We start from the raw sequence: 112,219 nt of genomic DNA, 5'->3' as shown, positions 1-112,219 counted from the left end.
TCCGACGCGCTGGGCTTCGCCGCCCGCGTCGCCGCCGACCCGCGCGTCGCCGGCGTGCTCGGCAACCCGAAGCTGTCCGACGCCGAGGCGGTCGCGCTGCTGGCGCCGCAGGGCGCCGGCGAGTCGGTGACCCGCTTCCTGGCGCTGCTTGCGGACAACCGCCGGTTGCCGCTGCTGCCGGAGATCGCCGGGCTCTACGAACAGCTGCGCAACGAGGCTGAGCACGTGGTCAAGGCCACCGTGACCTCGGCCGCGGCGCTGCCCGACGCCGAGCTCGAGGCCATCCGCGCGGCGCTGCGCAAGCGCTTCGGCAGCGAGGTCGAGCTGCAGACGGCGATCGACGAGTCGCTGATCGGCGGCGCGGTGATCGACGCCGGCGACGTGGTCATCGACGGTTCGCTCAAGGGCAAGCTCGCGCGCCTCGAGTCGGCGCTCGCGCAGTAGACAAGCCCGCCGTAAACAAGCGTGCAGTAAACAAAGAATCCAAGGAAAACTGGCAATGGCAACCACCACGCTCAACCCGTCCGAAATCAGCGAACTGATCAAGACCCGCATCGAGAAGGTCGGCCTGGCCGCCGAGTCGCGCAACGAGGGCACCGTCACCAGCGTCGCCGACGGCATCGTGCGCATCTTCGGCCTCGCGGACGTGATGCAGGGCGAGATGATCGAACTGCCGGTGTCCGAGGACGGCAAGGCGACCTACGCGCTGGCGCTGAACCTGGAGCGCGACTCGGTCGGCGCCGTGGTGCTGGGCGACTACGAGCACCTGCGCGAAGGCGACGTGGCCCGCACCACCGGCCGCATCCTCGAGGTGCCGACCGGTCCGGAGATGCTCGGCCGCGTGGTCAACGCGCTGGGCGAGCCGATCGACGGCAAGGGCCCGATCGAGGCGAAGACCTTCGCGCCGGTGGAGACCATCGCCCCGGGCGTGATCTGGCGCAAGTCGGTGTCGCAGCCGGTGCAGACCGGCTACAAGGCGATCGACTCGATGATCCCGATCGGCCGCGGCCAGCGCGAACTGATCATCGGCGACCGCCAGACCGGCAAGACCGCGGTGGCGATCGACGCGATCATCAACCAGCGCGATTCCGGCATCAAGTGCATCTACGTCGCGATCGGCCAGAAGAACTCGACCATCGCCAACATCGTGCGCAAGCTCGAGGAGCACGGCGCGATGGCCTACACCACCGTGGTCGCCGCGTCGGCCTCCGAGTCGGCCGCGATGCAGTACATCTCGGCCTACGCCGGCTGCACCATGGGCGAGTACTTCCGCGACCGCGGCGAGGACGCGCTGATCATCTACGACGACCTGTCCAAGCAGGCCGTGGCGTACCGCCAGATCTCGCTGCTGCTGCGCCGCCCGCCGGGCCGCGAAGCCTACCCGGGCGACGTGTTCTACCTGCACTCGCGCCTGCTCGAGCGCGCCGCGCGCGTGTCCGAGGACTACGTCGAGCAGTTCACCAAGGGCGAGGTCAAGGGCAAGACCGGTTCGCTGACCGCGCTGCCGATCATCGAGACCCAGGCCGGCGACGTCTCCGCGTTCGTGCCGACCAACGTGATCTCGATCACCGACGGCCAGATCTTCCTCGAGACCGACCTGTTCAACGCCGGCATCCGCCCGGCCGTGAACGCCGGCATCTCGGTGTCGCGCGTGGGTGGCGCGGCCCAGACCAAGATCATGAAGAAGCTGTCGGGCGGCATCCGCATCGCGCTCGCCCAGTACCGCGAGCTGGCCGCGTTCGCGCAGTTCGCCTCGGACCTGGACGACGCCACCCGCAAGCAGCTCGAGCGCGGCCAGCGCGTCACCGAGCTGATGAAGCAGAAGCAGTACGCGCCGATGTCGGTGGCCGAGCAGGCGCTGGCGATCTACGCGGTGGACAAGGGCTACATGGACGACGTCGCCATCAACAAGATCGGCGCGTTCGAGCAGGGCCTGCTGTCGCACTTCGCCAACACCGCCGGCGAGCTGATGCAGAAGATCAACGCCACCGGCGACTGGAACGACGACATCGAGGCCGCGTTCAAGAAGGGCATCGAAGAGTTCAAGACCACCGGCTCCTGGTAAGCACGGCTAAGTAAGGGAACGCTGAAATGGCTGGCGGACGCGAAATCAAGACGAAGATCAAGAGCGTGCAGAACACCCGCAAGGTGACGCGCGCGCTCGAGATGGTCTCGGCCTCCAAGATCCGCAAGGCGCAGGATCGGATGAAGGCCTCGCGCCCGTATGCGCGGGCGATGAAGCAGGTGATCGGCCACCTGGCGCAGGCGAACTCCGAGTACCAGCACCCGTACCTGGTGCAGCGCGCGGAGACCAAGCGGGTCGGCTACATCATCGTCTCGTCCGACCGCGGCCTGGCCGGCGGCCTCAACAACAACCTGTTCCGCAAGCTGCTGGTGGAAATCCGCAAGTGGCACGAGCAGGGCGTCGGCGTGGACGTGGTCACCATCGGCCAGAAGGCCAGCGTGTTCTTCCGCCGGATCAAGGTGGACATGCTCGCCTCGGTCACCCACCTGGGCGACCAGCCGCGGCTGGAGCAGCTCGTGGGCGTGGTCAAGGTGATGCTCGACGGCTACAGCGAGGGCAAGCTGGACCGCGTGTTCCTGAGCTACAACGACTTCGTCAACACCATGACGCAGCGCGCAGCGTTCGACCAGCTGCTGCCGCTGCCGGCCGACGACCAGCCGGTGTCCACGCACGACTGGGACTACCTGTACGAGCCGGACGCCGAATCGGTGCTCGACGACGTGCTGACCCGCTACGTCGAGTCGCTGGTGTACCAGGCGGTGCTGGAGAACGTCGCCTCCGAGCACGCCGCGCGCATGGTCGCGATGAAGGCCGCCAGCGACAACGCCAACAAGCTGATCGACACCCTGAACCTGGTCTACAACAAGGCCCGCCAGGCAGCGATCACCCAGGAAATCTCCGAAATCGTCGGCGGCGCCGCGGCTGTATGAGTCGCGGGTCCATCCGCAAGAGCCCGCACATCCATGTGCGGACTTCCAAATGAAAGACATCGATTCTTTGAGGACCGTGTGATGACCACCACCAACCAGGGCAAGATCGTCCAGATCATCGGCGCCGTCGTCGACGTCGAGTTTCCGCGCGACCAGGTGCCGCAGGTGTATGACGCACTGAAGGTGCGCGACACCGAGATCACCCTCGAGGTGCAGCAGCAGCTCGGCGACGGCGTGGTCCGCTCGATCGCGCTCGGCTCCACCGACGGCCTGCGCCGCAACCTGGTGGCCGAGAACACCGGTCGCGCGATCTCGGTGCCGGTCGGCGAGGGCACCCTCGGCCGGATCATGGACGTGCTCGGCCGCCCGATCGACGAGGCCGGCCCGGTCAAGTCCTCCGACACCTGGGAAATCCACCGCGCCGCGCCGTCCTACGAGGACCAGGCCGCGGCCAACGAGCTGCTCGAGACCGGCATCAAGGTCATCGACCTGATGTGCCCGTTCGCCAAGGGCGGCAAGGTCGGCCTGTTCGGCGGCGCCGGCGTCGGCAAGACCGTGAACATGATGGAGCTGATCAACAACATCGCCAAGGCGCACTCGGGCCTGTCGGTGTTCGCCGGCGTGGGCGAGCGTACCCGCGAGGGCAACGACTTCTACCACGAGATGAAGGACTCCAACGTCCTCGACAAGGTTGCGATGGTCTACGGCCAGATGAACGAGCCGCCGGGCAACCGCCTGCGCGTCGCGCTGACCGGCCTGACCATGGCCGAGTACTTCCGCGACGAGAAGGACGCGAGCGGCAAGGGCAAGGACGTGCTGCTGTTCATCGACAACATCTACCGCTACACCCTGGCCGGCACCGAGGTGTCCGCGCTGCTCGGCCGCATGCCGTCGGCGGTGGGCTACCAGCCGACCCTGGCCGAGGAGATGGGCGTGCTGCAGGAGCGCATCACCTCCACCAAGACCGGTTCGATCACCTCGATCCAGGCCGTGTACGTGCCCGCGGACGACCTGACCGACCCGTCGCCGGCGACCACCTTCGCGCACCTCGACGCCACCGTCGTGCTGTCGCGAAACATCGCCTCGCTGGGCATCTACCCGGCGGTGGACCCGCTGGACTCGACCTCGCGCCAGCTCGACCCGAACGTGATCGGCAACGAGCACTACGAGACCGCGCGCCGCGTGCAGTCCACGCTGCAGAAGTACAAGGAGCTCAAGGACATCATCGCGATCCTGGGCATGGACGAGCTGTCGGAGGACGACAAGCTGGCGGTGTCGCGCGCGCGCAAGATCGAGCGCTTCTTCTCGCAGCCGTTCCACGTCGCCGAGGTGTTCACCGGCTCCCCGGGCAAGTACGTGCCGCTGAAGGAGACCATCCGCGGCTTCAAGATGATCGTCGACGGCGAGCTCGACCACCTGCCGGAGCAGGCCTTCTACATGGTCGGCAGCATCGACGAGGCGATCGAGAAGGCCAAGAAGATCACCGGCTGAGGCTGACGACATGGCAACGACAATCCGCTGCGACATCGTCAGCGCCGAGGCCGAGATCTACACCGGCGAGGCCACCATGGTCGTGGCCACCGGCGAGATGGGCGAGCTCGGCATCGCGCCGCGCCACGCCCCGCTGATCACCCGGCTCAAGCCCGGCAAGGTCGTGGTCACCACGGCCGCCGGCGAGCAGCTCGACTTCGCGATCTCCGGCGGAATCCTCGAGGTGCAGCCGCAGGTGGTGACGGTGCTGGCCGACACCGCGATCCGCGCCGAGGACATCGACGAAGCCTCGGTGCGCGCGGCGAAGGAAGAGGCCGAGCGCATCCTCGCCCACCGCGGCGAGCAGATGGAGGTCGCGGAAGCGCAGCAGCGCCTGGCCGAGGTGACGGCGCAGCTGCAGGCGCTGGAGCGGCTGCGGAAGAACCTGAAGCACTAGAGTCAGGGTGGAGCCCAGGCGCACTGCGTGCGCGTAAGGGTGAAGCGCAAGGATGAAGCGTAAGAGGGCGGCCTCCGGGCCGCCCTTTTCGTTTAGGCTCGGGGCATCACGGGGAGGGCGTGCGATGCGGATCCTGATGGTGTTGGCGTGCGTGCTGGCGGTGGCGACGGTGCAGGCCTCGGAGCGGCCGCGGGCGCGTGAGGCGGGGGTGGTCATCGGGACGATGCCGACCGGCCAGCTCAACGCCATCGTGGACGTGCCGGACGTGCGGGTCGGGCACACGACGGTGGTCGAGGGAGATTCGGTGCGCACCGGGGTCACGGCGATCCTGCCGCATGGTGGCAACCTCTACGCGGAGCGGGTGCCGGCGGCGCTGTTCGTGGCCAACGGCTACGGCAAGCTGCTCGGGGTCACCCAGCTGCGCGAGCTGGGCGAGCTGGAGACGCCGATCCTGCTGACCTGCACGCTGTGCGTGTGGAAGGCGGCCGATGCGCTGGTCGAGTGGCAGCTCTCGCAGCCGGGGATGGAGCGCGTGCGTTCGCTCAACGCGGTGGTCGGGGAGACCAACGACGGTTTCCTCAACGACATCCGCTCGCGGCCGCTGCGGGCGGAGCACGTGCGCGCGGCGCTGGAGTCTGCCTCGAGCACGAACGTGGAGGAGGGCGCGATCGGCGCCGGCACCGGCACGGTCGCGTTCGGCTGGAAGGGCGGCATCGGCACCAGTTCGCGGGTGACGCCGGACGGGCACGTAGTCGGGGTGCTGGTGCAGAGCAACTTCGGCGGCTCGCTGGTGGTGGCCGGGGTGCCGGTAGGGCGCGAACTGCCCGATCCGGCGACGCTGGCCGATTCCGTCGAAGCCCCGGTGCCCGACGGCGACGGCAGCATCATGATCGTGGTCGCCACCGACGCGCCGCTCGGTCCGCGCCAGCTCGAGCGCCTGGCGCTGCGCGCGACCGTCGGCCTGGCCCGGACCGGCAGTTCGATGTCCAACGGCTCCGGCGACTACGTGATCGCCTTCAGCAACGCCGAATCCGTGCGTCGCCACCAGGGCGACAGCGTGCACCAGGCGCCGATGCTCGACAACGACGCCATGGACGCGCTGTTCGTCGGCGTCGCCGAGGCCACCGAGGAGGCGATCCTCGACTCGATGTTCAAGGCCGAAGGCATGCGCGGCAACCGCGGCGCGGTGCCGGCGCTGCCGGTGGACGAGGTCGTCAGGCTGCTGCGCGACCGGCCGTCATCCGACTGACCGCCAGCATCGTCACGTCGTCGAACGGCGCCTCGCCGGCGGCGTGGGCGTGGACGGCATCGCGGATGCGCGGTACCAGCACGCTGGCGCCGGCGCTGCCGGGCAACAGGGTCAGCAGGCGCTGCTCGTCGAACAGGGTGCCGGACGCATCCCGGGCATCGGTGACGCCGTCGGTGAACATGAGCAGCGATTCGCCCGGCGCCAGCGCCTCGCGCGCGAAGCCGAAGGCCATGCCCGGCAGCATCCCCACCGCGGGGCCGGTCGGCGCCAGCCGCGCGCGCACCGCGTCCGTCCCCGAGATCGCCGGGGCTTCGTGCCCCGCGTTGACGTAGCCCAGGCTGCCGTCGGCCGGGTCGAGCACGCCGACGAACATGGTCGCGAACATGTTGGCGCCGTCGTGGGTGCGGGCGATGTAGTCGTTGGTGGAGGCGAGCAGGGCGGGGAGCTGCGCGGCCAGCGCGTCCGCACCGTCCAGCGTGCGCTCGGCGCCGGCGCGCAGCAGGCTGCGGAACAGCGCCATGAACAGCGCCGCGCCCACGCCCTTGTCGCAGACGTCGGCGACCACCAGCGCGATGCGGCCATCCTCGAGCGCGAACGCGTCGTAGAAGTCGCCGCCGACCTGGCGCGCGGGCTCGAAGCAGGCGGCCAGCTCCCAGCCGTCCGCGCGCGGCAATTCGGCCGGCAGGAACCCGGCCTGGATGTCGCGGGCGATGTCGATCTCGCGTTCGAGCGCGCGCGCGTGCATCTGCTCGCGGTCGTGCAGGCGCTTGCGCGCCAGGCTGGCCCCGACGCGGGCGCGCAGGATCTGCGGGTTGAACGGCTTGGGCAGGTGGTCGTCGGCGCCCATGCCGATCGCCTTCGTAATGCTGTCGGCGTCGTCGAGCGCGGAGATCATCACGATCGGCAGGTGGCGGAAGCGGTCGTCGCCGCGCAGGCGTTCCAGCAGCTCGAAACCGTTCATCACCGGCATCATGATGTCGAGCAGCACCAGGTCGTAGTCGCCGGCCTCGAGCATGCCCAGCGCCTCGCGGCCGTCGACCGCCATGTCCACGGTGTGGCCCTGGCGCAGCAGCCGCCGCGACAGCACGTCGCGGTTCATCTCGTTGTCGTCCACCACCAGGATGTGGCCGGTGTCGCCGGCGGCCAGCGCGCTCATGCCAGGCTCCGTTCCGTGCCCGCGGCGAGCAGCCGGCGCAGGTAGGGCAGCTCGGCCTCCATCGCCTGCTCGCCGCGCTCGATCAGGTACGGGATCAGGTGGGTGTCGCCGAGCCGCACCGGCTGCGAGAACGCCGGCATCAGCGGCACGATCTCGGCGTGGTGGACCGCGCTGTAGAAAGCGTAGGTCGAGCGCAGCATGTGGTTGATGGTGGTGGAGATGCATTGGCCGGCCACGCCCAGCATCGAGTTGAGCTGCTCGGCCGGCGGGGTCTCGAAACCCATCGCCAGGATGATGTCGGCGCCCTCGCGGATCGCGATGCTGACCGGCAGCGGGTCGGACATGCCGCCGTCCACCAGCAGCCGGCCGGCGATCTCCTTGGGCCGCAGCAGCATCGGGATGGCAATGCTGGCGCGGACCGCGTCGCCGATGCGACCGGAACGCAGCTCCACCGCCTCGCCGGAGCGCAGGTCGGTCGCGGCCAGGTGCAGCGGGATCTTCGCCTGCTCGAAGCGGACGTCGCCGTAGAGGTCGCGCATCACCCGCGCCACCGCGCGGTCGTCCACCAGCCCGAGGCGTTCGTTGAAGCCGAACCGCCGCGGCAGCAGGCTGCGCAGCACCGAGCGCACGTGCAGGCGGTTGAACAGGCCCTCCCACATGCGGTGGGTGTGCTTCTCCGCCTCCAGCGCGTCCATGCCCATGGCCATGGCCGCGGTGTAGATGCTGCCGCCGCTGCAGCCGACGCAGATGTCGATCGGGATGCCCTCGTGCTGCAGCACCTTCCACATGCCGACCGCCGCCGCGCACTTCATGCCGCCGGAGCCGACCACCACGGCCAGCCGCGGCCGGCCCCGGGGGGCGACCTGCGGCGTGCGCGGCGTCAGCGTGGCCTGCTCAGGCATCCGGCTGCTCCAGCACCCGGTGCAGGTAGTCGAGCTGCGCCTCGGTGGCGCGCATGCCCTGTTCGATCACGTACGGGAACTGGTCGGTGTCGAACAGCCGGATCGGGCGGTCGAACTCGGGCAGCACCGGGATGATCTCGGCGTGGTGCGCGAGGTTGTGGAACGAGTAGTTCGCGCGCAGGAGGTTGTTGGTGTACACACTGTTGACCTGGAAGGCGTAGCGCGTGGCCGACTTGATCCGGCGCGGGTAGGGGCTCTCGAAGCCCATCGCCAGGATCACGTCCGCGCCCTCGCGGATCGCCACGTCCACCGGCAGCGGGTCGGACAGGCAGCCGTCGAGCAGCATGCGTTCGCCGATCTTCCACGGCTTCCACACGTAGGGGATGGCGATGCTGGCGCGCACCGCATCGCGCACGCTGCCCTCGCTCACCACCACCTTCTCGCCGTTGTTGAGGTCGGTGGCGACGATGTGCAGCGGGATCCTTGCGTCGGCGAAGTCCTTGCCGCCGAATGGCGGTTCCAGCGCTTCCAGCAGCGGGGCGTCATGGACCATGCCGAGGCTGCCCTCGAAGCCGAACAGCTTCGGCATGAACGCGCCCAGCAGCGAGCGCCAGTCGCGCTTGAGGGTCACCTTTGGCGTCCACAGCTCGGCGGTCAGGCGCTCGCAGGTGGCCACGTCGTAGCCCAGCGCCATCACCGCGGCGTAGATGCTGCCGCCGCTGCAGCCGACCACCATGTCCACGTCGATGCCCTCGCGGTCGAGCACCTTCCACATGCCCAGCGCCGAGGCGCACTGCACCGCGCCGGAACCGATGACGATGGCGACGCGCTTGCCGCTCATGCCGCGAAGCTCGCCACCGCCTCGTCCACGCCGGCGAAGATCTTCAGGATGGTCGCGAAACCGCTCAGCTCGAGCACCTTGCGCACGTTCGGGTTGATGTCGGCCAGGCGCAGGTCGCCGCCGCGGCGGCGCGCCTCCTTGACCGTGGCCAGCAGCGCGCGCAGGCCGGCGCTGCTGGTGTAGTCAACCCCGCTGAGGTCCACGACCAGGCGGCTGCCGCCGCCCTCGACGTGCCGCTGCAGCGTAGTGAGCAGGGTTTCGGCGGTGAGGCCGTCGACGCTGCCGCTGATCGCGACGATGTCCACGCCGTCCCGAGGCCGGATCTCGATGTCCATGGTGTTGCTACCCCTCTTGGTGTTCTGGTGCTGCCGCCGGCAGCCGCTTGGTGAGCGTGAGGACGTTGCCGCGCGGCGTCGCGGGTTCGTGTTCGACCGTGTCCATCACCTGGCGCACCAGGTGCCAGCCGAGGCCGCCGGGCTCGCGCTCCTCGAGCGCGGCGTCGAGGTCCGGGGCGGGCGCGTGCAAGGGATCGAACGCGGGCGCTTCGTCGCGGATCACCACGCGCACGCCGTGCGCGCCGGCGTCGATCGCCACTGCCACCGGGCCGCCGTCGCCGCCGTAGCCGTGTTCCATGATGTTGGTGAAGGCTTCCTCCACCGCGAGGCGCACGGCGAAGGCCACGTCCTCGCCCACGCCTGCCTCGGCGCAGGCCGCGTCGACGAAGGCGGTCAGCGTGTGCAGGTCGGCCATCGCGGTGGCGCGGAATTCGTTCACGCGGTTTCCCCGCCGGCCAGCGCCTCGATCTTGCCGACCAGGCGCGCGATGTCCACCGGCTTGGTGTCGAAGTCGTCGCAGCCGGCCGCGAGGCACTTGTCGCGGTCGGCGGCCATCGCGTGCGCGGTGAGCGCGATCACCGGGATGGCGGCGGTGGCCGGGTCGGCCTTGATGCGGCGGGTTGCTTCCCAGCCGTCGATCACCGGCAGCCCCATGTCCATCAGGATCAGCGACGGCGCTTCCGACCTGGCCTTGTCCACGGCTTCCTGGCCGTCCATCGCGAACACGAGTTCGTAGCCGCGGCGCAGCAGCCGCCGGGACAGCATGTCGCGGTTCATCTCGTTGTCCTCGACGAGGAGAATCTTCATGGCGCTCACCCCGCCACCGCCGCCGGCGCCTCGATCGCGCGCCGCACTTCCTGCTCGAGCTGGGACTGGCTGTAGCTGCCCTTCTCGAGCACGCTCTGCACGTGGCCGGCAAGGCGCTCCTGTTCGGCGCGCGACAGCTCCTTGGCGGTGAGCACCACCACCGGCAGCGTCTCGCCGCCGGCGCGCAGGGCCTCGAGGAATCCGAAGCCGTCCATCTCCGGCATCATCAGGTCGAGCAGCACCAGCGCCGGGCGCGCCTCGCGAACGCGCTCCAGGCCCTCGCGGCCGTTGCCGGCCTCGCTGACCTCCCAGCCCTGCCGCTCGAGCAGCTTGCGCAACATGCTGCGGGTGGTGGCGTCGTCCTCGACCACCAGCACGCGGCGCTCGCCGGCGTGGCGCAGGTGCTTCTCCAGCGCGCGCGCCAGGCTCTCGCGTTCGACCGGCTTGACCAGGTAGTCGGAGGCCCCGAGCGCGACGCCCATGGCCTGGTCGCCGGCCACCGAGACCATGATCACCGGGATCGCGCCCAGTTCCGGGTCGGCCTTCAGCCGCGACAGCACCGCCCAGCCGTCCACGCTCGGCATCAGCACGTCGAGCAGGATCAGCGCGGGGCGCAGCTCGCGCGCCAGGCGCAGGCCGGTCTCGCCGTCGTTGGCGCTGACCGTGCGCAGTCCTTCGCGCGCCAGCATCCGCGAGATCATCTCGCAGGCGCCTGGTTCGTCGTCGATGATCAGGATCACCGGGTCGGCCTGCGCTTCACTGGGCTGCGCCACCACCGCGGCCGCTTCGGTCGCCGCCGCGGCGTCGCCGGCGGCAGGTCCGGGCGCCGCCTCCGGATCCGCGGGCAGGCGCAGGGTGAAGCAGGTCCCCACGCCGGCGGTGCTGCGCATCGTGATCCCGCCGCCCAGCATCTGCGCGAAGCGACGCGTGATCGCCAGGCCGAGGCCGGTGCCGCCGTACTTGCGCGTGGTCGAGGCGTCGGCCTGAGAGAACGGCTCGAACACCTTCGCCTGCTGTTCCGGGGTCATGCCGATGCCGGTGTCCTCGACCTCGAACACCAGCCAGTCGCGGCCGGCGGAGGCCTCGCGCCGCGCGCGCAGGCGGATCTCGCCTTCCTCGGTGAACTTGCTGGCGTTGCTGAGCAGGTTGAACAGCATCTGCCGGACCTTGGTGATGTCCGAATGCATCGTGCCCAGGCCGGCGGCCTCGACCACCAGCGTGTTCGACTTCTTGTCGGTGAGCGGCTTGACCGTGCTGGCGACGCCGTCCACCAGCGCGTCCACCTCGAACTCCTCGAGGTAGACCTCCATCTTGCCGGCCTCGATCTTGGACAGGTCCAGGACCTCGTTGATCAGGCCGAGCAGGTGCTTGCCGGCGGTGTGGATCTTGGACAGGTCCGGCACCATCGCCTCGTCGCCGCTGTCCTGCGCTTCCTCGACCAGCAGCTCGCTGTAGCCGATGATCGCGTTCAGTGGCGTGCGCAGCTCGTGGCTCATGTTGGCCAGGAACAGGCTCTTGGACTGGTTCGCCTTCTCGGCGTCCTCCTTGGCCTGGGCGAGCTGCAGGCTCGCCTGCGCGAGCTCGGTGTTGCGCGCCTCCAGCAGCTTGCGCCCGTGCACGATGCGCCGGCTCTGCACGTGCGAGTGGTAGCTGAAGACCGAGCCGTAGATGAAGATGCCGAGGATGCTGGCGGCGGTCGGCACCGGCGGTGCCGAGAAGCTGGTGGCGTAACCGGTGAACCAGCCGACCGCGAGCGCGCCGATCGCGACCCCCACCAGGCCCTTCCACGCCAGACGGAAGCCGCCGATGCTGAGGTTGCCCAGGTGCACGCCGGACAGCAGCATCACGCTCGGCCACAGGCTGAAGTGCATGCCCGCGGCCCAGGCCCCCATCAGCACCGAGTCCAGCAGCAGGTTGCGCTGCTCGGCGCGCTTCTGGTCGGCGGTGGCACGCGCCCACAGGTAGGCCAGGTGCGGCCAGACGAAGCCGTAGCCCAGCAGCAGCGCCGCCAGCCCCGGGCTCATGCGCCCGGTGCGGTTGAACAGCGCGAACAGGATCAGCGCGGAAATCGGATAGCAGACGACCCGGACGAGATAGTCCAGGCGGACGATCGGATGCGCGTGCTTGAACGACATGCGCCGCAGTGTCCCGCGGCCCGGGGGGGCGCGACACACCATGAATATGTCGCCGCGTTCAGGCGGTGATGACGGCCTCCAGCGGCACCGACGGATCCCAGCGCTCGCGGCCGCGCAGTTCGGCCAGCTCGATCAGGACTTCAGCGCCCACCACCTGCGCGCCCTGCGCGCGCGCCAGCGCCAGCGCCGCGGCGAGCGTGCCGCCGGTGGCGAGGATGTCGTCCACGAGCAGCACGCGCGATCCCGGCGGCACCGCGTCGGCGTGGACTTCCAGCCGGGCATTGCCGTATTCGAGCTCGTAGTCCTGGCCGTGCGTGGTGCCGGGGAGCTTGCCGGTCTTGCGCAAGGGCACGAAGCCGAGCCCGAGCGCGCGCGCCAGCGCCGCGCCGAGGATGAAGCCGCGCGATTCGATCGCGAACACCGCGTCGAGCACCACGCCACGCCAGGGCGCCGCCATGGACTCGACGGCGCTGTTGAAGCCCTCGGCATCGGCAAGCAACGGGGTGATGTCCTTGAACACGACGCCTTCGCGCGGGAAACCGGGGACGTCGCGGACGAGTTCTCGCCAATCCTGCATGGGACACCTTGTACGTGGCCGCTCCTGATCTTACCCAAACGGCTGCGCCAAAGCCGGGTGGCGGCCTCACGGGGCTTGGACGCGGGCTGTCGCAGGCTGCCCGCGAACCCACGGAGCACCGCCATGACCGACCTTCCGGAGACCACGAGCGACGATTCGCCCGCCGAGCGCGCGCGCTGCCTCGACGAGGCACTGGAAGACAGCTTCCCGGCCAGCGATCCCCCGGCGATGACCTCGCCGACCGCGGCGACCCCGTCCGACGAGGTCATCGCCGACGGCCCCGGCGGTGCCCCACTGCGGGTGTACCGCGTGGTCGAGGCCGGGCAGGCAGCCGAGCCGTTCGCGCCCAGCGACAGCGGCGGACGCTGGTCGCCGCCGGGCAAGCCCTGCGTGTATGCCTCGCTGTCGCCGGCCGCGGCGATGCTGGAGTATCTCGCGCACCTGGAGGGCGACCCGCCTGGGGAGCTGATGCTGGCGGTGGCGACCGTGCCGCCGGGCACCGTGCTCTCGGAGACCAACGAGCCTTCGACCTGGCAGGAACTGCCGTACCGCCACGAGGTCCAGCAGGTCGGCGCGGCGTGGCTGGAGTCGGGGCGGTCGCTCGCGCTGCGGGTGCCGAGCGCGCTGTGCAACGGCGAGAGCAATGTCTTGCTGAATCCGGGCCACGAGGGCTTCGCGGGCCTGCAGCTGCAGGAATTGCGGCCGACGCGGGTGGATCCGCGCCTGCGTTCCTGAACGTCGTGTTCATGTGAATCACGCGGCCTGAATGTTTTCGGCCCGAAGGTTGCCGCTCCGGAAAACCCGAAGCGGGCGACCGGACGATCCCCACGAGAACAAGAGCAGGAGCACACATGAAGCAGCCTTCCCTCATCGCACTCGCACTCGCCATCGCCGCGGCCGTTGCCGCTCCGCTTGCCTTCGCGCAGGACCAGACCGCCACGCAGCAGGCCGAGGCCGAGGCGACCATGACCCAGGAGGCGCAGGTGCCGCCGGTCGCCGAGGACCTGCCGCAGGTGCCCGAGGCGACCGCCCCGGCCACCTTCGCCACCCTCGACGTGGACCAGGACGGTCGCGTCAGCAAGGACGAGGCCGCGGCCGACGCTGCCCTGTCGGCGGCTTTCGACGAGACCGACACCGATGGCGACGGCTTCGTCACCGAGGCCGAGTTCGACGTCCACGCCGCGCCGGACATGCCGGCGCAGGACGTCCCGGACGTCCAGCCCGAGACCCTCTGACCTGTAGGCCCTAGACTGGCCGGATGGCAGGCAACGGCCCCATCCGGCTGGTCGGTTTCGACGGCGACGACACGCTCTGGCGCAGCGAGGACTACTACCGCGACGCGCAGGCGAAATTCGAGGCGATCGTCGCCAACTACGTCGACCTCGACGACGTCCACCACCGCCTGTACGCGGTCGAGAAGCGCAACCTCGCCCTGTTCGGCTACGGCGGCAAGGGCATGACGTTGTCCATGCTCGAGGCCGCGATCGCGATCACCGAGCGGCGCATCTCCGCCGCCGACCTGCACCGCATCCTCGAGCTCGGCAAGGCGCTGCTGCGGCACCCCGTGGAGCTGTTGCCCGGCGTGCGCGAGGCGGTTGCCGAGATCGCGCGCGAGCACGAAGTGGTGCTGGTCACCAAGGGCGACCTGTTCCACCAGGAAGCCAAGGTGCGCGAGTCCGGCCTGGCCGACCTGTTCCCGCGCATCGAGATCGTCAGCGAGAAGGACCCCGCCACCTACGCGCGGGTGCTGGCCGAGTTCGAACTGGAGCCGGGGGCGTTCGCGATGATCGGCAACTCGCTGCGCTCGGACGTGCTGCCGGTGCTCGAGCTCGGCGGCTGGGCGGTGCACATGCCCTACCACGTGACCTGGGTGCACGAGGCCGAGGCGGCCCTCCCCGCGGCGCTGGAAGGGCGCATGCGCAGCGCCTCGACGCCGGCTGAACTGCCGGCCGCCCTGCGCGCATTGCAGGCCACGGCCACGGTAGGCTAAGGGCCCCCAACCACAGCGGGCCCTGGCCATGCGCAAGTCCCTGCTCCTCGCAGCCACGGCGGCACTGCTGCTGTCGGCGGCCGCCCCCGCGTCCGCGGGCGATGTCGACTGCAAGCTCACCTTCAACCTGTCCGGCTGGTCGGTGTTCTACAAGACCGCGTCCGGCACCGGCGTGGTCACCTGCGACAACGGCCAGCGCCTGCCGGTGAAGATCAGCACCAAGGGCGGCGGCCTCAGCTTCGGCAAGTCGAAGATCGAAAACGGCACCGGCGAGTTCTCGGGCGTGGACGACATCCGCGACGTGCTCGGCACCTATGCCACCGCCGAGGCCCACGCCGGCGCGGTCAAGTCGAGCAAGGCGCAGGTCATGACCAAGGGCGAGGTGTCGCTCGCGCTTGCCGGCACCGGCAAGGGCTGGGACCTCGGGTTCGCGTTCGGGAAGTTCGTGCTGGAGGCGCGCTAGCGGCCCAGTTCGGGCTTGTCCTGCAGCATCACCGGCAGCGGCTGGATGCTGCGCTCGACCCCGGCCTCCACGGTGCGCGTGGCCCAGGCCAGGGCGCCGACGTAGACGCCGAGCAACACGGCGCACGCGATCGCCAGCCAGCACAGCTTGCGCAGTCGGACGTCGTCGTCCTGGGAGGTCCGTTCGAAGTGGGTCGGTCGCGTGGCCATGGGTCGGAAGCCTAGGGTGCGCCCCGTCACGGCAACGTGCATGCAGGCGTTGCAGAATCCGCTCCCGCATCGATGGTTCAGAAAGCAGACAGGAGGCAGCCATGAAGCGAACGACCCCGTTGCTCCTCGCCGCCGCGCTGGCGGCCGCGACCGGCGCCGCGAGCGCGCAGGATTTCGTGTTCGGCTGGAATCCGCGCAGCGGCGACGTCTGGGTGGACAGCACCCTCGCCGACGTGAACCGTTACGGCGACCGCCACCGCGATGCGTTCGTGGACGAACTGGTGCGTTACTACCGCGCGCCGCGCGACTACGTCACCGACCTGTTGGTGACGCAGCGCTGGGCGCCTGGCGATGTCTACTACGCGTGCGCGATCGCCTCGATCATCGGGCGTTCCTGCCGCTATGTCGCCGAGGAATGGAACCGCGACCACGGCCAGGGCTGGGGCGCGGTCGCGCAGCGGCTCGGCATCAAGCCGGGCTCGCCGGAATTCCACCGGCTCAAGCGCGGCTTCGTGGCGACCTACGACCGTTGGGCGCGGCCGATCGAACTGGACGACCGCCTGCGCGCCGACTTCCCCGACCGCGGGCGCGGCAACGCCAACGGCAATTCCGGCCAGGGCAACCAGGGCAAGGCCAAGGGCAACCAGGGCAAGGGGAAGGGCAACCAGGGCCACAACCGCGGCAACCAGGGCCAGGGACGCGGCAAGGATTGATTAAACTGGGCGGATGCACGGCACCGCCCACATCGTCGGCTTCGACCCGCGCTGGCGCGAGGACTTCGCGCGCCTGAACCTGGAGTGGCTGCGGCGCTGGTTCGTGGTCGAGCCGGTGGACGAGGAAGTGCTCGGCGACCCCGAGCGGCACATCCTCGCCGACGGCGGCCAGGTGCTGTTCGCGCTCGACCCGGACGGCAGCCGCGCGATCGGCACCGTGGCCCTGCGCCACGACGGCGACGGCGTCTTCGAACTGACCAAGATGGCGGTCGAACCGGAGCAGCGCGGCACCGGCATCGGCCGTGCGCTGCTGCTGGCGGCGATCGATGCCTACCGCGGGCTCGGCGGCCGCGAGCTGTACCTGGAATCGAGCAGCCTGCTGCAGCCGGCGCTGCGGCTTTACGAGAGCGCCGGCTTCGTGCACCGGCCGGCCCCGCGCCCGGGCTCGCACTACGCGCGCGCCGACGTGCACATGGTCTGGGAGCCGGGCGTCGCCAGCGGGCAGGACGCGGCGTGAGCGCGTCCGTGCCGATCGAGGCGGCAGCCGTACGCCTGTCCGTCGCCCCGATGATGGACTGGACCGACACGCACTGCCGCGTGTTCCACCGCATCGTCGCGCCGCACGCGCGCCTGTACACCGAGATGGTGCACGCCAACGCGGTGATCCACGGCGACCGCTCGAAGCTGCTGGCGATGGATCCGGTCGAGCACCCGGTCGCGCTGCAGCTCGGCGGCAGCGAGCCGGACCTGCTGGCGCGCGCCGCGCGCATCGGCGCGGAGCACGGCTTCGACGAGATCAACCTCAACTGCGGCTGTCCGTCCGACCGCGTGCAGGCCGGGCGCTTCGGTGCCTGCCTGATGCGCGAGCCGGCGCTGGTCGCGGACTCGGTGGCCGCGATGATCGCCGCGCTGGCCGACCTGCCCGAACCGGTGCCGGTGACGGTGAAGTGCCGCCTCGGCGTGGACGACGACCACGACTTCGACCGCTTCCTCGCGTTCGTGGATACGGTAGCCGACGCCGGCTGCCGCAGCTTCGTGGTGCACGCGCGCAACGCCTGGCTGCAGGGCCTGTCGCCGAAGGAGAACCGCACGGTGCCGCCGCTGCGCTACGACTGGGCGTACCGGCTGAAGGCGCTGCGGCCGTCGCTGCAGGTGGTGGTGAACGGAGGCATCGCCGACTTCGAGGAAGCGAGCGCGCACCTGGACCACGCCGACGGCGCGATGCTCGGACGCGCGGCCTACCACGACCCCTACCTGCTGCACCGGCTCGATGTCGCCTGGTTCGGTGGAGAGCTGCGCACGCGCGCGGAGCTGCTGCGGGCGCTGCGGCCGTGGGTCGAGCGCTGGCTCGGGCAGGGCATCCCGCTCAAGCGCACCACCCGCCACCTGCTCGGCCTGTTCAACGGCGAGCGTGGCGGCCGCGCATTCCGCCAGGTCTTGAGCGAGGGCGCGCACAAGTCCGGGGCCGACTGGTCGTTGGTGGAGCGTGCGCTCGCCGCCACCGAAGCCGTCGCGGCCGCGGCCTAGGACCAGGCCCGTGCTGACCCGCGACCCGGACGCCTTCCTCGAGTTCACGCGTGGCGTCGCGCCCGACTTCGGGCCGGCCACCGCCAAGGGGGTGTTCCTGGTGGCGCCGGACGGTTTCGTCCTCGCCGCCGAATCCGCCAGCGACAACCGCTACATGGCGGGGGCAGGCGCGTTCGATGCATCGCGCGCGCTGGCCGAGCACCGGGCGTTGCAGGCGGCGCTGTCGCGGGTGCTGCCGACGGTCTGCTTCCCCGGGGACCCGGAGACCCCGGACGCCGTGTTCCCCAACAACGTGTTCGCCACCGCGCCGGGGCGTTACCTGGTCGGGCGCATGCGCCACCCGGTGCGTCGGCGCGAAGCCGCGCGCAGCGACATCCGCGGCTTCTTCCGCGACCTGCTGGGCTATCGCGAGATCGACCTGTCCACCCAGCCGCACCCATGCGAGCTGACCGGGGCGCTGGTGGTCGACCGCGCGCGCGGGCTCGGCTTCTGCGGGCTGTCGGACCGCTGCGACGGGGCGGGCGCGCGGCTGATGCACGAGGCCCTCGGCCTGCGCGCCACCCTGCTGTTCGACCTGGCCCCCGGCGAGTACCACGCCAACGTGGTGCTGGCGGTGCTGGCCGGACGCGCGCTGGTGGTGGCGCCGGGTGGCTTCGCCGACCCGCGGGTGGTGCAGGCGCTGGCATCGCTCTATGCTCCGCATGTGCTGGCGCTGTCGCCGGCGGAGCAGGCGGCGTTCGCCGGCAATGCCATCGCCCTGTCCGGCGATCGTGCCTGGATGAGCGCGCGGGCGGCCGCGGCGCTGTCCGGCGCGAACCGGGAAGCGCTGGCCCGCGCCGGGTTCGCGCTGGAATCGGTCGCGCTGGAGGCGATCGAGGCCGGCGGCGGTTCGTTGCGTTGCTGCGTGGGCGAGCTGTTCTAGCGGAAACCACCTCGCCGGGCCTGAACCCCCGCTGCCGCCACCGGGCAGGGTTAAGGACGGATTCACCGCCTGCTTTCGACAATCCATCCACGCCGCAAATCCTTGATGGAAAACCGAATGTCGCTGTCGACCCGCCCGCTCGCCATTGCGCTCACGATTGCCCTCATGGGGGCGGTCGGCGTGGCCGCCGCGGCGCCGGGGCCGACGGGCATGCAGGATTCCGAAGCGCGGCAGCCGCGCGCACAGTCCCGGCCCGAGCCGCCGCCGCAGGCGCGCCCGCGCAGCGAACGCCCGCAGCCGGCCCCCGCGCCGCGTCAGCGCCAGGAGCGCCCGCGCCACGTGGACCCGCTGTCGGACAGCGTCCGCCGCATCGAGCGCCGCACCCGCGGCCAGGTCATCAGCGCCGAGCGCGTGCCCTACGACGGCCGCTCGGTGAGCCGGGTCAAGGTGGTGGACGAGGACGGCCGCGTGCGCGTCTACATGGACGATCCGCAGGCCGCCGCGGGCACCCCGCGTACACGCCGCGACGACGACTGAATAGGCAGTCTGTACACTCCCGGGTGCCCCACCACCACTGGAGTTCGAGTCCATGCGTATCCTGCTCGTCGAAGACGAAGCTCCCCTGCGCGAGACCCTGGCGGCGCGGCTGAAGCGCGAAGGGTTCGCGGTGGATGCCGCCCAGGACGGCGAGGAAGGCCTGTACATGGGCCGCGAGGTTCCCTTCGACCTCGGCATCATCGACCTCGGCCTGCCGAAGATGTCCGGCATGGAGCTGATCAAGGCGCTGCGCGACGAGGGCAAGCAGTTCCCGGTGCTGATCCTGACCGCGCGCTCGAGCTGGCAGGACAAGGTCGAGGGCCTGAAGCAGGGCGCCGACGACTACCTGGTGAAGCCGTTCCACGTCGAGGAACTGCTGGCGCGGATCAACGCGCTGGTGCGGCGCGCCGCGGGCTGGAGCAAGCCGACCCTCGATTGCGGGCCGGTGGTGCTCGACCTGGCCGCGCAGACGGTCACCGTGCACGGCAGCAACGTCGACCTGACCAGCTACGAGTACAAGGTCCTCGAGTACCTGATGATGCACGCCGGCGAGCTGGTCTCGAAGGCCGACCTCACCGAGCACATCTACCAGCAGGACTTCGACCGCGATTCGAACGTGCTCGAAGTGTTCATCGGCCGCCTGCGCAAGAAGCTGGATCCGGACGGCACGCTCAAGCCGATCGAGACGGTGCGCGGCCGCGGCTACCGTTTCGCGATCCCGCGCAACGGGGAATGACCGCCGCCGTGCGCGGCGGGGGCCGGGAGGGGGAGCGTGGCGCACGGTCGTGAGCCCCTGTTGCGCTGGCGCCCGCGCTCGCTGCAGTCGCGGCAGCTCTGGGCGGCCAGCATCGGCCTGGTCGCGTTCCTCGCGCTCACCGGCTACGCGCTCGACAAGGCCTTCTTCGACGTCGCCAGCCAGGGCCGCGCGGAGCGGCTCAAGTCCTACGCGCTGTACTACGCCGGGCATACCGACTTCGCGCGCGATGGCAGCCTGATCCCCCCCGACGTCCCGCCCGACGGGCGCTTCGACCGTCCGGGCAGCGGCCTGTACGCGGTGATCGAGCTGCCCAACGGGCAATGGTCCTCGCTGTCGGCGCAGGGCCCGGTGCTGCCCGACGGCGAGATGCTCGGCGGCCGCCAGGAGCGCGCCGACGGCCCGCTGCCGATGACCCGCAGCGACGGCCTGCCCGGCGAGGTCTACCGCTACGGCATCGGCCTGGTGGACGCCACCCGCAGCAACGCGCCCGAGTTCCCGTACACGATCTACGTGATGGAGGACGCCGGCACGCTACCGCGCCAGGTGAGCGTGTTCCGGCAGGCGCTGTGGGGCTACCTCGGCATCGCCGCGGCGGTGCTGCTGTTCCTGCAGGCGGTGATCCTGCGCTGGAGCCTCTTGCCGCTGCGGCGCGTGGTCGTCGAGCTCAAGCGCGTGCAACGCGGGCAGCTCGCGCGCATGAGCGAACACCACCCGCGCGAACTGGAACCGCTCACCGAGAGCATCAACGCGCTGGTCGAGAGCGAGCGCGAGAACCTGGAGCGCCAGCGCAACACCCTGGCCGACCTCGCGCACAGCCTGAAGACCCCGCTCGCGGTGCTGCGCACGCGCCTGGACAGCGACCCCAGCGACGCCGGCCTGCGCGAGGAACTGGACATCCAGTTGCGGCGCATGAACGACCTCGTCGGCTACCAGCTCGCGCGCGCCGCTTCCGGCGGCCACAAGCTGTTCGCCGCCCCGGTGCCGATCGAGCCGCACGCCGAGCAGATCGTGCGCGGGCTGGAGAAGATCTACGCCGCCAAGGGCACCGTGTGCGAGTTCGACATCGATCCGGAGGCCTGCTTCCACGGCGAGCCCGGCGACCTGCAGGAACTGCTCGGGAACCTGCTCGAGAACGCGTTCAAGTGGGCGAAGTCGCGGGTGCTGCTGACCGCGCGCCCGGGCGAGAGCGCGCCGGGCCGGCGCCCGGGCCTGTTGCTGGCGGTGGACGACGATGGCCCCGGCATCCCGCCGGAACAGGTGGCGGTGGTGCTGCAGCGCGGCGTGCGCGGCGACGAACGCGTGCACGGGCACGGCATCGGCCTGGCGATCGTGCAGGACATGGTGCGCAGCTACCGCGGCGAGCTCGACGTCAGCCGCTCGCCCGAACTCGGCGGCGCCCGCTTCGAAGTCCGGCTCCCTCCCGGCCTGTGATCCGGTTGTGGGAGCGGCGGAAGCCGCGAAATCCAGTTCGCGCTTACAGCGCCGACGGCCCGTACAGCTTTTCCAGGTGCGCCGCGACCTCCGGCATCGCGCGGCGCAGCAGCTTCGGGTCGCTGAAGTGGTATTCGCTGCATACCGCGAAGAACTCCTCGGGCGCCTCGGCGGCGTAGGGATCGAGCAGGGTGCGGCGGCCGCCGTCCACCTCGCGCACGAAGGCGTCGTACGCCTGCTGGAAGTCGCGCGCCCATTCGCGCTGCCAGGCGCGCGGCAGCGGCGGGGTGCCGTCGAGCACGCCGTCGAGCGCATCGAGCTTGTGCGCCATCTCGTGCACCGCCACGCAGAAGCCGGCGCCGGGCTCGGCGATGTCGGCCTGCACGTCGGCCCAGGACAGGATCAGCGGCCCGGCTTCCCAGGCTTCGCCGATCAGTTCGTCCTCCCACTCGTGCAGCACGCCCGCGGCATCCACGTGGCTGCGGTTGACGCGGAACGCATCCGGGTAGACCAGCAGCTCGCTCCAGCCGTGCAGGCCCTCGGCGCCGAAGCGCAGCAGCGGCAGGCAGCACAGGGCGGCGAGTTGGACGCGGTCGCGTTCGTCGAGTTCCAGGCCGGCCACCGGCGTGATCGCCTTGCGTTGCAGGAACAGCGCCGCAAGCGCGCGCAGCGTCGCGAGGTCGTCTTCTCCGAGCCTTCGCAACCACGGCAGGCCGGCCACGGCATCGCGCCACAGCGGTTCGGCGATGAGGGCGGGCTCGCGGCGCAGGCGCGCGAGCAGGCCGCCAAGCAGACCCCGGCTCAACTCAGCGGAACATCCCCGGCAGGAAGCTGTGCCAGCGCGGGGTGCTCGAGCTGCTGTCGTCGCTGTCGCCGCTGCGTACCGTCACCACCGGCTTGATCCGGTGGCTGCGCTTGGGCGGGTTGGTCGGCACCGGCTTCGGGCTCGCGGCCTCGGGCGGTGCCGCCGCGGGGCGGTCGCAATCGCCACCGTTGCCGTTGGGGCCATGCAGGGCGACCTCGTGGCTGCCCGCGGTGGCGCCGCCGGCAAGGGCGAGGCACAACGGGAGCAGGGCCAGCAGGAGGCGGCGGGACGGGCGCGGTGCTGTGTTCATGGGCGTTCCTCTCCGGGGACGCGGCGGGCACATGGCGACAGCGCACTATAGCCCGGCTGGAGCCCGTGTGCAGGGAATCCTCGCATCGGTCAGACTGCCGGTCATGAACGAGCGCGAACTGCTGCGGCGCCTGGCCGCCGGGCCGGTGTCCGGCGCGGCGCTGGCCCGCGAGGCCGGCCTGAGCCGCGCTGCGGTGTGGAAGCGGATCCAGGGGCTGCGCGCTGCCCAGATCGGCGTGGTCGCCGCGCCGGGCCTGGGCTACGCGCTGGAGCGTCCGCTGGACCTGCTCGATGCAGACGCCATCGTGGCCGCGCTTCCGGGCGCTGCCCGTGACGAACTGGCCGCGCTGGAAGTCGCGTGGACACTGGATTCCACCAATTCCGAGCTGTTGCGGCGGCCGAGCCCGGCGCGCGGCTGCAGCGTGCTGCTGGCCGAGCGCCAGGCCGGGGGCCGGGGGCGTCGTGGCCGCGGCTGGGCGTCGCCGCTGGCCGCCAACCTGTACCTGTCGCTGGACCGGCGCTTCGGCGGCGGGCTCGCGCGCCTGCCCGGCCTGAGCTTGGTAGCGGGGGTGGCGGCCGCCGAGGCGCTGCACGCGCTGGGATTTTCCGGCGTGCGCCTGAAGTGGCCCAACGACCTGGTGGTCGGCGAAGGCGGCGTGCTGCGCAAGCTGGGCGGGTTGCTGGTGGAAGGCGGCGGCGAGGTCGCCGGGCCGGCGCGCGCGGTGGTCGGGCTGGGCCTCAACGTCGCCATGCCGGCCGCGGCCGGCGCGGGCATCGACCAGCCCTGGACCGACCTGGCCGGCCTGTCGGACGGCGCGCCGCCGGCGCGCAACGCGGTGGCGGCGGCACTGCTGGGGCGGCTGCTGCCGGCGCTGGCGGAGTTCGACGCCTGCGGGCTGGCCCCGTTCCTGCCGCGGCACGCGGCCCTGGATGCGCTTGCCGGCCGCGAAGTGCTGGTGCACGGCGAGCACGGCAGCACCGCCGCGGTGGCGCTGGGGCTGGCCGCGGACGGCGCGTTGCGCGTGCGCGTCGGCCAGCGCGAGCAGCTGGTGCACGCCGGCGAGGTCAGCCTGCGGGTGGCGGCATGAGCGGCTGGCTGTTCGACCTCGGCAACAGCCGGCTGAAGTTCGCGCCGCTGCGCGACGGCCGCGCCGGGCCGGTCTCGGCTGTCGTCCACGATGGCCACCGCTTCGCCGACGGCTGGGAAGCGGCGTTGCCGGCGGATTGCACGCAGGCCTTCGTTTCCAGCGTGGGCCCGGCGCCACTGCTGGAGCAGCTGCGCATGCGCCTGTTCGAGCGCGGCGCCGAGGTCGAGCGCGCGCGCACCGAGGCCGCCTGCGACGGCGTGCGCATCGCCTACGACGAACCCGCGCGCCTGGGGGTCGACCGCTTCCTCGCGCTGCTCGCAGCGCACGCCTGGCACGAAGGGCACGCCCTCGTGGTGGGCGTGGGCACGGCGCTGACCATCGACCTGCTGGCGCGCGATGGCCGCCACGTCGGGGGCCGCATCGCGCCGTCGCCCGCGCTGATGCGCGAAGCCCTGAACGCGCGTTCGCCGCAACTGCCCGTGGACGGCGGCGCGTACGCCGAGTTCGCCGGCGACACCGGCGACGCGCTGGCGTCGGGCTGCGAGGGCGCCGCGCTGGCCCTGGTCGAGCGCAGCCTGGCCGAGGCCGAATCCACGCTGGCGGCCAGGCCGACCCTGCTGGTGCACGGCGGCGGTGCGCCCGCGCTGTTGCCGCGGCTGCCGGGTGCCCGCCACCAGCCCGCGCTCGTGCTCGACGGCCTCGCGCGCTGGGCCGCCCGACCCACCGCTAGAATCGACGCATGCTGATCCGCGCGACGATCGTCCTGCTGGCCGTGCTCAACCTTGGTGTCGCCGCCTGGTGGCTGTGGCGGCCGGCACCGGTGCCGCCGGCGGTGGAACAGCCGCCCGGCGTGCCGCGGCTGGTGCTGCTCGAGGAGATCGTGCCTGCCGCCGCACCGCCGGCGGCCGCCACGCCCGCGCGCACCCCGGCCCGGCCCGCGGCTTCCGCGGCCGATGCTGCAGGGGCCGATGCTGCAGGGAACGATGCTGCAGCGGACGATGCCGCGCCGGCCGCGGCGCAGCCGCGGGCGCCCGGACCCGCGCCGGCGACGCCGGACACGACAGACGACGATGGCGCCCCGGCCGCGCCACTCGCCGGCGAACCGCGCTGCGAGGACGCGGAAGGCTCGGGCGGCGCCCGCGGCTGGCGCGTCTACCTGCCACCCGCGCCCGACCTGGCCAGCGCCGAAGCCACCGCCGCGCGCATCGCCGCGGCCGGATTCAGCGACTACCTGGTGCTGCGCGACGGGGCGCACCAGAACGGGATCGCGCTCGGCATGTTCTCCACCGAGGCCGGCGCGCAGCGCCGCAGCGCCGCATTGCGCGCCGCGGGTTTCGAGGCACGCTGCGCTAGAATCCCCGCATCGACGCCGGCATAGCTCAGTTGGTAGAGCAACCGCCTTGTAAGCGGTAGGTCCCCAGTTCGAACCCGGGTGCCGGCACCAAAGCCTGGAGCACCGCATGAGCCGACGTTACCCGCCCGTTTCCCTGATCGGCGTGCCGACCGATGTCGGCGCCGGCCATCGCGGCGCGCTGCTCGGCCCCGACGCGCTGCGCATCGCCGGCATCGTCGAGGCGCTGGCCGCGCGCGGGGTTGAGATCGTGGACCGCGGCAACATCACCGGCCCGAGCAATCCCTGGCAGCCGCCGACCGGCGGTTATCGCCACCTCGCCGAGGTGGTGGCCTGGAACCGGGCGACGATGGAAGCCGTCGGCGCCGAGCTGGCGCAGGGCCGGCTGCCGATCATGGTCGGCGGCGACCATTGCCTGGGCATCGGTTCGATCACCGCGGTCGCGAAGCATTGCCGCGAGGCCGGCAAGAAGCTGCGCGTGCTGTGGCTCGACGCGCACGCCGACTTCAACACCTCCGACGTCACCCCGTCGGGCAACATCCACGGCATGCCGGTCGCCTGCCTGTGCGGGATCGGCCCGAAGGAACTGGTGGAACTGGGCGGCGGCAGCCCCGCGATCGAGCCGCGGGAGGTGCGCCAGGTCGGCATCCGCTCGGTCGACGAGGGCGAGAAGAAGCTGGTCAAGCAGCATGGCCTGGACGTCTACGACATGCGCCACATCGACGAGGTCGGCATGCGCCGCACGATGGAGGAGGCGCTGTCCGGCATGGACGCCGACACCCACCTGCACGTGAGCTTCGACGTGGACTTCCTCGATCCCAGCATCGCGCCCGGCGTCGGCACCACCGTGCCCGGCGGCCCGAACTACCGCGAGGCGCAGCTGGTGATGGAGATGATCGCCGACAGCGGCCGCATGGGCTCGCTCGACATCGTCGAGCTCAACCCGCTGCTGGACAACTGCAACCAGACCGCGAAGGTCTCGGTGGACCTGGTCGAAAGCCTGTTCGGCAAGTCCACCTTGATGCGCGACTGACGCTGCTGAACGGGAACCGGCGCCAGTCCTCCTGGCCGCCGCCCGCTCGACACCGGCTTCACGGCCCTCCGGCTTCCATGGACGCGTGACGGCACGCCGCCGCCCGCCCCCATGACACAGGAGAGAGTCCGATGCGTACCAACAGGAAACTGCTCGCGGTGCTGATGCTGGCGATGATGGGTTCCCTGGCCGCCTGCCACACCGTGGAAGGCGTCGGCAAGGATCTGGAGTCCGCTGGCGACTCGATCCAGGACACCGCCCAGGATTGCACCGACGAGGTCGAGGGCAACTGCTGAGCACACAGGAGCGCTCCAGCAAGGATGCCGCGGGCCGGGGTGACTCCCCGGCCCGTTCTTTTTGCGGGGGTGGCCGTTAAACTTGGGCGATGACCCGTACCCGCGTCCTCACCGGCATCACCACGTCCGGTACCCCGCACTTGGGCAACTACGTCGGCGCCATCCGCCCGGCGGTGGCCGCGAGCCGCGATCCCGGCACCGAGAGCTTCTACTTCCTCGCCGACTACCACGCGCTGATCAAGGTGCAGGATCCGGCGCGGGTGCAGCGCTCGACCCTGGAGATCGCCGCGGCCTGGCTGGCCTGCGGGCTCGACCCGGACAAGGTCTGGTTCTACCGCCAGAGCGACGTGCCCGAGACCACCGAGCTGACCTGGCTGCTGGCCTGCGTCGCCGGCAAGGGCCTGCTCAACCGTGCGCACGCCTACAAGGCGGCCAACGACCGCAACGTGGCCGCGGGCGAGGACCCGGACGCGGGCGTGACCGCCGGCCTGTACATGTACCCGGTGCTGATGGCGGCGGACATCCTGCTGTTCAACGCGCACAAGGTGCCGGTCGGCCGCGACCAGGTGCAGCACATCGAGATGGCGCGCGACTTCGCGCAGCGCTTCAACCACCTCTACGGGCAGCCGGCGGGCAGGGAGTACTTCGTGCTGCCGGAAGCGGCGATCGAGGAGCAGGTCGCGACCCTGCCGGGCCTAGACGGCCGCAAGATGAGCAAGAGCTACGACAACACCATCCCGCTGTTCGCGCCGGCGAAGGAGCTGCGCAAGCTGGTGTTCTCGATCGTCACCGATTCGCGCGAGCCGGGCGAGCCGAAACCGGTGGAGGGCTCGGCGCTGTTCGAGATCTTCCAGGCCTTCGCGAGCGCCGAGGAAACCGCGGGCATGCGCCAGGCCTACGCCGAGGGCATCGCCTGGGGCGACGCCAAGCAGAAGCTGTTCGAGCGCATCGAATCCGAGGTCGCGCCGCTGCGCGAGCGCTACGAGGCGCTGGTCGCGCATCCGCGGCGTATCGAGGAGCAACTGCGCGAGGGCGCGCGCAGGCTGCGCGAGCGCCACGCCACGCCGTTCCTGGCGCAGCTGCGCGACGCGGTCGGCCTCCGCGACCTCGGCACGGTCGGCGCCCCCCGCGATGCCGCGCCGGCGCCGCGCCAGCGCACGACCGTGCTGGCATTCAAGCAGTACCGCGAGGCCGATGGCCGCTTCCACTTCAAGCTGGTCGAGGGCGAGCGCGTGCTGCTGCTGAGCCCGGGCTTCGAGTCGCCGCGCGATGCCGGCCAGCGGCTCGCCGCGCTCAGGCGCGACGGTTTCCAAGCCGCCGGCAGCGATCTGTTCCTCGGCGACGGCGTCGATCCCGCCGACGTCCAGGCCGCACTGGACGCGTTGCGCGCGGCCGAGGATGCCAAGGCATGAACCAGCTCTCCGCCATGCCCGACCTGGCGCTGGTGCTGTTCGCGCCCTGGTTCCTGATCCTGTCGGTGCTGTTCTGGGTCTACCCGCGACAGCCGCGCAACGCGAAGCGGCGGCTGTTCGACATCGCCGCGCTGCTGCTCTCGCTGCTCGCGTTCGTGGCCACCCTGCGCTGGGCCCACGGCTACGCCGACCCGCGCCACGGCGGCATGTGGCCCCAGATCCTCGCCACCTCCGCCGGCTACGGCGTCTACCTGCTGGCCCTGACCATCGCCGTCCTGATCCGCCGCCTGCTCTTCCGCAAGTAAGCCGCGGCCTACGCCCACTCGTTGGGCTTCGCCCCCTTCTCCGGGTGGTGCATCTTCACCACGCAGAACCGCTGCCCGCTCGGCGCCTCCATCACCCACCAGCGCTTCACGAACCCGATCCTCTTCGCGCCCAGCTTCTCCAATCGCTCGGCCTCGGCGTCGATGTCGTCGGCCTCGATGTCCAGGTGCACGCGCGAGGGATGCGACACCTTCTGCACCTCGATGTGCAGGTCGCCGGGCGTGTCGCCGAACTGCTGGTACTCGGCAGTCCCGTCGCCGGCGTCCGGGTTCTCGATGACCATGCCGAGCGCACCGCTCCAGAACCGGGCCGCGGCGTCGAGGTCGTCGACGTTGCAGTCGATGATGAATCCTGCGAGGCGGCTCTTGTGGGGCATGGCGGATCCCTGGTCGCGGCGCCAGCGCCGCTCCTACATGGGGGCGGAGAGGTCGTCGAGCAGTGCCTTGAGGAAGCGCGCGGCCTCGCCGCCGGTCGCGGCGCGGTGGTCGAAGGTCAGCGAGATCGGCATGCGGCGGTGCACCTCGATGCCGCCCATCACCGCGACCACGTCGTGCGACAGCTTGCCGGCGCCGACGATCGCCACGCACGGCGGCACCACCACCGGGGTCGCGTAGCGACCGGCGAACATGCCGAAGTTGGACAGCGAGATGGTGTAGCCGGACAGCTCGCTGGCCGGGATCGTGCGCGACTCGACCTGTGCGCGCAGGCGCTGGATGCCGGCGCGCACGCCCTGGGCGTCGAGCATGTCGGCGTTGCGCAGCGCGGGCACGAACAGGCCGTCCTCGGTGTCCACCGCGATGCCGATGTCCACGTGCGGGTGCAGCGTGCGCGACAGCGCCTGGCCGTCGAACCAGGCATTCAGCGCCGGCACCGCCTTGCAGGCGGCGACGATCGCGCGGATCAGGCGCGCGGTGATGTCCTGCTTGCCGACCCAGGCGTGCAGGTCGGCGTCGTCCACCAGCGTGGTCGGCACGACCTGCGCGTGGGCGTCGGCCATGACCCGCGCCATGTTGCGGCGCACGCCCTTGAGCTGCTCCGGCTGGCCGGTCGCGGCCACGCCCGGCGGCTGCGTGCGCATGGGCTTGCCCGAGGCCGAGACCGGGCCGCGCTGGCCCCCGAATGTGGGAGCCGCCATGGCGGCGAGCTTTTGGTCCGGGGCTCCGCCCGTGCCCGCGGCTTGCCGGGAAGAGCTCGCCGCCGTGGCGGCTCCCACGGGCGCCGACCCATCCGCCGCCGCCTGCTTCACATCCGCCATGGTCACCGTGCCGTCGGGGCCGGTGGCGCAGACGCGGGTGATGTCGACCTTGAGCTTGCGCGCCATCGCGCGCACCGCCGGCATCGCCTTGACGCCGCCGACCGCGACCGCGGCCTCGGCATGCACCTTGTCCGAGCTCTGCATCGCGCCGACCACCGTGCCGGCGTCGTCGCGCGCCTCGCCCTTGGGCGCGGGCGCGCCTTCGTCGGAGATCGCGCCGCCCTCGTCGGAGGCCACGACCTTGTCGTCCGGCGCCGGATCCTCGCTGCCGACACTGTGGCCGCCACCGCCGTGGTGGTGGCCGGTGTCCTGGCCCTCGGCGCGCTGCGGCAGGTTCGGGTCCACCTCGAACTCGGCCAGCATGGTCCCGGTGACGATCACGTCGCCCGGGCCGCCGGCGAGCTTGAGCACCTTGCCGGAGACCGGCGAGGGCACGTCCACGACCGCCTTCGCGGTTTCCATGGACACGAGGTTCTCGTCGAGGCGGATGGTGTCGCCTTCCTTGACGTACCACTCGACGATGGTCGCGTCCGGCAGGCCTTCGCCGAGGTCGGGCAGGAGGAATTTCTTGCTCATCGGGACGGCTTCCTTACGAGTGGGCCAGGGCGCGCTTCGCCGCGGCGACGATCTTCTCCACGCTGGGGAGGAACTTCATCTCCAGGCGGAACAGCGGGATGTGGGTGTCGTAGCCGGTGACGCGCTCGACCGGGGCGACCAGGTCGTACATGCATTCCTCGGCCAGGCGCGCGGCGATCTCGGCTCCGAAGCCGGCGGTCCTGGCGGCCTCGTGCACGATCACGCAACGGCCGGTCTTGGCCACCGACTCGGCGATGGTGTCGAAGTCGAGCGGGGTCAGGGTGGCGACGTCGATGACCTCGGCGCTGACGCCTTCCTTCGCCAGCGCGTCGGCGGCCTCGAGGGTCTCCTTCACCTGCGAGCCCCAGGTCACCAGGGTGATGTCGCTGCCGTCGCGCAGCACGTAGCAGACATCCAGCGGCAGCGCCTCGCCGTCATCGGGTACCAGTTCCTTGTACTGGCGGTAGATGCGCTTGGGCTCCATGAAGATCACCGGGTCCGGGTCGCGGATCGCGGCGAGCAGCATGCCGTAGGCGCGCTGCGGCGAGGACGGCAGCACCACGCGCAGGCCGGGCACGTTGGTGAAGATCGCCTCGTTGGCCTCGCTGTGGTGCTCGGGCGCGCGGATGCCGCCGCCCCAGGGCACGCGCAGCACCATCGGGCAGTGCAGGCGGCCGCGGGTGCGGTAGCGCATGCGCGCGGCGTGGCAGACCAGGAAGTCCACCATCGGGTAGACGAAGCCGTCGAACTGGGCCTCGGCCACCGGCTTCATGCCCTGCGAGGCCATGCCGACGGTGAGGCCGGCGATCGTGGTCTCGTCGAGCGGCGTGTCGAGCACGCGCTCGTCGCCGAAGCGCTGCTGCAGGCCGGCGGTGGCGCGGAACACGCCGCCGTTGACGCCGACGTCCTCGCCCAGCACCACGACGCTGTCGTCGTGCTGCATCTCGTAGGCGAGGGCCTGGGTGATCGCCTCGATCAAGGTGATCGGAGCCGGGGTGATCGGCGCGGGTGCCTTCCGGTCAGCCATTGCGCTTCTCCCAGGCGATGGCGGCCTCGCGCTGCGCGGCCAGCTCGGCCGGGAGTTCCGCGTACAGGTAATCGAACATCGCTTCCACCGGCTGCACCTTGGTCTCGAGGTAGGCGTTGATCTCCTCGTCCACCTTCTTCCCGCACTCCTCGAGCCAGGCCGCTTCCTGCTTCTCGTCCCAGGCCTTGGCGGCCTCCAGGTACTTGCGCAGGCGGATCATCGGCTCGCGCGTCCAGGCGTCCTTGACCTCGTCCTCGCCACGGTAGCGGCGGGCGTCGTCGGCGGTGGTGTGGTCGTGCAGGCGGTAGGTCATGAACTCGATCACGCTGCCGCCCTCGCCCTTGCGCGCGCGCTCATGGGCGCGGCGCATGGCCTCGAGCACGGCGATGAGGTCGTTGCCGTCCACCTGCAGGCAGTGCAGGCCGCCGGCCAGGCCCTTCTGGGCCAGGGTCTCGGCGCCGGTCTGCGCGGTGCGCGGGACCGAGATCGCCCAGCCGTTGTTGATCACGCACAGGATCAGCGGGAGCTTGTAGGCGCCAGCGGAATTCACCGCGGCGTAGAAGTCGGTCTTCGAGGAACCGCCGTCGCCGCAGCAGGCGACCGCGACCCTGTCCTGCTTGCGCAGCTTGAAGCTGAGCGCGGCGCCGGAGGCCATCAGGCACTGGGTGGAGATCGGCACGCACCACGGGTAGTCGTGCCTGGGACCCTCGAAGTCGTTGCCGCGCTCGTCGCCGCCCCAGTACATCAGCACCTCGCGCGGGCGCACGCCGCGCATGAACTGGGCGCCGTACTCGCGGTAGCTGGGGGCGAACACGTCCTCGGGGCGCATCGAGGCGCCGATGCCCACGTGCACCGCCTCGTGGCCGAGGCTGGCGGCGTAGGTGCCGAGCTTGCCGGTGCGCTGCAGCGCAATGGACTTGCTGTCGAAGGTGCGGACGAACAGCATCTGCTTGAACAGCGGAACGAGCGCCTTGGCGTCCTTGAACGCCTTGGGCAGCGCGGCGACGGGCTTGCCGTCCGGGCCCAGGTATTGCAGGTACTCGATCTCGAATTTCGCGGCGACGGTCATGCGGTCGGGCCCCGGTGGAGACAGAACCGGAATTGTAGCGAATCGGCCGCTTCCCGGGCCCGGGACATGCCCTGCGCTTGACCCGGGTCAGGCCGGCGGCGGCCGGCCGTGCGAAACTTGGCGGCCATGAGCATCGACCGCAACGAACGCCCGCTCGAGGCCGAAATCCATACGGACCTGTCCGGACGCCTCAGCTATGGCGGCTACCTGCGGCTGGACCGGCTGCTGTCGGCCCAGCAGCCGCTCTCGGACCCGCCGCACCACGACGAGTTGCTGTTCATCGTCCAGCACCAGGTCTCCGAGCTCTGGCTGAAGCTGCTGATCCACGAGCTGCGCGCGGCCATCGGGCACCTGCGCCGCGACGACCTCGGCCCGGTGCAGAAGATCGTCGCCCGCTGCAAGGTGGTGCTGCGCCAGCTCACCGGGATGTGGTCGGTGCTGGAGACGCTGACGCCGGCCGAGTACATGGAGTTCCGCGACATCCTCGGGCCGTCCTCCGGCTTCCAGTCGCTGCAGTACCGCATGGTCGAGTTCCTGCTCGGCAACAAGAACGCGGCGATGCTCAAGGTGTTCGCCCACGACGCCGAGGGCAGCGCGATGTTGCGCGAGGCGCTCGAGGCGCCGAGCCTGTACGACGAACTGCTGCGCTACCTGGCGCGCCACGGGCACCCGGTGCCTGCCGCGCACCTGGAGGGCGACTGGTCGAAGCCGCACGTCTCCGACCCGGCGCTGCTGCCGGTGTTCGAGCGCATCTACGAGGACACCGCCACGCACTGGGAGGCCTACCACCTGTGCGAGGACCTGGTGGACCTGGAGACCGAGTTCCAGCTCTGGCGCTTCCGCCACATGCGCACCGTGATGCGGATCATCGGCTTCCGCCGCGGCACCGGCGGCTCCTCGGGCGTGGGCTTCCTCAAGCAGGCGCTGGACCTGACCTTCTTCCCGGAGCTGTTCGAGGTCCGGACCACGATCGGCCCAGGCGGCAAATCGCCCACCCACGGTTGACCGCGCCGCGCGCGCTGGGCGATCCTCGGCCGGTTCGCGCCTTTGCGCATGAATCCCGGGGGAAAGATGAATACGAACGCGCCCAATGCCGCGGAACCGATGGGGCCGCCGATGAACCGGCCCTCGGGCGGGGATGCCGTGCCCGACTTCCCGCAGACCATGGGGCATCCGCGCCCGTTGTGGATGCTGTTCATGACGGAATTCTGGGAGCGCTTCGCCTTCTACGGCATGCGCTGGGCGCTGACGCTGTACATCGTCGCCGAGTTCTACGCCGGCTCCGGCGAGGGCGAGGCCCCGGCGGCCCGCGTCTACGGCGCCTACCTGGCGCTGGTCTATGCCGCGGCGATCATCGGCGGCTACATCGCCGACCGGGTGATCGGCTACCAGCGTTCGATCCTGCTGGGCGCGGTGGTGATGTCCGCCGGCCTGTTCATGATCGCCTACCCCGACCAGACCGTGTTCCACATCGGCCTGGCCACGGTGATCGCGGGCAACGGCCTGTTCAAGCCCAACATCTCGACCATGGTCGGCAAGCTCTACTCGCCGACCGACGAGCGCCGCGACTCCGGCTTCACCCTGTTCTACATGGGCATCAACGCCGGTGCGCTGATCGCCCCGCTGCTGACCGGCTGGCTGGCCGCCAAGGTGTTCGGCACCGACGCGATGCCCGATTACAAGGTGGTGTTCATCGCCTCGGGCATCGGCATGCTGATCAGCCTGGCCTGGTTCTGGTTCGGCCGTCGCCAGCTCGGCATCGTGGGCCGTCCGCTCGAGGGTGCCGAGAACAAGGGCCGGGTGCTGTGGGTGCTGCTGTTCGTGCTCGCCTCGGTGCCGGTGTACTACTTCCTGCTGGCGATCGACGCTGCGATGCTGCAGTGGATCCTGACCGCGATGTTCCTGATTCTGTGCGGGATGATCGTGGTCGAGGGCTTCCGCGAGGGCAAGGTCGCGCGCGACCGCTCGATCGCGATGCTGATCATCTTCGTGTTCAACGTGCTGTTCTGGTGCTTCTTCGAGCAGGCCGGCAGCTCGTTCAACTTCCTCGCCGACAAGATCGTGAACCGCGACTTCGGCGGCTGGATCTTCCCGGTCGGCTGGTTCCAGTCGGTGAACTCGCTGGCGATCATCACCTTCGCCCCGATCCTGGCCTGGCTGTGGCTGCGGATGGGCAAGAGGAACCCGTCGATCCCGCGCAAGTTCGGCATCGGCCTGATCTTCAACGGCCTGGCGTTCCTGCTGCTGATGTTCGCGCTGTCGAGCCTGGTGAACGCGGCCGGCCTGATCCCGTTCTGGACCCTGTTCATGGTCTACGTGATCCAGTCCATCGGCGAGCTGTGCCTGTCCCCGATCGGCCTGTCCATGACCACCAAGCTCGCGCCGTCGAAGCTGGTCGGCTTCGCGATGGGTGGCTGGTTCCTGTCCACCGGCATCGGCAACAACCTGTCGGGCATCTTCGCCAGCCACGTCAGCGGCGACACCGGCATGACCGTGGCCTCGGCGCAGGCCGGCTACACGCAGGGCTTCTGGATCCTGCTCATCGGCGGCGTGATCCTGTTCCTGATCGCCCCGCTGATCCAGCGGTTGATGCACGGCGTCAAGTAAGCCGCTCCGTTCGGGGGCATGTGGGAGCGGCGCAGGCCGCGACGGGAAAAGGCGCCTCCGGGCGCCTTTTTCCATGGGTGTCACGCCACCGCCGCCTCCGCCCGCAGTTCCAGCTCGTCCAGCCGGTCCAGCAATCCGAACAGGAGCGCGCGCTCGGCCTCCGGCATGCCGTCCAGCAAGCGTTCCTCGAAGCCCCGCGCATGCGGCACGACTTCGTCGTGGATGGCCTGGCCGGCGGGCGAGAGGCGCAGCAGGGCGCGCCGGCGGTCGCCGGCGTCGGCGGTGCGTGACAGCCGCCCGGCCTGCAGCAGGCGCGCGACCGCGCGGCTCACCGCGACCTTGTCCATGGCCGTGCGCTGCGCCACCTGGCTGGCGCTGAGCCCGGGCCAGCGCCCGAGCACCGCCATCACCCGCCACTCGGTCACGCCGAGCGAATAGCGCTGCGAGTATTCCTTCGCGATGGCGTCGCTGATCCGGTTCGACAGCACGCTGAGGCGGTAGGGCAGGAAATGCTCGAGTTCGAGGGCGTCCGGGGCCATGGGGGCAGCCGCTTGCAAATGGTTTCATTTGAAACTATAACCGTGTGCCTCGCCAACGCAACACCGGAGCCCCCCATGAGCGCGCAACCCAACCTCGGCATGACCGTCACCACCTTCGAGAACCCGATGGGCATCAACGGGTTCGAGTTCGTGGAGTTCGCCGCGCCGGAAGGCCAGGGCGACGCCATGCGCGACTACCTGCAGAAGCTGGGCTTCACCGCGGTGAAGCAGCACAAGTCGCGCAACATCACCCTGTTCCGCCAGGGCACGATCAATTTCCTGCTCAACGAGGACCCGGACTCGTTCGCCGCCGACTTCGCGGCCAAGCACGGCCCGTCCGCCTGCGGCTTCGCGATCCGGTTCCAGAAGCCCACCGCCGAGGTGCTCGGGCACGTGCTCGCCAACGGCGGCGAGAAGACCGACCACAAGCCGGAGACCGCGGCGGTCGACACCCCGACCATCAAGGGCATCGGCGACTGCATGCTGTACCTGGTGGACGACGGCCGCGACGACCTGTACGCCGACTTCCTGCCGGTGCAGGGCGCCGAGCAGGAGCCCAAGGGCTTCGGGCTGACCTTCATCGACCACCTGACCCACAACCTGTTCCTCGGCAACATGCAGAAGTGGTCGGACTACTACGAGAAGCTGTTCAACTTCCGCGAGATCCGCTACTTCGACATCAAGGGCGCCAAGACCGGCCTGCTGTCCAAGGCGATGACCGCGCCGGACGGCGTGGTCCGCATCCCGCTGAACGAGTCGTCCGACGAGAAGTCGCAGATCAACGAGTACCTGCGCGACTACAAGGGCGAGGGCATCCAGCACATCGCGCTGTTCACCGACGACATCTACGAGACGGTGGAGAAGATGCGTGAGGCCGGGATCGAGTTCCTGGACACGCCGGACACCTACTTCGAGGTGATCGACCAGCGCATCCCGAACCACGGCGAAGACGTGCCGCGCCTGGCGCGCAACAAGATCCTGATCGACGCCGACATGGAAACCAAGTCGCGGCTGCTGCTGCAGATCTTCACCCAGAACGCGTTCGGTCCGATCTTCTTCGAGATCATCCAGCGCAAGGGCAACGAAGGCTTCGGCGAAGGCAACTTCCAGGCCCTGTTCGAATCCATCGAACGCGACCAGATGAAGCGCGGCGTCCTGTAACGGAGCGGCCATGGAATACCTGGCGGGGTTCGGGAATACGTTCGTGACGGAGGCGGTGCCGGGGGCGGTGCCGGTGGGGCGCAATTCGCCGCAGAAGGTCGCGCACGGGCTGTACGCGGAGCAGTTGAGCGGGACCGCGTTCACCGCGCCGCGCGCGGAGAACCGCCGCAGCTGGCTGTACCGCATCCGCCCGGCGGCGATGCACGGGGCGTTCTCGGCCTTCGCCGGGGCGCCCGCGTTCCACAACGACTTCGGCAGCGGTCCGGTGACCCCGGACCAGCTGCGCTGGAACCCGATGCCGTTGCCGGAACGGCCGACCGACTTCGTCGAGGGGCTGTTCACCATGGCCGGCAACGGCGGCCCGTCCGCGCACGCCGGCGTCAGCATCCACGTGTACGCAGCCAACCGCGACATGCAGGGGCGCTTCTTTTACGACGCCGACGGCGAACTGCTGCTCGTCCCGCAGCAGGGCCGCCTGCGCCTGCATACCGAACTCGGCGTGCTCGAGGTCGAGCCGCAGGAGATCGCGGTGGTGCCGCGCGGCGTGCGCTTCCGGGTCGCGCTACCCGACGGCCCCTCGCGCGGCTACGTATGCGAGAACTTCGGCGCGCTGCTGCGCCTGCCCGACCTCGGGCCGATCGGCAGCAACGGCCTCGCCGCGCCGCGCGACTTCCTGTATCCGGTTGCTGCCTACGAGGAAGACGAGGGCCAGTTCGAGCTGGTCGCCAAGTTCCAGGGCCACCTGTGGCGCGCCGACATCGGCCACTCGCCGCTGGACGTGGTCGGCTGGCACGGCAACTACGCGCCGTGCAAGTACGACCTGCGTCGCTTCAACACCATCGGCTCGATCAGCTTCGATCATCCGGACCCGTCGATCTTCCTGGTGCTGACCTCGCCCAGCGACACGCCGGGCGTCGGCAACATGGACCTGGCGATCTTCCCGCCGCGGATCCTGGCGATGCAGGACACCTTCCGCCCGCCGTGGTTCCACCGCAACGTCGCCAGCGAGTTCATGGGCCTGGTGCACGGCGCCTACGACGCCAAGGCCGAAGGCTTCGCGCCCGGCGGCGCCTCGCTGCACAACTGCATGACCGGCCACGGCCCGGACGCGGCGACGTTCGAGAAGGCAAGCAACGCCGACCTCTCGAAGCCGGACGTGATCACCGACACCATGGCCTTCATGTTCGAGACCCGCTCGGTGATCCGCCCGACCGCGCAGGCGCTGGACGCGGCGCATCGCCAGCGCGACTACCAGGCATGCTGGGCCGGACTGCGCAAGCACTTCGCACCACCGCGCTGAGTCGCCTTCGCGGTGCATTCACCGGGGTCGGCTAGCCTTCGGCCGACCTGGAGGGAGACGGACGATGGGCCGGAACGCCACGCTGTACCTGTTGCCATTGCTGCTCGCCGCGTGCACCCAGGCGCCGCCGGATCCGGCGGGCGCTGCATCGCCTGCGCAACCGGCCGGCCAACAGCCGCCGCTGGACCAGCCGGAACAGGACGTCCCTCCCGCGACCGCGCCGACGCCGGGTCCGGGCCTGGCGCGCTTCGATGGCTATGCAGGCCTGCGTTTCGGCATGGAAGAAGCCGAGGCGCGCTCCGCGTGGGACGGGACCCTGGAGGGTGGGCCCGGGAAAGAGTGCCACTATCTCCGCCCCGGGGGCGATGCGCCGTCGCAGTCTCCCATGCTGATGTTCGAGGACGGGCGGTTGGTCCGCTACGACGTGCACGCCGCCGACGTGGCTGCGCCCGGTGGCGGGCGCGTCGGCATGGATGCGGCAGCGATCGGCGGGCTGTACGGAGACCGCGTCGTGGCAGGACCGCACAAGTACACCGACGGCCAGTACCTGCGCATCGAGGACACGGACGGCGACGGCGTGCTGGTGTTCGAGACCGATGCCGAAGGCCGCGTGACCGAGTGGCGCGTCGGCCTCGTGCCGCAGGCCGACTACGTCGAGGGCTGTTCGTAACGTTCCGGGCACCGCCATCGTCGCGATAGACTGGCACGATGGCTCCCACCCAGAGACCGATGTCCTACCGCGCGCTGCAGGCGCTCGCGGATTTCCTCCGCCTCGAGTCCGCCGGCGGCATCCTGCTGATCGTGGCCGCGGTGCTGGCGCTGGTCTGCGCCAACTCGCCGCTGGCCGGGCTCTACGACGGCTTCCGCGACATGCCGGTGGCGGTGGTGTTCGGCGAGCTGCGCATTGCCAAGCCCTGGCAGCTGTGGATCAACGACGGCCTGATGGCGGTGTTCTTCCTGCTGGTCTCGCTCGAGATCAAGCGCGAGTCGCTGACCGGCCAGCTCGCAGGCCTCGACCGCCTCGCGTTGCCGATGATCTGCGCCGCCGCGGGAGTGGTGGTGCCGGCGCTGCTGTTCACCTGGCTCAACCACGACGATCCGGAGGCGATGCGCGGCTGGGCCGTGCCGACCGCGACCGACATCGCGTTCGCGCTCGGCGTGCTCTCGCTGCTGGGGTCGCGCGTGCCGACCGGGATGAAGCTGCTGCTGTCCACCATCGCGGTGGTCGACGACCTGATCGCGATCCTGATCATCGCGCTGTTCTACGGGCACGACCTGTCGTGGGTGGCGCTCGGCTGGGCCGGCGCGATGGTGCTCGGCATGGTGCTGCTGAACCGCAAGGGCGTCACCGCGCTGACGCCGTACCTGCTGCTCGGCCTGGCCTTGTGGGTGTGCATGCTGAAGTCCGGCATCCACGCGACCCTGGCCGGCGTGATCACCGGCCTGCTGGTGCCCCACGTGCGCCGTGGCAACGTCATTCCCGACGAGATCGAGCATTCGCCTCTGGAGTCCCTGGAACACGCGCTGCACCCCTGGGTGGCATTCGCCATCGTGCCGCTGTTCGCGTTCGCCAACGCCGGCCTCTCGCTCGATGGGTTGTCGATGGATGCGGTGTTCTCCGCGCTGCCGTTCGGCGTGGTCCTCGGCCTGGTGGTGGGCAAGCCCATCGGCATCACCCTGGCGGCGGTGCTGCTGCGCGCGACCGGCAAGGTGCGCTGGCCGGACGGCATGGACCTGAAGGCGATGCTCGGCATGGGCCTGCTGTGCGGCATCGGCTTCACCATGAGCCTGTTCATCGCTTCGCTGGCCTACACCGGGTTGCATTACGACGAGGCGGTGCTGGGCATCCTCGCGGCGTCGCTGGTCGCGTCGCTCCTCGGCCTTGCCTGGCTGCGCGTGGTGCTGCCGGCGCACCCGGGGATGCGGGACTGACATGCGCGCGCTGGTGTTCGGCGCCAGCGGCCAGATCGGCGCGCCCCTGTTGCGGCGGCTGCATGGGGCAGGGTGGGACGTGCTCGCGGTGTCGCGCGAGCCGCGGTCCGCTGCACCCGGGGTCCAGTGGCTGCGCGGCGACCTGCAGCACTGCGACGGATTGCCGGCCGCGGTGGACGCGATCTTCAGTTGCGGGCCGCTCGACCACTTCGCGCGCTGGTACGCGGCATCGCGCATCGACGCGCCGCGGGTGCTCGCGTTCGGATCGACCAGCGCGGCGGCGAAGCTGGACTCCGCCGATCCCGGCGAGCGCGACCTCGCCCGCCGCCTGCGCGAAGGCGAGGACGGCGTGCTGGCGGCGGCCGCGGTGCGCGGCGCCGCCGCCACGCTGCTGCGGCCGACCCTGGTCTACGGCGCCGGCCGCGACCTGACCTTGGCCCGCATTGCCGCGTTCGCGCGCAGGCGCGGCTGGATGGTCCTGCCGGCCAGGGCCACAGGGCTGCGCCAGCCGGTGCACGTGGACGACCTGGCCGCGGCGGCGCTGGCCGCGCAATCCGCGGCGGCCAGCCCTGGCCGCGGCTACGACCTGCCGGGCGGCGAGACCCTGCCGTACCGCGAGATGGTCGCCCGACTTCTGGGCGCGATGCAGCCGGCGCCGCGCCTGCTGGAACTGCCTGCGCCGCTGTTCGCGATCGCCTTTGGCGCAGCGCGCCTGGCCGGCGTCGCCCGCGGCATCGGCGATGCCGCGGTCGGCCGCCTGCGCGAGGACCTGGTGTTCGACGCGGACCCGGCGGCGCGCGACTTCGGCTACGCCCCGCGTCGCTTCGACGCGGCCTCCGCGGCGGCACCGGCGAGCGGCTAGATGTCCCGCGCCTCCGGCAGCTCGCGCGACCTGGCCAATGCGCGCAACGCGATCAGCAGCACGCCGCCGAGCACCATCGCGCCGCCGATCCACAGCTGCGGCCCCGGCTCGTCGCCGTAGAACACGACCCCCAGCAGCACCGCGCCCACCGGTGCGAGCAGCAGCCACGGCGTGACCTGCGCCACCGGGTGCTTCTGCACCAGTACGTAGTACAGGCCGTGCCCGATCAGCGAGGACCCGATCGCCGAGTAGGCGGCGCCGCCCCAGCCGATCCACGTCGCTTCGCGCAACGCCTCGAACCCGCCGGGTTCCAGCCACGCGCTGATCGCCAGCAAGGGCAGCAAACCGATCACCGCGGTCCAACCCTGCTGGCTGAACATGTCGAGCCCGCTCAGCCGTCGCATCAGCACCGTGCCGGCGGCCAGGAACAACGCCGAAACCAGCATCAGCAGCAGCGAGGCCGGTGCCTGCAGCACCATCGGGTCGAAGCCGATCACCAGCACGCCGGCGAAACTGATCGCGATGGCCGTCGCCGTGCGCCAGGCGAAGCGCTCGCCCAGCCACCACCACGCCAGCAGCGCCGCCATCGGCACGTAGCTCTGCATCACGATCGCCGGGGACGACAGGTTGCCCGCGACGTGCAGCGACCAGAAGCTGAGGCCGAAGTGCAGCACGCCGTTGCACACCGCCACCGCCAGCAGCAACGGCCACTGCCCCTGCGCCGGACGCTTGAGGAACGCGCCCAGCAGCACCGCCAGGATCGCCAACCGCACTGCGGTGAACAGGAACGGCGGGATTTCCTGCAGCGCCAGCGCGGAGGTCAGGAAGTTGAGCGCCCAGGCGACGCAGATGATCGCGACCAGCAGCAGGTCGCGCGGGCCCAGTCCGCCGCTGCCCGCGGCGGACACCTCAGTAGCTCCAGCCGAGCTTGCGGTAGAGCTTGGCCAGCACCCAGGCCGGCCCGATCAGCAGGTAGGTGAGGTCGGTCAGGAAGCTCGGCTTGCGGCCCTCGATCCGGTGCCCGACGAACTGCGCGATCCAGGCGAGCACGAAGATCGCGACCGCGAGCCACAGCAACTGCAGGGTACCGAGGTTGTCGTGCAACCAGCGTGTGAGCCACGCCATCGCCACCAGCACCGCGAGCATGCCCAGCCCCAGCCTGCGCGAGGCGCGGTAGTAGAACGCCCAGGCCATGAACATCGCCAGCGCCGCCCACAAGCCGGGCCGGAACAGCGTGCCGGGCACCGGGATGCACCACAGCAGCGCGACCACGCTCCACAGGATCAGCGGCACGGCCACCACGTGGATGCGCTGGTTGGTCGCGTTGCGGTGGTCGCCCGAGTAGTGCGCGAACCAGCGGTCGATGTTGCGCGTCGCGCTGTCGTGCGTCGCGTCGTCGTGGGTCTCATCCATGCCCGTCCTCCGTCAACCGCGCCAGCGCCTCGGCGTACTTCGCCCGCGTGCGCTCGATCACGTCGGCGGGCAGGCGCGGGCCGGGCGCGGTCTTGTCCCAGTCCAGTGTCTCCAGGTAGTCGCGCACGAACTGCTTGTCGAAGCTCGGCGGGCTGGTGCCGACCGCGTACTCGTCCGCCGGCCAGTAGCGCGAGGAGTCCGGGGTCAGCATCTCGTCCATCACGTACAGCCGGCCGTCGGCGTCGGTGCCGAACTCGAACTTGGTGTCGGCGAGGATGATGCCGCGCGCGGCGGCGTGCTCGCGCGCGAACGCGTACAGGCGCAGGGTGGCGTCGCGCACCTGTTCGGCGAGGTCGGCGCCGACCGTGCGCACCATGGTGTCGAAGTCGATGTTCTCGTCGTGGTCGCCGACCGCGGCCTTGGTGGACGGGGTGAAGATCGGCTGCGGCAATTCCTCGGCCTGGCGCAGGCCGTCGGGCAGGGCGATGCCGCTGACGCGGCCGGTGCGCTGGTAGTCCTTCCAGCCGCTGCCGATCAGGTAGCCGCGCGCGATCGCTTCCACCGGCACCGGCTTCAGCCGCCGGGTCACCACCGCACGCTGCTCGTACGGTACGGGATCCACGCCCGCCGGCAGCACCTCGGCCACCGGCGTGCCGGTGAGGTGGTTGGGAACGATGTGCGCCGTGCGCCCGAACCAGAAGTTGCTGATCTGGCACAGCATCTCGCCCTTGCCGGGGATCGCGTCCGGGAGCACCACGTCGAAGGCGCTGAGCCGGTCGGTGGCGACGATGAGCAGTCGCGGCCCGCTGGCGTCGGCGGGTAGTTCGAACACGTCGCGGACCTTGCCGCGATGGCGCAGCACCAGGCCGGGCAGGTCGGATTGCAGCAATGTGGTTGCCACGCAGGGCTCCCGACGGGCAGCGGGCCGGCCAGTGTAGGGCAGCCGGCGCCAGCGGGTACACTGCCCCCCATGCCAGCCGCCCCGCAGCCGACCGTCATCGCGCCCTCGATCCTGTCCGCGGATTTCGCCCGCCTGGGCGAGGAAGTGGACGCGGTGCTCGCCGCCGGCGCCGACTGGGTGCACTTCGACGTGATGGACAACCATTACGTGCCCAACCTCACCATCGGGCCGATGGTCTGCGAGGCCCTGCGCAAGCATGGCGTGACCGCGCCGATCGACGTGCACCTGATGGTCGAGCCGGTGGACCGCATCATCCCGGACTTCGCCGGTGCCGGCGCCACCGAGATCAGCTTCCATCCCGAGGCCAGCCGGCACGTGCACCGCACGATCCAGCTGATCCGCGCCGAGGGATGCCGCGCCGGCCTGGTGCTGAACCCGGCCACCCCGGTGGACGTGCTGGACTGGGTACTGGAGGACCTGGACCACGTGCTGCTGATGTCGGTCAATCCGGGCTTCGGCGGCCAGGCCTTCATTCCGTCGACGCTCGACAAGCTGCGCCGGGTGCGCGAGATGATCGACCGCAGTGGCAAGCCGATCCGGCTGGAGATCGACGGCGGGGTCAAGCCGGACAACATCGGCGGGATCGCCGCCGCCGGCGCCGATACCTTCGTCGCCGGCAGCGCCATCTTCGGCCAGCCCGACTACGCCGCGGTGATCGCGGAAATGCGTGCCGCGGTGGCCGCCGCGCGCGGCTGACCCGAAGCGGGCGCAGAAAAAGGCCGGCGCACTCGCCGGGCGCCGGCCTGGGGGTAAAGGTGGAGGCGTCCTGCCTCCGTGCTCGTCCTTGCAGCGTCTGCATTTTGCAGGTCCCTGGTGACAGGAACGTGATGCGCGGCCGGAACTGGCCACGGCGGGCGATAATGCCCGCCTGCCGCCCACGGGGAAGCCCTGCTTGAGTGCCGTCAAGTTGCTGCCGGTCGTGCGCGAGGTGCCCGCCGACCTCGACACGCCGCTGTCCGTCTACCTGAAGCTGGCCGATGGCCCGCACACCTACCTGTTCGAGTCGGTGGACGGCGGCGAGCGCTTCGGCCGCTACTCGATCATCGGCCTGCCCGCGCGCCGGGTGTACGCGTTCGCCGGGCACACGCTGTACGTCAGCGAGCACGGCGAACTGCTCGAGGCGCGCGAGGTCGCCGACCCGTTCGCCGAGGTCGAGCGCCTGCGCCGCGGCTTCGAGGTGCCGCGGGTGCCGGGGCTGCCGGGCTTTGCCGGTGGGCTGGTCGGCTGGTTCGGCTTCGAGTGCGTGCAGTACCTGGAGCCGCGGCTGCGCGACGCTGCCGGCAAGGGCGTCGAGGACCAGCTCGGCACCCCCGACATCCTGCTGATGCTGAGCACCGAGGTCGCGGTGTTCGACAACCTCAAGGGCCGGCTGTACCTGGTGGTGCACGCCGACGCCGCCGACCCGCAGGGCGTGGCGCGCGCCAACCGCAGGCTGGACGAGCTGGCGCACCGCCTGCGCCACGGCGGCGCCGGCTACCCGCAGCTCATGCAGCCACGGGCGCTGGACGAAGCGCACTTCGTCTCCGGCTTCACCCGCGAGGGCTTCCTCGAGGCGGTGGGTGCGGCGAAGGAGTACATCGCCGCCGGCGACGTGTTCCAGGTGGTGCTGTCGCAGCGCCTGTCGGTGCCGTTCCACGCGCGCCCGCTCGACGTCTACCGCGCGCTGCGCTCGCTGAATCCGTCGCCGTACATGTACTTCCTCGACGTCGGCGAGATGCAGGTGGTGGGCAGCTCCCCGGAGATCCTGGCGCGGCTGCAGCACGACGCCGAAGGGCGGGGCACGGTCACGGTGCGCCCGATCGCCGGCACCCGCCCGCGCGGCGAGACCCCGGCCGAGGACGACGCGCTGGAGGCCGAGCTGCTGGCCGACCCCAAGGAGCGCGCCGAGCACCTGATGCTGATCGACCTGGCTCGCAACGACGTCGGCCGGATCGCGGAAGCCGGCACGGTCGAGGTCGGCGAGCAGTTCGGGATCGAGCGCTACAGCCACGTCATGCACATCGTCAGCGAGGTCACCGGGCGCCTGCGCGAGGGCCTGTCCTACGCCGACGTGCTGCGCGCGACCTTCCCGGCCGGCACCGTCAGCGGCGCCCCCAAGATCCGCGCGCTGGAGATCATCCGCGAGCTGGAACCGATCCGCCGCAACGTCTACGCCGGCGCCATCGGCTACATCGGCTGGCACGGCGATGCCGACACCGCGATCGCGATCCGCACCGCGGTGATCCAGGATGGCAAGCTGCACGTGCAGGCCGGCGCCGGCATCGTGCACGACTCCGATCCCGCGAAGGAGTGGGAGGAAACCATGAACAAGGGCCGCGCGCTGTTCCGCGCGGTCGCCACCGCCGCGAAGGGGCTGTAGCGCGCATGCTGCTGGTGATCGACAACTACGACAGCTTTACCTGGAACCTCGTGCAGTACCTGCAGGCGCTCGGCGCCGAGGTCCGGGTGGAACGCAACGACGCGCTCTCGGTGGCCGAAATAGCCGCGCTCGCGCCGGATCGGATCGTGATCTCCCCGGGCCCGTGCACGCCCGACGAGGCCGGGGTCTCGCTCGACGTGGTGCGCGAGCTCGGCGCGCGCATCCCGATCCTCGGCGTGTGCCTCGGGCACCAGGCCATCGGCCAGGCCTACGGCGGCCGGGTGGTGCGCGCGGGCCGGATCATGCACGGCAAGACCTCGCCGATCCGGCACCGCGGCGAAGGCGTGTTCGCCGGCCTGCCCGACGGCTACGAGGCCACCCGCTACCACTCGCTGGTGGTCGAGCAGGCATCGCTGCCCGATTGCCTCGAGGTCACCGCCTGGACCGAGCACGAAGACGGCCGGATGGAGGAGATCATGGGCCTGCGCCACCGCGAGCACCCGGTGCAGGGTGTGCAGTTCCACCCCGAGTCCATCCTCACCGAGCACGGCCACGCCCTGCTCGAAAACTTCCTCAACCTGTAGGAGCGGCGCCGGCGCCGCGATTTGCCCATGCCCCCGATCACTCCCCAGGAAGCCCTCCAGCGCACGATCGAGCACCGCGAGATCTTCCATGACGAAATGGTCGCGCTGATGCGCATGATCATGCGCGGCGAGGTCTCGCCGCAGCTCACCGCCGCGATCCTCACCGGGTTGCGGGTGAAGAAGGAGACCGTGGGCGAGATCGCCGGCGCGGCCGCGGTGCTGCGCGAGTTCGCGCGCCCGGTCGAGGTCGCCGACCGTACCCATCTGGTGGACATCGTCGGCACCGGTGGCGACGGCGCGCACACCTTCAACATCTCCACCGCGTCCATGTTCGTGGCCGCCGCCGCCGGCGCCCGGGTCGCCAAGCACGGCAACCGCAGCGTGTCCTCGAAGTCCGGCGCCGCCGACGTGCTCGAGTCGCTCGGCGCCGCGATCGAGCTGCAACCCGCGCAGGTGGCCGAGTGCATCGCGCGCACCGGCATCGGCTTCATGTTCGCGCCGGTGCACCACCCGGCGATGAAGGTGGTGGCGCCGGTGCGGCGCGAACTGGGCGTGCGCACGCTGTTCAATATCCTCGGGCCGCTGACCAACCCGGCCGGCGCGCCGTCCATCCTGATGGGCGTGTTCCACCCCGACCTGGTCGGCATCCAGGTGCGCGTGCTGCAGGAACTGGGCGCCGAGCGCGCGCTGGTCGCCTGGGGCCGCGACGGCATGGACGAACTGTCGCTGGGCGCGGCGACCATGATCGGCGAGCTGCGCGACGGCGAGGTGCGCGAATACGAGGTGCACCCGGAGGACTTCGGCATCGCCATGGCGCACACCCGCAACCTGCGCGTGGCCGACGCCGCGGAGTCGAAGGCGATGCTGCTGCAGGCGCTGGACAACGTGCCCTCGCTGCAGCTCGAGATCGTCGCGCTCAACGCCGGCGCGGCGCTGTACGTGGCCGGCGTGGCTGGCTCGATCGCCGACGGCATCGGCAAGGCACGCGAGGCCATCGCCTCCGGCGCCGCGCGCGCGAAGCTGGCGCAGTTCGTCGAGGCCACGCGCTCGCTGGCGGGCACCCCGTGACCATCCTGCAGCGGATCCTCGACCGCAAGCGCGAGGAAGTCGCCGAGCGCAGCGCGCGGCTGCCGCTGCGCGAGCTCGAGGCGCGGATCGCGGATGCGCCGCCGGTGCGCGGCTTCGCCGCCGCGCTGGAGGCCGCGATCGCGGCGGGCGGCCCGGCGGTCGTCGCCGAGGTCAAGAAGGCGAGCCCGTCCAAGGGCGTGATCCGCGCCGACTTCGACCCGGCCGCGATCGCGCGCAGCTACGCGGCCGGGGGCGCGGCCTGCCTGTCGGTGCTGACCGACCGGGACTTCTTCCAGGGTGCCGACGCCTACCTGCAACAGGCGCGCGCCGCCTGCGCGCTGCCGGTGCTGCGCAAGGACTTCACGGTGGACGATTACCAGGTTGCCGAGGCGCGCGTGCTCGGCGCCGACTGCATCCTGCTGATCGTGGCCGCGCTCGACGACGCCAGCCTGCACGCGCTGGCCGCGCGCGCGCTGGCGCTGGGCATGGACGTGCTGCTCGAGGCGCACGACGCGACCGAGCTCGCGCGCGCGCTGGCGGTGCCGGCGGCCGCCGACGGCCGCGCGCCGCTGCTGGGCGTCAACAACCGCGACCTGCGCAGCTTCGAGGTCTCGCTCGACACCACCCTGCGGCTGCGCGAGTCCGTGCCCGCCGGCCGCCGCCTGGTGACCGAGAGCGGCATCGCCACCGCGGCGGACGTCGCCCTGCTGCGCGGCGCCTGCGTGGACGCGTTCCTGGTGGGCGAGGCGTTCATGCGCGAACCCGACCCCGGCGCCGCGCTGCAACGGCTATTCTTCGCCGCATGACTTCCCCCGCCGCTGCGACCGGCCGCCGGCTGGTCGTGTTCGACTTCGACCACACCCTCTACGACGGGGATTCCGGCGCCCACCTGGTGTCCTGGCTGATCCGCCGCAACGGGTGGCGCAAGGCGCTGGCGCTGCTGGCCGCGCCGGTGCTGCTGCCGATGGTGGCCTGGCTGCCGACGCGCCGTGCCGGGATCTCCGGGTTCCTGTGGATCGGGACGGTGGGTGCGCGCCGCGACATCGACACCCTGATCGACGACTACGTCTGCGCCAACGCGGCTTCGATCCGCGCGCGCCTGCTGGTACCGGCGCTGGCGGTGCTGCACCGCCACCGCGAGGCCGGCGACGAGGTGGTGATCGCCACCGGCGCGCCGCCGGAACTGGCGCGGGCGATCCTGGACTTCGTCGCGCACGAGGACCTGCCGGTGATCGGCAGCCTCGGCGAGCGCTTCCTCGGCGGCTACGTCACCGCCCAGCACTGCCACGCTGTGAACAAGATGCGCATGCTGCGCGCGCACGGCCACGGCGACATCGACGTCGCCTACAGCGACAGCAGCGCCGACCTGCCGCTGCTGCAGGCGGCGCGCCATCCGGTGGTGGTGAACCCCAAGCCGGGCCGCGTGGGCTATTTCCGCAGGGTGTTGCCGCCCGGGACCCCGATCCTCAACTGGGGCTGCAGGTCCAGGGCAGGGGACGCCTAGCGCGTCCCGAACAGGACGATGGTCTTGCCGCGCGCGTGCAGCACGCCGTCGGCCTGCAGCTTCTTGAGCACGCGGCCGGCCATCTCGCGCGAGCAGCCGACCAGCCGCGCCAGCTCCTGGCGCGAGACCCGCAGCTGGGTGCCGTCCGGATGGCTCATCGCCTCCGGCTCGCGGGTCAGGTCGTGCAGCGTGCGGGTGATGCGGTCGGTGACGTCCAGGAAGGCCAGGCGCCCGGCCTTGCGGCTGGTGTCGAGCAGCCGGCGCGAGAGCTGCGAACCGATCTGCCACAGCAGCTTGGTGGCGTCGCCGGCCAGCGGGCCCGCGAACAGCTGGTACAGGCGCTCGTAGCTGATTTCCGCCAGCTCGCAGGCGACGCGGGTGCGCAGGATCACCTCGCGGCGCTCGGATTCGATGAACAGGCCCATCTCGCCCACGAACTCGCCGGGGCCGAAATAGCCCAGCACCAGCTCGCGGCCGTCGTCCTCCTCGGTGATGATGCTGGTCGAGCCGCTGACCATGTAATAGAGCGTGCCGGCCGGATCGCCGGGCCGGAACACGTCGGTGCGCGTCGGGTAGCGGCGGCGGTGGCAGTACCCAAGGAAGCGTTCGATCGCCGCCGCGTCCGGGGCCAGCGGGTTGTTACTGGCCAGGCGGTGCAAGGGAAACGGAGCGGTTGCCATGGTAGCGGTCACGGGTGGGAAGGCTGGACCGCAGGGTATGACGTTGGCGCGGGTTCGGCAAACCTCCACCCGATGGGTGGCATAATTCGCCCTTTCCCCGCCTCCCGCTGGAACGCCCATGCCCGTGGTCAAGCCTCTGCCGCGCCTGAAACTGCAGGGATTCAACAACCTGACCAAAGCGCTGTCGTTCAACATCTACGACGTCTGCTACGCCGTGTCCGAGGAGCAGCGCCAGCGGTACATCGAGTACATCGACGAGGAATACAACGCCGACCGGCTGACCCAGATCCTCACCGACGTCGCCGACATCATCGGCGCGAACGTGCTCAACGTGGCCCGCCAGGACTACGACCCGCAGGGCGCCTCGGTGACGATCCTGATCTCGGAGGAGCCGGTGATCGACAAGTCGCAGGCCAAGGGCGTGATCTCCGACGCCGTGGTCGCGCACCTGGACAAGTCGCACATCACCGTGCACACCTATCCGGAGACCCACCCGGACAACGGCATCGCGACCTTCCGCGCCGACATCGACGTCGCCACCTGTGGCGTGATCTCGCCGCTGAAGGCCCTGAACTACCTGATCGAGAGCCTCGAGTCCGACATCGTGGTGATGGACTACCGCGTGCGCGGCTTCACCCGGGACATCAAGGGCCGCAAGCACTACATCGACCACAAGATCAACTCGATCCAGGACTACCTGGCCAAGAACATCCGCTCGCGCTACGAGATGCTGGACGTCAACGTCTACCAGGAAAACATCTTCCACACGAAGATGCACCTGAAGGACTTCGACCTGGACCAGTACCTGTTCGAGGAAAAGGCGCGCAACCTGTCGTTCAAGGAGCGGATGAAGATCGAGCAGCGCCTCAAGCGCGAGATCGAGGAGCTCTACCACGGCCGCAACCTGGTCATCTGACCCTGTGGGAGCGCGCCTTGCGCGCGATGACACGATGGTCCGCACCCTCACCCCCCTCGACCGCTTCCTCGACAGCGCCCAGAACGCGCTCGAGACCGTGTTCGGCGCGCCGCGCGCCGAGCGCCCCAACCCGGGCGCCGGCGAGCCGGAAGTGGTGCTGGACGAGGCCGAGCGCCGGCATGCCGCCGGGCTGATGCGCATCAACCACGTCGGTGAGGTCTGCGCCCAGGCGCTGTACATCGGCCAGGCCGCGGTGGCGCGCGACGAGGCCACCCGCGCCCACCTGCTGGCCGCCGCCCAGGAGGAGACCGACCACCTGGCCTGGTGCGCCGACCGCCTGCGCGAGCTGGACAGCCGCCCGAGCCTGCTCAACCCGCTCTGGTACGCCGGCAGCTACGCGATCGGGGCGCTGGCCGGGCTGCGCGGGGACGGCTGGAACCTGGGCTTCGTGGTCGAGACCGAGCGCCAGGTCGAGGCCCACCTGGACGAGCACCTGGTCTCGCTGCCGCCGGCCGACGGCCGCAGCCGGGCCATCCTGGGGGTGATGAAGGCCGACGAGGCCCGCCACGCCGCCAACGCCGAACAGGCCGGCGCCCGGGTCCTGCCGCCGCCCGTGCCCGCCCTGATGGCCGCTGCCTCCAGGGTGATGAAGACGGTGGCCTACCGCCTGTAGGAGCGGCGCTCGCGCCGCGACAGCGGCTTGCGGGAGCCCGCGCGGGCCTGTATCATTCCGCCTCTTACGTTCCTCCAACGCGCGGTGAAGTTCCGCCCCGGCCTCCTGCCCGCGGAACCAGCCCGACAAGGTAACCACGATCCCGCCATGAAGACTTTCAGCGCCAAGAACGAGACCGTCCAGCGGGACTGGTACCTCGTCGATGCCGAGGGCAAGACCCTCGGACGCCTCGCCTCCGAGCTCGCCCGCCGCCTGCGCGGCAAGCACAAGCCCGTCTACACCCCGCACGTCGACACCGGCGACTACATCGTCGTGATCAACGCGGAGAAGGTCGCGGTCACCGGCACCAAGCTGCAGGACAAGATGTACCACCGGTTCACCGGCCACATCGGCAACCTGAAGACCGAATCGCTCGCCCAGGCGCTGGAGCGCCACCCGGAGCGCGTGATCGAGACCGCGGTGAAGGGCATGCTGCCGAAGAATCCGCTCGGCCGCGCGATGTACCGCAAGCTCAAGGTCTATGCCGGTGCCGAGCACCCGCACGCCGCCCAGCAGCCGCAGCCGCTCGAGATCTAAGGTAAAGACATGGCAACCACTCAGAATTACGGCACCGGCCGTCGCAAGTCGTCCACCGCGCGCGTGTTCCTGCGCAAGGGCAGCGGCAACATCACCATCAACGAGCGTCCGATCGACGAGTTCTTCGGCCGCGAGACCGCGCGCATGATCGTGCGCCAGCCGCTGGAGCTGACCCAGTCGACCGAGAAGTTCGACGTCATGGTCACGGTCGAGGGCGGTGGCACCACCGGCCAGGCCGGCGCCATCCGCCTGGGCATCGCGCGCGCGCTGGTCGAGTACGACGAGACGCTGAAGGCCGAGCTGCGCAAGGCCGGGTTCATGACCCGCGACGCGCGCGAGGTCGAGCGCAAGAAGGTCGGCCTGCACAAGGCCCGCCGCGCCACCCAGTTCTCGAAGCGTTGATCCATTAAACTAGGACCCATAGCCCCGTCGCCAAGTGGTAAGGCACCTGACTCTGACTCAGGCATTCGGTGGTTCGAATCCATCCGGGGCTGCCAGTTCCAAACAAAAGACCCGCCTCCCGGCGGGTTTTTTGTTGGCATCGGAGTTTCGCCCTTCGGGTGGGCGCTTCTTGCCGGGCGGGGCAGCCCTTTGGGCGAATGTCCCCCGGCCTTCGGCCTCCTCCTTGATTTCGCCCAAAGGGCTACCCCACCCGGCAGCGCGTACCTCAAGCGCGTAGCGTGGCTCCTGCCACAAGAAGCTGCGGGCTTCGAATAGCGGGAGCGCCCGTCCGAAGGAAGAATGCGTCGTCGCGGCGCCAGCGCCGCTCCTACAATGGCGCCATGGCCGTGCCCCAGCCGCCGCCGTTCACGCCGCCCGCCGCCCTGCTCTCGCAGCTGCGCGGCCACGGCCATGCGGTGCTGGCCCCGGACGCGGTCGGCGCCCTGTGCGGCTTCGACGTCTCCGCGCTCGCCCCCCTGGTGCCGAGCTGGGAGGACCTGCCCGCCGACCACTACCTGCGCGACGGCGGCCGCTACCGCAAGCGCCGGCACTCCTGCTTCATCGTCGAACAGGGCAAGGTCGAACCGGTCCCGCACCGCGCCCACTGGCAGCCCGTGGACTACAACGCCCTGCACGGCGGCATGGAGCGCTGGTTCAAGCCGATCTCGAAGGCGGTGCTCGCCAACGACGCCTGGACCGGCCTGCTGGCCTCGCTCGCGCACCTGTTCTCCGAGCTGCGCCAGGACGTCGATCGCTGGTTCGTCGAGGCGCACCAGTTCCGCATCGACACCGCCGACGGCATCGGCCGCCCGACCCCGGAGGGCGCGCACCGCGACGGCGTGGACTTCGTCGCCGTGTTCCTGGTCGCCCGCCACGGCATCACCGGCGGCGAGACCCGCGTGTTCGACGCCAACGGCCCGGCCGGACAGCGCTTCACCCTCGAGGCGCCGTGGTCGCTGCTGCTGCTCGACGACGCCCGCGTGATCCACGAGTCGACCCCGATCCAGCCGGTGGCAGCCGGCATGGCGGGCCACCGCGACACGCTGGTGCTGACCTACCGGGCCGGCGGCTTCCAGAGCCCTGGCGCGAGCTGAGCCGCAGGTCCCCCGGGGGCAGGGGTTATGATCCAGCCGCGGGGGGCCATGGACCACTGAAGGTACCCGGAGCGGGTATGAGCGAGGATCTGACCCGGTTGCTCCACGGATGGCGGGGTGGCGACGTCGATGCGCGCGATCGCCTGCTGGAGGAGGTCTATGGAACGCTGCGCAGGATGGCCGCGGCGCGCCTGGGGCGTGGTCGCGGCAGCCGCACCCTGCAGCCGACCGCCGTCGTCAACGAGGCCCTCATCAGCCTGCTCGGCAACGATGTCGCCTGGGAGGACCGCGCGCATTTCTTCGCGCTCGCTTCGCTCAAGATGCGCTCGGTACTGGTCGACCATGCGCGTTCCCGGGCCGCGGAGAAGCGCGGTGGAGACGTCGCCCTGCTGACGCTGTCGCATGCCGAGCGGGAGTCGGGTCACGATGTCGAGTACGACGTACTGGCCCTGCACCAGGCCCTCGAGCAACTCGGGGAGCACGACGAGCGTGCGGCGCGCGGGCTCGAAATGGCGTATTTCGGCGGCATGGAGCAGCGCGACATCGCGTGCGTGCTGGGCGTGTCGCTGCCGACGGTCCAGCGTGACCTCCGGTTCGCGCGGGCGTGGTTGAACCGCCTGCTCGGGTAGACGGCGCGATGGGCGAGCGCTGGCAACAGCTGAGGCAGATGTTCGATTCCGTCTGCGAACTGCCGGCCGGAGAGTGGGAGTCCGCCCTGCGCAAGCTCAGCAACGACGATGCGCTGGTCGAGGAAGCCCTGTCGGTCCTGCGGGCGCAGACCGCCAGCTTGAACCGGGCGCTGGAGCCGCTGCAGGCGATGATGGCGTCGCTGCCGGAGGAAGAACTCCAGGTCGGTGGCAGGCTCGGCGTATGGCGGTTGGTCGAGCGCCTCGCGCACGGCGGCATGGGCACGGTGTTCGTCGCCGAGCGCGCGGACCGGCTGTTCCGCCAGCGAGTGGCGATCAAGCTGTTGCGCGGCAGCCTGGTGCCCGCCGCGACCGCCCAGCGGCTCGCGGCCGAGCGCCAGATCCTCGCCGAATTGCAGCATCCCAACATCGCCCGGCTCTACGACGGCGGCACGACGCCGGCCGGCCACCCGTACCTGGTGATGGAATACGTCGAGGGCGAGCCGCTGGACGTGCATTGCGCAGGCCATTCCCTCGGACTACGCGAGCGCGTGCAATTGTTCGCGCGCGTGTGCGCGGCGGTGCAGGCGGCACATGCGCGGCTGGTCGTGCATTGCGACCTGAAGCCCGGCAACGTGCTGGTCCGCGCGAACGGAGAACCGGTGCTGCTGGACTTCGGCATCGCCCGGCTGGTGGGCGCTGGGGGTGCCCAGGAGGCCGACGGCTTCTGCACGCCGGCCTACGCCAGCCCCGAGCAACTTGCGGGTGCCCGGGTCGGCGTCGCCAGCGATGTCTTCAGTCTCGGCGTGCTGCTGACCGAACTGCTTGCGTGCCGGCGTACCGGACGCGATGCAGGCGGCACGGCCGTTCCGCCGCCAAGCGTCCTCGCGACCCCGGACTGCGCCTGGCGGCGCCGGCTCGCGGGCGATCTCGATGCGATCTCGATGCGTGCCTGCGCCGCCGATCCACAGGAGCGCTACGCGTCGGTGCAGGAGCTGATGGCGGACCTGGACGCCTGGCTCCGCGTGCTGCCGGTGTCCGCCGCGCGCGGCGGGTGGGCTTACCGAACCCGCCGCTTCCTGCGCAGGAACCGGGTGGTCGCAAGCCTGGCCGGATTCGCGGTGCTGGCGCTGGTGGGGGGATTGGGGGTTTCGCTGTGGCAGGCCGGGCAGGCGCGGGAGCAGCGCGACATGGCGATGGTCGAGGGTGCCAAATCCCGCGCCATGCTGGACTTCATGACGCGGCTGTTCGACCAGGCAGACCCCGCGCAGGCGCGCGGCCGCGAAGTGACCGCGCGCGAGTTGCTTGAGCACGGCGCCAGCCGCATCCGCGACCGCTTCGGCGAACAACCCGAAGTGCGGGCCGAACTGCTGGGTGCGATCGCGTCCGCCACCAGCGGGCTGGGGCATTACCAGGAGGCCCTGCAGCTTGCCGACGAGGCGGTGACGGTGGCCGGGCAGTCGCCGGCGAACAACGGACTGCTGGCCGGGCAGGTGCTGACCAGGGCCCGGATCCTCCACCACCTCGGACGCTACCCCGAGGCGCTGGCCGCGCTGGATGCATTGGAGGGCGCTGCGCGCACCTCGCCAACGACGCCGGCGATGCAGGCGGCGATCTCACACGCACGCGGCATGGCGCTGCACGCGACCAATCGCCTGGAGGAAGCGGAGGACGCCTATCGGAAAGCCTACGAAGTGCGCAGTGCAGCATTTGGCACCGGCGACAGGGACAGCCAGGAGACGGCCCTGCGCCTGGTGTCGCTGTACATCCTGGACGGACGCATGGACGACGCGGCGGGACTGGCCCGCTCGACGCTCGCTGCCGTGCGCGCGACCACCGGGGAGAACGATCCGCACCGCGCCGACGCCATCGACGCGCTTGCGATGGTGCTGGCGAACACCGGCCCCCTGCACGAGGCCGAGGCGCTGCGACGCGAGGAACTCGGGATCCGCATGGCCGTGTTCGGCGCGTCGCATCCGTCGACGATCAGCGCCCGCAACGACCTGGCCGGCGTGCTGTACGTCCAGGGCCATTACGCTGCCGCGAGCGACATCTACAGGGAAGTGCTGGCCGCGCGTCGCGACGCCTACGGCAGCAGGCATCCGGCGGTGGCCACGGCGGCGAACAACCTTGCCGTGGCCGAACAGCAGCTGGGGCGACCGGTCGAGGCGCTGCCCGCGGCGCGGGAGGCGCTCGAGATCCGCCTGGCGACCTATGGTCCGGACCACTTCGCGGTGGCGACGTCGCTGCACACGCTTGGCGCGATCGAACTCGACCTGGGCGATCCGGCCGCGCTCGGGCACCTGCAGCAGTCGGTCGCGAGCTGGGAAGCGGCCATGGGCGAATCCAGCCCATACATCTCCAGGCCCCTGCGCGACCTCGCGCGCGCCGAACTCGTCTTTGGTCCGCGCGATCCGGGTTGCGGCGCCGCGAAGCGTGCGCAGGCGACGGCACGGCTCGAAAGCCCGGCGCAGTTGGCCTACCTCGACGTGGTGGCTGCAGCATGCGCGCTCGCCGCCGGTGTTCCCGGCGCGGAGCAGGCGATGGCAGGTGGGCTCGACGCGTTGCGAGGCGCGGTGGACGGCGGTGATCGACGCCTGCAGCAGGCCGTGGCCCTGGCCGGCGTGGCGCGCGACGCGCGGCGGTGAGCCGCGCGCCGGGGTCAACGCGAGCTGCGGCACGCCGGTCTGCTACAAGTCCAGACCGAAGCCTATGCCCGCCGACTTGTCGCCGCGGCTGAAGGCGCCGCCGAGCGAGAACGAGCCTCGCTGCCCGATCCGCCGGCCATAACCGATCGACAGTGCACGCTCGCCGCCCTGGAAGCCGGCGCCGATGGCGATCCGGCCGCGCGGACTCTGCGATCCGGCGGCGTTGATGGCCATGTTCAGCATTGCCGACGCCATCGCGCCCTGCTGGTCGATGCGCTGGTCCTGCCGGTTGAAGCGCCGGTCGATGTCGGCGAAATCGGCCTCCAGCGAGTCGAGCCGGGCCTGGAGCGAATTGGCATCGAACCCGAGCAGGTTGCCGATCTGTGCGTCGGTGTAGCTGTTGGCGGCTGCCACCGCCTGCGCGTCGCCGGCGTCCATCTGTTGCCTGTTGACCGCGTCGTCGGCATCCACGCCGGCGGCGACATTGGAAATAACGGTGCCGTCGGCACCTTCCAGCGCGACCGTCGCCTTGCCCGCGTCCGTGTAGGCCAGGCTCAGGGGATTGCCCGGCCCCTGCGGCCCGGCCGGACCCTGCGGGCCCGCCGGTCCGGCAGGTCCCTGCGGGCCAGGGATCCCACCGAGGCCCGCCAGTTCCGTCAACCGCACGTCCACGGCCGCGAAGGCGGCGGCGACGTCGCTGTAGTCGTTGCCCTGGATGGTGTAGGTGGGGGCCAGGAACACGCCGCCCGCGAAACTGGCTCCGCCGCCCAGTGCACTCGTGAAAGGGTGCAGCTGGCCGACGTTCACGGCGTCGTTGTCCTCGGTGCCGGCTTCGAGGTTCACCAGTTGCCTCAGCAGACCGGCATGCCCTATGGAAACGCTGTCGGCGCGGTCGGCGATCGAGTCGACGCCCAGCGCTACCGCATTCGTGGCCTCCGCGGTGGTCGTGCTCGCACGGCCCAGCGCGACGCTGTCGTCGGCCAGCGCCTGGCTTGCCACGCCGATGGCCGTGCTGCGCAGGCCGTCGGCCAGGCTGGCCGCGCCAACCGCGATGGAGTGTTCCGCGAGGGCATCCGCGCTCTGGCCGAGCGCGGTGCTTCCCAGGCCCGCGCCATTGCTGCCGGCTCCCAGGGCAACGCTGGCGACGCCCGTCGCCGAGCTGTCTCCGCCAATCGCGGTCGCGGCGGTGGCGGTGGCCTCGCTGCCGGTGCCCACTGCGGTCGTGACCTCCGCGCTGGCGCGGCTCTCGTAGCCAAGCGCGGTGGCTGCGGGCGCGTCGGCCCAGCTATAGGCGCCGAAAGCCGCGCTGCTGCCGCCGCTGGCGTTTGCCCAGAATCCATTGGCAGTGGCGCCGGTGCCGCTGGCAACGCTCAGGTAACCGGTAGAGGTGCCACCGGCCCCCGAAGCGGTGCTCTCCGCACCGACCGCTGTACTGAAGGTACCGGAGGCGAGGCTGTGGGTGCCGCTGGCGGTACTGGAGCTTCCGGTCGCGCGGGCGCCGGCGCCGAACGCGCTGGCCCGGGCAGCCGAGGCGAGGGTGGTTTCGTTGGCGTCCATCGTGCCGTCGTTGTCCAGGTCGAACCAGCCGCCCACCGCCGTGCTGCTGGCTGCAACGGCTTCGCTGTAGGCGCCGACCGCGACCGCGCGCGCGCCCGAAGCGACCGCGCTCCCCCCGACCGCCGCGCTGTGGTCGCCGGTCGCGTCGCTGGCCATGCCGATCGCGACGCTCCTTTCCTGGCTGGCCAGCGACGAAGTGCCGATGGCCACGCTGCGGGTGCCGCTGGCTTCGCTGTGGCTCCCGATGGCGATCGAGAAATTGCCGCTGGCGTCACTGGCCTGGCCGACGGCGGCGGATTCGCTGCCGCTGGCGCTGCTGTCCTTGCCGCATGCCAGTGCGTTGGCACCGGCCGAACTGGCCCCATTGCCGTCCTCACCCGCGGATTCCAGGTCGCAGACGTCGCCGGCGAGGGCCGGGCCGGCTGCGGCGAGGCACAGCGCGACGGCGACGGACAGTAGGCGGCGCTGGCGCCGGGTGGGGGGCTTGCGGGTGCGGTTCATTGCAGGAATCTCCACGGATTGGGTGACGTGCCGGCCGGAATGGCCCGCATGAACACACAACCGGAAAACCGGGCCGGGACCCATCACGGCCGTTCGGGGCGGCGCGGCCCCTCGGATACAATCGGGCACCCCCGGTACGGAAACCCGGTATCCGCATGAAGCTCGGTTCGTTGAAGGAAGGTGGCCGCGACGGCACCCTGGTGGTGGTCTCGCGCGACCTCGCCCAGGCGGTGCGCGCCACCGGCATCGCCCCGACCCTGCAGCGCGCGCTGGAGGACTGGTCGAACATGGCGCCGCGGCTGGCGGCGTTGTCCGAGGCGCTCGACGCCGGCACCGCCGACGGCGCCTTCGCGCTGGAGCCGGCGGCGCTGGCCGCGCCGCTGCCGCGCGCCTACGAATTCGTGGACGGCAGCGCGTACCTGCCGCACGTTGAGCGCGTGCGTCGCGCCCGCGGCGCCGAGGTCCCCGAAAGCTTCTACACCGACCCGCTCATGTACCAGGCCACCAGCGCCGGCTTCAACGGCCCGCGCGATCCCGTGCGCGTGGTCAGCGAGGACCATGGCATCGACCTCGAGGCCGAGATCGTGGTGGTGACCGACGACGTGCCGATGGCGGTGAGCCCGGAGCAGGCGGCGGGGCACATCCAGCTGGTCGGCCTGGTCAACGACGTCTCGCTGCGCAACCTGATCCCGGGCGAGCTGGCCAAGGGCTTCGGCTTCCTGCAGTCCAAGCCGCGCTCGACGCTGTCGCCGGTGTTCGTGACCCCCGACGAGCTGGGCGACGCCTGGCGCGGCAACAAGCTGCACCTGCCGCTGGTCACCCACGTCAACGGCGAATGGTTCGGCGCGCCGGAGGCCGGCGTGGACATGCAGTTCGACTTCGCGCAGCTGGTCGCGCACGCGGCCAGGACGCGGCCGCTGTCCGCCGGCACCATCGTCGGCTCGGGCACGATCGCCAACCAGGACACGTCCAGGGGCGCCTCGTGCTTCGCCGAGAAGCGCACCGTGGAGACGCTGGAGCACGGCAAGCCGAAGACTCCGTTCCTGTCGTTCGGCGACCTGGTGCGGATCGAGATGTTCGACCGCGACGGCAACAGCATCTTCGGCGCGATCGAGCAGCGCATCGAGCGGCAACCGCTGCCATGAGCGACGGGCTGCGCCTGTATTCGTACTGGCGCTCCAGCGCCGCGTACCGGGTGCGCATCGGCCTCAACCTGAAGGGGCTGCCGTACGAGATCGTCCCGGTGCACCTGGTGCGCGACGGCGGCGAGCAGCATACCGATGCCTTCCGCGAGGCCAACCCGCAGGAGCTGGTGCCGGTGCTGCAGCACGGGCAGCGCATGCTGCGGCAGTCGCTGGCGATCCTCGAGTACCTCGACGAGATGTGGCCGGAGCCGGCGCTGATGCCGGCGACCGCGCGCGACCGCCAGCGCGTGCGCGCGCTCGCGCAGGTGGTCGCCTGCGACATCCACCCGCTCAACAACCTGCGCGTGCTGCAGTTCTTCGAGCGCGAGTGGGGCGTGCCGCAGGCCGAACGCGAGGAGTGGGCGCGACGCTGGATGGCGAACGGTTTCGCGGCGTTCGAGACGCTGCTCAGCGACCACCCGTCGACCGGCCAGTTCTGTGACGGCGAGATGCCGACCATCGCCGACTGCTGCCTGGTGCCGCAGGTCTACAACGCGCGCCGCTTCGGCCTGGACCTGTCGCCGTACCCGACCATCCTGCGCATCGAACAGGCGTGCCTGGCGCTGCCGGAATTCGACGCGGCCCGCCCCGAGAACCAGCCCGACGCCCCGGCCAGCTGATCAGCCGTTGAACACGTCGGCGTAGGGGTCGTGCTCGCCGCTGGCGCCTTCCGAGAGCCGGAACTTGAGCGCCAGGCCCTCGCGGGAGTCGGCGGCGCGCAGCGCCTCCTCCATCCCGATCTTGCCTTCCTTGTAGAGCCGGTACAGGCACTGGTCGAAGGTCTCGATGCCTTCCTCCAGCGATTCGTCCATTGCCTGCTTGATCTCGTGCACGGCGCCGCGACGCAGCAGGTCGCGGATCATCGGCGTGTTGATCAGCACCTCGGCGGCCGGCAGCCGGCGCCCGTCGGTGCCCACCACCAGGCGCTGCGAGACCACCGCCTTCAGGTTCAGCGCCAGGTTCATCAGGATGTTCTTGTGCGCGGATTCCTCGAAGAAGTTGAGGATGCGCTCGATGGTCTGGTCGGCGTTGTTGGAGTGCAGCGTGGCCAGGCACAGGTGGCCGGTCTCGGCGAAGGCGATGGCCGCCTCCATGGTGGTCGCGTCCAGGATCTCGCCGATCAGGATCACGTCCGGTGCCTCGCGCATCGCGTTCTTGAGCGCGTTGTGGAAGGCGTGGGTGTCGATGCCCACCTCGCGCTGGTTGACCAGCGACTTCTTGTGCGTGTGCAGGTACTCGATCGGGTCCTCGATGGTGAGGATGTGGCCCGCGCTGGTGCTGTTGCGGTAGTCGATCATCGAGGCCAGCGTGGTGGACTTGCCCGAGCCGGTGGAGCCGACCAGCAGCACCAGCCCGCGCGGCGCCATGATGATCTGCTTCAGCACCTGCGGCAGCTGCAGTTCCTCGATCGAGGGGATCCGGCTGCGGATGGCGCGGATCACCATCGCCACCTCGCCGCGCTGCTTGAACACGTTCACGCGGAAGCGGTTGCCGTCGGGCGCCGCGATCGCCATGTTCATCTCGAGGTCGCGCTCGAAGGCGGGCACCTGGCCCTCGTCCATCAGCGAGTAGGCGATCTTCTTGACCATGCCGGTCGGCAGGCCGGTGTTGCCCAGGGGGTACATCTGGCCTTCGACCTTGATGTAGACCGGCGCGCCGACGGTCAGGAACATGTCCGACGCGTTCTTTTCAACCATCAGCTTCAGGAAATAGCTGATATCCATCTCGCCGACCCCGTACAAATGGTAAAAATGAGGGCGCACCCCCCATGCCCAGGGCCGCACCGATGAATCCAAGCTTCGCATACTTCCCAAACCGGCTGCTGGCGACGCTGTCACTGTCCGCCCTGCTGCTGCTCGCGGCCGGCTGCGCCACCGTGCCGCCGCCCACCGGCGAGCTGGCGGCCGCCGAGCAGGCGGTGCTGCGCGCTGGCGACGCCGACGCCGACCAGTACGCGCCGGAGATCGTCGAGACCGCGCGCGCCGAACTGGCGCGGGCGCAGGCGGCGATGCTCGCCGGCGAGAACGCCCGGGCCCGCGACCTGGCGCTGGGCGCGGCTGCGGCGGCGATGCACGCCCGCGAGCTGAGCCGCGCGCAGGTGCTGCGCAACCGCTACCTGCAGCGCCGCGGCGAGATCCGCGGCCTGCAGGAACAGCTGCAGCTGGACGGCGACATCCGCCTCGACACCGCGCCCCCGCTGCCCGACACCGAGACCCTGCCCCCGGGCGAGCGCCTGGCCGCGCTGGCCGCGGACCCGCGCGCCCAGGAGGTGGCCGCCTACGAGCAGCTCCAGGCGCGGCTGGCGGTGGACGCGCTGGCCGAGGCCGGCAAGCGCGAGCGCACGGCTGCCCTGACCCTGGCCGCGCGCCAAGTCTCGGTGGCCGAGCTGGCCGCCTACAACGCGCTGCTGGAGCAGGACCTGCAGGCGATGGAGCAGCAGCGCAGCGAGCTGCTGGTCGAGGCCAGCCGCCGCGAGGCCGAGCGGGTGCGCCAGGAGCTGGAGCGGCTGCGCTTCCAGGCCCAGATCCAGGCCGAGGAGGCCGAGCGCCTGCGGGCCGCCGCCGAGGCCGAGGCCGCGGCGCGCCAGCAGGCCGAGGAAGTGATCCTGGACGTGGGCGGCGAGCAGGCCCGCAAGCTGCGCGAGGCGCGGGCCCGGCAGGCCGAACTGGCACGGCAGGAGGCCGAGCTGCTGAAGGCCCAGCAGGAGGCCGAGGCGGCCGCGGACGCTGCTGCATCGGCGTCCGACGAGCCCTAAGTCTATTCAGCAAAATCAAGGACTTGCGGGGCCCTTGCCGACCCCCGCCGGAGGGAGTAGGGTCGAGCCATGCCACCGGCAATGATCCATCGCTCCACCACGAACGCCCCGAGCCGCCAGGCCGGGGCGTTCCTGTTTCCGAAGGATGTTCTGCAGGATGTTCCGAAGGAGGACGACATGTTCGAAGGGCAACCCCAGGAGGAAGTCGAGGCACTCATGACGCACCCGGAGTTCAAGCGCCTCTACCAGCGCCACAAGCAGCTGGACAAGCAGGTGCTGGATGCCGAACTCGGGGTGCTTCCGATCGACGACACCACCCTCGGGCAGATGAAGCGCGAGAAACTCCTCGCGAAGGACCGCCTCACGCGCCTCTACGAGGTGCTGCACCACTAGCTTTTCTGGCACACACGGGCGGCGGCGGCGTTTCCTCGTCGGCCGCCGCCGCCCGTGGGATGTCGCGCCATGGGTGATAATCCGTCCATGGCCATCCACCAATCCGTGCTCGAACTGGTCGGCGACACGCCGATCGTGCAGGCCAGGAACCTCGATACGGGGCCCTGCACCCTCTTCCTGAAGCTCGAAAGCCAGAATCCCGGCGGCTCGATCAAGGACCGCATCGGGCTGAGCATGATCGAGGCCGCGGAGAAGCGCGGCGACATCAGGCCCGGCGACACCCTGGTGGAGGGCACCGCCGGCAACACCGGCATCGGCCTGGCACTGGTCGCGCAGCAGAAGGGCTACAAGCTCATCCTGGTGGTCCCGGACAAGATGAGCCGGGAGAAGATCTTCAACCTCAAGGCGATGGGCGCCGAGGTGGTGCTGACCCGCAGCGACGTCGCCAAGGGCCACCCGGACTACTACCAGGACATGGCCGAGCGGATCGCGCGCGAGACCCCGGGCGCGTACTTCATCAACCAGTTCGGCAACCCGGACAACCCGGCCGCGCACGAGTTCGGCACCGGTCCGGAGATCCTGCGCCAGATGGACGGCAAGCTGGACGCGATCGTGTTCGGCTGCGGCAGCTCCGGCACCATGACCGGGCTGTCGCGCTGCTTCGCGAAGCAATCGCCGCACACCGAGTTGATCCTGGCCGACCCGGTGGGATCGATCCTCGAGGACTACATCAACCGCGGCGAAGTCGTGGAGAAGTCGGCGAGCTGGATGGTCGAGGGCATCGGCGAGGACTTCCTGCCGCCGATCTCGGACTTCACCCGGGTGAAGAAGGCTTACGCCATCAGCGACAGGGAGAGCTTCCTGACCGCGCGCGAACTGCTGGCGAAGGAGGGCATCCTCGGCGGCTCGTCCACCGGCACGTTGCTGGCGGCGGCGCTCCGGTACTGCCGCGAGCAGACCGAGCCCAAGCGGGTGCTGACCCTGGTCTGCGATACCGGCAACAAGTACCTGTCGAAGATGTACAACGACTACTGGATGCTGGACAACGGCTTCCTGGAGCGCCCGCAGCACGGCGACCTGCGCGACCTGATCCTGCGCCCGTTCGCGCAGCGCGACACGGTCGTGGTCGCGCCCGGGGACCTGCTGGTCACCGCCTACCAGCGGATGAAGCTCTACGACGTGTCGCAGCTGCCGGTGATGGACGGGGACGAGCTGGTCGGCATCCTCGACGAGTCCGACGTGCTGATGCACGTGTACGGCAACGAGGCCCGCTTCAAGGATCCGGTGTCCACCGCGATGGTCAGCAAGCTCGACCGCGTGGACGTGAAGCAGCCGATCGAGGCGCTGCTGCCGGTGTTGGACCGCGGCCACGTGGCGATCGTGACCGACGGTGGCCGGTTCCTGGGCCTGATTACGCGTATAGACCTCTTGAACTACCTGCGTCGGCGGGTGCAGTGACAGGGAAGGAAGCGGCTTGAACGTACTGGTCTGTGGTGGCGCCGGCTACATCGGCAGCCACATGGCGCGCTGGCTGGCGGCGCACGACATCGGCGTCACCGTGCTCGACAACCTGTCGACCGGGCACCGCGAGGCGGTGAAGTGGGGCGAGCTGGTCGAAGCCGACCTGCTCGACCAGGCGTCGCTGGAGCGCGCCTTCTCCGGGCGCCGCTTCGACGCGGTGATGCACTTCTGCGCGCGCTCGCTGGTCGGCGAGTCGGTCGCGCAGCCCTACGACTACTACGCCAACAACGTCACCGGCACCCTCAACCTGCTCGAGGCCATGCGCAGGCACGGCGTCGACCGGCTGGTGTTCTCGTCCACCGCCGCGGTGTTCGGCAATCCGGTGTCGGCGCTGATCGACGAGGCGCACCCGAAGGCGCCGATCAACCCGTACGGCGCCAGCAAGCTGATGGTGGAGCGGATCCTGGCCGACGCCGCCGGCGCCTACGGCCTGCGCTCGGTGGCCCTGCGCTACTTCAACGCCGCCGGGGCCAGCCACGCCGCCGGCATCGGCGAGTCGCACGAGCCGGAAACCCACCTCATCCCCAACGTGCTGCGCGCGGCGCTGGGCACCGGGCCCGGGCTGAAGGTGTTCGGCGACGACTACCCGACGCCCGACGGCACCTGCGTGCGCGACTACGTGCACGTCGAGGACCTGGCCCAGGCGCACCATCGCGCGCTGGACCATATGGAGGCCCACGCCGGCGCCCACGTGTTCAACCTCGGCAACGGCACCGGGTTCTCGGTGCGCGAGGTGATCGCTGCGGCGTCCGAAGTCACCGGGCGCGAGATTCCGTTCGAAATAGCGCCCCGCCGTGCCGGCGACCCGGCCGTGCTGGTGGCCTCCAGCGACAAGGCCAGGCGTGAACTGGGCTGGACGCCCGTGCATACTTCGCTGGCCCCGATCCTCGACAGCGCCTGGCGCTGGCACCAGCAACAGCCCTACTGAGCGCGCAGACGCGCGGAAAGACGGAAAATGACAGACGAACGCAGCAAGATCCGGGCACAAGGCCTCGGCACCCGCGCCATCCACGGCGGCCAGTCGCCCGACCCGTCCACCGGCGCGGTGATGACGCCGATCTACGCCACCAGCACCTACGCCCAGTCGAGCCCGGGAGAGCACCAGGGCTTCGAGTACTCGCGGACCCACAACCCGACCCGGTTCGCCTGGGAGCGTTGCGCGGCGGCGCTGGAAGGCGGCAGCCGCGGCTTCGCGTTCGCCTCCGGCCTGGCCGCGACCGCGACCCTGCTCGACCTGCTCGAAACCGGCGACCACGTGGTCGCGATGGACGACCTCTACGGCGGCAGCTACCGCCTGTTCGAGCGCGTGCGCCGGCGCAGCGCCGGGCTCGACTTCAGCTACGTGGACATGACCGATCCCGCGAAGCTCGAGGCCGCGATCACCCCGAAGACCAGGCTGGTGTGGGTCGAGACCCCGACCAACCCGCTGCTGAAGATCGTGGACCTGCAGGCGGTCTCGGCGATTGCGAAGCGGCACGGCCTGCTGATGGTGGTGGACAACACCTTCGCCTCGCCGGCGCTGCAGCGCCCGCTCGAGCACGGCGCCGACCTGGTGATGCACTCGGCCACCAAGTACCTCAACGGCCACTCCGACATGGTCGGCGGCATGGTCGTGGTCGGCGACGACGCCGACCTGGGCGAGCGCATCGCGTTCCTGCAGAACTCCGCCGGCGCGGTGCAGGGACCGTTCGACAGCTTCCTCGCGCTGCGCGGCGCCAAGACCCTGCACCTGCGCATGCGCGCGCATTGCGAGAACGCGATGGCGCTGGCGCAGTTCCTCGAGACGCACCCCGCGGTGCAGGACGTGATCTACCCCGGGCTGGCGTCGCACCCGCACCATGCGCTGGCGAAGCGGCAGATGGACGGCTTCGGCGGCATGGTCTCGGTCCGGCTGAAGGGTGGCTACGAGGCGGCGAAGCGCTTCTGCGAGCGCACGGAGCTGTTCACGCTGGCCGAGTCCCTGGGCGGCGTCGAGAGCCTGGTGAACCACCCGGCGGTGATGACCCACGCCAGCGTGCCGCCCGAGCGGCGCGCGGAACTCGGGATCACCGACGACCTGGTGCGCCTGAGCGTCGGGATCGAGGACGTGGCGGACCTGCGCGCGGACCTGGAAGGAGCGCTCGCCGCGTGAGTTCCCTCTGGCGCGACCTGGCGGCGAGCTTCCGCAACCCGGAGTTCTGGGCCCTGTCGAGCTGGCTCGACATCATGGTGCGCAACCGACAGTCGCGGCTGGGCGTGTTCTGGCTGCTGGTGCCGCCGATGGTCTACATCTGGGGCATCGGCGGCATGTTCGCCTCGATGATGGGGCTGTCGTTCCGGGAGTTCGTCGCCTACGTCGCGCTCGGCTACGTGGTGTTCCGGCTGATCAGCGCGGTGATCACCGAGTCGAGCGGCGCGTTCCTGTCGGCCGCCTCCTTCATCCTGGACGGCCACCTGCGCCTGACCGACTTCATCCTGCGGGTGGTGGCGAAGGCGCTGTTCTACTTCCTCGTGTCGCTGCCGGTGGTCGCGGCATCGGTCTACCTCAGCCCCGACTGGCACTGGCAGGCGCTGCCGGCCAGCCTGCTCGCGCTGGCGTGGATGACGGGGATCACGCTGTGCATCGGTGTCGTGTTCGCCGTGGTCGGCGCGCGCCTCCCGGACGTGGGGCAGCTGGTCAACAACGTCTTCATGTTCGCCTTCCTGCTGACCCCGATCATCTGGCACACGGACTTCATGCCGGCGGAAAGCCTGCGCGGACAGCTCGTGCGCTTCAACCCGCTGTTCCACATGGTGGAAGTGGTGCGCGCGCCGCTGCTCGGCATGCCGGTCGCGCCCGAAAGCTACCTGTACCTGTGCGCGCTGACGGTGGTCGCGTTGCTTGGCGCGACCATCACCTACCGGCTGTTCGCGCGGCATGTCCCGGTGTGGGTGTGAACGCATGCAGCCGATGATCGAACTCAAAGGCGTCACGCTGTCCGTGCCGACCTACGTGCAGCAGGAGCGCCGGGCCAGCAACTGGTTCTCGATGTTCCTCAGCGCCGGCCTGGACCCGCCGCGGCGGGTGCCGGTGGAAATCCTGAAGGACGTCGGCATGGTCGCCAACGCCGGCGACCGCATCGCCATCCTCGGCCGTAACGGCGCCGGCAAGTCCACGCTGCTGCGCGTGCTCAACGGCGTGTACAAGCCGACCTCCGGGACCATCGCGGTCAACGGCACGCGCCAGGCGCTGCTCAACATTTCGCTCGGCTTCAACAACGAAGCCACCGTGCGCGAGAACATCTTCCTGCGCGGCACCGCGATGGGGCTGCGCGCGCGCGACCTGCGCGAGCACATCGACGGGATCCTCGAGTTCGCCGGCCTGCAGGAGAAGTCCAGCCACCGGTTGCGCACGCTGTCCTCCGGCCAGCGCACGCGCCTGGGCTTCGCGATCTCGACCACCTTCCAGCACGACATCATGCTGATGGACGAGTGGGTCGGCACCGGCGACTCGGAGTTCATGGCCAAGGCCAAGACGCGCCTGCTCGACCGCATGGGCGGGAGCAAGGTGGTGATGCTCGCCAGCCACAGCATCGGCTTGCTGCGCGACGTGTGCAACCGCGGCATCGTGCTCGAGCAGGGGCGCCTGGTGCACGCCGGCGACATCGGCTCCGCGCTGGAGTACTACCACGAGCTGATGGCGAGCATCGGCCCGGCCCAGGATGTGGACCACACCGCCGCGCAGCCGGTGTACGGCTGCGCCGAAGAGCTCGGCATCGCCGACGGGCGCGTGCAACTGACCGGCTGGATCGCCAGCGCCAGCGGCGCGACCGCCCAGGGCGTCGCCCTGGACGTGCGCGGGGTGCGCTATTTCCCCGACGCCATCGAGCGGCGCCAGCGGAACGACGTGATGCGCCACTTCGGCCTGCGTGACCGGGAATGCGGTTTCCGGGCGTCGTTCACCGTCCCCGGAATCGCATCCGTGACAGACTTGGGCCGCGACCTGCGCGTGCTCGGCGGCCTGCACCCGGACCAGGCGCGTTCGACGCTCCGCCTCGCGCCGGCGGTCATGGCCGCGCTGCGCGGGGACGCGGTCGCCACCGACGTATCGCATTGAACAAGGCGTTTGCATGGCCCAGTACCAATCCTTCCCGGACGTTCCCGGCGACTCCCACACGCTCGACAAGCTGAAGGCGCTGCAGCTGCCGGACCTGCGCGGGCGCAGCTTCCTGGACGTCGGCTGCAACGAGGGATTCTTCTGCGGCTTCGCCAGCTACCAGGGCGCGTCGCGCGTCCTGGGCGTGGACCATACCGCCGGGTTCGTGGAGCGCGCGCGCCGCCGCTTCCCCGCCTGCGAGTTCCTGTGCACGGACTGGAACCACCTCCCCGACGAGCGCTTCGACGTGATCCTGCTCGCCTCGGCGCTGCACTACGCCGAGGACCAGCCGGCGCTGGTGCACAGCCTGGTGGACCGGCTCGAGCCCGACGGCGTGCTGGTGCTGGAAGTCGGCATCGCCTCCTCGCCGAAGGCCGAGTGGACCCGCATCAAGCGCGGCATCGACGAACGCTACTTCCCATCCATGCCGAAGCTGCGCGAGGTGTTGTCGGACTACGCCTGGAAGTGGATGGGCAAGAGCGTGCCGCAGGCGGGCGACCCGGTCGGGCGGCACGTGATCCACGTCAGCCGGCGTCGCCCCGTGGCCTACCTGCTGATGGAGCCGCCCGGGTACGGCAAGTCCAGCATCGCGCGCCGCCTGTTCCAGCCCGCCGGCGTGCCGGTGGTGTCGGGCGACGAGCTGATGGCCTCGGTGGCCGAGGGCAAGCGCGAAGCGCCGCCAAAGCTGCGCGACTGCCTCGCGCACGAGTACTCGCCGTTCCATATCGACAAGACCATCCACCGTGCCTTCGCGGCCGGGCTGGGGCCCGACCTGGTCGGGCTGTGGGCGTCGCAGGCGGCGGACGCCGACTTCGCGCTCGATGCCTACGTTCCCGCCGAGCACCAGCAGCAGGTGGTGGACCAGCTGCTGCTGCTGGGCTTCCTGCCGGTGAAGCTGCAATGGGACAAGGTGGGGCCCAGGACCGCGGCGTCCGGGTCGCAGGCGAGCGACGCCGAGGCGTTCTACTTCTCGCTTGCCGGACAGGCCGCGCCGAAGGTCGCCGAAACGGATGCCCCGGCGACCCGCGCGGCCGGCTTCGTGGACGAGGTGACGCTCGACGGCGGCTGCCTGACGGTCCGCGGCTGGGCGGTGTCCTCCTCCGGGCTCCTGCCGGAGAAGATGCACATGCACGTGGGCGCGCGCACGCTGGTGATCGACCGGTTCGAGAAGCAGACGCGGCCGGACGTGCAGCGCCACCTGGACCTGCCGCATGCGCTGGTCGGCTTCCGTTTCAGCGTCGAGGTCCCGGGTGTTGCCAGCCTGGCGCAGATCGTCGACGGCTTCGAACTCTACGATCCCGCGGGCGCCTCGTTCCGGCTGGCGGGACCGGTGGCGAAGGCATTCGCCGAAGCGGAATGACGGGCGTGGCGCGCGGCGGAAGCTGGGTGTCGCTGGACACCGTGGAGCGCGCACCCGGCTGGTACCTGCTCGATGGCGGCGCCGACCTGGTGTTCGAGGAACTGGCGGTGGGCGAGGGCGACAACGCGGCCCGCTGGCACGTGGCGCGAGTGCGCGGGCCGCGGGTGGTGTTGCTCGATCGCCCGGCCCGTGGCCTGCGCGGCCTGCGCGTGGAAGGGACGGCGGCGCCGGGCGCCGCGCGGCTGGTCCGCATCGGCCGGCCGTCGGCCTTGTTGCGCATGCTCGTGGACGGCAGCGGTCCGCTGGAAACCCTGCGACGGATCGTGGCGCTCGCACGCGGGACATGGCGCTACGGCGTGCGCGTCGCCATCGCCGACCTGCATGCACGCCACGCCGGCGATGCGGACGCCACCACCGGGCCCTTCGTCGCCAGCTGGACCTTGCGCCACCGGCGCCTGCCGCCGACGTCGGCGCGGCTGCTGCTGCGCGCGCTGCACCAGCTCGCGCAGGAGGGCGACGACCGCTGGCGCAGTACCGGCGGCGACCCGTACTTCCTGGTCACGCGCGAAGACGGCGCTTCCCCGCTGCTGCAGGGCGGCTGGTACCGGCTGCAAGGCCGCCTGCAGGCAGCGCGCGGCAGCCATCTCGCGCCCAGCCTGTACTACCGCATCGCCGGCCGCGAGCAGCCCTTCCCGGACCAGTTGCAACTGCCGGAACCGTCGCGCGACGGCAGCCTGGACGCACTGTTCCGGTTCGATGGCGACGTCACCGAACTGCGCTTCGATCCGGCCGTGCGTGCGCTCGGGTTCCGGATGGCCGGCATGCGCCTGCGCCGGCTGCCGCGGCCGGAGTGGATGCTGCGCCTGCTGGCCGGCCTGCGGGATCCGTCGGGGGCACGCGACTGGCGGGCCGTCGGCGCGACCCTGCTGGCGATGCTGCGGGCGCTCGCGCGCGGCCGGCCGGCGGAGGCCGGCAGCTTGCTTGCCGAACGCCACGCAGAATGCAGCCAGCTGCACCTGCGCAGCTACGCGGCCTGGGTCGCCCGCTACGACACCCTGTCGCGCGAGGACCTCGGCGAACTGGCGCGGCGCGGCTGCGAGCTGTCCGCCGACGGCCCGTTGTTGTCGGTGCTGCTGCCGGTGTACGACACCCCCGAGCGCTGGCTCCGGCGCTGCCTCGACAGCGTGCTCGCCCAGGCCTATCCGAACTGGGAGCTGTGCGTCGCGGACGACGCGTCCACGCAGCCGCACGTGCGCAAGGTGCTCGAGGAGTACGCGCGCCGCGACCCGCGGATCCGCGTGACCTGGCGCGAGCGCAACGGCCACATCGCCCGTGCGTCGAACACTGCGCTGGAGATGGCGCGGGGCGCGTACGTCGCCTTGCTCGACCACGACGACGAGTTGCGCCCGCACGCACTGCTCGAGGTGGTCGAGGAGCTGCGGGCAGATCCCGGCGTGCGCCTGGTGTACTCGGACGAGGACAAGATCGACGAGCGCGGGCGCCGCTTCCAACCCTACTTCAAGCCCGACTGGAATCCCGACCTGCTGCTGTCGCAGAACTACGTCTGCCATTTCACGGTGGTGGACACGGCGCTGGCGCGGGAGGCCGGCGGCTTCCGCGAAGGTACCGAGGGCAGCCAGGACCACGACCTGTTCCTGCGTTGCACCGCGGCACTGCCGGCGTCGGCGATCCGCCATGTCCCCAAGGTGCTGTACCACTGGCGCGCGATCGCCGGCTCCACCGCGCTGGAGCGCGGCGCCAAGGATTACGCGGCCGAGGCCGGGCTGCGCGCGGTGCGCGACAGCCTTGCTGCGCACACGCCGGAAGCCAGGGTCGAGGGCCTCGCCCACGGCCATTACCGGGTGCGCTGGCCGCTTCCGGAGCCGCAGCCGAAGGTGAGCATCATCGTGCCCACCCGCGACCGGGTCGAGTTGTTGCGGCAGTGCGTGGAGAGCGTGTTCGAGCGGACCCGCTACGACGCTTTCGAGCTGGTGGTGGTGGACAACGGTTCCAGCGATCCCGCGGCGCTGGCCTACCTGGGCGAGCTCGCGGGTCGCGAGCGCGTGCGGGTGATCCGCCACGACGCGCCGTTCAACTTCTCGGAGCTCAACAACCTCGCCGCGGCGCAGTGCGACGGCGAGCTGCTGTGCCTGCTCAACAACGACATCGAGGTGATCGACGGCGACTGGCTGCGGGAGATGGCCAGCCAGGCCTGCCGTCCCGGGATCGGCGCGGTCGGCGCGCTGCTGCTGTACCCGGACGACAGCATCCAGCACGCCGGCGTGATCCTCGGCCTGGGCGGTGTCGCCAACCACGCCTACTGCCACCAGCCCGTGGGCGTTCCCGGGCATGGCGCGCGCGCGCTCGTCGCGCAGAACCTGTCCGCGGTCACCGGCGCCTGCCTGGTGGTGCGCCGCAGCGCGTACCTCGAGGTCGGCGGGCTCGACGAGGAGCTCCGGGTCGCCTTCAACGACATCGACTTCTGCCTGCGCCTGCGCGAGCGCGGCTACCGCAACCTGTGGACGCCGTTCGCGCGGCTGTACCACCACGAATCGGCCTCCCGCGGCGCCGAGGACACGCCGGAGAAGGTCGCCCGCTTCCACCGCGAGGTGGCGCTGATGCGGGACCGCTGGGCGGCGGTGCTGGACGACGACCCCGCCTACAATCCCAACCTCTCGCTGGAAATGGAGGACACCGCCTCGGAGCTCGCGTTCCCGCCGAGGGAGCGGCCCCGCGGCGCGGCCCGCGCATGACCCAGGCGACGCCACACGGCACCATCCCGCTCGCGATCCTCGACCCGGCACTCGGGCGCAGCGGCGCGCACAACCTCGGGTTCGCCGAACTGATGCTGGCCCATCCGCCGGGCCCGCTCGGCTTCTGGTGCGCGGATGCGCTGCCCGCGGCGCAACGCGAACGGCTCGAGCGCGGGGGCGCGCACGTCGCGCCGTCGTTCGCGCAGGACTTCTATGCGCTGTACCACCAGTCCGGCGGCGTGGCCGAGCACTGGGACTGGATCCATGCCCTCTGCGGCGACTACATGCGCGCGCTGCGGCAGGTGCTCGAGCGCTGGCCGGGAACGCCGGTGCAGGTCCTGCACCACACGCTGTCGTGGGAGCACGCCACCGCGCTGTCGCTGGCGCTCGGGCTGCTCGGCGCGCCCGGGCAGCGGCTGCGGCACCTCGCCTTGCTCATGTATGCGCCGGGCGTGGCGCCCGACGGGCAGGTGCTGGACCCCGCCAGGCGCCTCAACTTCCGGCTGGCGTTCGCGGCGCTCGACCGGATCCCGGAAGTGACCCTGCATGCCTCGTGCAGCGAGCACGCCGCGGCGTACGCCGCCCTGCTCGGCCGCAGCGCGCCGCTGCCGCTCCACCCGTGCTTCCTCGGCGACTGGCGCGAGCCGCCAGCCTCCGGCGCCCGGGAGCCGGGCAGGGTCCTGGCCTACGTCGGCGAAGCCAAGCAGGAGAAGGGCTTCCTCGAGCTGCCGGCACGGCTGGCGCGCATGGCTGGCGACGACCCGGCCGCACATGCCCGCTTCGTCGTGCACTGCGTGGAGGCTCGCACCGACGCCGCGCGCGCGGTGATGGACGAGGTGCGCGCGCTGGCCGCGGGCGATCCGCGGATCCTGGTGCACGAAGGGCACTGGTCCGACCAGCGCCTGCACGAGGAGTTCTCGCGCGCCAGCCTCGTGTGCCTGGACTACGACCCCGAAACCTATGCGCACAAGACGTCGGGCCTGTTGTGGCTGGCGGCCTGGCACCGGGTCCCGGTGCGTGTGCCTGGCGCGAGCTGGCTGGCGCGCGAAGCGGTGCGCCTCGGGTTGCCCGTGCTGCCGGCGGACGCGCCCGCCGATCCCGCTCGCGCGCGGACCGATGTGAAGGCCGCCGGCGAAGCCTACCGGCAGGCGATCTTCCAGCCGTTCGATGCCTGGCTGGCCGCCCAGGCAGGCGAGGGCGCCGAGCCGTCGCCCGCGGCGCCCGCTGCCGCGCCGGACCCGGACGCACTGGATGCCGTGCACGCTGCGATCGGGGAGGAAACGCGGCGCCCCGCGCGCGCCGTCGCTGGCCGTCCCGGGGCCGCCGACGTCGTGCTGTTCTGGAAGCAGAACGATTCCACGCTCTACGGCCGGCGCAACGACATGGTCGCGCACTACCTCGCCGGGCGGCCGGACGTGCGCCGGGTGCTGGTGGTGGATGCGCCCGTCAGCGACCTGCGCCTGGCGACCCTCGCCGGCGGCGACGGGGTGGACCAGTCGCGCTGGATCCACGAGCGCACGCTCGAGAAGCTGCGCGGCGAGCGCGACCACGGCGCCATCCTCCACCGCGTCTTCGCCTACGACGGCAACCGCTTCGGCATGCTCGCGCACGAGGAGCCGGATGCGGCGTTCATCGCTGCCTACGGCGACTGGCTGGCCGGCCTGTTCGAGCGCGAGGGCATCGAGCCCGCGCGTTCCGCGTTCTGGATCTACCCGCGCGACTTCTGCATGCCCGCGCTGCTGCAGCGCTTCGCGCCGGACAGGGTGGTCGTGGACATGGTGGACGACGATCGCGCATGGCCGGGCGTGCCGGACGCGCGCAAGGAACGCCTCGGCCGCAACTACGCCGAACTGTTGCAGGACGCCGACCTGGTACTGGCCAACTGCGCGCCGGTGCAAGCGGGACTGCAGGCCTGGCGCGAGGACGTGCGCCTGGTGCCCAACGGCGTGGACGAAGCGCACGGCCGCATGCGGCCGCCCGGCAGGCCGCCGGAGGCCGGCGCCGTGATCGGCTACCTCGGCAACCTCGAGGCCAAGATCGACGTGCCGTTGCTGGACGCGATCGCCACGCGCTTCCCGCAGCATCGCCTGGTGCTGGTCGGCTCGACCCACGCCAACCCCGCGGTCCGCGGCCTGCTGCGCCACCCGAACGTCGAGATGCCGGGCGTGGTGCCGTACGATCGGGTCGGCGACTGGCTGTCCCGCTTCGACGTCGCCGTGATCCCGCACCTGGACATGGAACTGACCCGGCGCATGAATCCGCTCAAGACCCACGTGTACCTGGCCTGGGGGATTCCGGTGGTCTCCACGGCGGTGGCCAACGTGCAGGACGACGGCGAACTCGTGCGCATGGTGGTCAGCCATCGCGCCTTCCTGCACCAGCTCGGACAGGTGCTGTCCATGGAGCGGCCGCCGGCGGAGCGCTTCCGCGCGCACGTCGCGAAGAACGGCTGGCGCAGCCGCCTCGAAACGGTGGTGGATGAACTCCGGCTCGGGGAGCTTGGGTGATGGCCACCGCGGCCGAGATCCAGGCGGTGCTTGCGTCCGGGTTGTTCGACCTCGACTGGTACCGCCAGCGTTGGCCGGCCGCCGCGGCCGACCCGGAGGCGGCGGTTGCCCACTTCCTCGACAGGGGCGTGTCGCTGGGGCTGGATCCCGGCCCGGCGTTCAGTGCAAGGCGCTACCTGCGCGAGAACCCGGATGTCGCCGCCGCGGGCATGAATCCGTTGCTGCACTACCTCGCCTACGGTCGCGGCGAGGGACGCGCAGCCTTCGCGGTGGACGATGCCGGCGGCGACGATCCGCCGCCGGTGCCGCAGCCGCCTTCGCCGCAAACCTTGCAGCGTTGGGCGCGCGAGGTGGCGCTGCTCCGCGACAGCGCGTTGTTCGATCCCGATTTCTACCTCGACCGCTACCCCGACGTGCGCGCCGCCGGCGTCGATCCGCTGCAGCATTTCGTCGAGCATGGCGCCCGCGAAGGGCGCTGGCCCAATCCGTGGTTCGATCCCGCGTGGTATCGCGCCAACCACCAGCGCGGCGACGACGCCGCCAACCCGTTGCTGCACTACGCGCACGCGCCGGACCGGGCGACCAGCCGCACCAGCGAGTGGTTCGACGGTGGTTACTACCGCAAGCGCCATCCGGACGCCGCCGCGGGCGACCTGACGCCGCTGGAACATTTCCTGCGCCACGGCGTCGACCGGGGCCACGCGACGCGCGAGGAATCCCGTGCGGCATTGCCGGCACGCATCCCGGACCTGCGCGGCGTCGCCGCCACCGTCGTGGTGACGGTGTACAACGCCGCCAGCCATCTCGAGGCATGCCTGGACAGCGTCCTGCGCCACACCCGGCTGGATGCCGGAGACCGCCTGCTGGTGGTGGACGACGCCAGCGACGAGCCCGCGGTCGCCGGGGTGCTGGCGCGGCTCGACGGCATGGCCGGCGTGCGCGTGGTCCGCAACGAGCGCAACCTCGGCTATACCGCCAGCGCCAACCTGGGCTGCCGGCTGGCGGCCGGCACGGACGTGGTGCTTCTGAACAGCGATACCGTGGTCGGCCCGCACTGGCTGCGCAACCTCAAGATCGCCGCCTACCGGCGGACCCGGATCGGCACCGTCACGGCGGTGTCCGACAATGCCGGCGCCTTCTCGGTCCCGCGCGAAGGCGCCAACGCGCTTCCCGACGGCGTCTCCGTCGAGGAGGTTGCGCGCGCGGTCGCCGACGCCGGTGCCGCGGACTTCGAGGTGCCCACCGGCAACGGCTTCTGCCTGTACCTGCGACGGGCCATGCTCGACGAGGTCGGCGGCTTCGACGAGGAGGCCTTCCCCCTCGGCTACGGCGAGGAGAACGACCTGTGCATGCGGGCGCTCGTGGCCGGGTGGCACCACCTGGTGGAGCCGCGCGTGTTCGTGCACCACGCGCGCTCGGCATCGTTCGGGGAACGGCGCGAGGCCCTGGCCCATGCCGGCGCCGAACGCCTGCAGGCGCTGCATCCCGGTTACCCGGCCGCCATCGCCGGGCTGGCCGACCTGCGCGGCTTCGTCCTCGCGCGCTACCGCATCGGCCGCAGGCTGCGCGCGCTCGCCGACGGGGCGGGCGCCCCCCGCCCGCGGATCCTGTACGTCCTGTCCACCGACAACGGCGGCATTCCGCAGACCAACGCCGACCTGATGCGCGCGCTCGCCGGCGACTTCGATTGCCTGGTGCTGCGCAGCGACAGTCGCGCCGTCGAACTGTGGGCCCTGGGCGACGATGGCTACCGCACCGTCGAACGCCATCCCCTGTCCGAGCCGATCGGCTTCGGCACCCATGTCGGCGAGGAGTACGAGGCGGTCGTCCGCGACGTGCTGCTGCGCCACGCGATCGACCTGCTGCACATCCGCCACATCGCGTGGCACAGCCTCAACCTGGCGGGAGTCGCGCGCGGGATGGGCGTCCCCGTGGTCCAGTCCGTCCACGACTTCTACCAAGTCTGCCCCTCGGTGCACCTGGTGGACCGGGAGGGCCGCATGCATCCGGGTGGCGTGGTCGAGGGGGCGGAGAACGCGCTCTGGCCGCTGGACCCCGCCGCGGCCGTGCCCATGACCCGGCCCCGCCTGGGGGCCTGGCAAGCGCGGATGGAGGCGGCGCTGCTGGCAGCCGACGCCCTGGTCACGACGTCGCCCGGCGCCCGCGACCTGCTGCTCGCCGCGCTGCCCGGGCTGGCCGGCGAGGGCGCACCGCCGTTCCACGTGATCCCGCACGGCCGGGACTTCGACCGCTTCGAGGCACTGGCGGAGAGCGGTCCGATCCGGGAGGACGAGCCCCTGCGGGTGCTGGTGCCGGGGAACATCGGCAGGCACAAGGGTGGCGACCTCGTCGCGGAGGTCGCCGCGATGGCCCCGCCCGGGACCATCGAGTTCCACCTGCTGGGGACCGCTCCGGCGTCGCTGAAGGCGCATGTCGTGGACCACGGGCCGTACCCGCGCGGGGAGTTCGCGAGCCGGGTTGCCGGGATCCGGCCCCATCTCGCTGCCGTCCTCTCGCTGATGCCGGAAACCTGGTGCCACACCCTGACCGAATGCTGGGCCGCCGGCATCCCGGTGCTGGCGCTGGACCGCGGCGCGACGGGCGAGCGCCTCCGCGAGCACGGAGGCGGATGGCTGCTGGAGGGCGAGCCGAATGCAGCCGACGTCTGCCGCCGGCTGCTGGAGCTGCGGGGGCTGGAGGAGCAGCGCCGCGAAGCCCGCGAGGCGATCGCGTCCTGGCAATCGGGGCCAGCCCAGGAGGGCGGAACGGGACGGATGGCAGCCGGATACAAGGACCTCTATCACAAGGTGTGGTCCCGCATTCACGCATCCCTTCCGTAAACTGGCGGGATGCGAACCCTCATCAACGCCATGGCCGACACGCGGCCGTTTCCCTGGAACGTCGTGCTGGTGGTGGGAGCTGGCAATGGCGCCCAGCTGCCGTTGCTGCGCCGCTTGGAGGCGTCGCGCCTGCTGCTCGTCGAGCCCAACCCGGAGCAACGGGAACTGCTCGCGCGGGTGGTGGATCCGGATCGCGGAGAGGAAGTCCTGGATTTGGCGGTGACGGCCAGGGACGTCCCGGAAGTGAAGCTCCACCTGTACAGCAACCCGGCGTTCTCCAGTTTCGAGGGAGCGACGCAATTGCTGGAGGTCCTTCCAAACCTGGAGGACGCGGGAGAGGTCTCGGTTCCCTGCAAGGCGCTGCACGCGCTGGTCGCGGAATTCGGCGTCGACGGCACGCAGCACAACCTACTCGTGCTGGATGCGCCGGGGCAGATCGAACTCCTGGCGGACGCCCCCGGCGTTCGTGCCTTCAGCCACATCGTGGTCAAGGCGGGCTCGCAACCCCTCTACAAAGGCGATCCCGGCCGGGAGGGACTGCAGGCCTCGCTGGCCGAGTCCGGGTTCGAGCTGGTCGGTGCCGACCCGGAGGCCATCTATCCTTTCGCCGTCGACGCGTACCGCCGAAACGAAGCACGCGTCGAACTGACCCGGCTTCGCTCAGAACTGGCCGCGGCGCAAAACCGGGCCAAACTGGTATCGGGTCTCAAGACCGAGCTCGCCGCCGCGCGCGCCAGTGTGTCCGAGGAACAGGCCAGGATCGCCGAGCTTGAACGCCAGGCACAGGCGCTGGAAGAGGAGAAGGGCAGGCTGGTACAGGAGTTGGGCCAGCAGTCCACGCAGGGCGAGGGCGCCGCCAGGCAGGCGGAAGCACAGCAGAAGCAGCTCGAGCACCTCAAGCAGCGGCTCAACCACCTCGACGAGCAACTGCTCAATGCGCGCGACGCGATGGCGCTGGCGGTGCGGATGCAGGCGTTGCGCGAGAACGACCTCGAGGACTTGCGGAAGCGCTATGCCGAGTTGCACGGTGCGCACCAGTCGCAGCGGGCACTGCTGACCAAGTTGTCCCGGCGCCTGGTGGCGGCCAACGAGTACTTCCAGCAACTGGCCGGCAGCGGGATGCTGGCCCTGGAAGACGCCGTGGTCGTGGAGTCCGCGCCCGCCCCGGAAAAGCCGCGGAAGCGGACCGCCACCAGCAGGAAGCCGGCCGCCGGAAAGCCGGCTGCCAAGAAGCCGGCCAGGAAGCGATGAGCCGCCTGCCCGTGCCACGGAGTGCGACGCGGGCCGCGAACAAGCTCGCGGAGATCCTGCAGGAATCCGTCGACCTGCTGGACGATGCGGAGCTGCTCGAACTGGAAGGAGAGGCCTTGGCCGAACCGGAGCCCTCGCTGGTCCAGCAATGCGTCGAGCTCGCGGAGGCTGGCGCCATGGCGGAAGACGAGCCGATCCGGACCCTGCACCACTTCGCGTGCACGGGGGGCACCGTCATCAGCAAGTGCGTCGCGGCGATGCCCAACGTCCAACTGCTCTCGGAGCTGGACCCGTTGAGTCCGATGGCGTCCGCGCCCGGCGCATTCGCGCCCACCGACATGTCAATGTTGTTGAAGCACAGCACGCGTCCGCCTCCGAAGGAGACGCTGCTGGAGCTGTTCCGGGCGCAGCTCGACGTCGCCTACCGCTCCACGCTGTCCCAAGGCGGCTACCTGGTGGTCCGCGACCACACCCACAGCCATTTCTGCACCGGGTCGGCGGTTCCCGAGCGGCCGAGCGTGCGCGAACTGGTGGCGATGGTCGCCCCCGTGTCGTCACTCGTCACGGTGAGGAACCCGATCGACAGTTTCGTCTCCCTGCGGCTGAACAAGTGGGTCAAGTTCGAACCGGCCACGTTCGACGAGTACTGCTCCCGCTACCTGGCGTTCCTCGACAGGTACGAAGGCGTGCCGATCATGCGATACGAGGACTTCATACAGGATCCCAAGCGCGAAATGCAGGAGGCCTGCAGGCACTTGCAGCTTCCCTACTTCGACGAATTCGCGAGCGTCTTCTCGGTCTTTCGCGTCTCGGGCGACAGCGGGCGGCATTTCGCGGTCCTGTCCAGTCCGCCGCCGCGCCCGGAACGGGACCATCTGCTGAAGGAAGCCATCGCCAGCAGTTGCTACCGGCGACTCGCCGATCGCCTCGGATACCCCGTGGAGGGCGCATGAGCCGGCTCGGGATGTTCCGGGACCGACACGCAGGCGAGCGCGGCGTGATCGTCGCGAACGGCCCCTCCCTGAATGCCACGGACCTCTCCCTGCTTGCCGGCGAAACGGTCATCGGCATGAACAAGCTGTACCTCGGACTGGACCGCTTCGGCTTCTACCCGCGCTACTACGTCGCGGTGAACCGGCACGTCGTCGAGCAGTCCGCGGACCGGCTGCGCGACCTGAACTGCGTGAAGTTCATCGGCGACCGGGCGGGCAGCCATCTGGAGGAGGACGGGCTGACCCACATCATCAACACCAGTGCCGCCCCGGCGCGCTTCTGCCACGACGCCAGCATGGGCGTCCATGAGGGTTGGACGGTCACCTACGTAGCATTGCAGCTCGCCTATTTCCTTGGGTTCGAGGAGGTCGTCCTGGTCGGGCTCGACCATCGCTACCGCTTCGAAGGCGACCCCAACACCGCTTCGGTCCTTGAAGGGCCGGATCCGAACCACTTTTCCGTTGAGTACTTCGGTCACGGCCAGGTCTGGAACAATCCCGACCTGGCACGCTCCGAGCAGTCGTACCGCATCGCGCGGGCCGAATTCGAGGCGGCCGGCCGGCGGATCATCGATGCGACAGTGGACGGGGCATGTACAATCTTCGAGAAAGCGGATCATCGGGACGTATTCAGGGGATGGCAGTAACGCAGACGACCGGAGCACCCTTGCGGCTGCTGGGGCAATCCGGGTGCCGGATCGCATTTCCCGGCTGCACCGTCTATGTCGATCCCTACCTGTCGCACTCCGTGCAGGCTCTGGACGCCCCCGACCTGGTCAGGCTGGTGCCGATCCCTCTCGAGCCTGCGCAGGTGGAGGACGCGGACTGGGTGCTGGTCACCCACGACCACATCGACCACTGCGATCCCCATACGCTGCCCGCGCTTGCCGATGCGTCTCCCGGTGCCCGCTTCATGGGTCCCGCGCCGGTCGCGGCGGTGCTGGCCGGCTGGGGAATCGCCCGCGAGCGCATCGTGCTGGCCAGCGAAGGATGGTTGCCGCTCGGCGATGACGCGAGGGTCCACGCGGTTCCCGCGGCCCATCCCGAGATCGCCCGGGACGCCGCCGGCAACCTCGCCTGCGTGGGCTACGTGATCGAGCACGCCGGCCGCCGCAGCTACATCGCAGGCGACACCAGCGTCCGCCAGGAACTGCTGGATGCGCTCGCGGCGCTGGCGCCGATCGCCACGGCGATCCTGCCGGTCAACGAGCGGAACTTCTTCCGCGACCGGCGGGGCATCATCGGCAACATGTCCGTGCGTGAAGCCTTCCTCATGGCGGAGGAGGCCGGCTTCGAAAGGGTCGTGCCCGTGCACTGGGACATGTTCGCGGCGAACGCGACCGGCGAAGGCGAGATCCGCGCCGTGTACGAACAGATGCAGCCCGGCTTTTCGCTGGACCTGCGCCCCGACGTCCTGTGAGCGCGCCCATGCTCGCGAGCATCGTCATCCGGACGTTGAACGAGGCCCGCTACCTGGGCGAGCTCCTGCAGGCGATCGAACGCCAGGACACCGGCCCCTTCGAGGTGGAGGTGGTGGTGATCGACTCGGGATCCGACGACGGCACCCTGGAGATCGCCCAGCGCCACGGTTGCGTGATCACGCACATCACCCGGGAGCAGTTCTCCTTCGGCCGCTCGTTGAACATGGGCTGCGAAGTGGCCCGCGGCGACATCCTGGTGCTGATCAGCGGCCATTGCGTGCCGACCGACGAGCATTGGCTGCGGAAGCTGTGCCAGCCGGTCGCCGACGGCAAGGTCGCCTACAGCTACGGCAAGCAGGTGGGCGGCCCGGAAAGCCACTTCAGCGAGTGCCGCATCTTCAGCAAGTATTACCCCGACGAGTCCTGCGTGCCCCAGGACGGCTTCTTCTGCAACAACGCCAACTCGGCGATCTCGCGCGACGCCTGGGCCCGGTACCGGTTCGACGAATGCGTCACCGGTCTGGAGGACATGGAGCTGGCCAAGCGCCTGTACCTCGACGGGGGGCGCATCGGCTACGTCGCCGAGGCCTGCGTGTACCACTACCACTCCGAGTCCTGGAAGCAGGTCAAGCGCCGCTTCGAGCGCGAGGCGCTGGCGCTGCAGAAGATCATGCCCCAGATCCACGTGCGCCATCGCGACCTGCTGCGCTACATCGCGCGCAGCATCTGGCGCGACTGGTGCCACGCCTGGAAGGAAGGCGTGTTCCTGTCGCGCGCGTGGGAAATCGTGCAGTACCGCGTGTGCCAGTACACCGGCTCGTTCAAGGGCAACCGCGAGCACCGGATCCTGTCGCACGCGGAACGCGACAAATACTTCTACCCGGGTTGAACACTCCAATGAACGAAAACAAGCCGCGCGTCGTCGCCCTGCTCCCGATGAAGGCGAACAGCGAACGCGTCAAGGGCAAGAACTTCCGCGAATTCTGTGGCAAGCCGCTGTTCCGCTGGATCCTCGACACCCTGCTCGAGGTCGAGGAGATCGACCAGGTCGTCATCAACACCGACGCCCGCCACATCCTCGCGGAGAACGGCTTGGTGGAAACGGACAGGGTCGCGATCCGCGACCGCAAGCCGGAGATCTGCGGGGACCTGGTGTCCATGAACCTGGTGCTGGCCGACGACGTCGAGAACGTGGACGCCGACATCTACCTCATGACCCACACCACCAACCCGCTGGTCAGCGCCGGCACCATCCGCAAGGCGTTGTCTGCGTACCGCGAGGCGCTGGCGGCGGGCAGCGCGGACTCGCTGTTCACCGTGGACAAGGTGCAGACGCGCTTCTACCGCGAGGACTGCAGCCCGGTGAACCACGACCCGGACAACCTGGTGCGCACCCAGGACCTGGAGCCGTGGTACGAGGAGAACTCCAACATCTACCTGTTCACCCGCGCGAGCTTCCGCTCCACCAACGCGCGCATCGGCAGGAAGCCGATGATGTTCGAGGGCCCGCAGTTCGAGTCCATCGACATCGACACCCCCGACGACTGGGATTTCGCGGTGGTCGCCGCGCGCTTCATGCAGGAACAGGAGCAGGCGAAGTGAAGCGTGTCCTGGTGACCTGCCCGCCGATGCTGGGCATGATCGACGAGTTCATCCCGGTCGCGGCCGCGCGCGGGGTCGAACTGGTGCCCGCGGCGGTGACCCAGGTGCTTTCGCAGGACGAACTGTGCGCACTGCTGCCGGAGTTCGACGGCTGGATCATCGGCGACGACCCGGCGACGCGGCGGGTGTTCGAGACCGCCTGCGCCGGCCGCCTGCGCGCCGCCGTGAAGTGGGGCATCGGCGTGGACAACGTGGACTTCGCCGCGTGCAAGGCCCTCGAGATCCCGATCTGCAATACGCCGAACATGTTCGGCGGCGAAGTGGCCGACGTCGCCGTCGGCTATGTCATCGGCCTGGCGCGGCAGCTGTTCGCCATCGACCGCGGCATCCGCGCCGGGGGCTGGCCGAAGCCCGCCGGCATGAGCCTGGCCGGCAAGCGGGTGGCGCTGGTGGGTTTCGGCGACATCGGCCGCAGCACGGCCAGGCGGCTGGCGGCGTTCGACATGCCGATCGTCGCCTACGACCCGGGCAACGACGACACCGGGGGCATCCCCGGGGTCGAGCGCGCGGCCTGGCCGGAGCGCATCGGGGAGGCGGACTTCATCGTCTTCACCTGCTCCCTGAATGCGCACAACCGGCACATGCTGGACGAGCGGGTGCTGGCCATGGCCAAGCCCGGGGTCCAGGTGGTCAACGTGGCCCGCGGGCCGCTGATCGACGAGCAGGCCCTGGTCCGGGCGCTGCAGTCCGGCCACGTCGCCGCGGCCGCCCTGGACGTGTTCGAGGTGGAGCCGCTCCCGGCCGATTCCCCGCTCAGGGGCATGCCGCAGTGTATCTTCGGGTCCCACAACGGCTCGAACACCAGGGACGCGGTGCGTCGGGCCAGCCACGAGGCGATGGAAAAGCTGTTCGCCTTCCTGAGCTGAGGCATCCCACGGAGGCGGCATGAACCCCTATTCAGCACTGCCGGACCGCGCATTCTGGAGGCCGGCGGTGGCGGAAAAACCGATGCTGGAGATCGGCGGGCTCTGGGATCCGAAGTTCGCGATCGCCAAGGACAGCGCCATCGCGACCTATGGGTCGTGCTTCGCACAGCACATCGGCAACGCGCTGGGCAAGCGCGGCTACAACTGGAACATCTCCGAGCGCGCGCCCGAGGGGATGTCGTGGGCTTCCGCGCGCGAGTTCAATTACGGGATCTTCTCCAGCCGAACCGGCAACATCTACACGACGACGCTGCTGCGGCAGTGGTTGTCCTGGGCGTCGGGCGAGAAGGAGCCTCCAGCGGAAACCTGGCGCAAGGACGGCAGGTTCATCGACCCGTTCCGGCCCCGGATCGAACCGGCCGGATTCCGCAGCGAGGACGAGCTGTTGGCGTCGCGCAGGCACGCCATCGCATGCTTTCGCGACAGCATCGTCTCCTCCGACATCCTCGTGTTCACCCTGGGCCTGACCGAATCCTGGCGAAACCGCGCAACCGGGGTGGAATACCCCATGTGCCCTGGCACGGTCGCCGGAGAGTACGACCCAGACGTCCACGCGTTCCATGAGCTGGGCTTCCAGGAGATCGTCGACAGCCTCGATGCATCCATCGCGGCCATGCGCCAACTCAATCCTGCGATCCGCATCCTCCTCACCGTCTCGCCGGTACCGCTGACCGCCACCAATTCGGGACGCCACGTGCTGGTCGCGACCATGCATTCGAAGTCGATCCTGCGCGCGGTCGCCGGTCACATGGAGCGCCGGGACGCGGGCGTGGACTACTTCCCTTCGTACGAGATCATCAGCAGCCCGCCGTTCCGCGGGGCGTTCTTCCAGGACAACCTCCGCAGCGTGGACCCGTCCGGGGTCGAGTTCGTCATGTCCAACTTCTTCTCCGCCATCGAGGGGGCGGGCAACGCGGCCCCGCAGGCGCCTTCGCGGGAGCAGCCTTCTCCCGTGGCACCCCGCGCGGCTGGCGATGGTGCCGATGACGTGCACTGCGAGGAGGAGTTCCTCGATGCGTTCTCGCGGAAGTCGGCGCATGGCTGAGATCCTGGTCTTCGGGGACAGCCACGTCGCCAGTCTTTCCCCACCGCTGGAGGAGCTGGCCTCGCGTACGTCCATCATTCCGCGCTTCGTGAGCGCACCGGGGCCGGTGTTGACGCGCCTTGCAGTGGAAGGGGACAAGCTGACGCTGGAGCCTGCGCCGGACAGCTGGGGGCATGCCACCGTTTCCGACAAGTCCATCCACTCCTGGTACGCGCTGACGGCCGGACAGATCCGCGACATAGCCGGCGCCGACGGAGCGGTGGACTTGTCGCTGTTCGACGCGATCGTCTGCGTGGGCGGCCACCTCACGAGCTGGTGGCCCCCCATGCACGACGTGATCGTGGCGCCCCAGTACTCCGGCGACTGCGCGTTCCGGGCCTGCAGCGACATGTTTGCGCGTACGCCACACATGCGCTGGGTGGGTGCAATCACGCCCGGCTGCGCGCCGGTCTATTCGATGCCCGAGCCGTTGACCAACGAGGGGTCCCCGAAGCTCGAGGCGCCCGGCGCACGCGAAAGGAACTTTGCAATCGTGGAAGAGACCCTGTCGCTGCTGCTGCAGGACGCTGGCACGAAATACGTTCCCATGCCCCCAGGCTTGCTGTCTGCAGGTGGACACGCCACGGCGGCCCGCTTCAAGCACGAGCGAGAGGGCGACTATACGCATGTCAACGACGAAGGCGCCCGGCTGATGGCAAGGCATTTGTTGGACATGATCGCGCCCACCTGCAAGGCGGACGTGGAGGCGATGGCCTGACATGGAAGCGATCATCATCACCGGCGCCGCGGGTGGCATAGGGCGAGAGCTTGTCCGGGTGCTCCGGGAAGGTGGCTACGCAGCCATCGCGGTCGATCGTGTTGCGCGGCCGGAAGGGATGGAGTGCGACGGCTACGTGCAGTGCGACATTCGCAGGACGGTCGAGGACGCCTCCTATGCGGAAGAAACGTTCGGCCGGATCCGCGGCGCTCTGGGTGGTGCGGCCCTGAAGGCGCTCGTGAACAACGCCGCTGTGCAGGTGGTCGCACCGCTGCAGGCTCTGACCCGCGAGGACTGGCGGGCCACCTTGGACGTGAACGTCATTGCCCCATTCATCTGGGCGCAGGCGTTCCTCGGTGACCTCGAGGCCAACGAAGGCTGCGTGCTCAACGTCAGCAGCATCCACGCACGCCTGACCAAACCCGAATTCGTTGCCTATGCCACGAGCAAGGCCGCCCTGAGCGGTATGACGCGGGCGATGGCGGTGGAGTTCGGCCACAAGGTGCGCGTGAATGCCATCGAGCCCGCCGCGATAGACACCGAGATGCTGCGTGCAGGATTCGCAGGCCGGAATGAAGAGTTCAGCCGGTTGGCCGACTGCCATCCGGTTCGCCGGATCGGTACTCCGGAGGAAGTCGCGCGGCTCGCGCTTGTCCTGATCGCCGGTAGAATCGCGTTCTTGAACGGGGCCAGCATCGCGCTGGACGGCGGCATAGGCAACCGCTTGCACGACACAGCCTGAAGCGGGGGACCGCTCTCCTACCGAAGGAACATCCGTGACGCCTTCCAGACTCCTTAGGGAATTGATCGCCAGCGACCGCCTGCAGGAAGCCCGGGAACTGTGCGAGCGCCAGCGGCATGTGGAGCCGGGTGGCAGCTTCTACGACTTCTGGCTGCAACGTCTGGATGGCAAGACGGGCGCGCGGGACCAGGCTGGCGACTTCAGGTTCCAGCCACGATGGCGGGAGTTGCGCGCGGAATTCGATCGCAACCCGTACCAGGTCGGTCCGAAGCGCGCACCCGAAGGGGATTTGCGTGAGGCGCTGGACGAGGTCAAGCGCGCCATCCCGTTCAAGGGCGACATCTACCTTCCGACCGAGCGCATTCCGGAACCGGAACAGCTGACCGGCCTGCAAAGGGTGCTGGACCTGGTAACGCCGGAAAACCGGCGCGCATCGAAGGCGAGGTTCGACGCGCTCAGGCGGCACATGGGCCGGACCGGGAAGCGACGCGTCTTCGTGATCGGGAACGGCCCCAGCCTCAAGCGCACCGACCTGCGCCTGCTGCGCGGCGAAATCACGATCGGATTCAACGGCATCTTCCTGCATGAAGATTTCGTTCCGACCATCTATGTCGTCGAGGACCACCTCGTCGCCGAAGACCGCGTGCGCGAGATCCACGCGTACGACTGCCCGGTGAAGATCTTCCCGTCCTATCTCGGATACGTCATCGAGCCGCAGCCCAACACCATCTACCTGAATCATGTTTCCCGGATCAGCTACCCGGTAGATGCCGACTTCACGGTCGATGCGGGGGACCTGTCCTATACCGGAGGCACCGTTACGTACACCGGGCTGCAGATCGCGGCATCGCTCGGATTCGAGGAAATCATCCTGGTGGGCGTCGACGCGTCCTACTCCGTACACAACGTGGACCGTTCCACGGCGTATGGCACGGGCGTGCTCACGTCGAAGTCGGACGACGTCAATCATTTCGATCCGCGCTATTTCGGCAGTGGCTATCGATGGCACGATCCGAATGTCAACGTCATGCTCCAGGCCTATCGGAAAGCACGGGATTACGCGAGCAAGGCAGGTATCCGGATCCACAATGCGACCATCGGCGGCGAACTCGAAGTCTTCCCCCGCGTCGATTTCCACCAGTTGTTCCCGGACCATGTCGCCTACCCGCGCTGTGGGATCATCGATTTCACATCGGTTAACAAGCTTTCTGCGACAGGCGCAATCAAGAAGAGCTTGTTCGCGGGCTGGAGCAGGGCTTCGTTGCTGCACGTGCACAGCGACAAGATAGCCAACATTTGCGCGTTCCAATCCGTCGAGAACGATCAGTACCCGGTGGGGACGAACGAGGAATCGATCTGGCCTGCGCTCCGCGCCGCCATCGAATTCGCGCCCCAGGTTCTGTACGTGAGGCCTACCCTCGATCGGCCGCAAATGACCGCTTTCCAGCTTCTGCTGCCGCTGCTGCTGGATCGTCCGTATGTCATCCATTACATGGACGACTGGATCGAAAAGGCGCGCCTGACGAGTGCTCCGGAGGTCGCCCGCTTCCAGAAGTCATTGATGTCTTCGTTCTTCTCCTGTGGCTCGGCGGTTCTGTCCATTTGCGACAAGATGTCGAAGATGCTGGTCGACCGCTACGGGACTCTCGAATCCAGAACACACGCCATCCACAACTTCATAAGATCCGAGGCACCAGCTCGCCGCACTGCCACCCAGTCTGCTGGCGTTCGCACGATTCGCTATTTCGGGGGCATAGAACCCGACATGGGGCTGAAGACGCTGGTCTCGGTGGCGCGCCAGGTAGACTCGATCAACGAACGCAAGGCGCTGCCGTTCGAACTTCGGTTCGAGATTACGACGAGTCAATATTCGATCAAACGCTGCGGGGCGCAGTTCGAGTCCTTCAAGTCCACCAGCGTTGGGGAGCAAGTGCCGGATGAGGGCGAGTACTACCAGGCGCTCGCGAACTCGGACCTTAATCTGATCTGCTACAACTTCGACGATCGCACCTTGGCCTACGTCTCGCATTCGATGGCCAATAAGTTGCCGGACTTGATCGCATCCGGTGCGCCGTTCCTCGCCATCGGGCATCCCGGCGTCGCCACCACCGAGTTGTTGGCGGAGCATGGCTTTCCCTTCATGCTCGACAGGGAGGACTTTGATCTCGAGCCGATGCTTCGTGAAATCTTCTTCCCTTCGCCCGAGATCCTGGAGAAGTATGTCGCGGCCACGGGCTTGCTGAAGCAGGAGTTCGGAGAGGAAAAGAACCGCTTCGCGTTCCACCGGATCCTGCGGCGGGTTGCCGAAGACGACTCCCAGTCCTGGCGAAGCCTGGACGGAGCCCTTCCCCTTCTTACCCGGTTCCTGGCCACGCTGGACCCTCAACCAGCCTACCTGGGCGATCTTCGCTGTCTGGTTTCCCTGGCTGCCATGGATCGCGCTTTCATCGATGCAGTGCTGGCGCGGGTACGCGGCCACGGCTTGCGCTGGTCGGTCCGTGGTATGCATAAGGAACTAATTCGTAAGATCAAGAGCCCTGCGGACCTGCAGCAAGCGCCGCAAGGGCTGCAAGCGGAAGCCGTCGCATTTCTTATCTGCGGCCTGGGGCATGAGCGCTACGAAGATGTCTGTGGCATCGTGCGAGGCTGGTTGTCTACCGACGCCGTAAATGGAGCGGAAATTGAGCGTGGGCAGGAATCCTGCTATGCGTGACTAACGACTGCGGGACATGGAGGAAGGCAACCGGAGAATCCAAGCAAGCCTGACGTAGGTAGAGCCGCCTTAGCAGCGGCTGGATTTCTCAGCCGGGATGATCGCGACTCTCAACACGGAAGAACCTTGGGAGTAAATGAAAATGGGAAAGGTTGAAGAAGTCCGTGCCAAGTTTCGCGAAAATCTGATGCTGATCGAGGCTGCGATTGTAGATACATATACTCACGTTCTAGCGGCGGAGCAGAGGGAGTTCATAGCCGTTGACGGTGGGCTCACGGGGGTTATCACACCGAACGTCTGGCCCGCCTCGACCATTGCTCCAAGGTTATTGCGGTTGAGGCTGATCCTTGGACTGTAAAGAAGCTGCAGAAGAACCTCGATCGTCTGGGTGGCTCAATCAGGAGCGAAATTGAGATTGTCCAGGCTGCTCTTCAAGAAGATCCGGGGGCGCAGGCCGTAACTTGGATGTCTTCGTCATCTCACCCCGGACGCTCCGGCATCTCATCGATTTGGCAAAATGACCCTTCGGTGGAGTTCCGCCAGACTGTGACGGTTCCAGCCACCACCATCGACCGGCTAACCGCTAACGCAGGAGTGCGGACAGGAATGATAAAGCTGGATCTTGAGGGTGGGGACTTTATGGCGCTCCGAGGGGCGGAAGCAACAATGCGGCGGGATCGACCTTTTATAGTGTTTGAAAATTCAATAAAAGCGCCAGGTATATATGGGTTCACGGTGGCCGACATGATCAGCTATTTTGAAAGCGTCGGCTATTCTCCCGTCACCTTCTTCGGGGACGTCGCCACCGAAGAGAGTTGGTTTGCGCTATGGGAGATGTGGGCTGCACCACTCGAAAGCGTTGGACGACTTTCGGATTGCCTACGAATAGCGGTGCAACGCGCGTTCGAATAGCAATTCAATAATGAATCCGGAGAGAGAGATGTTGAGCTACAAAGACGCTGTAGAGACTCGGCGAAATAATCCTAGTCGAAACTTCTGCAGCTACGGCGCGGACAAAAAACCTGTCGCCGATCCCTACAGCGCAAGGGACCGATTCTTGGCGGGCACGCCGTTTGTTTGTCATTCGAGCCCAAAGTTCTCCATCTCTCCCGGGGCTACGGTCTACACGATAGGCTCGTGTTTTGCTCGCAACGTCGAGTCCAGCCTTCAGAAGGCCGGATTTGAACTTCCAGTCTTTAGTGAAGACATTGATCAGTCGATTTATGTTTCGAAGCCTTTTTGGCCCCATACGGTGCTGAACAAATACAATGCACATGCAATGGCGCTAGAGATTGAACGTTATGTGGGCAGGCAGGTCTTGCCGGATGACGGAATTATTTGTTTGGGTGAAGACAAATGGTTCGATCCACAGATGAGTTATACCAAGCTCGCTCCCGAGAAGTTGGTCAGAGATACTCGCGCCAAGTTGGACAGGATCGGCGCAGCGCTGAAGCGGTCCGATGTTCTTGTGCTTACCCTCGGGCTCACAGAGACATGGCTGGATAGCGATTACGGCTATGTGTTTAATAACAACATTGCGGCTGTTGCCAAACATAGGGTAAATAGCCTCAAAGTTTTTAACGCACGACCTGATCAGGTCTATGACGTTTTGGGGAAAGCTCTGGAGGCACTACACGAGGTTGCTCCCGACTTAAAGGTTGTTATTACTGTTTCTCCGGTGCCAATGACGCAAACATTTTTGGATCAGGATGTGGCGGCAGCCAACACCTACTCCAAAGGAACTTTACGAGCTGCCGCACAGATGCTCTACGAAGACCTGCCCTTCGTTGACTACTTTCCGTCTTATGAAATGGTCGTATGTTCGCCGCGTGCGCTTGCGTGGCAAGATGATCAGATTCATGTGACTTCGACCGTTATCAACCCGATAATTTCTGAGTTCAGCAAGCGATATCTAACCACGTAGCAGCCCCGCGCCTCGTGAGGGCGGAAACTCGTAGTTTTATGAAAGCAGTCGCCACTCGGCGACATTAATTGTTTCGCGTATGCAAGTGTAGGCAATCCCGAGCGGAGTAGGCATGAAGAAGGCATTAATCACGGGCGTCACTGGTCAGGATGGTTCATATCTCGCAGAGTTCCTTCTAGAGAAGGGATATGAAGTCCACGGAATTAAGCGTCGTGCGTCCAGTTTCAATACTCAGCGCGTCGACCATATCTATCAGGATCCGCATGAACTGCATGCAAGGTTCTTTCTCCATTATGGCGACCTGACGGACAGCTCCAACCTGACCCGCATCCTCCAGCAGGTACAGCCCGACGAGGTCTACAACCTTGGCGCGCAGAGCCATGTCGCGGTGAGCTTCGAGTCGCCCGAGTACACGGCGGACGTGGACGCGATCGGAACGTTGCGGCTGCTGGAGGCCATCCGCCTGCTGGGGATGGGCGATCGCACCCGCTTCTACCAGGCGAGCACCTCCGAGCTGTACGGCCTGGTGCAGGAGATCCCACAGAAGGAAACGACCCCGTTCTACCCGCGCAGCCCCTATGCGGTCGCCAAGCTCTACGCGTACTGGATCACGGTGAACTACCGCGAGGCCTACGGGATGTACGCGTGCAACGGCATCCTCTTCAACCACGAGAGCCCGCGCCGCGGCGAGACGTTCGTCACCCGCAAGATCACCCGCGGCCTGGCGAACATCGCGCAAGGCCTGGAGCGCTGTCTGTTCATGGGCAACCTGGATTCGCTGCGCGACTGGGGGCATGCCCGCGACTACGTGCGGATGCAGTGGATGATGCTGCAACAGGAGAAGGCGCAAGACTACGTGATCGCGACCGGTCAGCAGCAGTCGGTGCGCGACTTCATCCGCTGGACCGCCGAGGAACTGGGCGTGACCTTGCGCTTCGAAGGCGAGGGCGTCGAAGAGAAGGGCATCGTCGAGCGGGTGGAGGGCGACAAGGCGCCCGCCCTGCAGGTCGGAGACGTGGTGGTGGCGGTCGATCCCCGCTACTTCCGCCCGGCCGAGGTGGAAACCCTGCTCGGCGATCCCTCCAAGGCGAAGCGCGAACTGGGCTGGCAGCCCGAGATCACGGCGCGCGAGATGTGCACCGAGATGGTCGCCGCCGACCTCGCCGAGGCGCGGCGGATGGCGCTCCTGCGCGAGCACGGCTACGACGTCGCGATGGCACGGGAAGGCTGACATGGCAACCCGCATCTTCATCGCCGGTCATCGCGGCATGGTGGGGTCGGCGCTGGTGCGCCGGCTCCGCGAGCGCGACGATGTCGAGCTCGTCACGCGCACGCGCCAGGAGCTGGATCTGCTGCGCCAGTCCGAGGTCGAGGCCTTCTTCGCGAACGAAGCCATCGACCAGGTGTACCTGGCCGCCGCCAAGGTCGGCGGCATCCATGCCAACAACACCTACCCGGCGCAGTTCATCTACGAGAACCTGGTCATCGAGTGCAACATCGTGCACGCCGCCCACATGGCCGGGGTACAGAAGCTCATGCTGCTCGGGTCCTCCTGCATCTACCCGAAGATGGCCCCGCAACCCATGCGCGAGGATGCGCTGCTGACCGGCGCGCTGGAGCCGACGAACGAGCCGTACGCAGTAGCCAAGATTGCCGGGATCAAGCTTTGCGAAAGCTACAACCGCGAGCACGGACGCGACTACCGTAGCGTGATGCCCACCAACCTGTACGGTCCCGAGGACAACTTCCACCCCGAGAACAGCCACGTGATTCCAGCGTTGATGCGCCGGTTCCACGAGGCTGCGCGGGACGGGGCGCCCGAGGTCGTGGTCTGGGGTAGCGGCAAGCCGATGCGGGAGTTCCTGCACGTCGACGACATGGCCGCAGCCAGCATCCACGTGATGGAGCTTCCGGTCGACACCTGGAAACAGCACACGCAGCCGATGCTGTCGCATGTAAATGTGGGCACGGGCGTGGATTGCACCATCCGTGAGCTGGCCGAAACCATCGCCAGGGTCACCGGGTACCAGGGAAGGATCGCCTTCGACGCCAGCAAGCCGGACGGAACGCCGCGCAAGCTGCTCGATGTCTCGAGGCTGGCCTCCCTCGGGTGGCGCGCCGGAATCGGCTTGGAGGAGGGGCTGCGCCACACCTACGCGTGGTTCATGGACAATCTGGACCAGTTCCGGGGCAAGGAAGCGGCATGATCCCCCCCCGCAGGCTATTCCCCCAAGCATTCTGACGAGGTCCCGTGGAGATCGTTCTATCCGGCTTGGACCAGGCCTCCTGCATGGAGGCTTTCGGCGCCCTGGACTGTGGCGGCGAAGCGGTGTGGTGGCCGTCGTCCCGTCTCCTGGAGGAGGTCCAGCGAAAGTCCACGGACTTCAATGTCATCTGGTTCTATGGGTCGCCGGCGTGGATCGCGAGCGGCACTCCGCATGGCGAGCCTCTGGAGGACGCGCTGGACGGCTGGGTCCGGCGGAACCGCGCGGTGCTGAACCTGAGGGGCCTGCTGGGGCCGAGGCTCAGGCTCGTCAATATCGAAACCGCCAGTGCGCTGTCGGTCCCGGCCAGCCGGGCGCACTCACACCACCTGTTTCGCGCGCTGCTCGGCTGGTGGGGGCCAACCTACCAAGGCATGTACGAAGTGCTCGAAGCTGCGGCCTGGAAGCCGCTCGGGGACCGCAGGGCACGTCTGGAGCAGCTGTCCGAGTCGCAGTTGCTGGCAACGATGGACGGATTCATGCATGAAGTCCGGCAAGCCTGGGAGGCGATCGAAGAAGCCAGGGCGGACAAGTTGCTGGCCCACCTCCAGGAGACGCAGGAGGACCTGGAGTCGGTACTGCTGGAACGAGAAACCGTGAGGTCTCAACTGGCGGCCAGCCGGGACGACCACGAACAGGAAGTCCTCGAGCGACAAGAGCTGGAGCGGCAATTGGCGACCACCCGGAAGCAGGTGGAGAAGCTCCAGCAGGAAGAGCGTGCTACAAGGGATCGTTTGGCGGATCTGCGTCGTCTGTCGGACGAGACCGCGCAGGAGCTGGCAGCGAGCACCGTGAAAGTACAGGCGTTGGAGCAGCACTTGGCGGCTGAAGGCGAGGGCAAGCGCGCGTTGCAGGCGCGAATTGCGGCAAGCGAAGAAGCGCGTAACAAGTTGAAGCGTGAACTCGACATCCTCAAGGGCGAGTGCCGGGAGTTGCAGGCGCGGAACATCGAGGCCATGCGCCAGATTCGCGACATGGCGGACGAGAGGGCTCGTGACGCTGCCGGGCCCCAGCCTGGGACAACCCTCAGGCACGGGGTCGTCAGGCTTCTTCCGGCGCTGAGGAGGCGCCGACAAGACTCCTTCCCTTCAGAGCGCCTGGCAGCGATAGAGCTCATTCGCGAATCGGAGTTTTTCGACGAGGCCTGGTACTTGGACACCTATCCGGACGTCCGGGAAGCGAAGCTGGACCCCGTGGAGCATTTCCTGGATTTCGGGTGGAAGGAATTCAGGAACCCAGGGCCGCATTTCGACACGACTTATTACCTGGCCAACAACATCGACGTCGCGAAGAGCGGCCTCAATCCACTGCTGCATTTCATCAACCATGGCGCGGCCGAGGGTCGGCGCCCCCAGCACAGTGTTGGCAACGCATGACGGCAGGCAAGCCACCGATATTCATTGCCGGTAACGGCCCCTCATTGAGGGACCTGGATTTTTCCCTGCTCGAAGGGCGGGATTGGCTCGGCATGAATGCCGCCTACCGGTACTGGGACAGGGTCGGGATCTACCCCAAGATCTACTGCTGCCTGGACAAGGTGGTGGTCAGGTCGCATGCGGAGCAGATCCTTCGGCTGTACCGCGAAGGAAGGATCGAGCGGTTCTTCCTCGTCCGCGACATCCTCGACGAGCTCCCCGACTTTCCGCAGGACGACCGGGTCTTCTTCCTGGAGGACATGGTCGCCTCGGAAGTCCCCGAGGCCAGGATCTTCCACACGGCGTTTCCCGACAAGAAGACGACGGGCTCGTGGGCCGTACGCTTCGCGATCTTCCTCGGGTACCGGGACATCACCCTCGGCGGCATCGACTGCAGCTATGTCGAGGTCATCAAGGAGGCAGGAAGCACGGGCGTGGGGCTCGAACTCAAGATCGAGACCGAGGTGGCCAGCAACCCGAACTACTTCTTCGACGACTACCAGCAGCGGGGCGACACCTACCAGGTTCCAAACCCGGAGCGGCACTACGGCAACCTGCACCTCCAGTCGTTCGAGGCCTTGAGCTTCGACATCGCCCGCATGGGGCTGGACGTCCGCATCAGGAACACGTCGAAGCAGTCCAGGTTGCATCGTTTCGGCGTCTACGAGTACCAACCGCTGGCCGAAGCGCTGGGCGCCCCGGCGCTGCAGGCGGTGGCCGTTCCGTTGACGGAGCGCGAGCTGCCGCAGCTGCTGGCCAACCTCGCGTTGTGGGAAGAGCCCGCCTTCCGGCCGCTGCGTCCCGATTCGCCCCTGCTTGGCCAGGTCGACCTGCGCCTGTTCTTCGATGGCGGGCATTCGCAGGACATCATGGACCGGGTCCACGAGGCGTGGGAGCGCTTGCCGGCGCTACGGAGCTGCTTCCGGCGGATGGAGGTCACCTTCCTCGCCATCCCCGAGGACCTGAACCACTACGTGCGCGATCCGAGGCAGCGCGACATACCGCGCAAGATGGGGCCTAACCTGCACTTCTTGGCGACCATGCGGGCTTGCCGTACGTACCGCTTCGTCCAGTTGATGGAGACGGATTGCGTGCCCGCGAAAGCGGACTGGGTCACCGATCTCGACGCGATCTGCCGCGCCCGCGACCCGTTCTGGATCGCCGGGGCGTCCGTCCCCGCGCTGGGCGCGCTGGATCCCAGGATGGCGCACCACATCAATGGCAATGCGCTCTACGCCACGGGGGACAAGGGCTTCCAGGAGTTCCTCGACCGCACGTTCCTGCCGGCGCTGCGGCACCTGCTGATCGAGCGCGGCGACCACGACCTCGCCTACGACTGCCTGCTGGAGAGGCTGGTGGCGCTGAAGCCGGAAGACGACGAAACCACGAGGGCGCATGCCGCGGAAGTGCAACGCCATCTCGGAAGGTTCCGATCGATCACCGCGATCGCCAACTTCAGCCTGGCCGAAGCGGACATGCAGGAGGAGGAATTGCTGGGGTTGCTGGAAAGCGACCATGTCCTGCTGCACTCGCGGCGCCTGGCCGGACTGCTGGCGGACGCGATGGCCACGGCGCGGCAGTCGCCGGGGGCGGACCTCGGGAGCGAACTGCTGGCGCGCCGGCTGACCGACACGTTCCTGAAGATGCCGGTCGGCTCCATCCACGCCTTCCACGCCTACTGCAACCTCCCGGGTTGCGAGATCAGGCGTTTCGACAGGACGCGCGGCAAGCTCGTCGTCGCGATCGAGCCGGAAGCAGCGGCGGACAACCAGGACCACGGCCTTTTCGTGGTATTCGCCGTCCATTCCACGCTCGTCGGCAGGCGGCTGCGTTGCCGGTTGACGCTGGAGTCCGAGGAAGACCAGCGGGTGCACGTGCGTTTTGCCCGGCAGGGCCAGGGCCCCTACGTGGAGGACACCGCCGACATCGACCTCCCGGCTGGCGCGCCCGCGACGGCGGAGCTGTCGTTCGAGTGCAACCACGACTATGCCCAGGTGCGGCTCCTCGTCGCTCCACGCGGCCCCGCGGGGGGCCGGCTTTACGTGGCCGGCGAAGTTTCGGTTGTCGGCGAAGTTGTTCGCCCGTCCGCCGTCGTGAACAGCGAGGGCGAAGACGGGAAGGCCCTGTTCGGGGACTTCCGGAAGCCGGAGCCCCCCGTGTCCCAGGCGGCCCTGGTCCCGCTCGCGCAAAGTCGCGAGCACGGCTTGCCGCGGTTGCTGATGGTAGACAGCACGCCGCTCGGCCACGCATCCGCGACCGGGCAGCTCAAGAAGACCTACCTCGAGGAGTGGCCCGACGCCTCCTTCCTGCAGGTCTGGATGGATGCCCAAGGGCTGCACCTGCTGCGCAAGCATGGCGGTACGCCGCGCGCCAATCCCACGGCGCATGCGGTGGATGCCATCGTGCGCCAGTGCCTGGCCTTCCGCCCGGACGTCGTCTACTTCCGGCCCGTCGATGCCGCGCAGCTGTTCGAGGTCGTCGAGGCGCTACTGGAGAAGATCGAGGTCCCGCTTGTCCTGCACATGATGGACGACTGGCCGGCGCGCCTGCGCAACAGCGACCCGGCTGCGGGCGAGGCGCTGGAGGGCAGGCTGCAGCGGCTCGTTGATGCGTCGCAGGTGCGGATCGGCATCTCGACCGCCATGGCGGAGGCCTACTCGGAGCGCTACGGCGGTGACTGGCAGGTGCTGGCCAACGGCGCCGACCCCTCGCGCTATCCCGCCTTGCCGAAGCCCGCGCGGGTGGAGGGACAGCCGTTCGTGATCCGGTACATGGGCGCGCTCGCCGACGACATGACCTATACGAGTGTCTGCGATGTCGCGAGGGTGGTGTCGCGGCTGTCGGCCAGGCTCCCCCTGCGGTTCGAGATCCACACCATGGAATGGTGCCGGGGCAAGGCCGAACAGGATCTCGGCGAGCTGCCCGGCGTCGTCATCTCGGGTCTGGTCCCCAAGGACCGGTACGAGGCCGTACTCGGAAGCGCGGATGCGCTGCTGATCGCCTACAACTTCGATGAGCACAGCGTCGCGTACATCGGATACTCGCTGGCCAACAAGATGCCCGAATGCCTGGCGTCCGGGTCGCCGGTGCTTGCGTACGGGCCGCGCGGCGTCGCCACAATCGACTACCTGGCGGAGGCGGGCGTCGCGGAGATCGTCCCGGAACGGAACGAACGGCAGCTGGAGGAAGCGCTCCTGCGGCTGGCCACCGATCCCGGGCAGGGGCTCCGGCTAGGCGAGCGCGCCCGGGAGTTCGTGGAGCGGGAGCTTTCGCTGGGGACCATCCAGCACCGATTCCGCTCCGCGATGCGGGCGGCATGGGCCCTGGGTCCGTTCCCGCGCGAGTCCGGCGCGCACTTCGATGAAACCGACTGCGTCTCGACCCTGTACGACGACCACCTGCAGGGATCGGTCATGATCGACGTCGGCGCGCACCATGGCCACGCGACCTTTCCGTTCGTCGAAAAGGGCTGGCGCGTGTTCGCCTTCGAGCCCGACAACGACAACCGCGCCATCCTCGAGAAGCGCCTCGCCGAAGCCGGCATCGGCCCGGAGACCGTGCTGGTGGACAAACGCGCGGTGAGCAACGAGGCACGGTCCGGAGTCACCTTCTTCCGTTCCGACCAGAGCACCGGCATCAGCGGCCTTTCCGCATTCCATCCCACGCACGAGTCCAGGCAAACCGTGGACATCACGACGCTGCGCGATGTCCTCGCGGACAAGGACGTGGCTGGGGTGGACTTCCTGAAGATCGACACCGAAGGACACGATCTCTTCGTGCTCAAGGGCTTCCCCTGGGAGCGGTTCAGCCCGGCGGTGATCGAGTGCGAGTTCGAGGACGCCAAGACGGTCCCGCTGGGATACACGTTCCACGACATGGCGTCCTACCTTTGCGGCAAGGGCTATCAGGTCTTCGTCAGCGAATGGCATCCCATCGTCCGCTACGGGATCCGGCACGACTGGCGGCGCCTGCGACGTTATCCCTGCGAGCTGTCGGACAAGGCTGCGTGGGGCAACCTGCTGGCATTCCGGGATTCCATCCCGGAGACGGTGGTTGCCGAGGCGCTCGGAAAGCAGCTGAGCATCAAGACCGATACCCGGGGAATCGGGGAGCCCGCCGAATTCGGCGCACCGGCGGCGAGCCCCCGGTACCGGCCCCTGGTGGACCCCGCGTTCAAGCAGTTGTCGCGTTCGGTGTGGCGTTACCGCCACCTCCCGACCGGGCAGCGCCGGCTCTGGATGGTCCTGGACGACAAGCCCGGCGACACCGCAGGGCGCACGTTCGCGGGCAGCGTCCGGCTGCGCTCGACCGCTCCCGTGACCGTGAACGTCAGCATCGGTCGCGCCGGGGAGGGCCCCTACGAGGGCGAAGCCCGTATCGTCGAGCTGGTGCCCGGCGAGTTCCACGACGTGCATGTGTGCGTCAACTTCCGCAACAACCATCGCGCGCTGAAACTGCAGGTCTTCGTCGCCGAGGCCGCGCCGGGCTCGGTGGCCGACCTGGTGATCGACTCCGTATGCATCGGAGAGATTCCCGAGCGGCTGGCTTCCAGCTATGCGGAAGGCGCGCTGGATTTCCGCGCGGCCAACGCGATGCTGCGCCGGGGAGACGTGGAAGGCATGGCCCAGGTGTACCGCCTGCTCCACGCCCGGCATCCACTGAGGATCTACGATGACAACGCCAAGATGGCCGCGGCCGGAACCAGGGAGAAGATGACGCAATGAAAGGCAAGACGGAGGCGATCGCTTCGGCTTCCCGGCGGAGGCGCCCTGCCGCCACCAGGGCGCAGGGCGAGGCGGACGCCAGCCTGCTGCTGCAGCAACTGCACCAGGTCCAGGAAGAGCTCGAGCTGCATTACATGCGCTGCCTCGACCTGGATGCGGAATTGCAGTTGGCGCGGATCGCCAGGGACGATGCGGCAAGGGAGAGCGACGCGCTGCGCATGCAGCTGGCACACATGCAACGCGAACTCGCAGCCCGAGGGAGCGCTCCCGCGCCTTCCGGCTCCTTGGCCGGAAGGCTCGCGAGGCGGCTCCGTGCAGCACTTGGCGGCCGCGACGGCAAGGCCGCGCCCAAGCCCGAGATCGCGGCGATCCGGAGTTGCGAGTGGTTCGATGCCGACTGGTACCTGGCCTCGTACGGGGATGTCCGCGAGGCTGGCATGGATCCCGTAGAGCACTATTGCGAATTCGGCTGGCGAGAGGGCCGCAACCCCGGCCCGGCCTTCGACACCATCTCGTACCTGCGCGCCAACCCGGACGTGGCCGCGGCGGGCTTGAACCCGCTTTGGCATTTCGTGGAGTACGGTCGCAAGGAAGGGCGCCAAGCCCTGGATGTCTGAATCATTCCCCCCACTGGAGACGATGTATGAACAAGAAGATCCTGCTTCCGACCCTGCTGGCAATCGCGCTTGCCGGTTGCGGCAATGATTCCGCGAACCAGGCATCCACCGATGCAGCTGCCTCGCCGGCGAGCGTGGCCACGGAGCAGGCCCCCGCCGCTCCATGCGTCGACAACGCCTTCTACTCGCCGATGCCCGACGCTTCGCTTCGCTTCGACTTCCCCTTCCGCATCGCCAGGGACCGGGTCTACGCGGACGACAACGGCACTCCCCGCCGCGGACTGTCCCTGGAGTACCTCGAAGGCAACGCCGACGAAGTGTGGAGCAGCGTCTCCAACACGATGCTCAATGCCGGGTACGAGCAGGCCGATGCCCCTTCCGCCCTTCCATACAGCGGGACGTTCACCAAGCAGGACCAGCCCGCGATCTTCGTGAAGGTGGCGACGGACCCGGTGAAGAATCCGACCGGCGACGACGTGAAGGGAAGCGTCTGGCTCAGCTGGGTGGTTGGAGACGCGCCAAGTGCGCCCTGACCATACCTACGCGGAGGTCGCCAGATTCCGGAAGGAGAACACCCACCGCTACTGGTGCAATTACTCCAGCCACGCAGTGCCCGCCGACGACCCGGCTTCAGCCCGCAACCGGCTGAAGTCCGGTGAGGTGGTGATCGTGGAGAACAAGCCACGCTTCACCATCCAGAAGGGTGCGACGGTCTACACGATCGGCTCCTGTTTCGCGCGCAATGTCGAAAGGTCGCTGAAGCGCCAGGGCTTCCGCGTGCCCACGATCGAGCTGGAGATCGACAAGGGCATCTACACCGGCAACACGCCGTTCCACAACACCGTCCTGAACAAGTACAACGCCCACTCGATGGCGGAGGAAATCCTGCGAGGACTGGAGCAGGAGCCGGACCCCCAGCTGATCGAGGTGGAGCCGGGGCAGTGGTACGACCCACAGACCTGCTTCACCAGGTTCATGCCCTACGAAGAGGCGCTGGCGCTTCGGCGGAAGCTGGACGACCTTGCCAGGGACGTCGTGACCGCGGACCTCGTGGTCATGACCCTGGGGCTCGTTGAAACGTGGTTCGACATGGAAAGCGGGGTGGTCTTCAACGGGCTCAACGCCGGTTCCATGAAGCATTCGGCACGGAAGACCACCGGCTTCTTCAACGCCACCGTGGACCAGGTAGTCGACGTGCTCTCGGATGCGCTGGAGAAGCTCGTGGCCCGGAACCCGGAGGTGAAGGTCGTGGTCACTGTTTCGCCGGTGCCGCTCGGCCAGACCTTCACGGACGTCGACGTCATCATGGCCAACACCTACTCCAAGGCGGTGTTGCGGGTGGCGGCACAGATGTTGACGGCCCGGTTCGCCTGGGTGGACTACTTCCCGAGCTACGAGATGGTGATGCACTCGCCCCGGGCGATCACCTGGGCGGACGACCAGGTCCACGTCTCGCCGCCGGTGGTCGAGCAGGTCATCCAGACGTTCTCGAACAGGTACATTGCCGCAACCTGAGCCGGTACGCGTGCGGCCGCGATCACCCGATCGCAGCCTCCAGCTCCGGCAGGATCGTGAACAGGTCGCCGACCAGGCCGATGTCCGCGACCTCGAAGATCGGCGCGTCCGCGTCCTTGTTGATCGCCACGATCGTGCCGGCATCCTTGATGCCGGTCAGGTGCTGGATCGCGCCGCTGATGCCGACGGCGACGTACAGCTCCGGCGCGATGATCTTGCCGGTCTGGCCGACCTGCAGCTCGTTCGGGACGTAGCCGGCGTCCACGGCCGCGCGCGATGCGCCGACCGCGGCGCCGAGCCTGTCGGCGAGCTTGAAGATGATCTCGAAGTTCTCCTTCGAGCCGACGCCGCGGCCGCCGGAGACCACGCGCTTCGCGCTCTGCAGGTCGGGGCGGTCGGACTTGCCGGCGGCGAGCCCGACGAAGCGGGTGTGGGTCGGCAACTCGGCATCCACCGACACCGCCTCCACCGTCGCGCTGCCGCCGCTGACCGCCTCCGGCCAGGACGCCGTGCGCACGGTGGCGACCACGGCCTGGCCTTCCGGCGCCTTCACGGTGACGATCGCGTTGCCGGCATAGATCGGGCGCTTGAACACATGGCTGCCCTCGACCGCCATCAGGTCGGAGACCTGGGGCACGCCGAGCAGCGCGGCCACGCAGGGCATCAGGTCCTTGCCGAAGGTGGTGGACGGGCCGAACACGTGGCTGTAGCCCTCGGCCAGCTTCGCGACCTGCGGCGCCAGCACCTGCGCGATGGCGTGTTCGTTGGCGGCATCGGACACGGCCAGCACCTTGGACACGCCGGCGATCTTCGCGGCCTCGGCGGCCACGCCGGCGACATCGGCCGCCAGCACCACCACGTCGATGGCTTCCGGCGACAGCGCCTGCGCGGCCGACACGCACTTCGCGGTGGATGCGTTGAGCTTGCCGTCCTGGTGTTCGGCGACGATCAGTACCTTCATCACAGCAACCCCTTCTGCTTGAGCGCCGCGACCAGTTCGGCCGCGTCCTTCACCATCACTCCGCGGCTGCGCTTGGGCGGCGGCGCGTAGGCGGTGGCCTCCAGGCCCTGGCCGGCTTCCACGCCGAGGTCGGCGAACGGCACCGACTCCAGCGGCTTGCTCTTGGCCTTCATGATGTCCGGCAGCTTGATGAAGCGCGGCTCGTTGAGGCGCAGGTCGGTGGTGACCACGGCCGGCAGGGCGACCTCCAGGGTCTCCAGGCCGGCGTCCACCTCGCGGGTCACGGTGGCCTTGCCTTCGGCGACCTCGAGCTTCGAGGCGAAGGTCGCCTGCGGGCGGCCCCAGAGCGTGGCCAGCATCTGGCCGGTCTGGTTGGCGTCGTCGTCGATGGCCTGCTTGCCGAGGATCACCAGGTCCGGCTGTTCCTTCTCCACCAGCTTGAGCAGGGTGCGCGCGGCCGTGAGCGGCTGCACGTCCTGCCCGGCCTCGGTGACCACGTGGATGGCGCGGTTGGCACCCATGGCCAGGCCGTTGCGCAGGTGCGCCTGGGCGTCGGCGGGGGCGATGGTGGCGACCACCACCTCTGTCGCGATGCCCTTGTCGCGCAGGCGCAGGGCCTCCTCGAGGGCGATCTCGTCGAAGGGGTTGGCCGACAGCTTGACGCCGTCGGTGACCACGCCGGAGCCGTCCGGCCGGACCTGGATGCGGACGTTGGCGTCCACCACGCGCTTGTAGGCGACCAGGATCTTCATCGTTGGGGAATCCTCATGGGCCTCGGGCCTTCTCGGCCGACCCGCCAATTCTAGCGAACTGCGGGGAACGTCCGTGCATTCGGCTATCCTTTGCTGCCCAGAACACCCACGAGGCCAGGATGCTTCATCCCGTCATTCTCAGCGGCGGCAGTGGATCGCGGTTGTGGCCGCTATCCCGCCACAACCAGCCGAAGCAGTTCCTGGCCCTGGTCGGCGACCGCTCCCTGTTCCAGGAAACCGCGCTGCGTGCCGGCCGCCTGCCGGGCGTGCAGCCGCCGGTCGTGGTCTGCAGCGAGGACCATCGCTTCATGGTCGGCGAGCAGCTGCAGGAAATCGGTTCCGCGCATGGCGGCATCCTGCTCGAGCCCGTGGCCCGCAACACCGCGCCGGCGATCGCGCTGGCGGCGCTGCACCTGGTGGCCCGCGATCCCGACGCGACCCTGCTGGTGCTGCCGGCCGACCACCTGATCGAGAACGAGGCTTCGTTCCGCCAGGCCGTGGAGCAGGCCACCCGGCTGGCGGACGGGGACTGGCTGGTGACGTTCGGCATCGCGCCCGAGCATCCGGAAACGGGCTACGGCTACATCCAGCGCGGCGACGCGATCGACGGTGCCGGCTACCGCGTGCAGCGTTTCGTGGAGAAGCCGGACCTGGAGACGGCCACCTCGTACCTGGCCGCAGGGGACTACGCCTGGAACTCCGGGATGTTCATGTTCCGCGCCCGGCGCTATCTCGATGAACTCGGCACGCACGCGCCCGCGATCCTCGAGGCGGCCCGCAAGGCGTGCGAGGCCGCACAGGGCGACCTCGACTTCATCCGAATCGACAAGGCTGCGTTCGAGGCCAGCCCGAGCGATTCGATCGACTACGCGGTGATGGAGAAGACCGCCCGCGCCGCCGTGGTCCCCGTCAGCTGCGGCTGGAGCGACATCGGCTCCTGGTCCGCGCTGTGGGCGGCCGCCGAACACGATGCCGACGGCAACCGCCACGAGGGCGACGTGCTCTCCCTCGATTGCCGCAACAACCTCGTGCGCGCCGCCGACCGCAGGATGATCGCGACCATCGGCATCGACGACGTGGTGATCGTGGACACCCCCGACGCGACCCTGGTCGCGCGCAAGGACCGGGTCCAGGACGTCAAGCACATCGTGGACCGCATCAAGCAGTCCGGGCGCCAGGAGCACGCCTTCCACCGCAAGGTCTACCGGCCCTGGGGCAACTACGACTCCATCGACGCCGGCGAGCGCTTCCAGGTCAAGCGCATCGTGGTCAAGCCCGGCGCGGCGCTGAGCCTGCAGAAACACCACAAGCGCGCCGAGCACTGGGTGGTGGTCTCCGGCGTGGCCGAGGTCACCTGCGACGACAAGGTGTTCGACCTGCACGAGAACGAGAGCACCTTCATCCCGCTGGGCAGCGTGCACCGCCTGCGCAACAAGGGCACCGAGCCGGTCGAACTGATCGAGGTCCAGTCCGGCAGCTACCTGGGCGAGGACGACATCGTCCGCCTGGAGGACGTCTACGGACGATCATGACCGACGCGGCCGCCGCCACCCGCTCCCACCTCGACCGGCTCGAGGCCGAGAGCATCCACATCCTGCGCGAGGTGGCGGCGTGCTTCCGCAACCCGGTGCTGCTCTACTCGGTCGGCAAGGACAGCTCGGTACTGCTGCACCTGCTGCTGAAGGCGTTCCATCCGGCGCGCCCGCCGATGCCGATGCTGCACGTGGACACCACGTGGAAGTTCCGCGAGATGATCGCGTTCCGTGACCGGCGTGCCGCGGAAACCGGGATGGAGCTGCGCACCTGGACCAACCCCGAGGGGCTCGCGCATGGCGTCGGCCCGTTCACGCACGGCGCGACCGTGCACACCGACGTGATGAAGACCCAGGCGCTCAAGCAGGCTCTGGACAAGTGGGGCTTCGACGCCGCCATCGGCGGTGCCCGCCGCGACGAGGAGAAGTCGCGCGCAAAAGAGCGGATCTTCTCCTTCCGCAACGACCACCATCGCTGGGATCCCAAGAACCAGCGCCCGGAACTCTGGAACCTGTACAACACGGGCATCCGCAAGGGCGAGTCGGTGCGCGTGTTCCCGCTCTCCAACTGGACCGAACTCGACGTCTGGCTGTACATCCTGCGCGAGCGGATCCCGGTGCCGTCGCTCTACCTGGCGCGCGAACGCCCCGTGGTCGAGCGCGACGGGGCGCTGATCATGGTGGACGACGAGCGCCTGCCGCTGCGCGACGGCGAACGCCCTGTGCTGCGCAAGGTGCGCTTCCGCACGCTCGGCTGCTATCCGTTGACCGGGGCGATCGCGTCGGAGGCCGACACCCTGGAGAAGATCATCGCGGAGATGCTGGCCGCCACGACTTCCGAACGGCAAGGGCGCGTCATCGACCACGATCCGACCGCTTCGATGGAGAAGAAGAAACAGGAGGGCTACTTCTGATGGATGCCCTCGCCGGCTACCTGCGGGAGTACGAGTCGGCCGACCTGCTGCGCTTCATCACCTGCGGCAGCGTGGACGACGGCAAGAGCACGTTGATCGGCCGCCTGCTGTACGACACGCGGCTGCCGGACGACCAGCGGGCGGCGCTCGAAGCGGACAGCAAACGACATGGAACCCAGGGCGAGGGGATCGACTACGCGCTGTTGCTGGACGGGCTGGCCGCGGAGCGCGAGCAGGGCATTACCATCGACGTCGCCTACCGCTTCTTCGGCACCGCGCGCCGGCGCTTCATCGTCGCCGACTGCCCGGGGCACGAGCAGTACACGCGCAACATGGCCACCGGCGCCTCCACCGCCCAGTTGGCGGTGGTGCTGGTGGATGCGCGCAAGGGCCTGCTGACGCAGACCCGCCGGCACAGCTACATCGCTTCGTTGCTGGGTGTCCGCCATGTCCTGCTGGCGGTCAACAAGATGGACATGGTGGGCTACGACAGGGACGTGTTCCGCCGCATCGCTGGCGAGTACGAGGCGCTGGCGCGCAGCCTCGGGTTCGCCCACGTCGCCAGCATCCCGATCTCCGCGCTGAAGGGCGACAACGTGACCGTGCGCTCCCCGGCCATGCCATGGCACGAGGGCGGGAGCCTGCTCGAGTACCTGGAAGGCGTCGAGCTCGAGCCGCCGGCGGACACGGATGCGTTCCGGATGCCGGTGCAGTGGGTTTGCCGGCCGGACCAGGACTTCCGCGGCTTCGCCGGCACGGTGGTCGCCGGCACGGTGCGGCCCGGCGACGAGGTCGTGGTGCTGCCGTCGGCCCGGCGGTCGAGGATCGCGCGGATCGTCACCGCGGAGGGCGACCTGCCCGCGGCGCCGGCCGGCAGCGCGGTGGTGCTGACCCTGTCCGACGAGGTGGATGCCAGCCGGGGCGATGTCATCGCTGCGGCGGCCAACCCGCCCGACGTCGCCGACCAGTTCGCGGCGCACGTGCTGTGCCTCGGGGACGAAGCGCTGTTGCCGGGACGCTCGTACTGGCTGCGCATTGGGGCCCGGGTGGTGAGCGCGCAGGTGACCGAGATCAAGCACAAGGTGGACGTCAACACGCAGGAAGCGCTGGCCGCCCGGCACCTGGAGACCAACGAGGTCGGCTACTGCAACCTGTACCTGGACGAGGCGGTGCCCTTCGAACGCTATTGCGACAACCGCGACCTGGGCGCCTTCATCCTGATGGACCGCCAGACCAACGCCACCGTGGCCGCCGGGACGCTGGACTTCGCGCTGCGGCGCGCGCACAACCTGCACTGGCAGCACATGGACGTGGACAAGGCGGCGCGCGCCGCGCTGAAGCAGCAGAAGCCGCGCTGCCTCTGGTTCACCGGCATTTCCGGCGCCGGCAAGTCCGCGATCGCCAACCTGCTGGAGAAGCGGCTGGTGTCCATGGGCCACCACACCTACCTGCTCGATGGCGACAACATCCGCCATGGCCTCAGCAAGGACCTCGGCTTCGCCGACGAGGACCGGGTGGAGAACATCCGCCGGGTCGCGGAGGTGGCGAAGCTGATGGTGGACGCCGGCCTGATCGTGATGGTCGCGTTCATCTCGCCGTTCCGTGCCGACCGGCGGATGGCGCGCGAGCTGTTCGCGGACGGGGAGTTCATGGAGATCTTCGTGGACACCCCGCTCGAGGTCGCCGAACAACGCGACGCCAAGGGCCTCTACGCCAAGGCGAGGGCGGGGGAGTTGCGCAACTTCACCGGCATCGACTCCCCGTATGAAGCGCCATTCAACGCCGAGCTGACGCTCTCCACCGTCGGCGCCACCGTGGGGGAATTGGTGGACCGCGTGCTCAAGGCGCTGGATTAACCGCCAGCGGCCAAGGTGGCCAGCACGTTGTTCACCAGGGCCCGTGCCCCGCTCGCGCTGCCCGCCTCGCTGTAGCAACGCAGTTCCGGTGCGTTCCCGGAAGGGCGCAGGTGCACGACGTCGCCGTTCGTGGCAGTGACCCGCAAGCCGTCCGTGGTGTCGACCGCGGCTGCTTCCGCCGGGGCGATCCCGGCCAGCACCAGCAACGACGCGGGGTCACCGCCGAAGCGGGCCAGCAGTTCCCGGCTGCGCCCGGCCGGCACCTCCTGCAGGCGATCGCTCGCCGTGAAGCGGCCGGGAAGGTCGCCGGCCAGCGCCGACAGCGGAACGCCGGCCTGCGCGGCCGCCGCCAGCACGGCCAGCGCGGGCAGCGCGGCGTCGCGGGTGGGAAGCGGGGAGAGCATGCCGTTCGGCGATTCGATCGCACTGCCGAGGAGGAAGCCGCCGTTGGCCTCGAAGCCAGCGACCCGGCGGCCATCGGCCCGCAGCCCTTCCATCGCTTCGATCACGTAGGGCGACCCGATCCGGGTGCGCACCACTGTCTCGAATGCCCCACAGCGTTCGATGGCGGTGTTGCAGCTGACCGGCACCGCGAGTGCATCGATGCCGAGCTGCCGCGCGCACAGCAGCCCGACGATATCGCCACGCAGCCATTCGCCGCGCTCGTCGGCGAGCAGCGGGCGGTCGCCGTCGCCGTCGGTGGAAACGATCGCATCCAGGGCATGTTCCCGGGCCCAGTCGCGTCCGCGGCGGATGTCGGCTTCCGCGACCGCTTCCGTGTCGATCGGGACGAAGCCGTCGGTCCGGCCCAGCTCCAGCACCTCCGCGCCGAACTCGCGCAGGATCCTGGCCAGGATGTCCCGCGCCGCGCTGGAATGCTGGTACAGCGCGATGCGCCTTCCGCGCAGCAGCTCCCGCGGGAAGAACCCGAGGGCGCGCCGGACGTAGGCTTCCGTCGCGGCCGGGTCGGTGGCGGGCAACCCCGTCGGCACGATGGCCGGCATCGGCACTTCCGCGGCCAGGATGGCCTGCTCGTCCGCCTTGTCGATCTCGCCGTCGGGCCGGTAGAACTTCAGGCCGTTGCGGTCGAAGGGAATGTGGCTGCCGGTCACCATCACCGCCGGAACTCCCCGGGACATCGCGTGCAGCGCCAGCGCGGGGGTGGGCAACATCCCGCAGCACTCCACTTCCATGCCGGCGGCGCGGATGGCCGCGACGACGGCGGCGGCGATCCGCGGGCTGCTGGGGCGCAGGTCCCAGCCGACCGCGACCCGGTCGAACCGGAACCTGCGCAAGACCACCGCGATGAACGCCGTGACGAACGCCGCGCAGGCTTCGTCGGTCAGGTCTTCCACCAGCCCGCGCGCGCCACTCGTGCCGAAGCCGATGCCGCTGGCGCGGATGATGTCGCCGGTATCCGGCGTGGTCGATTGCAGGTTCATGGCGTCCTCGATGCGGCCCGCCATTGTGCCGCAGCTGCGGCATTGCCCGAAGGTACGGGGCCCGTCCCCTCCCGCCGCGCTAAACTGGACGTTCGGCAACCCGGGAACTCGAAATGGCTGCAACCAGGCTCTACCAGGACGCCAATGAAGCCCTCCGCGGCGTCGTCGCGGACAACCAGACCCTCGCGGTCGGCGGTTTCGGCCTCTGCGGCATCCCCGAGGCGCTGATCGCCGCGCTGCGGGATTCCGGGGTCAAGGGCCTGACGGTGATCTCCAACAACGCCGGCGTGGACGGCTTCGGCCTCGGGCTGCTGCTGGGCACGCGCCAGATCCGCAAGATGATTTCGTCCTACGTGGGCGAGAACAAGGAGTTCGAGCGCCAGTTCCTGGCCGGCGAGCTCGAGCTGGAGTTCAACCCGCAGGGCACGCTGGCCGAGCGCCTGCGTGCAGGCGGCGCCGGCATCCCGGCGTTCTTCACCGCCACCGGCTACGGCACGGTGGTCGCCGAGGGCAAGGAGACGCGCGAGTTCGACGGCCGCATGTACGTGATGGAGACCGCGCTCACCGCCGATGTCTCGCTGGTCAAGGCGTGGAAGGCGGACAAGGCCGGCAACCTCGTGTTCCGCAAGACCGCGCGCAACTTCAACCCGGCCTGCGCGATGGCCGGCAAGGTGTGCGTCGCCGAGGTCGAGGAGGTCGTCGAAGTCGGCGCGATCGACCCGGACCAGGTGCACCTGCCCGGCATCTATGTGGACCGCATCGTGCTCAACCCGCACCCGGAGAAGCGCATCGAGCAGCGCATCATCCGCCAGGAGGTGAAGTGATGGCCTGGACCCGCGACGAAATGGCGAAGCGCGCCGCCCGGGAACTGACCGACGGCGCCTACGTGAACCTCGGCATCGGCCTGCCGACGCTGGTCGCCAACCACATCCCGGAGGGCGTGGACGTGTGGCTGCAGAGCGAGAACGGGCTGCTCGGCATCGGCCCGTTCCCGACCGAGGACGAGCTCGACGCCGACCTGATCAACGCCGGCAAGCAGACGGTGACCGCGCGCAAGGGCGCCAGCTACTTCGGCAGCCACGACAGCTTCGCGATGATCCGCGGCGGCCACATCGACCTCGCGATCCTCGGTGCGATGGAAGTGACCGACAAGGGCGACCTCGCCAACTGGATGGTGCCCGGCAAGATGGTCAAGGGCATGGGCGGGGCCATGGACCTGGTGGCCGGCGTGCAGCGCGTGGTGGTGCTGATGGAGCACGTCACCAAGCACGGCGATCCCAAGATCCTGCCCGAATGCACGCTGCCGCTGACCGGCGTCGGCGTGGTGAGCCGCATCATCACCGACCTCGGCGTGCTGGACGTGACCGCGGATGGCCTGGAGCTGGTCGAGCTCGCCCCCGGCGTCGAGGAAGCCGAACTCCGCGCCAAGACCGCCGCTCCCATCATGTAGGAGCGGCGCTCGCGCCGACCACCCACGTGCGTCGCCCTCCCACGCCCCTGCTGTTCCATGCAATCGCCCTCCTGGCCGCCTACCTGGCGGCGCTGTGGCTGTACCTGGACCGGGTGCCGGGCACGCCGGGCGGCCTCGCGCTCGCGTCCTGGCTGCTGCTGCCGCTGGCGGAACTGGCCGCCTACGTGCTGCTGGGGTCGGCGCTGCTCCGCGGTGCCCGCGGCAGCCGCTGGCGGTTGCCGGCCTTCGCGGCGCTGGCCCTGCTGGTCACGCTGGCCTGGCTGGCCCAGCTCGCGGCGCTGGTGATCGGCAATGCCTACATCAGCGTGCTCGCGCTCGAGAACGCGGAGCACGCGCGCCTGACGGCAGACCATGGGCAATGGCGCCTGATGGCCGCCGGCGTGGCCGCCTGGGGCATCGTGGTGGCATTTGCCTGGCATGGGCGCCAGGCCAGCCAGCGAGGGAATGCGGGTGTCGGCGCAAAGGCCTGGCCGTTGCTGGCCGCCGCCGGCCTGTGCGCGGTCGTGGTGGTCGCCAATGCGCGCGTGGACGATGCCGGCGGCACCGTGCGACTGTTGCCCGGGCAATCGCCGCTGGCCGCGCTGGCCCGGACCGGCAGCGACTGGTTCTCGGGGCAGGAGGCGGGCGAGTCCCCACCCGGGATGCTGGCGGCCGCGCACGCGACCGGGACGGATGCAGGCAACGCCTGCGGCAACATCCCCGCGACCGGCGACTGGCCGTTGTTGCGCGAGCGGGTGGCGAAGGTGCCGCTGCCGTTCGCCAGCGACGACGATGCCCCGGACCGGCCGAACATCATCGTGCTGTTCGCCGAGGGCACGTCCTCCCGGCTGCTCGAGGCCTACGGCGGCCGCTATCCCGGGCTGACCCCGAACATCAGCCGCATGGCCGCGCGGTCCATGGTGGTGGACGACTACTTCAACCACACCGCGGCGACCTTCCGTGGCCTCCAGGGGCAGATGAGCTCCGGCTTCCCGCGCCATGGCGGCGCCGAGAAGGGCTCGGGCTGGACCGAGAAGGACAACGCGACGGCCTACGAGAAGAAGTCCTATGCCACGGTCTCGCGGATCCTCCACGACCGCGGCTACCACACCGCGTTCTTCTCGCCGCATCCCGCCAGGGACGCCTTGACCCGCCTGATCGCGATGCTCGGCTTCGACGAGGTGTACACCCTCGAGCGCAGCCGCGCGCTGCTGGGTTCGCTGGGCCCGCTGAACCGGGGATCGCTGACCGATCGCGACCTGTTCCGTGCCGTGCGCACCTTCCTCGAGCAGCGCCCGCCGGACGCCGCGCCGGTGTTCGTCGCCACCTACAACATCGGCACCCACGCGTTCCTGGATTCGCCGCCCGGCGCGAAGAAGTACGGCGACGGCGGCAACATCAGCCTCAACACGCTGCACGAGTTCGACGCCGAATTCGGACGCTTCTACGACTGGTTCATCCAGTCCCGCCACGCCGACGACACCCTGCTGGTGCTGACCTCGGACCACGCGCACTACCCGGAGCCGCCGTACGTCGAGGTCGCGGGCGACGACCTTGCCCCGTACTTCGTGGACCGCATCCCGCTGCTGGTGCATGCGCCGTGGCTGGACCTGCCCGCGCGCTACGACGCCCGTGGCCGCACCTCGCTCGACTTCGCGCCGACCCTGCTGCAGCTCGCGGGGGTGCAGGACGCCCGCAACAGCTTCGTCGGCCGCACCCTCTTCAACCCGGCCGCGGACAAGCCGCTGCAGGTGGCGGCGATCGGGACCTCGCTGTACGCGATCGAGGACGGACGCGTGAAACCGGCGGCGAAGGTCAGCCCCGGGCTGGCGGGCGTGGTGGCCGATTGCCGGGCATGGGTGGAGCGCTACTACGCCCTGGAGCGGCGGAACCGGATCTTCCCGCCTCTGTAGAATCCCGTCCATGGCCGAGGATCC

General features: G+C 69.4%; 107 protein-coding genes, 2 tRNA genes and 1 pseudogene (1 of these 110 only partly in view). 85 read left to right on the top strand and 25 right to left on the bottom strand.

Features of this window, described 5'->3' with window-relative positions; translation table 11 throughout:
• The 6 genes from E4F25_RS06810 to E4F25_RS06785 all read left to right on the top strand — a co-directional run.
• Positions 1–444: the 3' portion of a F0F1 ATP synthase subunit delta gene (locus E4F25_RS06810; RefSeq protein ID WP_140909422.1), read on the top strand. It extends 84 nt beyond the left edge of the window; the window shows 444 of its 528 coding nt (coding positions 85–528); the start codon falls outside the window, past its left edge; it ends in the stop codon at positions 442–444.
• A gap of 55 nt (positions 445–499) precedes the next feature.
• On the top strand, positions 500–2,065 hold the full coding sequence (gene atpA / locus E4F25_RS06805; RefSeq protein ID WP_140909421.1) for a F0F1 ATP synthase subunit alpha: 1,566 nt from the start codon (positions 500–502) through the stop codon (positions 2,063–2,065).
• Positions 2,066–2,091: 26 nt separating this feature from the next.
• The gene (gene atpG / locus E4F25_RS06800) at positions 2,092–2,955 is read left to right on the top strand and encodes a F0F1 ATP synthase subunit gamma (protein WP_140909420.1); all 864 of its coding nucleotides are present in this window, start codon (positions 2,092–2,094) and stop codon (positions 2,953–2,955) included.
• 81 nt (positions 2,956–3,036) lie between these two features.
• Positions 3,037–4,446, top strand: coding sequence for a F0F1 ATP synthase subunit beta (atpD, locus tag E4F25_RS06795; protein ID WP_140909419.1), 1,410 nt, complete (start codon positions 3,037–3,039; stop codon positions 4,444–4,446).
• Between the two features lie 10 nt (positions 4,447–4,456).
• Positions 4,457–4,882 carry a F0F1 ATP synthase subunit epsilon gene (locus tag E4F25_RS06790; RefSeq protein ID WP_140909418.1) on the top strand — a complete coding sequence of 142 codons (426 nt, stop codon included), beginning with the start codon at positions 4,457–4,459 and terminating at the stop codon, positions 4,880–4,882.
• A gap of 124 nt (positions 4,883–5,006) precedes the next feature.
• Positions 5,007–6,131 (top strand): DmpA family aminopeptidase, encoded by a 1,125-nt coding sequence (locus tag E4F25_RS06785; RefSeq protein WP_140909417.1) that lies wholly within the window; start codon positions 5,007–5,009, stop codon positions 6,129–6,131.
• On the opposite strand, the gene E4F25_RS06780 is transcribed toward E4F25_RS06785, so the two are convergent.
• Genes E4F25_RS06780 through E4F25_RS06745 form a run of 8 tightly spaced genes read right to left on the bottom strand, consistent with a single transcriptional unit; the run spans position 6,097 to position 12,884 of the window.
• Positions 6,097–7,287 carry a PP2C family protein-serine/threonine phosphatase gene (locus E4F25_RS06780; RefSeq protein WP_181168228.1) on the bottom strand — a complete coding sequence of 397 codons (1,191 nt, stop codon included), beginning with the start codon at positions 7,285–7,287 and terminating at the stop codon, positions 6,097–6,099. The two genes, E4F25_RS06785 and E4F25_RS06780, sit on opposite strands and share 35 nt — an antisense overlap.
• Positions 7,284–8,189 carry a patatin-like phospholipase family protein gene (locus E4F25_RS06775; RefSeq protein ID WP_140909415.1) on the bottom strand — a complete coding sequence of 302 codons (906 nt, stop codon included), beginning with the start codon at positions 8,187–8,189 and terminating at the stop codon, positions 7,284–7,286. The genes E4F25_RS06780 and E4F25_RS06775 overlap by 4 nt, the downstream gene beginning before the upstream one ends.
• Positions 8,182–9,030 (bottom strand): patatin-like phospholipase family protein, encoded by an 849-nt coding sequence (locus tag E4F25_RS06770; protein ID WP_140909414.1) that lies wholly within the window; start codon positions 9,028–9,030, stop codon positions 8,182–8,184. The genes E4F25_RS06775 and E4F25_RS06770 overlap by 8 nt, the downstream gene beginning before the upstream one ends.
• Positions 9,027–9,365, bottom strand: a complete 339-nt coding sequence (locus E4F25_RS06765) for an STAS domain-containing protein (protein WP_140909413.1) — start codon at positions 9,363–9,365, stop codon at positions 9,027–9,029. Before E4F25_RS06765 ends, E4F25_RS06770 begins: the two co-directional genes overlap by 4 nt.
• Positions 9,366–9,372: 7 nt before the next feature.
• Entirely contained in the window at positions 9,373–9,804 is a 432-nt protein-coding gene (locus E4F25_RS06760; RefSeq protein WP_140909412.1) for an ATP-binding protein, read from the bottom strand.
• A complete protein-coding gene (locus tag E4F25_RS06755) occupies positions 9,801–10,172 on the bottom strand; it encodes a response regulator (protein ID WP_140909411.1) in 372 nt (123 codons plus the stop codon). Before E4F25_RS06755 ends, E4F25_RS06760 begins: the two co-directional genes overlap by 4 nt.
• A 5-nt stretch (positions 10,173–10,177) precedes the next feature.
• Positions 10,178–12,307, bottom strand: coding sequence for a response regulator (locus E4F25_RS06750; RefSeq protein WP_181168227.1), 2,130 nt, complete (start codon positions 12,305–12,307; stop codon positions 10,178–10,180).
• 58 nt (positions 12,308–12,365) lie between these two features.
• Positions 12,366–12,884: an adenine phosphoribosyltransferase gene (locus E4F25_RS06745; protein ID WP_140909409.1), complete on the bottom strand. Its 519-nt coding sequence runs from the start codon at positions 12,882–12,884 to the stop codon at positions 12,366–12,368.
• A gap of 123 nt (positions 12,885–13,007) precedes the next feature.
• Between E4F25_RS06745 and E4F25_RS06740 the strand changes: the two genes are divergently transcribed.
• The 4 genes from E4F25_RS06740 to E4F25_RS06725 all read left to right on the top strand — a co-directional run bounded on the left by E4F25_RS06740 (position 13,008) and on the right by E4F25_RS06725 (position 15,337).
• Complete coding sequence (locus tag E4F25_RS06740; RefSeq protein ID WP_140909408.1) at positions 13,008–13,619, top strand: RES family NAD+ phosphorylase; 612 nt, start codon at positions 13,008–13,010, stop codon at positions 13,617–13,619.
• A gap of 116 nt (positions 13,620–13,735) precedes the next feature.
• On the top strand, positions 13,736–14,119 hold the full coding sequence (locus E4F25_RS06735; protein WP_140909407.1) for an EF-hand domain-containing protein: 384 nt from the start codon (positions 13,736–13,738) through the stop codon (positions 14,117–14,119).
• Between the two features lie 23 nt (positions 14,120–14,142).
• The gene (locus E4F25_RS06730; RefSeq protein WP_140909406.1) at positions 14,143–14,874 is read left to right on the top strand and encodes an HAD family hydrolase; all 732 of its coding nucleotides are present in this window, start codon (positions 14,143–14,145) and stop codon (positions 14,872–14,874) included.
• Positions 14,875–14,902: 28 nt separating this feature from the next.
• The gene (locus E4F25_RS06725; RefSeq protein ID WP_140909405.1) at positions 14,903–15,337 is read left to right on the top strand and encodes a hypothetical protein; all 435 of its coding nucleotides are present in this window, start codon (positions 14,903–14,905) and stop codon (positions 15,335–15,337) included.
• Here E4F25_RS06725 and E4F25_RS06720 read toward each other — a convergent pair.
• Entirely contained in the window at positions 15,334–15,546 is a 213-nt protein-coding gene (locus E4F25_RS06720) for a hypothetical protein (protein ID WP_140909404.1), read from the bottom strand. The two genes, E4F25_RS06725 and E4F25_RS06720, sit on opposite strands and share 4 nt — an antisense overlap.
• Before the next feature lie 101 nt (positions 15,547–15,647).
• Between E4F25_RS06720 and E4F25_RS06715 the strand changes: the two genes are divergently transcribed.
• From E4F25_RS06715 to E4F25_RS06685, 7 genes are all read left to right on the top strand, one after another.
• Positions 15,648–16,259: a hypothetical protein gene (locus E4F25_RS06715; RefSeq protein ID WP_140909403.1), complete on the top strand. Its 612-nt coding sequence runs from the start codon at positions 15,648–15,650 to the stop codon at positions 16,257–16,259.
• Between the two features lie 13 nt (positions 16,260–16,272).
• Complete coding sequence (locus E4F25_RS06710; protein ID WP_140909402.1) at positions 16,273–16,776, top strand: GNAT family N-acetyltransferase; 504 nt, start codon at positions 16,273–16,275, stop codon at positions 16,774–16,776.
• Entirely contained in the window at positions 16,773–17,786 is a 1,014-nt protein-coding gene (gene dusA, locus E4F25_RS06705) for a tRNA dihydrouridine(20/20a) synthase DusA (RefSeq protein ID WP_140909401.1), read from the top strand. The genes E4F25_RS06710 and dusA overlap by 4 nt, the downstream gene beginning before the upstream one ends.
• Positions 17,787–17,796: 10 nt before the next feature.
• Complete coding sequence (locus tag E4F25_RS06700; RefSeq protein WP_140909400.1) at positions 17,797–18,708, top strand: arginine deiminase-related protein; 912 nt, start codon at positions 17,797–17,799, stop codon at positions 18,706–18,708.
• 117 nt (positions 18,709–18,825) lie between these two features.
• Entirely contained in the window at positions 18,826–19,245 is a 420-nt protein-coding gene (locus E4F25_RS06695) for a PepSY domain-containing protein (RefSeq protein WP_140909399.1), read from the top strand.
• Between the two features lie 52 nt (positions 19,246–19,297).
• Positions 19,298–19,981, top strand: coding sequence for a response regulator transcription factor (locus tag E4F25_RS06690; RefSeq protein WP_140909398.1), 684 nt, complete (start codon positions 19,298–19,300; stop codon positions 19,979–19,981).
• Between the two features lie 36 nt (positions 19,982–20,017).
• Positions 20,018–21,433, top strand: a complete 1,416-nt coding sequence (locus E4F25_RS06685; RefSeq protein ID WP_140909397.1) for an ATP-binding protein — start codon at positions 20,018–20,020, stop codon at positions 21,431–21,433.
• Between the two features lie 43 nt (positions 21,434–21,476).
• Here E4F25_RS06685 and E4F25_RS06680 read toward each other — a convergent pair whose 3' ends face one another.
• Together E4F25_RS06680 and E4F25_RS06675 are read right to left on the bottom strand one after the other, a co-directional pair.
• Positions 21,477–22,238 carry a M90 family metallopeptidase gene (locus E4F25_RS06680; RefSeq protein WP_407062810.1) on the bottom strand — a complete coding sequence of 254 codons (762 nt, stop codon included), beginning with the start codon at positions 22,236–22,238 and terminating at the stop codon, positions 21,477–21,479.
• Between the two features lies 1 nt (position 22,239).
• A complete protein-coding gene (locus E4F25_RS06675) occupies positions 22,240–22,548 on the bottom strand; it encodes a hypothetical protein (protein WP_140909396.1) in 309 nt (102 codons plus the stop codon).
• A 103-nt stretch (positions 22,549–22,651) separates the two neighbouring features.
• On the opposite strand from E4F25_RS06675, the gene birA reads away from it, so the two are divergent.
• The 8 genes from birA to E4F25_RS06635 all read left to right on the top strand — a co-directional run bounded on the left by birA (position 22,652) and on the right by E4F25_RS06635 (position 28,032).
• On the top strand, positions 22,652–23,635 hold the full coding sequence (gene birA / locus E4F25_RS06670; RefSeq protein WP_140909395.1) for a bifunctional biotin--[acetyl-CoA-carboxylase] ligase/biotin operon repressor BirA: 984 nt from the start codon (positions 22,652–22,654) through the stop codon (positions 23,633–23,635).
• Positions 23,632–24,381, top strand: a complete 750-nt coding sequence (locus E4F25_RS06665) for a type III pantothenate kinase (RefSeq protein WP_140909394.1) — start codon at positions 23,632–23,634, stop codon at positions 24,379–24,381. Before birA ends, E4F25_RS06665 begins: the two co-directional genes overlap by 4 nt.
• Entirely contained in the window at positions 24,375–25,013 is a 639-nt protein-coding gene (locus E4F25_RS06660) for an SPOR domain-containing protein (RefSeq protein WP_140909393.1), read from the top strand. Before E4F25_RS06665 ends, E4F25_RS06660 begins: the two co-directional genes overlap by 7 nt.
• Positions 25,004–25,079 (top strand) — tRNA-Thr (locus E4F25_RS06655). Before E4F25_RS06660 ends, E4F25_RS06655 begins: the two co-directional genes overlap by 10 nt.
• Positions 25,080–25,095: 16 nt before the next feature.
• Positions 25,096–26,019, top strand: coding sequence for an arginase (gene rocF / locus E4F25_RS06650; RefSeq protein WP_140909392.1), 924 nt, complete (start codon positions 25,096–25,098; stop codon positions 26,017–26,019).
• Positions 26,020–26,150: 131 nt separating this feature from the next.
• Positions 26,151–26,315, top strand: coding sequence for an entericidin A/B family lipoprotein (locus tag E4F25_RS06645; RefSeq protein ID WP_140909391.1), 165 nt, complete (start codon positions 26,151–26,153; stop codon positions 26,313–26,315).
• Between the two features lie 89 nt (positions 26,316–26,404).
• Complete coding sequence (locus E4F25_RS06640) at positions 26,405–27,727, top strand: tryptophan--tRNA ligase (RefSeq protein WP_140909390.1); 1,323 nt, start codon at positions 26,405–26,407, stop codon at positions 27,725–27,727.
• On the top strand, positions 27,724–28,032 hold the full coding sequence (locus tag E4F25_RS06635) for a hypothetical protein (RefSeq protein WP_246069802.1): 309 nt from the start codon (positions 27,724–27,726) through the stop codon (positions 28,030–28,032). Before E4F25_RS06640 ends, E4F25_RS06635 begins: the two co-directional genes overlap by 4 nt.
• 8 nt (positions 28,033–28,040) lie before the next feature.
• Here the strand turns inward: E4F25_RS06635 and E4F25_RS06630 are convergent, their stop codons facing one another.
• The 4 genes from E4F25_RS06630 to pdhA are packed head-to-tail and all read right to left on the bottom strand — an operon-like array spanning position 28,041 to position 31,978.
• Positions 28,041–28,427 (bottom strand): VOC family protein, encoded by a 387-nt coding sequence (locus tag E4F25_RS06630; RefSeq protein WP_140909389.1) that lies wholly within the window; start codon positions 28,425–28,427, stop codon positions 28,041–28,043.
• Between the two features lie 33 nt (positions 28,428–28,460).
• Entirely contained in the window at positions 28,461–29,882 is a 1,422-nt protein-coding gene (locus tag E4F25_RS06625; RefSeq protein WP_140909388.1) for a dihydrolipoamide acetyltransferase family protein, read from the bottom strand.
• Between the two features lie 13 nt (positions 29,883–29,895).
• Complete coding sequence (locus E4F25_RS06620; RefSeq protein WP_140909387.1) at positions 29,896–30,909, bottom strand: alpha-ketoacid dehydrogenase subunit beta; 1,014 nt, start codon at positions 30,907–30,909, stop codon at positions 29,896–29,898.
• Positions 30,902–31,978, bottom strand: a complete 1,077-nt coding sequence (gene pdhA, locus E4F25_RS06615) for a pyruvate dehydrogenase (acetyl-transferring) E1 component subunit alpha (RefSeq protein WP_140909386.1) — start codon at positions 31,976–31,978, stop codon at positions 30,902–30,904. The genes E4F25_RS06620 and pdhA overlap by 8 nt, the downstream gene beginning before the upstream one ends.
• 126 nt (positions 31,979–32,104) lie before the next feature.
• On the opposite strand from pdhA, the gene E4F25_RS06610 reads away from it, so the two are divergent.
• Positions 32,105–32,983, top strand: a complete 879-nt coding sequence (locus E4F25_RS06610; protein ID WP_140909385.1) for a tryptophan 2,3-dioxygenase — start codon at positions 32,105–32,107, stop codon at positions 32,981–32,983.
• A gap of 99 nt (positions 32,984–33,082) precedes the next feature.
• Entirely contained in the window at positions 33,083–34,585 is a 1,503-nt protein-coding gene (locus E4F25_RS06605) for a peptide MFS transporter (protein ID WP_140910360.1), read from the top strand.
• A gap of 80 nt (positions 34,586–34,665) precedes the next feature.
• Here E4F25_RS06605 and E4F25_RS06600 read toward each other — a convergent pair whose 3' ends face one another.
• The gene (locus E4F25_RS06600; RefSeq protein WP_140909384.1) at positions 34,666–35,124 is read right to left on the bottom strand and encodes a MarR family winged helix-turn-helix transcriptional regulator; all 459 of its coding nucleotides are present in this window, start codon (positions 35,122–35,124) and stop codon (positions 34,666–34,668) included.
• Between the two features lie 75 nt (positions 35,125–35,199).
• Between E4F25_RS06600 and hppD the strand changes: the two genes are divergently transcribed.
• From hppD to E4F25_RS06575, 5 genes are all read left to right on the top strand, one after another.
• Positions 35,200–36,285 carry a 4-hydroxyphenylpyruvate dioxygenase gene (hppD, locus tag E4F25_RS06595; RefSeq protein ID WP_140909383.1) on the top strand — a complete coding sequence of 362 codons (1,086 nt, stop codon included), beginning with the start codon at positions 35,200–35,202 and terminating at the stop codon, positions 36,283–36,285.
• Positions 36,286–36,295: 10 nt separating this feature from the next.
• On the top strand, positions 36,296–37,585 hold the full coding sequence (gene hmgA / locus E4F25_RS06590) for a homogentisate 1,2-dioxygenase (protein WP_140909382.1): 1,290 nt from the start codon (positions 36,296–36,298) through the stop codon (positions 37,583–37,585).
• 64 nt (positions 37,586–37,649) lie between these two features.
• Positions 37,650–38,255 (top strand): lectin, encoded by a 606-nt coding sequence (locus E4F25_RS06585; protein WP_140909381.1) that lies wholly within the window; start codon positions 37,650–37,652, stop codon positions 38,253–38,255.
• Between the two features lie 38 nt (positions 38,256–38,293).
• The gene (gene nhaA, locus E4F25_RS06580; RefSeq protein ID WP_246069800.1) at positions 38,294–39,517 is read left to right on the top strand and encodes a Na+/H+ antiporter NhaA; all 1,224 of its coding nucleotides are present in this window, start codon (positions 38,294–38,296) and stop codon (positions 39,515–39,517) included.
• Position 39,518: 1 nt separating this feature from the next.
• On the top strand, positions 39,519–40,379 hold the full coding sequence (locus E4F25_RS06575; RefSeq protein ID WP_140909380.1) for an NAD-dependent epimerase/dehydratase family protein: 861 nt from the start codon (positions 39,519–39,521) through the stop codon (positions 40,377–40,379).
• Here the strand turns inward: E4F25_RS06575 and E4F25_RS06570 are convergent.
• The 3 genes from E4F25_RS06570 to E4F25_RS06560 are packed head-to-tail and all read right to left on the bottom strand — an operon-like array spanning position 40,376 to position 42,693.
• Positions 40,376–41,287: a DMT family transporter gene (locus E4F25_RS06570; protein WP_140909379.1), complete on the bottom strand. Its 912-nt coding sequence runs from the start codon at positions 41,285–41,287 to the stop codon at positions 40,376–40,378. The genes E4F25_RS06575 and E4F25_RS06570 overlap by 4 nt on opposite strands.
• Before the next feature lies 1 nt (position 41,288).
• Positions 41,289–41,792 (bottom strand): Mpo1 family 2-hydroxy fatty acid dioxygenase, encoded by a 504-nt coding sequence (locus E4F25_RS06565; RefSeq protein ID WP_140909378.1) that lies wholly within the window; start codon positions 41,790–41,792, stop codon positions 41,289–41,291.
• Entirely contained in the window at positions 41,785–42,693 is a 909-nt protein-coding gene (locus tag E4F25_RS06560) for a phosphoribosylaminoimidazolesuccinocarboxamide synthase (protein WP_140909377.1), read from the bottom strand. Before E4F25_RS06560 ends, E4F25_RS06565 begins: the two co-directional genes overlap by 8 nt.
• Positions 42,694–42,762: 69 nt before the next feature.
• Between E4F25_RS06560 and rpe the strand changes: the two genes are divergently transcribed.
• From rpe to E4F25_RS06530, 6 genes are all read left to right on the top strand, one after another.
• Positions 42,763–43,449, top strand: a complete 687-nt coding sequence (gene rpe, locus E4F25_RS06555) for a ribulose-phosphate 3-epimerase (RefSeq protein ID WP_140909376.1) — start codon at positions 42,763–42,765, stop codon at positions 43,447–43,449.
• 196 nt (positions 43,450–43,645) lie between these two features.
• Entirely contained in the window at positions 43,646–45,112 is a 1,467-nt protein-coding gene (gene trpE, locus E4F25_RS06550; protein ID WP_246069798.1) for an anthranilate synthase component I, read from the top strand.
• Positions 45,113–45,117: 5 nt separating this feature from the next.
• A complete protein-coding gene (locus E4F25_RS06545; protein WP_140909374.1) occupies positions 45,118–45,696 on the top strand; it encodes an anthranilate synthase component II in 579 nt (192 codons plus the stop codon).
• Positions 45,697–45,723: 27 nt separating this feature from the next.
• On the top strand, positions 45,724–46,764 hold the full coding sequence (gene trpD / locus E4F25_RS06540; RefSeq protein WP_140909373.1) for an anthranilate phosphoribosyltransferase: 1,041 nt from the start codon (positions 45,724–45,726) through the stop codon (positions 46,762–46,764).
• Positions 46,761–47,570, top strand: a complete 810-nt coding sequence (trpC, locus tag E4F25_RS06535; RefSeq protein WP_140909372.1) for an indole-3-glycerol phosphate synthase TrpC — start codon at positions 46,761–46,763, stop codon at positions 47,568–47,570. The genes trpD and trpC overlap by 4 nt, the downstream gene beginning before the upstream one ends.
• Positions 47,567–48,268: an HAD-IB family phosphatase gene (locus E4F25_RS06530; RefSeq protein ID WP_140909371.1), complete on the top strand. Its 702-nt coding sequence runs from the start codon at positions 47,567–47,569 to the stop codon at positions 48,266–48,268. Before trpC ends, E4F25_RS06530 begins: the two co-directional genes overlap by 4 nt.
• Here E4F25_RS06530 and crp read toward each other — a convergent pair.
• Positions 48,265–48,948, bottom strand: coding sequence for a cAMP-activated global transcriptional regulator CRP (gene crp / locus E4F25_RS06525; RefSeq protein WP_140909370.1), 684 nt, complete (start codon positions 48,946–48,948; stop codon positions 48,265–48,267). The genes E4F25_RS06530 and crp overlap by 4 nt on opposite strands.
• 124 nt (positions 48,949–49,072) lie before the next feature.
• Here crp and speD point away from each other — a divergent pair, with 124 nt between their 5' ends.
• From speD to E4F25_RS06485, 8 genes are all read left to right on the top strand, one after another.
• Positions 49,073–49,864: an adenosylmethionine decarboxylase gene (speD, locus tag E4F25_RS06520; protein ID WP_140910358.1), complete on the top strand. Its 792-nt coding sequence runs from the start codon at positions 49,073–49,075 to the stop codon at positions 49,862–49,864.
• Between the two features lie 34 nt (positions 49,865–49,898).
• Complete coding sequence (gene coq7 / locus E4F25_RS06515) at positions 49,899–50,537, top strand: 2-polyprenyl-3-methyl-6-methoxy-1,4-benzoquinone monooxygenase (protein WP_140909369.1); 639 nt, start codon at positions 49,899–49,901, stop codon at positions 50,535–50,537.
• Positions 50,538–50,684: 147 nt separating this feature from the next.
• Positions 50,685–51,113, top strand: a complete 429-nt coding sequence (gene rplM, locus E4F25_RS06510; protein ID WP_140909368.1) for a 50S ribosomal protein L13 — start codon at positions 50,685–50,687, stop codon at positions 51,111–51,113.
• A gap of 9 nt (positions 51,114–51,122) precedes the next feature.
• Positions 51,123–51,515, top strand: a complete 393-nt coding sequence (gene rpsI, locus E4F25_RS06505) for a 30S ribosomal protein S9 (RefSeq protein WP_140909367.1) — start codon at positions 51,123–51,125, stop codon at positions 51,513–51,515.
• 20 nt (positions 51,516–51,535) lie between these two features.
• Positions 51,536–51,610: transfer RNA gene (locus tag E4F25_RS06500), tRNA-Gln, on the top strand.
• Between the two features lie 285 nt (positions 51,611–51,895).
• Positions 51,896–52,648 carry a 2OG-Fe dioxygenase family protein gene (locus tag E4F25_RS06495; RefSeq protein ID WP_181168226.1) on the top strand — a complete coding sequence of 251 codons (753 nt, stop codon included), beginning with the start codon at positions 51,896–51,898 and terminating at the stop codon, positions 52,646–52,648.
• 77 nt (positions 52,649–52,725) lie between these two features.
• Positions 52,726–53,277, top strand: coding sequence for an ECF-type sigma factor (locus E4F25_RS06490; protein WP_140909366.1), 552 nt, complete (start codon positions 52,726–52,728; stop codon positions 53,275–53,277).
• 38 nt (positions 53,278–53,315) lie between these two features.
• The gene (locus E4F25_RS06485) at positions 53,316–55,922 is read left to right on the top strand and encodes a serine/threonine-protein kinase (RefSeq protein WP_181168225.1); all 2,607 of its coding nucleotides are present in this window, start codon (positions 53,316–53,318) and stop codon (positions 55,920–55,922) included.
• A 42-nt stretch (positions 55,923–55,964) separates the two neighbouring features.
• On the opposite strand, the gene E4F25_RS06480 is transcribed toward E4F25_RS06485, so the two are convergent.
• Entirely contained in the window at positions 55,965–57,980 is a 2,016-nt protein-coding gene (locus E4F25_RS06480) for a YadA-like family protein (protein ID WP_181168224.1), read from the bottom strand.
• 155 nt (positions 57,981–58,135) lie between these two features.
• On the opposite strand from E4F25_RS06480, the gene E4F25_RS06475 reads away from it, so the two are divergent.
• On the top strand, positions 58,136–59,125 hold the full coding sequence (locus E4F25_RS06475) for a fumarylacetoacetate hydrolase family protein (RefSeq protein ID WP_140909363.1): 990 nt from the start codon (positions 58,136–58,138) through the stop codon (positions 59,123–59,125).
• On the top strand, positions 59,122–59,784 hold the full coding sequence (gene maiA, locus E4F25_RS06470; RefSeq protein WP_140909362.1) for a maleylacetoacetate isomerase: 663 nt from the start codon (positions 59,122–59,124) through the stop codon (positions 59,782–59,784). The genes E4F25_RS06475 and maiA overlap by 4 nt, the downstream gene beginning before the upstream one ends.
• Here maiA and E4F25_RS06465 read toward each other — a convergent pair whose 3' ends face one another.
• Complete coding sequence (locus tag E4F25_RS06465) at positions 59,785–60,888, bottom strand: PilT/PilU family type 4a pilus ATPase (RefSeq protein WP_140909361.1); 1,104 nt, start codon at positions 60,886–60,888, stop codon at positions 59,785–59,787.
• A gap of 62 nt (positions 60,889–60,950) precedes the next feature.
• On the opposite strand from E4F25_RS06465, the gene E4F25_RS06460 reads away from it, so the two are divergent.
• From E4F25_RS06460 to E4F25_RS06310, 31 genes and pseudogenes are all read left to right on the top strand, one after another.
• Positions 60,951–61,919: a DUF4398 domain-containing protein gene (locus E4F25_RS06460; RefSeq protein ID WP_140909360.1), complete on the top strand. Its 969-nt coding sequence runs from the start codon at positions 60,951–60,953 to the stop codon at positions 61,917–61,919.
• Between the two features lie 177 nt (positions 61,920–62,096).
• A complete protein-coding gene (locus E4F25_RS06455) occupies positions 62,097–62,312 on the top strand; it encodes an HP1242/YdcH family protein (RefSeq protein ID WP_140909359.1) in 216 nt (71 codons plus the stop codon).
• An 87-nt stretch (positions 62,313–62,399) separates the two neighbouring features.
• Positions 62,400–63,770: a pyridoxal-phosphate dependent enzyme gene (locus tag E4F25_RS06450; RefSeq protein WP_140909358.1), complete on the top strand. Its 1,371-nt coding sequence runs from the start codon at positions 62,400–62,402 to the stop codon at positions 63,768–63,770.
• A 16-nt stretch (positions 63,771–63,786) separates the two neighbouring features.
• Complete coding sequence (galE, locus tag E4F25_RS06445) at positions 63,787–64,761, top strand: UDP-glucose 4-epimerase GalE (protein ID WP_140909357.1); 975 nt, start codon at positions 63,787–63,789, stop codon at positions 64,759–64,761.
• A 27-nt stretch (positions 64,762–64,788) separates the two neighbouring features.
• The gene (locus E4F25_RS06440; RefSeq protein WP_140909356.1) at positions 64,789–65,964 is read left to right on the top strand and encodes a cystathionine gamma-synthase; all 1,176 of its coding nucleotides are present in this window, start codon (positions 64,789–64,791) and stop codon (positions 65,962–65,964) included.
• Entirely contained in the window at positions 65,961–66,749 is a 789-nt protein-coding gene (locus E4F25_RS06435; protein ID WP_140909355.1) for an ABC transporter permease, read from the top strand. The genes E4F25_RS06440 and E4F25_RS06435 overlap by 4 nt, the downstream gene beginning before the upstream one ends.
• A 13-nt stretch (positions 66,750–66,762) precedes the next feature.
• A complete protein-coding gene (locus E4F25_RS06430; protein WP_181168223.1) occupies positions 66,763–67,908 on the top strand; it encodes an ABC transporter ATP-binding protein in 1,146 nt (381 codons plus the stop codon).
• A 13-nt stretch (positions 67,909–67,921) separates the two neighbouring features.
• Positions 67,922–69,307 (top strand): class I SAM-dependent methyltransferase, encoded by a 1,386-nt coding sequence (locus E4F25_RS06425; protein ID WP_140909353.1) that lies wholly within the window; start codon positions 67,922–67,924, stop codon positions 69,305–69,307.
• 5 nt (positions 69,308–69,312) lie between these two features.
• The gene (locus E4F25_RS06420) at positions 69,313–72,060 is read left to right on the top strand and encodes a glycosyltransferase family 2 protein (RefSeq protein ID WP_181168222.1); all 2,748 of its coding nucleotides are present in this window, start codon (positions 69,313–69,315) and stop codon (positions 72,058–72,060) included.
• Positions 72,057–74,567, top strand: coding sequence for a glycosyltransferase (locus E4F25_RS06415; RefSeq protein ID WP_140909351.1), 2,511 nt, complete (start codon positions 72,057–72,059; stop codon positions 74,565–74,567). Before E4F25_RS06420 ends, E4F25_RS06415 begins: the two co-directional genes overlap by 4 nt.
• Positions 74,567–77,407 carry a glycosyltransferase gene (locus E4F25_RS06410; RefSeq protein WP_140909350.1) on the top strand — a complete coding sequence of 947 codons (2,841 nt, stop codon included), beginning with the start codon at positions 74,567–74,569 and terminating at the stop codon, positions 77,405–77,407. The genes E4F25_RS06415 and E4F25_RS06410 overlap by 1 nt, the downstream gene beginning before the upstream one ends.
• 9 nt (positions 77,408–77,416) lie before the next feature.
• On the top strand, positions 77,417–78,658 hold the full coding sequence (locus E4F25_RS06405; protein ID WP_140909349.1) for a hypothetical protein: 1,242 nt from the start codon (positions 77,417–77,419) through the stop codon (positions 78,656–78,658).
• A complete protein-coding gene (locus E4F25_RS06400) occupies positions 78,655–79,611 on the top strand; it encodes a sulfotransferase family protein (protein WP_140909348.1) in 957 nt (318 codons plus the stop codon). Before E4F25_RS06405 ends, E4F25_RS06400 begins: the two co-directional genes overlap by 4 nt.
• Positions 79,608–80,297, top strand: a complete 690-nt coding sequence (locus E4F25_RS06395) for a 6-hydroxymethylpterin diphosphokinase MptE-like protein (protein WP_140909347.1) — start codon at positions 79,608–79,610, stop codon at positions 80,295–80,297. Before E4F25_RS06400 ends, E4F25_RS06395 begins: the two co-directional genes overlap by 4 nt.
• A 20-nt stretch (positions 80,298–80,317) precedes the next feature.
• Positions 80,318–81,070 carry an MBL fold metallo-hydrolase gene (locus tag E4F25_RS06390; protein ID WP_181168221.1) on the top strand — a complete coding sequence of 251 codons (753 nt, stop codon included), beginning with the start codon at positions 80,318–80,320 and terminating at the stop codon, positions 81,068–81,070.
• Positions 81,071–81,078: 8 nt separating this feature from the next.
• The gene (locus tag E4F25_RS06385; protein ID WP_140909345.1) at positions 81,079–81,960 is read left to right on the top strand and encodes a glycosyltransferase family 2 protein; all 882 of its coding nucleotides are present in this window, start codon (positions 81,079–81,081) and stop codon (positions 81,958–81,960) included.
• 8 nt (positions 81,961–81,968) lie between these two features.
• A complete protein-coding gene (locus E4F25_RS06380; protein ID WP_220433192.1) occupies positions 81,969–82,673 on the top strand; it encodes an acylneuraminate cytidylyltransferase family protein in 705 nt (234 codons plus the stop codon).
• Entirely contained in the window at positions 82,670–83,599 is a 930-nt protein-coding gene (locus tag E4F25_RS06375; protein WP_220433191.1) for a phosphoglycerate dehydrogenase, read from the top strand. The genes E4F25_RS06380 and E4F25_RS06375 overlap by 4 nt, the downstream gene beginning before the upstream one ends.
• 82 nt (positions 83,600–83,681) lie before the next feature.
• On the top strand, positions 83,682–84,704 hold the full coding sequence (locus E4F25_RS06370) for a GSCFA domain-containing protein (RefSeq protein WP_220433190.1): 1,023 nt from the start codon (positions 83,682–83,684) through the stop codon (positions 84,702–84,704).
• A complete protein-coding gene (locus tag E4F25_RS06365) occupies positions 84,697–85,461 on the top strand; it encodes a hypothetical protein (RefSeq protein WP_140909343.1) in 765 nt (254 codons plus the stop codon). Before E4F25_RS06370 ends, E4F25_RS06365 begins: the two co-directional genes overlap by 8 nt.
• Before the next feature lies 1 nt (position 85,462).
• A complete protein-coding gene (locus E4F25_RS06360) occupies positions 85,463–86,203 on the top strand; it encodes an SDR family NAD(P)-dependent oxidoreductase (RefSeq protein ID WP_140909342.1) in 741 nt (246 codons plus the stop codon).
• A gap of 61 nt (positions 86,204–86,264) precedes the next feature.
• Entirely contained in the window at positions 86,265–88,916 is a 2,652-nt protein-coding gene (locus E4F25_RS06355) for a 6-hydroxymethylpterin diphosphokinase MptE-like protein (RefSeq protein ID WP_140909341.1), read from the top strand.
• Between the two features lie 282 nt (positions 88,917–89,198).
• A pseudogene (locus E4F25_RS11650) lies at positions 89,199–89,828 on the top strand (FkbM family methyltransferase); the annotation flags it as partial.
• 28 nt (positions 89,829–89,856) lie between these two features.
• Complete coding sequence (locus E4F25_RS06345; RefSeq protein WP_220433189.1) at positions 89,857–90,840, top strand: GSCFA domain-containing protein; 984 nt, start codon at positions 89,857–89,859, stop codon at positions 90,838–90,840.
• Between the two features lie 112 nt (positions 90,841–90,952).
• Complete coding sequence (gene gmd / locus E4F25_RS06340) at positions 90,953–92,071, top strand: GDP-mannose 4,6-dehydratase (protein WP_140909338.1); 1,119 nt, start codon at positions 90,953–90,955, stop codon at positions 92,069–92,071.
• Position 92,072: 1 nt separating this feature from the next.
• Positions 92,073–93,047 (top strand): GDP-L-fucose synthase, encoded by a 975-nt coding sequence (fcl, locus tag E4F25_RS06335; RefSeq protein ID WP_140909337.1) that lies wholly within the window; start codon positions 92,073–92,075, stop codon positions 93,045–93,047.
• Between the two features lie 83 nt (positions 93,048–93,130).
• The gene (locus E4F25_RS06330) at positions 93,131–94,480 is read left to right on the top strand and encodes a hypothetical protein (protein WP_140909336.1); all 1,350 of its coding nucleotides are present in this window, start codon (positions 93,131–93,133) and stop codon (positions 94,478–94,480) included.
• Positions 94,477–99,243, top strand: a complete 4,767-nt coding sequence (locus tag E4F25_RS06325) for an FkbM family methyltransferase (protein WP_140909335.1) — start codon at positions 94,477–94,479, stop codon at positions 99,241–99,243. The genes E4F25_RS06330 and E4F25_RS06325 overlap by 4 nt, the downstream gene beginning before the upstream one ends.
• Positions 99,240–99,860, top strand: a complete 621-nt coding sequence (locus E4F25_RS06320; protein ID WP_140909334.1) for a hypothetical protein — start codon at positions 99,240–99,242, stop codon at positions 99,858–99,860. Before E4F25_RS06325 ends, E4F25_RS06320 begins: the two co-directional genes overlap by 4 nt.
• 26 nt (positions 99,861–99,886) lie before the next feature.
• Positions 99,887–100,393, top strand: a complete 507-nt coding sequence (locus tag E4F25_RS06315; RefSeq protein WP_140909333.1) for a hypothetical protein — start codon at positions 99,887–99,889, stop codon at positions 100,391–100,393.
• The gene (locus E4F25_RS06310; RefSeq protein WP_181168220.1) at positions 100,383–101,375 is read left to right on the top strand and encodes a GSCFA domain-containing protein; all 993 of its coding nucleotides are present in this window, start codon (positions 100,383–100,385) and stop codon (positions 101,373–101,375) included. Before E4F25_RS06315 ends, E4F25_RS06310 begins: the two co-directional genes overlap by 11 nt.
• 22 nt (positions 101,376–101,397) lie before the next feature.
• Here E4F25_RS06310 and E4F25_RS06305 read toward each other — a convergent pair whose 3' ends face one another.
• Positions 101,398–102,336, bottom strand: a complete 939-nt coding sequence (locus E4F25_RS06305; RefSeq protein ID WP_407062809.1) for an electron transfer flavoprotein subunit alpha/FixB family protein — start codon at positions 102,334–102,336, stop codon at positions 101,398–101,400.
• On the bottom strand, positions 102,336–103,088 hold the full coding sequence (locus E4F25_RS06300; protein WP_140909330.1) for an electron transfer flavoprotein subunit beta/FixA family protein: 753 nt from the start codon (positions 103,086–103,088) through the stop codon (positions 102,336–102,338). The genes E4F25_RS06305 and E4F25_RS06300 overlap by 1 nt, the downstream gene beginning before the upstream one ends.
• 119 nt (positions 103,089–103,207) lie before the next feature.
• Between E4F25_RS06300 and E4F25_RS06295 the strand changes: the two genes are divergently transcribed.
• From E4F25_RS06295 to cysN, 3 genes are read left to right on the top strand one after another with little or no spacing between them, the layout of a single operon-like run.
• A complete protein-coding gene (locus E4F25_RS06295) occupies positions 103,208–104,620 on the top strand; it encodes a mannose-1-phosphate guanylyltransferase/mannose-6-phosphate isomerase (RefSeq protein ID WP_140909329.1) in 1,413 nt (470 codons plus the stop codon).
• Positions 104,617–105,534, top strand: a complete 918-nt coding sequence (gene cysD, locus E4F25_RS06290) for a sulfate adenylyltransferase subunit CysD (RefSeq protein WP_140909328.1) — start codon at positions 104,617–104,619, stop codon at positions 105,532–105,534. The genes E4F25_RS06295 and cysD overlap by 4 nt, the downstream gene beginning before the upstream one ends.
• Entirely contained in the window at positions 105,534–107,390 is a 1,857-nt protein-coding gene (cysN, locus tag E4F25_RS06285) for a sulfate adenylyltransferase subunit CysN (RefSeq protein ID WP_140909327.1), read from the top strand. The genes cysD and cysN overlap by 1 nt, the downstream gene beginning before the upstream one ends.
• Here the strand turns inward: cysN and E4F25_RS06280 are convergent.
• Complete coding sequence (locus E4F25_RS06280) at positions 107,387–108,832, bottom strand: phosphomannomutase (RefSeq protein ID WP_140909326.1); 1,446 nt, start codon at positions 108,830–108,832, stop codon at positions 107,387–107,389. The two genes, cysN and E4F25_RS06280, sit on opposite strands and share 4 nt — an antisense overlap.
• Positions 108,833–108,945: 113 nt before the next feature.
• Between E4F25_RS06280 and E4F25_RS06275 the strand changes: the two genes are divergently transcribed.
• The 3 genes from E4F25_RS06275 to E4F25_RS06265 are packed head-to-tail and all read left to right on the top strand — an operon-like array spanning position 108,946 to position 112,195.
• Entirely contained in the window at positions 108,946–109,656 is a 711-nt protein-coding gene (locus E4F25_RS06275) for a CoA transferase subunit A (RefSeq protein ID WP_140909325.1), read from the top strand.
• Positions 109,656–110,282 carry a CoA transferase subunit B gene (locus E4F25_RS06270; protein WP_140909324.1) on the top strand — a complete coding sequence of 209 codons (627 nt, stop codon included), beginning with the start codon at positions 109,656–109,658 and terminating at the stop codon, positions 110,280–110,282. The genes E4F25_RS06275 and E4F25_RS06270 overlap by 1 nt, the downstream gene beginning before the upstream one ends.
• A 26-nt stretch (positions 110,283–110,308) precedes the next feature.
• A complete protein-coding gene (locus tag E4F25_RS06265; protein WP_140909323.1) occupies positions 110,309–112,195 on the top strand; it encodes an LTA synthase family protein in 1,887 nt (628 codons plus the stop codon).
• The last annotated feature ends 24 nt before the right edge of the window (positions 112,196–112,219 follow it).

It is taken from the genome of Cognatiluteimonas lumbrici (genome assembly GCF_006476065.1).
In the GTDB taxonomy this organism is placed as follows: domain Bacteria; phylum Pseudomonadota; class Gammaproteobacteria; order Xanthomonadales; family Xanthomonadaceae; genus Cognatiluteimonas; species Cognatiluteimonas lumbrici.
The sequence above is the reverse complement of the archived record's forward strand: the minus strand, read 5'-3'. Positions and strand labels throughout refer to the sequence as shown.

What these genes read in the sequence shown, in the direction of transcription:
- E4F25_RS06600 (WP_140909384.1), bottom strand. Translation starts at nt 35,124, where the DNA reads ATGGCCCCGGACGCCCTCGAACTCGAGCATTTCCTGCCCTACCGCCTC.
- E4F25_RS06385 (WP_140909345.1), top strand. Translation starts at nt 81,079, where the DNA reads ATGCTCGCGAGCATCGTCATCCGGACGTTGAACGAGGCCCGCTACCTG.
- E4F25_RS06740 (WP_140909408.1), top strand. Translation starts at nt 13,008, where the DNA reads ATGACCGACCTTCCGGAGACCACGAGCGACGATTCGCCCGCCGAGCGC.
- E4F25_RS06545 (WP_140909374.1), top strand. Translation starts at nt 45,118, where the DNA reads ATGCTGCTGGTGATCGACAACTACGACAGCTTTACCTGGAACCTCGTG.
- E4F25_RS06585 (WP_140909381.1), top strand. Translation starts at nt 37,650, where the DNA reads ATGGGCCGGAACGCCACGCTGTACCTGTTGCCATTGCTGCTCGCCGCG.
- maiA (WP_140909362.1), top strand. Translation starts at nt 59,122, where the DNA reads ATGAGCGACGGGCTGCGCCTGTATTCGTACTGGCGCTCCAGCGCCGCG.
- E4F25_RS06750 (WP_181168227.1), bottom strand. Translation starts at nt 12,307, where the DNA reads ATGTCGTTCAAGCACGCGCATCCGATCGTCCGCCTGGACTATCTCGTC.
- E4F25_RS06770 (WP_140909414.1), bottom strand. Translation starts at nt 9,030, where the DNA reads ATGAGCGGCAAGCGCGTCGCCATCGTCATCGGTTCCGGCGCGGTGCAG.
- E4F25_RS06665 (WP_140909394.1), top strand. Translation starts at nt 23,632, where the DNA reads ATGAGCGGCTGGCTGTTCGACCTCGGCAACAGCCGGCTGAAGTTCGCG.
- E4F25_RS06460 (WP_140909360.1), top strand. Translation starts at nt 60,951, where the DNA reads ATGAATCCAAGCTTCGCATACTTCCCAAACCGGCTGCTGGCGACGCTG.
- coq7 (WP_140909369.1), top strand. Translation starts at nt 49,899, where the DNA reads ATGGTCCGCACCCTCACCCCCCTCGACCGCTTCCTCGACAGCGCCCAG.
- E4F25_RS06475 (WP_140909363.1), top strand. Translation starts at nt 58,136, where the DNA reads ATGAAGCTCGGTTCGTTGAAGGAAGGTGGCCGCGACGGCACCCTGGTG.
- gmd (WP_140909338.1), top strand. Translation starts at nt 90,953, where the DNA reads ATGAAGAAGGCATTAATCACGGGCGTCACTGGTCAGGATGGTTCATAT.
- E4F25_RS06715 (WP_140909403.1), top strand. Translation starts at nt 15,648, where the DNA reads ATGAAGCGAACGACCCCGTTGCTCCTCGCCGCCGCGCTGGCGGCCGCG.
- E4F25_RS06735 (WP_140909407.1), top strand. Translation starts at nt 13,736, where the DNA reads ATGAAGCAGCCTTCCCTCATCGCACTCGCACTCGCCATCGCCGCGGCC.
- E4F25_RS06485 (WP_181168225.1), top strand. Translation starts at nt 53,316, where the DNA reads ATGTTCGATTCCGTCTGCGAACTGCCGGCCGGAGAGTGGGAGTCCGCC.
- birA (WP_140909395.1), top strand. Translation starts at nt 22,652, where the DNA reads ATGAACGAGCGCGAACTGCTGCGGCGCCTGGCCGCCGGGCCGGTGTCC.
- E4F25_RS06660 (WP_140909393.1), top strand. Translation starts at nt 24,375, where the DNA reads ATGCTGATCCGCGCGACGATCGTCCTGCTGGCCGTGCTCAACCTTGGT.
- crp (WP_140909370.1), bottom strand. Translation starts at nt 48,948, where the DNA reads ATGGCAACCGCTCCGTTTCCCTTGCACCGCCTGGCCAGTAACAACCCG.
- fcl (WP_140909337.1), top strand. Translation starts at nt 92,073, where the DNA reads ATGGCAACCCGCATCTTCATCGCCGGTCATCGCGGCATGGTGGGGTCG.
- E4F25_RS06395 (WP_140909347.1), top strand. Translation starts at nt 79,608, where the DNA reads ATGAGCCGGCTCGGGATGTTCCGGGACCGACACGCAGGCGAGCGCGGC.
- E4F25_RS06490 (WP_140909366.1), top strand. Translation starts at nt 52,726, where the DNA reads ATGAGCGAGGATCTGACCCGGTTGCTCCACGGATGGCGGGGTGGCGAC.
- E4F25_RS06405 (WP_140909349.1), top strand. Translation starts at nt 77,417, where the DNA reads ATGCGAACCCTCATCAACGCCATGGCCGACACGCGGCCGTTTCCCTGG.
- E4F25_RS06410 (WP_140909350.1), top strand. Translation starts at nt 74,567, where the DNA reads ATGGCCACCGCGGCCGAGATCCAGGCGGTGCTTGCGTCCGGGTTGTTC.
- E4F25_RS06625 (WP_140909388.1), bottom strand. Translation starts at nt 29,882, where the DNA reads ATGAGCAAGAAATTCCTCCTGCCCGACCTCGGCGAAGGCCTGCCGGAC.
- E4F25_RS06785 (WP_140909417.1), top strand. Translation starts at nt 5,007, where the DNA reads ATGCGGATCCTGATGGTGTTGGCGTGCGTGCTGGCGGTGGCGACGGTG.
- E4F25_RS06790 (WP_140909418.1), top strand. Translation starts at nt 4,457, where the DNA reads ATGGCAACGACAATCCGCTGCGACATCGTCAGCGCCGAGGCCGAGATC.
- cysD (WP_140909328.1), top strand. Translation starts at nt 104,617, where the DNA reads ATGACCGACGCGGCCGCCGCCACCCGCTCCCACCTCGACCGGCTCGAG.
- E4F25_RS06725 (WP_140909405.1), top strand. Translation starts at nt 14,903, where the DNA reads ATGCGCAAGTCCCTGCTCCTCGCAGCCACGGCGGCACTGCTGCTGTCG.
- E4F25_RS06415 (WP_140909351.1), top strand. Translation starts at nt 72,057, where the DNA reads ATGACCCAGGCGACGCCACACGGCACCATCCCGCTCGCGATCCTCGAC.
- E4F25_RS06345 (WP_220433189.1), top strand. Translation starts at nt 89,857, where the DNA reads ATGTTGAGCTACAAAGACGCTGTAGAGACTCGGCGAAATAATCCTAGT.
- E4F25_RS06645 (WP_140909391.1), top strand. Translation starts at nt 26,151, where the DNA reads ATGCGTACCAACAGGAAACTGCTCGCGGTGCTGATGCTGGCGATGATG.
- atpA (WP_140909421.1), top strand. Translation starts at nt 500, where the DNA reads ATGGCAACCACCACGCTCAACCCGTCCGAAATCAGCGAACTGATCAAG.
- E4F25_RS06365 (WP_140909343.1), top strand. Translation starts at nt 84,697, where the DNA reads ATGGCTGAGATCCTGGTCTTCGGGGACAGCCACGTCGCCAGTCTTTCC.
- E4F25_RS06610 (WP_140909385.1), top strand. Translation starts at nt 32,105, where the DNA reads ATGAGCATCGACCGCAACGAACGCCCGCTCGAGGCCGAAATCCATACG.
- E4F25_RS06320 (WP_140909334.1), top strand. Translation starts at nt 99,240, where the DNA reads ATGAAAGGCAAGACGGAGGCGATCGCTTCGGCTTCCCGGCGGAGGCGC.
- E4F25_RS06635 (WP_246069802.1), top strand. Translation starts at nt 27,724, where the DNA reads ATGAACCAGCTCTCCGCCATGCCCGACCTGGCGCTGGTGCTGTTCGCG.
- E4F25_RS06465 (WP_140909361.1), bottom strand. Translation starts at nt 60,888, where the DNA reads ATGGATATCAGCTATTTCCTGAAGCTGATGGTTGAAAAGAACGCGTCG.
- E4F25_RS06270 (WP_140909324.1), top strand. Translation starts at nt 109,656, where the DNA reads ATGGCCTGGACCCGCGACGAAATGGCGAAGCGCGCCGCCCGGGAACTG.
- E4F25_RS06640 (WP_140909390.1), top strand. Translation starts at nt 26,405, where the DNA reads ATGACCCGTACCCGCGTCCTCACCGGCATCACCACGTCCGGTACCCCG.
- E4F25_RS06775 (WP_140909415.1), bottom strand. Translation starts at nt 8,189, where the DNA reads ATGCCTGAGCAGGCCACGCTGACGCCGCGCACGCCGCAGGTCGCCCCC.
- E4F25_RS06330 (WP_140909336.1), top strand. Translation starts at nt 93,131, where the DNA reads ATGGAGGCTTTCGGCGCCCTGGACTGTGGCGGCGAAGCGGTGTGGTGG.
- rplM (WP_140909368.1), top strand. Translation starts at nt 50,685, where the DNA reads ATGAAGACTTTCAGCGCCAAGAACGAGACCGTCCAGCGGGACTGGTAC.
- rocF (WP_140909392.1), top strand. Translation starts at nt 25,096, where the DNA reads ATGAGCCGACGTTACCCGCCCGTTTCCCTGATCGGCGTGCCGACCGAT.
- E4F25_RS06480 (WP_181168224.1), bottom strand. Translation starts at nt 57,980, where the DNA reads ATGAACCGCACCCGCAAGCCCCCCACCCGGCGCCAGCGCCGCCTACTG.
- atpG (WP_140909420.1), top strand. Translation starts at nt 2,092, where the DNA reads ATGGCTGGCGGACGCGAAATCAAGACGAAGATCAAGAGCGTGCAGAAC.
- E4F25_RS06695 (WP_140909399.1), top strand. Translation starts at nt 18,826, where the DNA reads ATGTCGCTGTCGACCCGCCCGCTCGCCATTGCGCTCACGATTGCCCTC.
- E4F25_RS06675 (WP_140909396.1), bottom strand. Translation starts at nt 22,548, where the DNA reads ATGAACACAGCACCGCGCCCGTCCCGCCGCCTCCTGCTGGCCCTGCTC.
- E4F25_RS06765 (WP_140909413.1), bottom strand. Translation starts at nt 9,365, where the DNA reads ATGGACATCGAGATCCGGCCTCGGGACGGCGTGGACATCGTCGCGATC.
- E4F25_RS06630 (WP_140909389.1), bottom strand. Translation starts at nt 28,427, where the DNA reads ATGCCCCACAAGAGCCGCCTCGCAGGATTCATCATCGACTGCAACGTC.
- rpe (WP_140909376.1), top strand. Translation starts at nt 42,763, where the DNA reads ATGCCAGCCGCCCCGCAGCCGACCGTCATCGCGCCCTCGATCCTGTCC.
- E4F25_RS06440 (WP_140909356.1), top strand. Translation starts at nt 64,789, where the DNA reads ATGACAGACGAACGCAGCAAGATCCGGGCACAAGGCCTCGGCACCCGC.
- E4F25_RS06315 (WP_140909333.1), top strand. Translation starts at nt 99,887, where the DNA reads ATGAACAAGAAGATCCTGCTTCCGACCCTGCTGGCAATCGCGCTTGCC.
- E4F25_RS06710 (WP_140909402.1), top strand. Translation starts at nt 16,273, where the DNA reads ATGCACGGCACCGCCCACATCGTCGGCTTCGACCCGCGCTGGCGCGAG.
- E4F25_RS06730 (WP_140909406.1), top strand. Translation starts at nt 14,143, where the DNA reads ATGGCAGGCAACGGCCCCATCCGGCTGGTCGGTTTCGACGGCGACGAC.
- E4F25_RS06690 (WP_140909398.1), top strand. Translation starts at nt 19,298, where the DNA reads ATGCGTATCCTGCTCGTCGAAGACGAAGCTCCCCTGCGCGAGACCCTG.
- hppD (WP_140909383.1), top strand. Translation starts at nt 35,200, where the DNA reads ATGAGCGCGCAACCCAACCTCGGCATGACCGTCACCACCTTCGAGAAC.
- E4F25_RS06300 (WP_140909330.1), bottom strand. Translation starts at nt 103,088, where the DNA reads ATGAAGATCCTGGTCGCCTACAAGCGCGTGGTGGACGCCAACGTCCGC.
- E4F25_RS06380 (WP_220433192.1), top strand. Translation starts at nt 81,969, where the DNA reads ATGAACGAAAACAAGCCGCGCGTCGTCGCCCTGCTCCCGATGAAGGCG.
- E4F25_RS06360 (WP_140909342.1), top strand. Translation starts at nt 85,463, where the DNA reads ATGGAAGCGATCATCATCACCGGCGCCGCGGGTGGCATAGGGCGAGAG.
- cysN (WP_140909327.1), top strand. Translation starts at nt 105,534, where the DNA reads ATGGATGCCCTCGCCGGCTACCTGCGGGAGTACGAGTCGGCCGACCTG.
- E4F25_RS06745 (WP_140909409.1), bottom strand. Translation starts at nt 12,884, where the DNA reads ATGCAGGATTGGCGAGAACTCGTCCGCGACGTCCCCGGTTTCCCGCGC.
- E4F25_RS06325 (WP_140909335.1), top strand. Translation starts at nt 94,477, where the DNA reads ATGACGGCAGGCAAGCCACCGATATTCATTGCCGGTAACGGCCCCTCA.
- E4F25_RS06780 (WP_181168228.1), bottom strand. Translation starts at nt 7,287, where the DNA reads ATGAGCGCGCTGGCCGCCGGCGACACCGGCCACATCCTGGTGGTGGAC.
- E4F25_RS06400 (WP_140909348.1), top strand. Translation starts at nt 78,655, where the DNA reads ATGAGCCGCCTGCCCGTGCCACGGAGTGCGACGCGGGCCGCGAACAAG.
- trpD (WP_140909373.1), top strand. Translation starts at nt 45,724, where the DNA reads ATGCCCCCGATCACTCCCCAGGAAGCCCTCCAGCGCACGATCGAGCAC.
- E4F25_RS06455 (WP_140909359.1), top strand. Translation starts at nt 62,097, where the DNA reads ATGTTCGAAGGGCAACCCCAGGAGGAAGTCGAGGCACTCATGACGCAC.
- E4F25_RS06755 (WP_140909411.1), bottom strand. Translation starts at nt 10,172, where the DNA reads ATGAAGATTCTCCTCGTCGAGGACAACGAGATGAACCGCGACATGCTG.
- E4F25_RS06575 (WP_140909380.1), top strand. Translation starts at nt 39,519, where the DNA reads ATGCGCGCGCTGGTGTTCGGCGCCAGCGGCCAGATCGGCGCGCCCCTG.
- E4F25_RS06620 (WP_140909387.1), bottom strand. Translation starts at nt 30,909, where the DNA reads ATGGCTGACCGGAAGGCACCCGCGCCGATCACCCCGGCTCCGATCACC.
- E4F25_RS06450 (WP_140909358.1), top strand. Translation starts at nt 62,400, where the DNA reads ATGGCCATCCACCAATCCGTGCTCGAACTGGTCGGCGACACGCCGATC.
- E4F25_RS06430 (WP_181168223.1), top strand. Translation starts at nt 66,763, where the DNA reads ATGATCGAACTCAAAGGCGTCACGCTGTCCGTGCCGACCTACGTGCAG.
- E4F25_RS06605 (WP_140910360.1), top strand. Translation starts at nt 33,083, where the DNA reads ATGGGGCCGCCGATGAACCGGCCCTCGGGCGGGGATGCCGTGCCCGAC.
- pdhA (WP_140909386.1), bottom strand. Translation starts at nt 31,978, where the DNA reads ATGACCGTCGCCGCGAAATTCGAGATCGAGTACCTGCAATACCTGGGC.
- atpD (WP_140909419.1), top strand. Translation starts at nt 3,037, where the DNA reads ATGACCACCACCAACCAGGGCAAGATCGTCCAGATCATCGGCGCCGTC.
- nhaA (WP_246069800.1), top strand. Translation starts at nt 38,294, where the DNA reads ATGGCTCCCACCCAGAGACCGATGTCCTACCGCGCGCTGCAGGCGCTC.
- E4F25_RS06305 (WP_407062809.1), bottom strand. Translation starts at nt 102,336, where the DNA reads ATGAAGGTACTGATCGTCGCCGAACACCAGGACGGCAAGCTCAACGCA.
- rpsI (WP_140909367.1), top strand. Translation starts at nt 51,123, where the DNA reads ATGGCAACCACTCAGAATTACGGCACCGGCCGTCGCAAGTCGTCCACC.
- hmgA (WP_140909382.1), top strand. Translation starts at nt 36,296, where the DNA reads ATGGAATACCTGGCGGGGTTCGGGAATACGTTCGTGACGGAGGCGGTG.
- E4F25_RS06425 (WP_140909353.1), top strand. Translation starts at nt 67,922, where the DNA reads ATGGCCCAGTACCAATCCTTCCCGGACGTTCCCGGCGACTCCCACACG.
- E4F25_RS06275 (WP_140909325.1), top strand. Translation starts at nt 108,946, where the DNA reads ATGGCTGCAACCAGGCTCTACCAGGACGCCAATGAAGCCCTCCGCGGC.
- E4F25_RS06370 (WP_220433190.1), top strand. Translation starts at nt 83,682, where the DNA reads ATGCTGGAGATCGGCGGGCTCTGGGATCCGAAGTTCGCGATCGCCAAG.
- E4F25_RS06720 (WP_140909404.1), bottom strand. Translation starts at nt 15,546, where the DNA reads ATGGCCACGCGACCGACCCACTTCGAACGGACCTCCCAGGACGACGAC.
- E4F25_RS06530 (WP_140909371.1), top strand. Translation starts at nt 47,567, where the DNA reads ATGACTTCCCCCGCCGCTGCGACCGGCCGCCGGCTGGTCGTGTTCGAC.
- E4F25_RS06495 (WP_181168226.1), top strand. Translation starts at nt 51,896, where the DNA reads ATGGCCGTGCCCCAGCCGCCGCCGTTCACGCCGCCCGCCGCCCTGCTC.
- E4F25_RS06280 (WP_140909326.1), bottom strand. Translation starts at nt 108,832, where the DNA reads ATGAACCTGCAATCGACCACGCCGGATACCGGCGACATCATCCGCGCC.
- E4F25_RS06295 (WP_140909329.1), top strand. Translation starts at nt 103,208, where the DNA reads ATGCTTCATCCCGTCATTCTCAGCGGCGGCAGTGGATCGCGGTTGTGG.
- E4F25_RS06565 (WP_140909378.1), bottom strand. Translation starts at nt 41,792, where the DNA reads ATGGATGAGACCCACGACGACGCGACGCACGACAGCGCGACGCGCAAC.